Origin of the sequence: Sphingobium sp. BYY-5 (assembly GCF_022758885.1) — a bacterium.
Lineage (GTDB): Bacteria > Pseudomonadota > Alphaproteobacteria > Sphingomonadales > Sphingomonadaceae > Sphingobium.
The window spans coordinates 2,894,421-3,007,220 of record NZ_JALEBH010000001.1; the positions used below are offsets into that span (position 1 = coordinate 2,894,421).

The 112,800-nt window shown below is 62.7% G+C and carries 107 protein-coding genes and 1 pseudogene (2 of these 108 running past the window's edge); 47 read left to right on the top strand and 61 right to left on the bottom strand.

Going from position 1 to position 112,800, the window contains the following annotated elements; genetic code table 11:
- From trbG to MOK15_RS13965, 11 genes are all read right to left on the bottom strand, one after another.
- A protein-coding gene (gene trbG, locus MOK15_RS13915) for a P-type conjugative transfer protein TrbG (RefSeq protein ID WP_242932157.1) crosses the window boundary here: on the bottom strand, positions 1-887 show its 5' portion. Its footprint begins 154 nt before the window's first position; 887 of the gene's 1,041 nt are visible here — the first part of the coding sequence; its start codon is at positions 885-887; the stop codon falls past the left edge of the window.
- A complete protein-coding gene (gene trbF, locus MOK15_RS13920; RefSeq protein WP_242932158.1) occupies positions 884-1,567 on the bottom strand; it encodes a conjugal transfer protein TrbF in 684 nt (227 codons plus the stop codon). The genes trbG and trbF overlap by 4 nt, the downstream gene beginning before the upstream one ends.
- A complete protein-coding gene (gene trbL, locus MOK15_RS13925; protein WP_242932159.1) occupies positions 1,567-2,937 on the bottom strand; it encodes a P-type conjugative transfer protein TrbL in 1,371 nt (456 codons plus the stop codon). Before trbL ends, trbF begins: the two co-directional genes overlap by 1 nt.
- A gap of 1 nt (position 2,938) precedes the next feature.
- Positions 2,939-3,331, bottom strand: coding sequence for a putative entry exclusion protein TrbK-alt (trbK-alt, locus tag MOK15_RS13930; RefSeq protein WP_242932160.1), 393 nt, complete (start codon positions 3,329-3,331; stop codon positions 2,939-2,941).
- Between the two features lie 14 nt (positions 3,332-3,345).
- Positions 3,346-4,104, bottom strand: a complete 759-nt coding sequence (trbJ, locus tag MOK15_RS13935; protein WP_242932161.1) for a P-type conjugative transfer protein TrbJ — start codon at positions 4,102-4,104, stop codon at positions 3,346-3,348.
- The gene (trbE, locus tag MOK15_RS13940; protein WP_242932162.1) at positions 4,101-6,539 is read right to left on the bottom strand and encodes a conjugal transfer protein TrbE; all 2,439 of its coding nucleotides are present in this window, start codon (positions 6,537-6,539) and stop codon (positions 4,101-4,103) included. The genes trbJ and trbE overlap by 4 nt, the downstream gene beginning before the upstream one ends.
- Before the next feature lie 13 nt (positions 6,540-6,552).
- Positions 6,553-6,834: a VirB3 family type IV secretion system protein gene (locus MOK15_RS13945; protein ID WP_242932163.1), complete on the bottom strand. Its 282-nt coding sequence runs from the start codon at positions 6,832-6,834 to the stop codon at positions 6,553-6,555.
- Entirely contained in the window at positions 6,834-7,145 is a 312-nt protein-coding gene (locus MOK15_RS13950; protein WP_242932763.1) for a TrbC/VirB2 family protein, read from the bottom strand. Before MOK15_RS13950 ends, MOK15_RS13945 begins: the two co-directional genes overlap by 1 nt.
- Positions 7,146-7,177: 32 nt before the next feature.
- A complete protein-coding gene (gene trbB, locus MOK15_RS13955; RefSeq protein ID WP_242932164.1) occupies positions 7,178-8,206 on the bottom strand; it encodes a P-type conjugative transfer ATPase TrbB in 1,029 nt (342 codons plus the stop codon).
- A 169-nt stretch (positions 8,207-8,375) separates the two neighbouring features.
- Complete coding sequence (locus MOK15_RS13960) at positions 8,376-8,813, bottom strand: CopG family transcriptional regulator (RefSeq protein WP_242932165.1); 438 nt, start codon at positions 8,811-8,813, stop codon at positions 8,376-8,378.
- Positions 8,814-8,823: 10 nt separating this feature from the next.
- Positions 8,824-10,812 (bottom strand): conjugal transfer protein TraG, encoded by a 1,989-nt coding sequence (locus tag MOK15_RS13965; RefSeq protein ID WP_242932166.1) that lies wholly within the window; start codon positions 10,810-10,812, stop codon positions 8,824-8,826.
- 262 nt (positions 10,813-11,074) lie between these two features.
- Between MOK15_RS13965 and MOK15_RS13970 the strand changes: the two genes are divergently transcribed.
- Positions 11,075-11,215: a hypothetical protein gene (locus MOK15_RS13970; RefSeq protein ID WP_242932167.1), complete on the top strand. Its 141-nt coding sequence runs from the start codon at positions 11,075-11,077 to the stop codon at positions 11,213-11,215.
- 182 nt (positions 11,216-11,397) lie between these two features.
- Here the strand turns inward: MOK15_RS13970 and MOK15_RS13975 are convergent, their stop codons facing one another.
- A complete protein-coding gene (locus MOK15_RS13975) occupies positions 11,398-11,706 on the bottom strand; it encodes a DUF2285 domain-containing protein (RefSeq protein WP_242932168.1) in 309 nt (102 codons plus the stop codon).
- A 107-nt stretch (positions 11,707-11,813) separates the two neighbouring features.
- On the opposite strand from MOK15_RS13975, the gene MOK15_RS13980 reads away from it, so the two are divergent.
- A complete protein-coding gene (locus tag MOK15_RS13980) occupies positions 11,814-12,077 on the top strand; it encodes a helix-turn-helix transcriptional regulator (RefSeq protein WP_242932169.1) in 264 nt (87 codons plus the stop codon).
- A 124-nt stretch (positions 12,078-12,201) separates the two neighbouring features.
- The gene (locus MOK15_RS13985) at positions 12,202-12,366 is read left to right on the top strand and encodes a helix-turn-helix transcriptional regulator (protein WP_242932170.1); all 165 of its coding nucleotides are present in this window, start codon (positions 12,202-12,204) and stop codon (positions 12,364-12,366) included.
- Here MOK15_RS13985 and MOK15_RS13990 read toward each other — a convergent pair.
- From MOK15_RS13990 to MOK15_RS14005, 4 genes are read right to left on the bottom strand one after another with little or no spacing between them, the layout of a single operon-like run.
- Positions 12,349-13,308: a LysR substrate-binding domain-containing protein gene (locus MOK15_RS13990; RefSeq protein WP_242932171.1), complete on the bottom strand. Its 960-nt coding sequence runs from the start codon at positions 13,306-13,308 to the stop codon at positions 12,349-12,351. The two genes, MOK15_RS13985 and MOK15_RS13990, sit on opposite strands and share 18 nt — an antisense overlap.
- Before the next feature lie 34 nt (positions 13,309-13,342).
- Positions 13,343-14,566 (bottom strand): MFS transporter, encoded by a 1,224-nt coding sequence (locus MOK15_RS13995; RefSeq protein ID WP_242932172.1) that lies wholly within the window; start codon positions 14,564-14,566, stop codon positions 13,343-13,345.
- Positions 14,563-15,708 (bottom strand): alkene reductase, encoded by a 1,146-nt coding sequence (locus MOK15_RS14000; protein ID WP_242932173.1) that lies wholly within the window; start codon positions 15,706-15,708, stop codon positions 14,563-14,565. Before MOK15_RS14000 ends, MOK15_RS13995 begins: the two co-directional genes overlap by 4 nt.
- On the bottom strand, positions 15,701-16,738 hold the full coding sequence (locus tag MOK15_RS14005) for a TIGR03571 family LLM class oxidoreductase (protein ID WP_242932764.1): 1,038 nt from the start codon (positions 16,736-16,738) through the stop codon (positions 15,701-15,703). Before MOK15_RS14005 ends, MOK15_RS14000 begins: the two co-directional genes overlap by 8 nt.
- Positions 16,739-16,829: 91 nt before the next feature.
- Here MOK15_RS14005 and MOK15_RS14010 point away from each other — a divergent pair, with 91 nt between their 5' ends.
- On the top strand, positions 16,830-17,747 hold the full coding sequence (locus MOK15_RS14010) for a LysR family transcriptional regulator (RefSeq protein ID WP_242932174.1): 918 nt from the start codon (positions 16,830-16,832) through the stop codon (positions 17,745-17,747).
- On the opposite strand, the gene MOK15_RS14015 is transcribed toward MOK15_RS14010, so the two are convergent.
- The 12 genes from MOK15_RS14015 to MOK15_RS14070 all read right to left on the bottom strand — a co-directional run bounded on the left by MOK15_RS14015 (position 17,744) and on the right by MOK15_RS14070 (position 27,499).
- Entirely contained in the window at positions 17,744-19,795 is a 2,052-nt protein-coding gene (locus MOK15_RS14015; RefSeq protein ID WP_242932175.1) for a DUF3363 domain-containing protein, read from the bottom strand. The two genes, MOK15_RS14010 and MOK15_RS14015, sit on opposite strands and share 4 nt — an antisense overlap.
- Before the next feature lie 289 nt (positions 19,796-20,084).
- Complete coding sequence (locus MOK15_RS14020; protein WP_242932765.1) at positions 20,085-20,774, bottom strand: lytic transglycosylase domain-containing protein; 690 nt, start codon at positions 20,772-20,774, stop codon at positions 20,085-20,087.
- Positions 20,775-21,011: 237 nt separating this feature from the next.
- A complete protein-coding gene (locus tag MOK15_RS14025; RefSeq protein ID WP_242932176.1) occupies positions 21,012-21,347 on the bottom strand; it encodes a DUF736 domain-containing protein in 336 nt (111 codons plus the stop codon).
- A gap of 43 nt (positions 21,348-21,390) precedes the next feature.
- A complete protein-coding gene (locus MOK15_RS14030) occupies positions 21,391-21,936 on the bottom strand; it encodes a S26 family signal peptidase (RefSeq protein WP_242932177.1) in 546 nt (181 codons plus the stop codon).
- The gene (locus MOK15_RS14035) at positions 21,933-22,454 is read right to left on the bottom strand and encodes a DUF2840 domain-containing protein (protein WP_242932178.1); all 522 of its coding nucleotides are present in this window, start codon (positions 22,452-22,454) and stop codon (positions 21,933-21,935) included. Before MOK15_RS14035 ends, MOK15_RS14030 begins: the two co-directional genes overlap by 4 nt.
- Positions 22,451-22,705 (bottom strand): hypothetical protein, encoded by a 255-nt coding sequence (locus tag MOK15_RS14040; RefSeq protein WP_242932179.1) that lies wholly within the window; start codon positions 22,703-22,705, stop codon positions 22,451-22,453. The genes MOK15_RS14035 and MOK15_RS14040 overlap by 4 nt, the downstream gene beginning before the upstream one ends.
- Entirely contained in the window at positions 22,702-23,355 is a 654-nt protein-coding gene (gene parA / locus MOK15_RS14045) for a ParA family partition ATPase (protein ID WP_242932180.1), read from the bottom strand. The genes MOK15_RS14040 and parA overlap by 4 nt, the downstream gene beginning before the upstream one ends.
- On the bottom strand, positions 23,352-24,431 hold the full coding sequence (locus MOK15_RS14050) for a replication initiator protein A (protein WP_242932181.1): 1,080 nt from the start codon (positions 24,429-24,431) through the stop codon (positions 23,352-23,354). Before MOK15_RS14050 ends, parA begins: the two co-directional genes overlap by 4 nt.
- Before the next feature lies 1 nt (position 24,432).
- Complete coding sequence (locus MOK15_RS14055) at positions 24,433-24,702, bottom strand: helix-turn-helix domain-containing protein (RefSeq protein WP_242932182.1); 270 nt, start codon at positions 24,700-24,702, stop codon at positions 24,433-24,435.
- A gap of 157 nt (positions 24,703-24,859) precedes the next feature.
- Complete coding sequence (locus MOK15_RS14060; protein ID WP_242932183.1) at positions 24,860-25,417, bottom strand: DUF2285 domain-containing protein; 558 nt, start codon at positions 25,415-25,417, stop codon at positions 24,860-24,862.
- Positions 25,418-25,948: 531 nt separating this feature from the next.
- A complete protein-coding gene (locus tag MOK15_RS14065) occupies positions 25,949-26,794 on the bottom strand; it encodes a DUF932 domain-containing protein (protein WP_242932766.1) in 846 nt (281 codons plus the stop codon).
- 384 nt (positions 26,795-27,178) lie between these two features.
- On the bottom strand, positions 27,179-27,499 hold the full coding sequence (locus MOK15_RS14070) for a DUF736 domain-containing protein (RefSeq protein ID WP_242932184.1): 321 nt from the start codon (positions 27,497-27,499) through the stop codon (positions 27,179-27,181).
- A 700-nt stretch (positions 27,500-28,199) separates the two neighbouring features.
- Here MOK15_RS14070 and MOK15_RS14075 point away from each other — a divergent pair.
- The gene (locus tag MOK15_RS14075) at positions 28,200-28,751 is read left to right on the top strand and encodes an AAA family ATPase (RefSeq protein WP_242932185.1); all 552 of its coding nucleotides are present in this window, start codon (positions 28,200-28,202) and stop codon (positions 28,749-28,751) included.
- On the opposite strand, the gene MOK15_RS14080 is transcribed toward MOK15_RS14075, so the two are convergent.
- The gene (locus tag MOK15_RS14080; protein ID WP_242932186.1) at positions 28,732-29,148 is read right to left on the bottom strand and encodes a hypothetical protein; all 417 of its coding nucleotides are present in this window, start codon (positions 29,146-29,148) and stop codon (positions 28,732-28,734) included. The genes MOK15_RS14075 and MOK15_RS14080 overlap by 20 nt on opposite strands.
- A gap of 133 nt (positions 29,149-29,281) precedes the next feature.
- The gene (locus MOK15_RS14085; protein WP_242932187.1) at positions 29,282-31,318 is read right to left on the bottom strand and encodes a ParB/RepB/Spo0J family partition protein; all 2,037 of its coding nucleotides are present in this window, start codon (positions 31,316-31,318) and stop codon (positions 29,282-29,284) included.
- 745 nt (positions 31,319-32,063) lie between these two features.
- On the opposite strand from MOK15_RS14085, the gene MOK15_RS14090 reads away from it, so the two are divergent.
- Genes MOK15_RS14090 through MOK15_RS14100 form a run of 3 tightly spaced genes read left to right on the top strand, consistent with a single transcriptional unit; the run spans position 32,064 to position 36,589 of the window.
- The gene (locus tag MOK15_RS14090) at positions 32,064-33,245 is read left to right on the top strand and encodes a Fic family protein (RefSeq protein WP_242932188.1); all 1,182 of its coding nucleotides are present in this window, start codon (positions 32,064-32,066) and stop codon (positions 33,243-33,245) included.
- Between the two features lie 12 nt (positions 33,246-33,257).
- Positions 33,258-35,138 carry an SIR2 family protein gene (locus MOK15_RS14095; RefSeq protein ID WP_242932189.1) on the top strand — a complete coding sequence of 627 codons (1,881 nt, stop codon included), beginning with the start codon at positions 33,258-33,260 and terminating at the stop codon, positions 35,136-35,138.
- Positions 35,138-36,589, top strand: a complete 1,452-nt coding sequence (locus MOK15_RS14100) for a hypothetical protein (protein ID WP_242932190.1) — start codon at positions 35,138-35,140, stop codon at positions 36,587-36,589. Before MOK15_RS14095 ends, MOK15_RS14100 begins: the two co-directional genes overlap by 1 nt.
- 97 nt (positions 36,590-36,686) lie before the next feature.
- Here MOK15_RS14100 and MOK15_RS14105 read toward each other — a convergent pair whose 3' ends face one another.
- The 3 genes from MOK15_RS14105 to MOK15_RS14115 form a co-directional block, all read right to left on the bottom strand.
- Positions 36,687-38,510, bottom strand: a complete 1,824-nt coding sequence (locus MOK15_RS14105) for a UvrD-helicase domain-containing protein (RefSeq protein ID WP_242932191.1) — start codon at positions 38,508-38,510, stop codon at positions 36,687-36,689.
- Between the two features lie 8 nt (positions 38,511-38,518).
- A complete protein-coding gene (locus MOK15_RS14110) occupies positions 38,519-40,357 on the bottom strand; it encodes an AAA family ATPase (protein WP_278254153.1) in 1,839 nt (612 codons plus the stop codon).
- A 486-nt stretch (positions 40,358-40,843) separates the two neighbouring features.
- On the bottom strand, positions 40,844-41,773 hold the full coding sequence (locus MOK15_RS14115) for a LysR family transcriptional regulator (protein ID WP_242932193.1): 930 nt from the start codon (positions 41,771-41,773) through the stop codon (positions 40,844-40,846).
- Positions 41,774-41,886: 113 nt separating this feature from the next.
- Between MOK15_RS14115 and MOK15_RS14120 the strand changes: the two genes are divergently transcribed.
- The 5 genes from MOK15_RS14120 to MOK15_RS14140 all read left to right on the top strand — a co-directional run bounded on the left by MOK15_RS14120 (position 41,887) and on the right by MOK15_RS14140 (position 46,213).
- Positions 41,887-42,660 carry an SDR family oxidoreductase gene (locus tag MOK15_RS14120; protein WP_242932194.1) on the top strand — a complete coding sequence of 258 codons (774 nt, stop codon included), beginning with the start codon at positions 41,887-41,889 and terminating at the stop codon, positions 42,658-42,660.
- A gap of 65 nt (positions 42,661-42,725) precedes the next feature.
- Positions 42,726-42,995: a hypothetical protein gene (locus tag MOK15_RS14125; RefSeq protein WP_242932195.1), complete on the top strand. Its 270-nt coding sequence runs from the start codon at positions 42,726-42,728 to the stop codon at positions 42,993-42,995.
- 3 nt (positions 42,996-42,998) lie between these two features.
- On the top strand, positions 42,999-44,801 hold the full coding sequence (locus tag MOK15_RS14130; RefSeq protein WP_242932196.1) for a monovalent cation:proton antiporter-2 (CPA2) family protein: 1,803 nt from the start codon (positions 42,999-43,001) through the stop codon (positions 44,799-44,801).
- Entirely contained in the window at positions 44,801-45,376 is a 576-nt protein-coding gene (locus tag MOK15_RS14135) for a DUF924 family protein (protein ID WP_242932197.1), read from the top strand. Before MOK15_RS14130 ends, MOK15_RS14135 begins: the two co-directional genes overlap by 1 nt.
- 78 nt (positions 45,377-45,454) lie before the next feature.
- Positions 45,455-46,213 carry a type 1 glutamine amidotransferase domain-containing protein gene (locus MOK15_RS14140; RefSeq protein WP_242932198.1) on the top strand — a complete coding sequence of 253 codons (759 nt, stop codon included), beginning with the start codon at positions 45,455-45,457 and terminating at the stop codon, positions 46,211-46,213.
- A 392-nt stretch (positions 46,214-46,605) separates the two neighbouring features.
- On the opposite strand, the gene MOK15_RS14145 is transcribed toward MOK15_RS14140, so the two are convergent.
- Genes MOK15_RS14145 through MOK15_RS14155 form a run of 3 tightly spaced genes read right to left on the bottom strand, consistent with a single transcriptional unit; the run spans position 46,606 to position 48,612 of the window.
- Positions 46,606-47,448, bottom strand: coding sequence for a type 1 glutamine amidotransferase domain-containing protein (locus MOK15_RS14145; protein ID WP_242932199.1), 843 nt, complete (start codon positions 47,446-47,448; stop codon positions 46,606-46,608).
- Between the two features lie 56 nt (positions 47,449-47,504).
- Positions 47,505-47,792, bottom strand: coding sequence for a putative quinol monooxygenase (locus tag MOK15_RS14150; protein WP_242932200.1), 288 nt, complete (start codon positions 47,790-47,792; stop codon positions 47,505-47,507).
- Positions 47,793-47,820: 28 nt separating this feature from the next.
- A complete protein-coding gene (locus MOK15_RS14155; RefSeq protein WP_242932201.1) occupies positions 47,821-48,612 on the bottom strand; it encodes an SDR family oxidoreductase in 792 nt (263 codons plus the stop codon).
- A 97-nt stretch (positions 48,613-48,709) separates the two neighbouring features.
- On the opposite strand from MOK15_RS14155, the gene MOK15_RS14160 reads away from it, so the two are divergent.
- From MOK15_RS14160 to MOK15_RS14170, 3 genes are all read left to right on the top strand, one after another.
- Positions 48,710-49,630 (top strand): LysR family transcriptional regulator, encoded by a 921-nt coding sequence (locus MOK15_RS14160; RefSeq protein WP_242932202.1) that lies wholly within the window; start codon positions 48,710-48,712, stop codon positions 49,628-49,630.
- Between the two features lie 415 nt (positions 49,631-50,045).
- Entirely contained in the window at positions 50,046-51,302 is a 1,257-nt protein-coding gene (locus MOK15_RS14165) for an integrase arm-type DNA-binding domain-containing protein (RefSeq protein WP_242932203.1), read from the top strand.
- Positions 51,303-51,330: 28 nt separating this feature from the next.
- A complete protein-coding gene (locus tag MOK15_RS14170; protein WP_242932204.1) occupies positions 51,331-52,035 on the top strand; it encodes a replication protein A in 705 nt (234 codons plus the stop codon).
- Between the two features lie 540 nt (positions 52,036-52,575).
- On the opposite strand, the pseudogene MOK15_RS14175 reads toward MOK15_RS14170, so the two are convergent.
- Both MOK15_RS14175 and MOK15_RS14180 read right to left on the bottom strand, forming a co-directional pair.
- Positions 52,576-52,980, bottom strand: a pseudogene (locus MOK15_RS14175) (tyrosine-type recombinase/integrase); the annotation flags it as partial.
- 83 nt (positions 52,981-53,063) lie between these two features.
- Positions 53,064-53,942: a winged helix-turn-helix domain-containing protein gene (locus MOK15_RS14180; RefSeq protein ID WP_242932205.1), complete on the bottom strand. Its 879-nt coding sequence runs from the start codon at positions 53,940-53,942 to the stop codon at positions 53,064-53,066.
- Between the two features lie 438 nt (positions 53,943-54,380).
- On the opposite strand from MOK15_RS14180, the gene MOK15_RS14185 reads away from it, so the two are divergent.
- Positions 54,381-55,091: a hypothetical protein gene (locus MOK15_RS14185; RefSeq protein WP_242932206.1), complete on the top strand. Its 711-nt coding sequence runs from the start codon at positions 54,381-54,383 to the stop codon at positions 55,089-55,091.
- A gap of 285 nt (positions 55,092-55,376) precedes the next feature.
- Here MOK15_RS14185 and MOK15_RS14190 read toward each other — a convergent pair whose 3' ends face one another.
- From MOK15_RS14190 to MOK15_RS14205, 4 genes are all read right to left on the bottom strand, one after another.
- Complete coding sequence (locus tag MOK15_RS14190; protein WP_242932207.1) at positions 55,377-56,585, bottom strand: SGNH/GDSL hydrolase family protein; 1,209 nt, start codon at positions 56,583-56,585, stop codon at positions 55,377-55,379.
- Between the two features lie 137 nt (positions 56,586-56,722).
- Positions 56,723-57,946 (bottom strand): IS256 family transposase, encoded by a 1,224-nt coding sequence (locus MOK15_RS14195; RefSeq protein WP_242929997.1) that lies wholly within the window; start codon positions 57,944-57,946, stop codon positions 56,723-56,725.
- A gap of 609 nt (positions 57,947-58,555) precedes the next feature.
- Positions 58,556-58,969, bottom strand: coding sequence for a DUF1905 domain-containing protein (locus MOK15_RS14200; RefSeq protein WP_242932208.1), 414 nt, complete (start codon positions 58,967-58,969; stop codon positions 58,556-58,558).
- 519 nt (positions 58,970-59,488) lie between these two features.
- Positions 59,489-60,511, bottom strand: a complete 1,023-nt coding sequence (locus tag MOK15_RS14205) for an IS110 family transposase (protein ID WP_242929987.1) — start codon at positions 60,509-60,511, stop codon at positions 59,489-59,491.
- Positions 60,512-60,634: 123 nt separating this feature from the next.
- On the opposite strand from MOK15_RS14205, the gene MOK15_RS14210 reads away from it, so the two are divergent.
- The 4 genes from MOK15_RS14210 (at position 60,635) to MOK15_RS14225 (ending at position 65,911) form a co-directional block, all read left to right on the top strand.
- The gene (locus MOK15_RS14210) at positions 60,635-61,798 is read left to right on the top strand and encodes a hypothetical protein (RefSeq protein WP_242932209.1); all 1,164 of its coding nucleotides are present in this window, start codon (positions 60,635-60,637) and stop codon (positions 61,796-61,798) included.
- A gap of 216 nt (positions 61,799-62,014) precedes the next feature.
- Positions 62,015-63,298: a phospholipase D-like domain-containing protein gene (locus MOK15_RS14215; protein WP_242932210.1), complete on the top strand. Its 1,284-nt coding sequence runs from the start codon at positions 62,015-62,017 to the stop codon at positions 63,296-63,298.
- 356 nt (positions 63,299-63,654) lie between these two features.
- Complete coding sequence (locus MOK15_RS14220) at positions 63,655-64,344, top strand: hypothetical protein (protein WP_242932211.1); 690 nt, start codon at positions 63,655-63,657, stop codon at positions 64,342-64,344.
- 325 nt (positions 64,345-64,669) lie between these two features.
- Entirely contained in the window at positions 64,670-65,911 is a 1,242-nt protein-coding gene (locus MOK15_RS14225; protein WP_242932212.1) for a DNA cytosine methyltransferase, read from the top strand.
- Here the strand turns inward: MOK15_RS14225 and MOK15_RS14230 are convergent.
- Complete coding sequence (locus MOK15_RS14230; RefSeq protein ID WP_242932213.1) at positions 65,846-66,778, bottom strand: hypothetical protein; 933 nt, start codon at positions 66,776-66,778, stop codon at positions 65,846-65,848. The genes MOK15_RS14225 and MOK15_RS14230 overlap by 66 nt on opposite strands.
- 15 nt (positions 66,779-66,793) lie before the next feature.
- Positions 66,794-69,127 (bottom strand): ATP-binding protein, encoded by a 2,334-nt coding sequence (locus tag MOK15_RS14235; protein ID WP_242932214.1) that lies wholly within the window; start codon positions 69,125-69,127, stop codon positions 66,794-66,796.
- A 51-nt stretch (positions 69,128-69,178) separates the two neighbouring features.
- Here MOK15_RS14235 and vsr point away from each other — a divergent pair, with 51 nt between their 5' ends.
- Both vsr and MOK15_RS14245 read left to right on the top strand, forming a co-directional pair.
- Complete coding sequence (gene vsr, locus MOK15_RS14240) at positions 69,179-69,628, top strand: DNA mismatch endonuclease Vsr (protein WP_242932215.1); 450 nt, start codon at positions 69,179-69,181, stop codon at positions 69,626-69,628.
- Between the two features lie 33 nt (positions 69,629-69,661).
- On the top strand, positions 69,662-69,904 hold the full coding sequence (locus tag MOK15_RS14245) for a hypothetical protein (protein ID WP_242932216.1): 243 nt from the start codon (positions 69,662-69,664) through the stop codon (positions 69,902-69,904).
- A 34-nt stretch (positions 69,905-69,938) separates the two neighbouring features.
- On the opposite strand, the gene MOK15_RS14250 is transcribed toward MOK15_RS14245, so the two are convergent.
- Positions 69,939-71,579, bottom strand: coding sequence for a hypothetical protein (locus MOK15_RS14250; protein ID WP_242932217.1), 1,641 nt, complete (start codon positions 71,577-71,579; stop codon positions 69,939-69,941).
- Positions 71,580-71,783: 204 nt separating this feature from the next.
- Between MOK15_RS14250 and MOK15_RS14255 the strand changes: the two genes are divergently transcribed.
- Positions 71,784-72,803 (top strand): IS481 family transposase, encoded by a 1,020-nt coding sequence (locus MOK15_RS14255; protein WP_242932218.1) that lies wholly within the window; start codon positions 71,784-71,786, stop codon positions 72,801-72,803.
- A 17-nt stretch (positions 72,804-72,820) separates the two neighbouring features.
- On the opposite strand, the gene MOK15_RS14260 is transcribed toward MOK15_RS14255, so the two are convergent.
- The 4 genes from MOK15_RS14260 to MOK15_RS14275 form a co-directional block, all read right to left on the bottom strand.
- Complete coding sequence (locus MOK15_RS14260; protein WP_242932219.1) at positions 72,821-72,973, bottom strand: hypothetical protein; 153 nt, start codon at positions 72,971-72,973, stop codon at positions 72,821-72,823.
- A 30-nt stretch (positions 72,974-73,003) separates the two neighbouring features.
- On the bottom strand, positions 73,004-75,928 hold the full coding sequence (locus MOK15_RS14265) for a TonB-dependent receptor (RefSeq protein ID WP_242932220.1): 2,925 nt from the start codon (positions 75,926-75,928) through the stop codon (positions 73,004-73,006).
- 777 nt (positions 75,929-76,705) lie between these two features.
- Positions 76,706-77,224, bottom strand: coding sequence for a hypothetical protein (locus tag MOK15_RS14270; RefSeq protein ID WP_242932221.1), 519 nt, complete (start codon positions 77,222-77,224; stop codon positions 76,706-76,708).
- Positions 77,225-77,534: 310 nt separating this feature from the next.
- Positions 77,535-77,690, bottom strand: a complete 156-nt coding sequence (locus MOK15_RS14275) for a hypothetical protein (RefSeq protein ID WP_242931828.1) — start codon at positions 77,688-77,690, stop codon at positions 77,535-77,537.
- 122 nt (positions 77,691-77,812) lie between these two features.
- Here MOK15_RS14275 and MOK15_RS14280 point away from each other — a divergent pair, with 122 nt between their 5' ends.
- The 3 genes from MOK15_RS14280 (at position 77,813) to MOK15_RS14290 (ending at position 79,631) form a co-directional block, all read left to right on the top strand.
- Complete coding sequence (locus tag MOK15_RS14280; protein ID WP_242931827.1) at positions 77,813-78,274, top strand: S24 family peptidase; 462 nt, start codon at positions 77,813-77,815, stop codon at positions 78,272-78,274.
- 324 nt (positions 78,275-78,598) lie between these two features.
- The gene (locus MOK15_RS14285; RefSeq protein ID WP_242931826.1) at positions 78,599-79,282 is read left to right on the top strand and encodes a MerR family transcriptional regulator; all 684 of its coding nucleotides are present in this window, start codon (positions 78,599-78,601) and stop codon (positions 79,280-79,282) included.
- A gap of 133 nt (positions 79,283-79,415) precedes the next feature.
- Entirely contained in the window at positions 79,416-79,631 is a 216-nt protein-coding gene (locus tag MOK15_RS14290; RefSeq protein WP_242932735.1) for an AlpA family transcriptional regulator, read from the top strand.
- A gap of 135 nt (positions 79,632-79,766) precedes the next feature.
- On the opposite strand, the gene MOK15_RS14295 is transcribed toward MOK15_RS14290, so the two are convergent.
- Positions 79,767-80,846 (bottom strand): alpha/beta hydrolase-fold protein, encoded by a 1,080-nt coding sequence (locus tag MOK15_RS14295; protein ID WP_242932222.1) that lies wholly within the window; start codon positions 80,844-80,846, stop codon positions 79,767-79,769.
- Between the two features lie 413 nt (positions 80,847-81,259).
- Here MOK15_RS14295 and MOK15_RS14300 point away from each other — a divergent pair, with 413 nt between their 5' ends.
- A complete protein-coding gene (locus MOK15_RS14300) occupies positions 81,260-83,719 on the top strand; it encodes a TonB-dependent receptor (protein WP_242932223.1) in 2,460 nt (819 codons plus the stop codon).
- Entirely contained in the window at positions 83,689-84,855 is a 1,167-nt protein-coding gene (locus MOK15_RS14305; protein ID WP_242932224.1) for a glycerophosphodiester phosphodiesterase, read from the top strand. The genes MOK15_RS14300 and MOK15_RS14305 overlap by 31 nt, the downstream gene beginning before the upstream one ends.
- Before the next feature lie 255 nt (positions 84,856-85,110).
- On the opposite strand, the gene MOK15_RS14310 is transcribed toward MOK15_RS14305, so the two are convergent.
- The 5 genes from MOK15_RS14310 to MOK15_RS14330 form a co-directional block, all read right to left on the bottom strand.
- The gene (locus tag MOK15_RS14310; protein ID WP_242932225.1) at positions 85,111-85,824 is read right to left on the bottom strand and encodes a response regulator transcription factor; all 714 of its coding nucleotides are present in this window, start codon (positions 85,822-85,824) and stop codon (positions 85,111-85,113) included.
- A 109-nt stretch (positions 85,825-85,933) separates the two neighbouring features.
- Positions 85,934-86,776 (bottom strand): 2,3,4,5-tetrahydropyridine-2,6-dicarboxylate N-succinyltransferase, encoded by an 843-nt coding sequence (gene dapD / locus MOK15_RS14315; RefSeq protein WP_242932226.1) that lies wholly within the window; start codon positions 86,774-86,776, stop codon positions 85,934-85,936.
- The gene (locus tag MOK15_RS14320) at positions 86,773-87,444 is read right to left on the bottom strand and encodes a pyrimidine 5'-nucleotidase (RefSeq protein WP_242932227.1); all 672 of its coding nucleotides are present in this window, start codon (positions 87,442-87,444) and stop codon (positions 86,773-86,775) included. The genes dapD and MOK15_RS14320 overlap by 4 nt, the downstream gene beginning before the upstream one ends.
- 74 nt (positions 87,445-87,518) lie before the next feature.
- Positions 87,519-88,394, bottom strand: a complete 876-nt coding sequence (locus MOK15_RS14325) for an LOG family protein (RefSeq protein WP_242932228.1) — start codon at positions 88,392-88,394, stop codon at positions 87,519-87,521.
- 145 nt (positions 88,395-88,539) lie between these two features.
- Positions 88,540-89,205 carry an extensin family protein gene (locus tag MOK15_RS14330; RefSeq protein WP_242932229.1) on the bottom strand — a complete coding sequence of 222 codons (666 nt, stop codon included), beginning with the start codon at positions 89,203-89,205 and terminating at the stop codon, positions 88,540-88,542.
- Positions 89,206-89,380: 175 nt separating this feature from the next.
- Here MOK15_RS14330 and MOK15_RS14335 point away from each other — a divergent pair, with 175 nt between their 5' ends.
- The 6 genes from MOK15_RS14335 to MOK15_RS14360 all read left to right on the top strand — a co-directional run bounded on the left by MOK15_RS14335 (position 89,381) and on the right by MOK15_RS14360 (position 95,758).
- Complete coding sequence (locus MOK15_RS14335; RefSeq protein WP_242932230.1) at positions 89,381-90,553, top strand: phosphoserine transaminase; 1,173 nt, start codon at positions 89,381-89,383, stop codon at positions 90,551-90,553.
- A gap of 125 nt (positions 90,554-90,678) precedes the next feature.
- Positions 90,679-92,259, top strand: a complete 1,581-nt coding sequence (serA, locus tag MOK15_RS14340; protein WP_242932231.1) for a phosphoglycerate dehydrogenase — start codon at positions 90,679-90,681, stop codon at positions 92,257-92,259.
- 105 nt (positions 92,260-92,364) lie between these two features.
- Positions 92,365-93,495, top strand: coding sequence for an ATP phosphoribosyltransferase regulatory subunit (locus MOK15_RS14345; RefSeq protein WP_242932232.1), 1,131 nt, complete (start codon positions 92,365-92,367; stop codon positions 93,493-93,495).
- 132 nt (positions 93,496-93,627) lie between these two features.
- Positions 93,628-94,917 carry an adenylosuccinate synthase gene (locus tag MOK15_RS14350; protein ID WP_242932233.1) on the top strand — a complete coding sequence of 430 codons (1,290 nt, stop codon included), beginning with the start codon at positions 93,628-93,630 and terminating at the stop codon, positions 94,915-94,917.
- 5 nt (positions 94,918-94,922) lie between these two features.
- Positions 94,923-95,105: a hypothetical protein gene (locus MOK15_RS14355; RefSeq protein WP_242932234.1), complete on the top strand. Its 183-nt coding sequence runs from the start codon at positions 94,923-94,925 to the stop codon at positions 95,103-95,105.
- An 83-nt stretch (positions 95,106-95,188) separates the two neighbouring features.
- The gene (locus MOK15_RS14360) at positions 95,189-95,758 is read left to right on the top strand and encodes an NADPH-dependent FMN reductase (RefSeq protein ID WP_242932235.1); all 570 of its coding nucleotides are present in this window, start codon (positions 95,189-95,191) and stop codon (positions 95,756-95,758) included.
- Here the strand turns inward: MOK15_RS14360 and MOK15_RS14365 are convergent.
- Positions 95,742-96,347, bottom strand: a complete 606-nt coding sequence (locus MOK15_RS14365) for a Pr6Pr family membrane protein (RefSeq protein WP_242932236.1) — start codon at positions 96,345-96,347, stop codon at positions 95,742-95,744. The genes MOK15_RS14360 and MOK15_RS14365 overlap by 17 nt on opposite strands.
- A 203-nt stretch (positions 96,348-96,550) precedes the next feature.
- Between MOK15_RS14365 and MOK15_RS14370 the strand changes: the two genes are divergently transcribed.
- Complete coding sequence (locus MOK15_RS14370; RefSeq protein ID WP_242932237.1) at positions 96,551-97,435, top strand: bestrophin family ion channel; 885 nt, start codon at positions 96,551-96,553, stop codon at positions 97,433-97,435.
- 17 nt (positions 97,436-97,452) lie between these two features.
- Here the strand turns inward: MOK15_RS14370 and MOK15_RS14375 are convergent, their stop codons facing one another.
- Both MOK15_RS14375 and pdxH read right to left on the bottom strand, forming a co-directional pair.
- On the bottom strand, positions 97,453-98,784 hold the full coding sequence (locus MOK15_RS14375) for a dicarboxylate/amino acid:cation symporter (RefSeq protein ID WP_242932238.1): 1,332 nt from the start codon (positions 98,782-98,784) through the stop codon (positions 97,453-97,455).
- 183 nt (positions 98,785-98,967) lie between these two features.
- Positions 98,968-99,543, bottom strand: coding sequence for a pyridoxamine 5'-phosphate oxidase (pdxH, locus tag MOK15_RS14380; RefSeq protein WP_242932239.1), 576 nt, complete (start codon positions 99,541-99,543; stop codon positions 98,968-98,970).
- Positions 99,544-99,703: 160 nt separating this feature from the next.
- Here pdxH and MOK15_RS14385 point away from each other — a divergent pair, with 160 nt between their 5' ends.
- The 5 genes from MOK15_RS14385 to MOK15_RS14405 all read left to right on the top strand — a co-directional run bounded on the left by MOK15_RS14385 (position 99,704) and on the right by MOK15_RS14405 (position 104,660).
- The gene (locus MOK15_RS14385; RefSeq protein ID WP_242932240.1) at positions 99,704-100,621 is read left to right on the top strand and encodes a DnaJ C-terminal domain-containing protein; all 918 of its coding nucleotides are present in this window, start codon (positions 99,704-99,706) and stop codon (positions 100,619-100,621) included.
- Between the two features lie 15 nt (positions 100,622-100,636).
- Positions 100,637-101,602 (top strand): YihY/virulence factor BrkB family protein, encoded by a 966-nt coding sequence (locus tag MOK15_RS14390; RefSeq protein WP_242932241.1) that lies wholly within the window; start codon positions 100,637-100,639, stop codon positions 101,600-101,602.
- Positions 101,599-102,408, top strand: coding sequence for an enoyl-ACP reductase FabI (gene fabI / locus MOK15_RS14395; protein ID WP_242932242.1), 810 nt, complete (start codon positions 101,599-101,601; stop codon positions 102,406-102,408). Before MOK15_RS14390 ends, fabI begins: the two co-directional genes overlap by 4 nt.
- A gap of 29 nt (positions 102,409-102,437) precedes the next feature.
- Positions 102,438-103,523 carry a chorismate synthase gene (aroC, locus tag MOK15_RS14400; RefSeq protein ID WP_242932243.1) on the top strand — a complete coding sequence of 362 codons (1,086 nt, stop codon included), beginning with the start codon at positions 102,438-102,440 and terminating at the stop codon, positions 103,521-103,523.
- Between the two features lie 351 nt (positions 103,524-103,874).
- On the top strand, positions 103,875-104,660 hold the full coding sequence (locus MOK15_RS14405) for a PhzF family phenazine biosynthesis protein (protein ID WP_242932244.1): 786 nt from the start codon (positions 103,875-103,877) through the stop codon (positions 104,658-104,660).
- Positions 104,661-104,664: 4 nt separating this feature from the next.
- On the opposite strand, the gene MOK15_RS14410 is transcribed toward MOK15_RS14405, so the two are convergent.
- Positions 104,665-105,792 carry a serine hydrolase gene (locus MOK15_RS14410; RefSeq protein ID WP_242932245.1) on the bottom strand — a complete coding sequence of 376 codons (1,128 nt, stop codon included), beginning with the start codon at positions 105,790-105,792 and terminating at the stop codon, positions 104,665-104,667.
- 36 nt (positions 105,793-105,828) lie between these two features.
- On the opposite strand from MOK15_RS14410, the gene MOK15_RS14415 reads away from it, so the two are divergent.
- The 3 genes from MOK15_RS14415 (at position 105,829) to MOK15_RS14425 (ending at position 108,550) form a co-directional block, all read left to right on the top strand.
- Positions 105,829-106,149 (top strand): hypothetical protein, encoded by a 321-nt coding sequence (locus tag MOK15_RS14415; protein WP_242932246.1) that lies wholly within the window; start codon positions 105,829-105,831, stop codon positions 106,147-106,149.
- Between the two features lie 55 nt (positions 106,150-106,204).
- Entirely contained in the window at positions 106,205-107,977 is a 1,773-nt protein-coding gene (gene recQ, locus MOK15_RS14420; protein ID WP_242932247.1) for a DNA helicase RecQ, read from the top strand.
- Positions 107,978-108,121: 144 nt separating this feature from the next.
- Positions 108,122-108,550 carry a TIGR01244 family sulfur transferase gene (locus MOK15_RS14425; RefSeq protein ID WP_242932248.1) on the top strand — a complete coding sequence of 143 codons (429 nt, stop codon included), beginning with the start codon at positions 108,122-108,124 and terminating at the stop codon, positions 108,548-108,550.
- Positions 108,551-108,684: 134 nt separating this feature from the next.
- Here MOK15_RS14425 and dmeF read toward each other — a convergent pair whose 3' ends face one another.
- Positions 108,685-109,707, bottom strand: coding sequence for a CDF family Co(II)/Ni(II) efflux transporter DmeF (gene dmeF, locus MOK15_RS14430; RefSeq protein WP_278254155.1), 1,023 nt, complete (start codon positions 109,705-109,707; stop codon positions 108,685-108,687).
- A complete protein-coding gene (locus MOK15_RS14440; protein WP_242932249.1) occupies positions 109,704-109,976 on the bottom strand; it encodes a metal/formaldehyde-sensitive transcriptional repressor in 273 nt (90 codons plus the stop codon). Before MOK15_RS14440 ends, dmeF begins: the two co-directional genes overlap by 4 nt.
- A gap of 63 nt (positions 109,977-110,039) precedes the next feature.
- On the opposite strand from MOK15_RS14440, the gene crtY reads away from it, so the two are divergent.
- The 3 genes in view from crtY to MOK15_RS14455 are tightly spaced (at most 5 nt apart) and all read left to right on the top strand, a layout consistent with a single transcriptional unit that may run on beyond the window.
- Entirely contained in the window at positions 110,040-111,188 is a 1,149-nt protein-coding gene (gene crtY / locus MOK15_RS14445; protein ID WP_242932250.1) for a lycopene beta-cyclase CrtY, read from the top strand.
- Entirely contained in the window at positions 111,188-112,669 is a 1,482-nt protein-coding gene (locus MOK15_RS14450) for a phytoene desaturase (RefSeq protein WP_242932251.1), read from the top strand. The genes crtY and MOK15_RS14450 overlap by 1 nt, the downstream gene beginning before the upstream one ends.
- A gap of 5 nt (positions 112,670-112,674) precedes the next feature.
- Positions 112,675-112,800 carry the beginning of a TIGR00730 family Rossman fold protein gene (locus MOK15_RS14455; RefSeq protein ID WP_242932252.1) on the top strand. The gene runs 456 nt beyond the window's last position, so the window shows 126 of its 582 coding nt (coding positions 1-126); it begins with the start codon at positions 112,675-112,677; its stop codon lies beyond the right edge, outside the window.

Sequence of the window (112,800 nt, forward strand, 5' to 3'; positions counted from 1 at the left end):
GGTCCGACGACGAAGAGCGGCGGCATCTCGCCCTGGCCGATACCGCGCGGAAACTCGATGAAGACCTGCCTTCCATCGTCGAAGGCGCGCAGCGGCCGCCACGGCGCACGGTCGCCCGAAATCTCATAGCGGAAGTTGACATTGGCGAGATCGACGCCGCTGGCGATGGGCTGGGCAGCCTGCGCCTCGGCGTTCTGTCGGCGGAGCGCAATGAGCTGGTCCTGCGGATACTGCCAGGACACCGATGCCATATAGGTGCGCTCGGTCGAGCGCAGTTCCATATGGTAGGTGCGCAGGTTGGTGTTGATGACAAGATTCGTCATCAGCTCTGCGCGCGTGGGTTTGACGAGGATATGGACCTGGCGCGCCGCGCCCGTGCCGCTTTCGGTATCCCCGATGATCCAGCGCACGGTGTCGCCGGCGGCGACCGGCCCGGACCCGACCAGCGTTTCGCCGGGCTGAAGAGCGATGTCGGTGATCTGTCCGACAGCGGTATAGACTTGATAGAGCGCCCCTTGCGTGAAGGGATAGACCTGCATGGAATTGATGAAGCCGTCTCGCACGGGCTGGACGCGGGCCTGCGCATTGGCCTGATTGACACGGGCAGCGGGATCAGCCGGCTCCGGCGTGCGGCGCGTCGTCTCGACAGGTTTCATCTGGCCGGGAAGCGGCAACGGCCGTGGCAGTTCGACCACCGTGACCGGCGCCGGAGGATCGACCGTCTGCACGGCCGGCGCGGCATCGTCATAGGCGATGTCCGGTGGCGGGGTCGTGGTGGCGCAGCCTCCAAGCGCTGTTGTGCAGATGAGGACAGCCGCGAAAGCGGATTTGCGGAAAGCCGGATGCCCTGCACTCCAGGGGGCGGCTTTGCGGAGTGCGGGGATCATTGTCCAAGCTCCTTCGACCAGTTGATGGCGTTGACGTAGATTCCGAGCGGATTGGCTCGGAGTTTTTCGGGGTCGCGCGGGACCTGCACGACGAAGGTGAGGATGGCGGACCAGCGCTCGGTGGAGGCGAGTGAGCCGTCCTGATAGCGGCGCTCGATCCAGGCGACGCGGAAGCTGTCGGGTGATGCGCGGATTACCGAGGAGACTTCGACCGCGATCTGCTGTTTTCCGACCTTCGTGAACGGGTCGTTGGCGCGGGCATAGTCGTTGAGCGCCAGAGCGCCGGCCTGTGTCGTGAACTCATAGGCGCGAAGCCAGTTCTGCCGCACGATGATGGCGTCGGCCGGGATCGCGCGGACCTGTTCGATGAACCGGGCCAGATGGAAAGCAATCTGGGGATCGGTTGGCCGGTAGTCGGCGACAGCGGGCGCAACGGCCTGTGCCTGGCCGAGCTTGTCGACCTGCACCACCCACGGCACGATCGATCCGCTGGTGGACTGCCAGACCAGCGCGACCGATAGGCCGGCAGACAGGGCGAGCGAGCCGAAGGCCATGAAACGCCAGTTCTTCGCCTGCACGCGGGCGGAACCGATGCGGTCGTCCCAGACCTGCGCCGCCCGCTGGTAGGGCGTCTCGGGCAGAGGGGATTTGCCGTAATGGGTGGCGGGTCTTTTGAACATCAGCGGTCACTTTCGGAAAGATTGACGGAGGAGCCGCCGCCGTGGCTGTCGCCGCTGCGCACGGAATGGGCGGCGGCCTGAACGCCGTGCGTGAATTGCTGCGAGCGCTTCATGCGCTTGGCCCAGGCGGGCGGGCCGTCAGCGGCGGACGAGGACGAGGCGGCAGGTGCAGCCGCGCCATCGGCGGCTTCACCGCCGATCGTGCCGGCGGTGGACGAACCGCCCGTCACCTCGAACGCGCCGCGAGCGCCGGCCTGATAGCTCTGCTTCATGCTGTCGGCGGCTTTCGACGCTGCGCGCTTCAAGGGGGAGACGGCGGCTTGCGCACCGGCGCTGGCGACATTGCCGAGACCGGAACTGACGGCGGACGCGCCAGTCTGGCCAGCAGCGCCGAGGCTGTAGGCGGTGGAGGCGCCCCCCGCGAGCGCCGCGCCGCCACGGGCGGCAGCGGCAACCCCTCCCGCGAGAGCGCCAGCACCGCCAGCGGCAGCGCCAAGGGCAGCGCCGCCGGCCATGACCATGCCGCCTGCGGCGAGGCCCGTGCCGACCGCAGCGCCAGCGCCAAGCTGCGGGCCGCCGGAGACGAGGCCATTGGCGATGCCGGGGCCGAAAATGCCGAGGCCGAGCAGCGACAGCGCGGCGAGCACGATCGCCATCGCATCGTCGATGGTCGGCGTCGCGCCGCCGAAGCCCGCTGTGAATTCGGAGAACAGCGTCGAACCGATGCCGATGATGACGGCGAGCACCAGAACCTTGATGCCGCTTGAGATGACGTTGCCGAGCACCCGTTCGGCCATGAAGGCAGACTTACCAAACAGGCCGAAGGGGATCAGCACGAAGCCCGCGAGCGTCGTCAGCTTGAACTCGATCAGCGTGACGAAGAGCTGGATGGCGAGGATGAAGAAGGCAAGCAGGATCAGCGCCCAGGCGAATAACAGGCACGCGATCTGGATGAAGTTCTCGAAGAACGAGACCCAGCCCATCAGGTCGGAGATGGATTCGAGCAGCGGACGCCCGGCATCGAGGCCGGTCTGCGCGACCTTGCCGGGGCGCAGCAGGTCAGCGACGGAAAAGCTGGTCCCGGACGCCTTCAGGCCGAGACCAGCGAAGCTTTCGAAGACGATGCGGGCGAGATTGTTCCAGTTGCCGATGATGTAGGCGAAGACGCCGACGAACAGCGTCTTCTTGACCAGCCGGGCGATGATGTCGTCATCGGCGCCCCACGACCAGAACAGCGCCGCCAGCACCACGTCGATGACGATCAGCGTCGTGGCGATGAAGGCGACCTCGCCCGACAGCAGGCCGAAACCGCCGTCGATGTAACGGGTGAAGACTTCGAGGAAATGGTCGATGACGCCGGTGCCGCCCATGTCAGCGTGCCCCCTCGTCGGGAGAAACGGGCGGCCGTGCAGGCTCGGGCGGAATGGCCGCCTCGGTTTCCCTGGCGATCGGGTCTTCGATCGGAGCCGACGGCCACAATGTCGTCGGTGCGTCCGGCGCACCTGACGGGCGTGCGCCCTGCTTCAGGAAGCGGTCGCGGTTCTCGGCCCATATATTGAGGCAGGCGGAATCGCGCGTGGCGGCCTCGCCCATATCCCGGCAACGGCGAAGGCGTTGACGAAGGTCGCCGGTATCGCTGCGTTCGCGGGCGAGCGGGCGAACCTCAGCCGGTTCGGGCTGGCGCGTGAATTCGATCACGGCGGCGGTGATGGCGACGCCGACGAAGACGACAGCGCCGAGCCGGGCAAGCATCTTGCCGTCCATGGGCGTCGCCTCCGTCAATTGTTGCCGTAGAACATCTTGGCGCTGCCGGGCTGATAGCCCGCACCCGGCGTCAGGAAACGGCGACGCTGTTCGCGCCCCTGTTCCGCGGCGGCGGCGCGTTCGGCATCGCTGAGCGCCTGCGCCCGGCCATTGGCGGCGACGACGGCGGTGAGATCGGCAAGCTGCTGGGTCTGAAGCGCGAGAAGCTGATTGCCGGCCTGCGTCGCCTGAAGCGCGCCGGTTGCACCCTGACTCTGGCCGACCAGCGCCGACATCTGCGCGCGGTTGGTGTCGATGTTGCTGACGACGCCTGCTTGCACGCGCATGGCGTCCTGCAAGCCGCCCACCGTGTTCTGCCAGCGCGAACGGGCGTCGGCGACAAGCTGCTGATCCGTGGCCGACAGCGAGATGTTTCCATATTTCTGCTGGAACATCTGGTCGATCTTCTGAACGTCAAAGGCGATGTTCTGCGCTTGGGCGAGAAGTTGCTGGGTGCGTTGGACCGACTGCTGAATCTGTTGCAGCGAGGAATATGGCAGGCTCGCCAGATTGCGGGCCTGATTGATGAGCATCTGCGCTTCGTTCTGAAGCTGTGTGATCTGCTGGTTGATCTGCTGGAGTGCGCGGGCGGCCTGAAGCACGTTCTGCGCATAGTTCGATGGATCGAACACGGTGATGGCGTAAGCCGGCGGCGCCAGCATGGGTGCGATGGCGACGGGCGCAAGGAACAGCGCGGCGGTGAGCCGCGCAATACGGGAACGACGCAGTTTCATGGCAGTTTCTCCAGGTTGGTGAGGTCGGGAATGAGGTCGGCCGCCCAATCGACGCCGCGATGGCGGAGCCAGGCGTCGAGGAAGCCATCCGGGCCGTGTTCGGCGAGAAGCTGGGCGATGGCGGCCTGATCGGTCTTGGACGACGCGGCGCACAGCGACAGCGCCACGTCGCTGAGGCCAAGGTCGAACAGGCGGTTGCCGCGCCGGGACTGGCAGTAGTAATTGCGCTTCGGCATCGCTCGCGCGATGATCTCGATCTGGCGGTCATTGAGGCCGAAGCGGCGATAGATGGCGGTGATCTGCGGCTCGATCGCCCGTTCGTTCGGGAGCAGAAGCCGGGTCTGGCAGCTCTCGATGATGGCGGGCGCGATGGCGCTGCCGTCGATGTCCGACAGGCTTTGCGTGGCGAAGATGACGGAGGCGTTCTTCTTGCGCAGCGTCTTCAGCCATTCGCGGAGCTGGCCGGCGAAGCCCTCGTCGTCCAGCGCCAGCCAGCCTTCATCGACGATGATGAGCGTTGGCGATCCGTCGAGCCGGTCTTCGATGCGGTGGAACAGATAGGCGAGCACGGCCGGCGCGGCGTCGGTCCCGATCAGCCCTTCCGTCTCGAACGCCTGAACGGTGGCCGTGCCGAGATGTTCGTTCTCGGCGTCAAGCAGGCGGCCCCACGCGCCGCCAACGCAATAGGGCCGTAGCGCCTGCTTCAGGTCATTCGACTGGAGCAGCACGCAGAGTCCGGTGATGGTTCGTTCCCCGACCGGTGCGGAGGCCAGCGAGGTCAGCGCCGTCCAGATATGTTCCTTCACCTCCGGCGTGATGGTGACGCCCTCGCGGATCAGGATGGCGACGATCCAGTCCCCGGCCCATGCCCGCTCGGCCGTCTCTTGGATGCGAGCGAGCGGCTGAAGGCTGACCGATGTTTCCGAGCCATCCGTTAGCCCGCCGCCGAGGTCGTGCCAGTCGCCGCGCATGGCGAGCGCCGCGGCGCGGATCGAGCCGCCGAAATCGAAGGCGAAGACCTGAGCGGCTTTGTAGCGGCGGAACTGAAGCGCCATCAGCGCCAGAAGCACGGACTTGCCTGCGCCGGTCGGGCCGACGACGAGCGTGTGGCCGACATCGCCGACATGGAGGGAAAACCGGAACGGGGTCGAGCCTTCGGTCTTGCCGAAGAGCAGCGGGGGCGCTGCAAAATGCTCGTCCCGTTCCGGCCCCGCCCACACCGCCGAAAGCGGGATCATGTGGGCGAGATTGAGCGTGGAAATCGGCGGCTGCCGGACATTGGCGTAGACATGGCCGGGCAACGATCCGAGCCAGGCGTCCACGGCGTTGATGGTCTCGGCCATCGCCGTGAAATCGCGGCCCTGAATGACCTTCTCGACCAGCCGCAACTTTTCATCGGCTGTGCGCGGATCGGCGTCCCACACCGTCACCGTCGCGGTGACATAGGCGATACCCGCATAGTCCGCGCCGAGTTCCTGTAGCGCGAGATCGGCATCCGCCGCCTTGTTCGACGCATCGGTATCGACCAGCGCCGACGCTTCGTTCGTCATTACTTCCTTGAGGATCGCGGCGATGGATTTGCGCTTGGCGAACCACTGGCGGCGGATTTTTGTGAGGAGCTTCGTCGCGTCGGTCTTGTCGAGCAGGATCGCGCGCGTGCTCCATCGATAGGGAAAGGGCAGACGGTTCAGTTCGTCGAGAAGGCCGGGCGTCGTCGCCGTCGGGAACCCGGTGATGGTCAGGACGCGCAGATGCTGGCTGCCAAGGCGTGGCTCCAGCCCGCCGGTCAGCGGCTGATCGGCGAGCAGCGCGTCGAGATAGATCGGCGTTTCGGGGACGCGGACGCGGTGCCGGTGCGTGGATACGCAGCCGTGCAGATAGGTCAGCGTCTCGCCGTCATCGAGCCAGCGGCATTCGGGCATGAAGGCTTCGATCAGGCGGAGCAGCCGGTCGGTGCGGTCGGCGAAGGCGCCCTGAACCTCGTTCGGATCGATGCCGGCCTTCTCGCGTCCCTCGTAGAGCCAGGTTTCGGCGCGGGCTGCGTCTTCAGCCGGCGGCAGATAGGTGAAGGTCAGGAAATAGCTGGACTCGAAATGCGCCCCGGCCTCCTCGAAATCCGCCTTGCGCTCGGCATCGACCAGCGCGGAAGCGGCGTCGGGAAAGGTGCTGGCGGGATAGATCGCGGCCGGATGACGCTGCGCTTCCACGAAGATCGCCCAGCCCGAACCGAGGCGGCGGAAGGCATTGTTGAGGCGGCCGGCAACGGCGACCAGCTCGGCGGGCACGGCGCTGTCGAGGTCCGGTCCCCGGAATCGGGCGGTGCGCTGGAAACTGCCATCCTTGTTGAGGACGATGCCGGTGCCGACCAGCGCTGCCCAGGGCAGGAAGTCGGCAAGCCGGCTGTTGCGATTGTGGTATTCGGCGAGGCTCATCATCGCTGCGTTCCCCTCAGACTGTGAGATGCGCGGGGATGCGCAGATGGCGGCGGCCGACATCGACGAAGAGCGGGTCGCGTTTCGCCGCCCACACCGCCGCGAAATGGCCGATCGCCCAGATGGCGAGACCGACCAGCCAGAGGCGCAGGCCGAGGCCGACCGCGCCTGCCAGCGTGCCGTTCATGATGGCGATGGCGCGCGGAGCGCCGCCGAGCAGGATCGGCTCGGTCAGCGCCCGGTGGACCGGCACGGTGAAGCCCGGAACCTCGCTCCCCTGTTCGACGACGCCCGCCATCAGACCAGCGCTCCGCCGCCGAACGAGAAGAACGACAGGAAGAAGCTCGATGCCGCGAAGGCGATCGACAGGCCGAACACGATCTGGATCAGGCGACGAAAACCGCCCGACGTGTCGCCGAAGGCCAGTGCGAGACCCGTGGTGATGATGACGATCACCGCGATGATCTTGGCGACCGGGCCTTCGATCGACTGGAGGATGGATTGCAGCGGAGCTTCCCACGGCATGGACGAGCCGGAGGCATGGGCGGGCGCTGCCATTAACAGGCTCACCATGGCGACGGATGCCGTCGTGGCGAGGTGATGGTGCATTTGGGACGGACGCACGGCGCGCAGACGTTGGATCATGGATGGTCTCCTTCGGAGCTGGGATTGAGGGCATGGCTGAGAGAGGTCGCACCGCCATCGCCCTCGATGACGGCGGGCGCGACGCGGTAATCGCCGTCCGGGCCGAGGCCATCGACACGGGCGAGTTCGGACAGCCGGCGCGCGGAACCGCGCCCGGTGAGGACGGCAACGAGATCGATCGTCTCGGCGATCAGCGCGCGCGGAACGGTGACGACCGCTTCCTGAATGAGCTGTTCCATCCGGCGCAGCGCGCCGATGGCGCTGCCGGCGTGGATCGTGCCAACGCCGCCGGGATGGCCGGTGCCCCATGCCTTCAGGAGGTCCAGCGCCTCCGGGCCGCGCACTTCGCCGACCGGGATACGGTCGGGGCGCAGGCGCAAGCTGGAGCGGACGAGGTCCGACAAGGACGCCACGCCATCCTTGGTGCGCATGGCGACGAGGTTCGGCGCGGCGCATTGCAGTTCCCGCGTGTCCTCGATGATGACGACGCGATCGGAGGTCTTCGCCACTTCGGCCAAGAGGGCATTGGTCAGCGTCGTCTTGCCGGTGGACGTGCCACCTGCCACGAGGATGTTGGCGCGGGATGCGACGCCTGCACGCAGCGTCTCGGCTTGGCGTGCGGACATGATCCTGGCCTGGACATAATCGTCGAGCGTGAACACGGCGACGGCGGGCTTGCGGATGGCGAAGGCCGGCGCCGCCACCACGGGCGGCAGCAGGCCCTCGAACCTCTCCCCTGTCTCCGGCAGTTCAGCCGAGACACGCGGAGCGCCGGCATGAACCTCGGCGCCCACATGATGGGCGACGAGGCGGACTATGCGTTCCCCATCGGCGTGCGACAGTCGCTCCCCGGTGTCGGACAGTCCTTCGGAAAGTCGGTCGATCCAGATGCGCCCGTCCGGGTTCAGCATCACCTCGACGACGGCGGCGTCTTCGAGAAACCGGGCGATGGCTGGGCCGAGCGCGGTGCGCAGCATCCGCGCGCCCCGTGCCAAGCCTTCCGATTTGTGATGTGAAACGGCCATCTGATCCCCGTGTCCGCCGGGGAGAACTCAGACGACCCCCGGACGGGGATGATTAAAAGAGCCGGAAATTAGGCTGATTCAACAAGTATCTAACACCCGGCGGCCATAGCGAAGAAACGGCGGTAATCGGCGGGATTGAATACTGCCGCCGGTGGCCACTGGACTTCGGCTATTCTGGATCGGCGGTCCCGTCACGGCGTGAGTCGATGTCGCGCGACAGGTCTTTGAGGAACCGATCGCCTGTCGCAAGCCGCCGGCCCAGTGATTGCAGGAAGCCCTCGAACCGTTCCGCACCCTTGGCTCTCGCCGACGCCTGCGAGCTGTCAGGCAGTGGCGGTGTGACGGTCAGCCAGAAGCGAATGAACAGCGACAGCGTTTCGCCGATAATGGCGACATCCTCGTCCAGCGCGTCGATCTGGCGACTGATCTTGTCCATGCGCCGGGCGAACACCGCCTCCAGCCGCTCCGACGCATCGGCCGACAGGAACGACGCCACGGCCGCTTCGATCACGGCGGATTTGGAGATGTTTCGGCGAAGCGCCAGCGCCTCGACCTTTTTCAGAAGCTCCGGCTCGAAATAGACGTTCATGCGGGTCTTGGTCTGCATGGCCGTCACCTCAAAGTTCGATGCCGTCGGCAGGGTCCATCGTCGCCTGCCGGGCGACGGACGTGACCTGCTGACGAAGGCTGCGCGCCTTGGCGGCGTCCACATCGGGTTCGTCGTCCAACACGTCGAACTCGTGCCCGGCGGGACGTTCCGGCTGCGCGATCTCCTCATGTTCGGGCAATTCCGGTTCGCGACGGATGCCAGCGTTTGCAGAGTCAGTGCTGACGCCCGCGGTGCTGCCCTGCGCTGCGTCTGCTGATGCAAGGGGGATCGTCAACGCTGACCAGTCGTCGGCCGGCAGCGTCGATCGCTTCGGGCTCGCGGGCTTTGGCGGCGGGAGAAGCCGCTCCCTGAACCGGAAATCCTCGTAATAGCGCGCCTTCTTCGCCCGGACCGGCGGCACGCCCGCGACCAGCAGCAATTCGTCGGTGGGCGGAAGCTGCATCACCTCGCCGGGAGTAAGCAGCGGCCGGGCCGTCTCCTGCCGTGAGACCATGAGATGCCCCAGCCAGGGCGACAGCCGATGGCCGGCATAGTTGGTGGAATCGCGCATTTCGGTCGCGGTGCCGAGCGCATCAGACACGCGCTTGGCGGTCCGCTCGTCATTGGTGGCGAAGGCGACGCGCACATGACAGTTGTCGAGCACGCTGTTGTTTGCGCCATAAGCCTTCTCGATCTGGTTGAGGCTCTGCGCGATCAGAAAGCTCTTGATGCCGTAGCCCGCCATGAACGCCAGCGCGCTCTCGAAGAAGTCGAGCCGACCGAGCGCCGGAAACTCGTCCAGCATCAGCAGGAGCCGATGGCGATTGGCGGATGTGTTGAGGTCTTCGGTCAGGCGGCGACCGACCTGATTGAGAAGAAGACGGATGAGCGGCTTCGTGCGGTTGATGTCGGACGGCGGCACCACGAGGTAGAGGCTGACGGGTCGTTCTCCCGTAACCAAATCGGCAATGCGCCAATCGCAGCGCGCCGTTACTTTCGCCACCACGGGATCGCGATAAAGCCCGAGGAATGACATCGCTGTGGAAAGCACGCCTGAGCGTTCGTTGTCGGACTTGTTCAGCAGCTCGCGCGCCGATGACGCGATAACGGGATGAATGCCGGCCTCGCCGAGGTGTGGCGTGTTCATCATCGCGCGCAATGTCGCCTCGACGGGGCGCTTTGGATCGGAGAGGAAGTTGGCGACGCCGGCGAGCGTCTTGTCGGCTTCCGCATAGAGGACGTGAAGGATCGCGCCGACCAGCAGCGAATGGCTGGTCTTTTCCCAGTGATTCCGTTTGTCGAGCGCGCCTTCGGGATCGACCAAAATGTCGGCGATATTCTGCACGTCGCGGACTTCCTTATCGCCGCGCCGTACCTCCAGCAGCGGATTGTAGGCCGATGACGCAGGATTGGTCGGATCGAAGAGCAGCGTCCGGCCGTGACGCGAGCGGAAGCCTGCCGTCAGCCCCCAGTTCTCTCCCTTGATGTCGTGAATGATGGTGCTGCCGGGCCAGGTCAGCAGCGTTGGAACGACGAGACCAACGCCCTTGCCGCTCCGCGTCGGCGCGAAGCACAACACATGCTCCGGCCCGTCATGGCGCAGATAGTCGCGATCAAGCCGGCCGAGCACCACGCCGTCCGGGCCGAGCAACCCGGCCGCCCTGATCTCCTCCGGCTCCGCCCATCGCGCCGAACCGTAGGTCGCGACGTTCTTCGCCTGCCGCGCCCGAACAAGAGAAAGTCCGATGGCGACGGCGATGGAGATGAAGCCGCCGGAGGCAGCGATGATCGCCCCCTCGACGAAGATGGAGGGAGCATATGCGTCGTAGAAATACCACCACCAGAAGAAGGCGGGTGGATAGTGGATCGGCCAGCCCACCACGATGAACCATGGTTCGCCGAGTTGAGCCTGAAAGCCGAGCCGCCAAGCCGTCCATTGCGTCGCCGTCCATGTGGTCAGAAGGACGATGGTGAAAACGACGGCGACCTGGCCCCAAAGGATCTGACCTCCACGCATACAAGCTCCGATCGGCAAGAGAGACGGAGCCGATCAGAGAATAAGCCTTCGGGCGACAAGCAACAGAAAAGATCAGGCATCGGGCTATAGGATACCATGGCGAAGAAATAGGACGGTCAGAACCGCGCCGGATTCGACGCTTTACCTGTCCCCGACACGTAGGCGTCGATAACGCTGAGAAGATCAGCAAGGATGCGCAGCGACTCGTCCACATCCGGCAACGGGTGATGCAAGGGCTGCGGATAGCGAAGGCTTGCAGCGCATGGGGTTTGTCGAGCATGTCGATGAGCGACACGAAATCTCGATTATCGAGAGGGTGCAGGCCGCCGCCGACAGCTCGACGACAGCACCGCTCCAATCCATGCCCCATCAACATGAGATACTCTTCGTCTTTTCCCTGTAAGCTAAGTGCCGCCTTCAACGAGAGTTCGATGGCGTGCGCGAAGAGATGGAAGAACGGTAGGCGAACGGCATCTAGCGGGGCGGTGCATCGCCTCAGTCGGTCGGCCGCTTCTCCATACGCTTTCGCCAAGGAGAGATATTGCAGGTTGCGACCGAGTTCGGCGGTCCGGTCGCCCCCGACTATCAAACGCGATCATCCGACGACGGTCGCGCGTCGATCGCGGCCTGTTCAAGAATCTTGCGGTAGCCGGTCTTCGTCATCCACTGCGCGCGGGCGAGATGACTTTCCCAGCAGGCGCGGGTGCGATCGGTTTCGGCGACCGGATCACGATGCAGCACGATTCGCGCCACCTCCGTCCAGTCCGCCTTGTCTGCCTCGGCGTCAAGCAGGCGCATGTAGGTCACAAAATGTGCCTCGTCATAGGTCGTGATCTCCGGCCCGGTCGGAGCGAGATCATCGACATCGGGGTCAAGCTCGGGTCGCACCCGCATTGCACGGCCCTCCTTCGGACCTCTGGCTCATCAGAATCCTGAAATGGGATAATCCTGAATCAGGATTAGCGGAACAGCTCCCCTTTTTCAACGGAGAGCCTTCCCGAATGCAGAAATCCTTGCGCACGCCCCGACAAATACTTCTGCAATCTCTGCTTGTCGAAGCGCGCAAGGCCAAAGGACTTACACAGGCCGAGTTGGCGACTGCGCTGGGCAAGCCGCAATCTTTCGTCGCCAAGTATGAGAACGGCGAGCGGCGGATTGATGTTGTAGAGTTCGTGGACATTACTGCGGTCCTGGGCGTGTCCACCGCCGATCTCCTGGCCAGAATTGAGCCGGTCGCGGCCATGTCGCGCCGCTCCGGCGAGTGAATACCACAGGCAAGGACGAATCGGAGTGATCGTTCCTGGAACGATCATTCCTGCGCTGGTTCCTCTCGCGCCATGGATCTCAAGGAGGTCATGGCGGTCAACCTGCGTCGGACGCGTCAAGAACATGACGCAAGAGGAACTGGCTGATCGCGCCAGCCTGAGCGCCCGCTATATCGGCGCAATCGAACGCGCGGATGTGTCGGCCAGTGTTACGGTGTTGGGGCAGATTGCCGATGCGCTCGGAATCGAACCGGGCGAGCTTCTGAAATCGTCAGACGGATCGCGCTGACCGGCTCATTTGGATTGCCAGATCGAGCATGTTCCGGAGCGCCGGGCTACGGTTGTGCGGTGACCATACGGCGCTGAATTGAGCTTGCTTCGTCTCGTCGGCGATCGAGCGGAACACGACGCCCGGAAACTGGACATGGGTCGTGGCTTCGCTGGTCAGCGTAATGCCGTCACCCGCTGCCACCATGTGCATCAGCGTGTCTCGGCCGACATCGAAACGATGGATATGCGGGGACCGCGCCCGCTCGACGACGCGGTGCACGACGTGATCGAACACTTGGGGGCCTGAACCGCCGTCGCGGACAAGAAAGGTTTCCGGTGCAAGATCGGCCCAGGTGATAGCCAGCGATGAGACCAGTGGGTGCTCCGCCGGCAAAGCGATCACAAGGGGTTCTTGCCAGAGTTCACGGGAGTGGCAGTCCGGGGCTTCGACCGCGCCAACGACAAAGGCGACATCAAGCTTGCCGTCGCGCACCAGGGCGATCGTCTCGGAGGATCGGCCCTCCATGATGGCTTGCTCGACTTTCGGATAGGCTGCACGAAACCGGCTGCGCAGATCGGCAAGAAAGCCGAAGGCGATGGAGGTGTGCAGCCCGATGGCGAGCCGACCCTCTCCACCATTGGAAACAGCACCCGCGGTCCGCACTGCATAGTCGAGATGGTCGATACCGGCCGATACTTCGGCGATGAACCGTCGCCCGGCTTCGGTCAGCCGCACGCCGCGATGCCGTCGCTCGAACAGAACGATACCAAGCGCCTCTTCCAGCGCCTTGATCCGGGCGCTGACGCTCGACTGCGTAACCCCTAATACATTCGCAGCATGACGGAAGTTCAGGACGTCGCCGACGACAACCGCATGACGAAGCGCAACGAGTGGAATTTGCCCAAGCTGAGCTTGGGCAAATTCGGTTGACTTGTTCCGGGTCCGTGCGCTTCGCCGCATCTTACGTCGTCTCGTCGGCTTCGGAGTGCATCGGTTAAGCCTCGCTTGCCGCGGGCCTGACCTCACCCCGGCTGTGATGCGCTTCGCGTTTGTCGAGATAGCCGCTCCACAAGGTCAGCAGCAGGCCGACGCCGACCATGATGGCGCCAACCCACGGCGTAGCACCCAGTCCCAGGCGGGAGTCGGCCACCGTTCCACCGATGAAGGCGCCAAGCGCGATCCCGGCATTCGCAGCCGACACGTTGATGGTGGAAGCGATATCAACGCTTCCGGGCCGATAACGCATGGCAAGCTGCACGACATAAAGCGCCAGACCCGGAATGTTGCAGAACATCAGCGCGCCGAGCACGCCGAGCGTCAGGATCGAACCGATCATGGACGGAGCTGTGAAGGCGAAGATCAACAGCACGGCCGCCTGCGCGCCGAGCATCAGCACCAGCGCCGGCACCACCGCCTTGTCGGACACCCGACCACCGAGGAAGTTGCCGACGATCACCGACACGCCGTAGAGGGCAAGCATCCAAGCCACGCCATTCGGGCTGAAGCCCGTGATGTCCGCGAGGATGCTGGGGAGATAGGCGAAGGCGACGAACGTGCCGCCCCAGGCGCAGAAATTCATGCCGAACGCCATCAGCAGCCGCCCGCTACCGAGCACCTTGATCTGGTCCATGAGGCTTCCTGCCGGCGCGATGTCGATCTTCCGGGGCAAGGTCGCCGCCATGGCGACGAACGACACAAAGCCCACTGCCGCGACGAACCAATAGGACATGGGCCAGCCGAAGCGCTGGCCGATGACGGTGGCTATCGGCACGCCGGCCGCGACCGCGATCGACAGGCCACCGAACACGATCGCCACCGCCGAAGCTCTTCGGTCTTCCGAAACGAAACTCGCGGCGATGGCCGCGCCAACGCCGAAGAAGATGCCGTGCGGCAGCGCAGTGACGACGCGCGCGGCGATGAGCACCTCATAGCTGGTGCTCATCGCCGCTGCTGCATTGGCGACCACGAACAATGCCATTACCGCCAGCATCAGCGTCTTGCGCGAAAGGCTTCCCGTCAGGGCTGCGAGGATTGGCGACCCAAAACTGACCCCCAACGCATAGCCGCTGATGACCAGCCCGGCACGTGCGAGATTGACCCCGAAGTCATCGGCAATCTGCGGGAGAACGCCGACGCTCGCATATTCGGTGGTGCCGATGGCGAATCCGCCGACCATCATCGCCAACAAGGCGGGCAGTCTGTTCGTGCTCGTACTCAAAGGGAATCTGCCTTCTCGGGTTGGGCCGCGGCCGCACGCGTGGCGCTGGGGTCAAAGGTCGGGTAGTCGGTGTAGCCATGGGCATCGCCGCCGTAGTGGGTGTCGCGGTCGGCTTGTGCGAGCGGCCAGCCGTTGCGAAGCCGGGCGACGAGGTCCGGGTTGGCGATGAAGGGCTCGCCGAAGCCGGCGATATCGATCAGGCCATTGGCGATGTGCTGTTGGGCTCGCTCGCGCGTCATGCCGCCGGCAAGGATCAATACGCCTTTGAAACGACCCCGAAACCGCACGAGAAATTCCGAAGGGATAGCTGCGCTGCCCCGCGATTTCTGGTCCATGAGATGGACGTAGGCGATGCCGCGCGTCGACAGTTCGTCGGCTAGGTGGAGATAGGTTTCCTCGATCTCGGGATAGGCTCCCATGTCGAAGAGCCCGCCGAAGGGAGACAGCCGCACCGCGGTCTTCGCCGCGCCGATCCCGGCGATGACGGCGTCGATCGTCTCAAGCAGGAAACGGGTGCGGCCTTTCAGCGTGTCGCCGCGATAGGCATCGGTGCGGTCGTTGACGAGCGGATTGATGAATTGTTCGATCAGATAGCCGTTCGCACCGTGAAGCTCGACGCCATCGAACCCCGCCTCGACCGCATTGGCGGCAGCCTTGGCGAAATCGTCGATTACCCCACGCACTTCCTCGGTCGAGAGTGCTCGTGGTCGGGAGACATCGACAGGCCCCGCAGAGCCGTCTCCGCGATACCCCCATGCCTGGGAGTTGGCGGCGATCCTGTCGGTCGAACTGACCGGCGCGATCCCGCCAGGCTGGTTCGAAACATGGCTCACACGTCCGACGTGCCAGAGCTGGGCGAAGATCACGCCGCCTTCTGCGTGAACCGCTTCGGTGGTCTTGCGCCAACCGGCAATTTGCTCGTCGGTGTAGATGCCCGGGATGAACAGAAAGCCTTCGGCCGCGCGCGAAATCGGCGTCCCTTCGGTGACGATCAGGCCGGCGCTGGCGCGCTGACGGTAGTAGGTCGCTGTGAGATCGTCAGCGATCCCGTCGCGCGTCCGCGCCCGCGTCATGGGGGCCATCGCGATGCGATTGCGCAGCGCCAGGTCCCCGCGCTTAAACGGCTGAAACAGCTCACTCATGGACGAATTCCTTGTCAGGGCTGGGACGTGGACCGGCTGCCGTCTTGCCGATCCTGGGCAGGATCTCGCGGGCAAATTCGTCGATCACCTCTGGCAGCGGCCGGCGGCAGGGCCGCAGCAGCACGGCCAGATGATCGACGCCTGCGCCGTGAAGGTGTTCAAGGTGGTCGAGGAACGGCTTGCGGCCGATGCGCGCGCCGAACCGGCGGGGCGTCGGCAACTCGTCGGGATCATCGGCAAGATCGAGATGAAAGGCGCTGATGAAGACGCCGCGATCGAGGCCAGCGGCCGCTCGAAGCCGGCGGAACTCAGCCGCCTGCGCCGCCATCCGATCGAGATTGCCGGGATAGACGAAGCGCCCATCCATGTTGCCAGCAATCCACTCGTCGGATTGCCGACCGTTACCGGCGATGATGGTGGGAATGGTTCTTCGCGCAGGCTTAGGGAGCAGGTCGAGTTCGGCGGCTATGCGTCCGTCGCCGAGCGGCAAGCCGCCGTCTTTCCAGGCGTCGCGCATATAGGCGAGGTTCTGGCGGAAGGTCTCGCCACGGCCCTCGAAGTCGATACCGAGCAGCGGATACTCCACGGGCCGGTCGCCCGAAGCGAGGCCGAGGATCAGCCGGCCGCCCGACAGGTGATCGACGGAAGCGGCGGCCTTGGCCACCATCATGGGATGGCGGAGCGGCAGGACGATGCCTGCCGTGCCGAGCGCGACATGCTTCGTGACCCCGGCGAGGAAGCCCAGATTGACGAAGGGATCGTAGATCGAGCCCGCGTCGCCGAAGTTCCTCGGGTCGAAGACGGGGACGTCGCGCATCCAGATCGCGGCGAAGCCCGAAACGTCGATTTGCCGGACCAACTCCGGGTAGGGAGAAAGGTCGGGCACGCCGTGCGGGCGTCCGTCCGCGATGCGGCGCGCTTCACCCTCCGGCGACCAATCGTTATCGAGCGGAAGTTCAATGCCCAGTGTCAGTTGGCCGGGACGATTAATCAGACCGAGTGCGGTCGTGTGGCGGGAATTCGTATTCATGCTCACACCGTAACCACTCGTCATTCATTCGATAATCCGCTATTATGGAACGTCAGTGGTGAAATGAATTCGTGAGTGAGGATGAGTGGCCATGAACAATCGTGCCGGAGAGATGGAGGTGTTCGTCGAGGCCGTTGATCGCGGCAGCTTTGCCGGCGCAAGTCGGGCGCTCGGCCTGTCGCCTTCGGCCGTCAGTAAGGTCGTTGGCCGCATCGAAACCCGACTTGGGACAAACCTGCTGATCCGTTCGACGCGCTCGCTCAGTCTCACGCAGGAAGGCGAGATCTACCTGCGGCGTGCGCGTAATGTGCTGGCCGAGATTGACGATACGGAGCGCAGCATCACCTCGGGATCGTGCTCCACACCGCGCGGCCTGCTTAGGGTCAACGCCTCGGTGCCCATTGCTCACTGCGCGATAACACCGCTCCTGCCAGCTTTCCTCGCCCGCTTCCCCGAGATCGAAATCGACCTTTCGCTCGATGACGGCATGGTTGATTTGATCGAGAATCGAACAGACGTGGCAATCCGCGTCGGGCCGCTGCAAGATTCCGGCCTCAAAGCCCGGAAGCTATTGGAAAGCCGTTATGCCGTCGTCGCCGCTCCCTCTTATCTGAAAAGCGCTCCGCCACTGCGGACACCGGCCGACATCGCCCAGCATCAGTGTATCGGCTTCAACTTCCGGCGCTCGATGCACGAATGGCCGTTCCGTCAACGTGAAGACGATACAATGACCTACACCCCGCTTCGCGGGCGGATGCGGGTCAACAATGGCGAAACCGTCCGAAGGCTTGCTCTCGCCGGCATGGGATTGGCTCGCTTGGCCCGATACCATATCGAGCCGGATATCGAGGCGGGTTCGCTAGTGGCGGTGCTTGAGGATTTCAATCCCGGCGACATCGAGCCCGTTAGCGCTGTCTATGTCGGCCATGAGCATCTTGCTGCACGTATCCGTGCGTTCGTCGATTTCCTCGCCGAGCATATGGCGGTCGGTTCGAAGGCATCAGCTTAGATGCCCAATCCCCGCTGCCGCCCCAACTGCCACGACACCGATCCGCCCTGCATGATGCCCGCGACCTCGCGCCCGAGCTGACGGTCGATGACCGGCCGCCACGGGACAAGCGTGAACTCCTGGGACTTTTCGACGATGGCGAACTTGCCGCTCGATAGCTGCACGGTCCCGGTGAAGGTGCCCGCGACAGTTTCGCCATCGGCGGCAGCTCGGAAAGGCTTTGCTCTCTCCTGCGCCAGCGCCGCGCCGGTGCGGGCCACTTCGCGCTCCTGAAGCGTGGCGATCAGATTGCGCCGATAAACGATGCGACCGTCCGTCTGACGGATGGCATCGCCCCGGTCGATCAGAGTCTCGCGTCGCCGCTCCATCGCCTCGCGGACCTGCTCGCCGAACCCAGCCGCCGACAGGTCCGACGCGCCCGTGCCGACCAGCCGCCGATCGAGCCAGGTCGCGCCGTCCGATCCAATCTGACGCTCGAGGTCGAAGGTCGAAAGGATACGGATATTGGCACGAGCATTCCGACCGGCGTCATAGGCGGCGGCGCGCACCTCGAAATCCTCCGGGATGCGCCATTGATCGGCGTCGATCCGCTCCGCAATCCCGGCCCGCCGCAACGCTTCCAGGCGACGGACATGGGCATCGACGAAGCCCTCATAGTCCCCACCCGGCACACGACCATCGAACCGGGCCTGCTCCAGATGCCGGCTCGGCCGATAGATGCCATCCTCGGCCATACCGGCGATGGCCCGATCGGATGGACGGACGGCGCTATCGGGTGGCCCGATCTCGATGACGCTGCCGATCCGAGCGTCTTCGACGCGGGCCGGGTCGATGCCGGCGACATGGTGCGTGCGTCCGTCGATGCCATCGACCACCAGCGTCAGGCTCTCCCCAAGCTCGTCGGTAAGATGCTTGTCGATGACGCGGCCGACGATTGGCCTTGCAGGCGCGGCGTCATGAATCTCGAAGCTGATCGGATCGCGCTCGGCGCCCTCGGTCCGAAGCGCCTTCTGCATGGTGCGGATAATGTCGCCCCGCTCGCCCATATCGCGCATCGTCGGCTCCAGCCGTTTGCTCAACTCCCAGACGCCCGGTGCGTGTTCGGTGGCAAGACCCATGTCGCCAAGCTTGCCGAGACGGCGCAGCCGCATGGTCCGATCGGACTGGCCGCGCAGATCGTCCGGTTCATGGCGCAGGTCGATGAAGCGGTCATCGGCTTCGGCGATCATCGCCCGGTCGATACGGGTGAGCCGGTCCTGGTCGATCTCCGCCATGAGCTTGCGGCGCTGCTCGATCTCGGTGACGGGACCAAGTTCCAGCGTCGCCAGTTCGCTCGCCCGCTCGCGGATGCCGCCCGCGAGATAATCGCCATTGATGACGAGATCCTCGCCCAGGGCGTCGCGGCCATTGACGATGACATGGATATGCGGATGGCCGGTGTTGTGGTGATTGACCGCGACCCAATCGAGCTTGGTCCCGAGGTCGGCCTCGACCTGCGCCATCAACTCGCGAGTATAGCCGGTGAGGTCCGCGAGATCGGCGGCGTCTTCGGGCGAGACGATGAAGCGGAACTGGTGGCGATCGTCCTTGCCGCGATCGAGGAAGGCATCGCCATCGGCGCGATCCTCACCCGCTGAATAGAGCCGGCCGCGCTCGCCATTGCGGGCGGTGCCGTCCCGCTGAATATAGCGCAGATGCGCGGCGGCCTTACCGCTGCAACCGGCGGCGCGAACCGACCGCGATTTGACGATGACGCGGCGACTGCCGGGCTGGCGATGGCTCCAGCCGTTCGACAGATTGCGGGCACGCACGAAGGCCGCTCCGCGCCCGCGCTGGACGCCCCGGCCGGAGGCGATAATGCTCTTGCCCTTGGCGGCACGACTGGAGCCGCCACCCTTCGCCGACCGGCTTCGGCCGGAAGCGGCCTGCTGCTGGCGCGTGATCTTGCGAACCTTGCTGAGGAAGCTCTTGGCCTGGCTCGCCTTCGGCGCGTCGGAGCGCACGCGGCCGGGCTTCGGCCGGAAGCGGTTGTCGTCGTCGCCGCTCATCGACAAACGGCCCAAAATCGGTGATTTTGGGGAAGAGTGCCGCGAGAAACGCGGCAAATACTGGCTTTTCCGCGCCTCGCGGCACCATGAAGGCGCGGCGACGGTGCCGCCCCAAACAGCGTGCAGACAAGGGCTTGGCCCCCGGATCGGACCCATAGGGTGCCGTCCGCTTTAATCTTGCCCTCCCGCCTGCCTCCGCGTTCTGCCCCTCCAGCCCAGGGATGAGACTGCCGCCAGCCCCATCCCCTGCACACTGAAACCCGCCGCGCGATGCCGCCGACCACGATGCTCATGGTTGCGGCCCGGTGCTCGCCCGCGCGACGAAGAGGCCACCGGATTGCGGCACGATGGCGGAAACATCGCGTACCGTCGCGGGCACGTCATTCGAGGGACGATCGGCCTGTACAGGATCGGCAACGGACGCGCGATCCGGCTGCGCGATGAACAACGGCGCGCGGGTCCATGCCAGCGGATCGGCGGCCGCGACTATGACGGGCGTAACGATCGCGTTTCCGTCGATGACCGGCGCGATGGCGGCGACATAGGCGCGGGTCTCGGCCGGCAATGGCCGACCGGAAAGTGACGCCTCATAGCGTCCGGGACCGGCATTATAGGCAGCGAGCATGGCGGTGACGCTGCCGTAGCGGTCGTGCAGTTCGCGCAGATAGGCGGTGCCGGCAAGGATGTTGTCGCGCGAGTCGTAAACGTCGCCGCCGAGCCGGTGCCGGACGCGCAGTTCCGCCCATGTAGCGGGCATGATCTGCATCAGCCCCACCGCACCGGCCGAGGAGATGGCGCGCGGATCGCCTGCGCTTTCGGCGCGCAGCACCGCCCTGATCCATGCAACCGGGACGCCGAAGCGCTGCGAGGCTTCCGCGATATGGGCGGCATAGGGATCAGCGGATGCGGTGCGTTCCGTCAGTTGGGTCTGCGCCACGGCAGCGGCGGGCCAGGTGGAAGCGAACAGCACCGCTACCATCAGGACCGCGTGTCGGACCTGTGCGCCTTCTCCGCTGCGACGCCAGCCTGCCAGCGTGCTCGCTGCGGTCAAGGGTGCGCGCGAAGCGCCGGCCAATGGCCGCCCTTGACCTTCGCTGCGCGCGCTGGCCGACCTGCGTTCGAGCGGGACGAAGGGATGAGACGGCTTTCCCGCGAACAAAGGGATGATGGATCGGAACGAGTTCGTGCGCGCGATCAGGCTGACAGTCGGCATGTGTCAGTCCCTCCCGTCGCGCTTTTGCGGGCGGCTCCAGTGCAGCGACCATGCGCTGCCGGCGTCGTCGTCGCGGAACAGGTTGGCGCGGATCGGCTGCGGTAAAGCGGGATCGTCGATCAGCAACGCGATGTATTCGCCCGCGCGCTCACCAGTGCGTTTCCAGCCCGCGCCGATTTCCGGACCTTCGTCATTGCCGTGGTGGATACGGTAGTCCGGGGCGTTCTCGGTGTCGGATGGCTCGGCCGGAATGACGGTGACTTCGCGGTAGATGGTGAAGGTGTGAATGCGGCCGGCAAAGCCGGATTCCTCGCGCGTGAATGTGCCGATCTGCGGCATGGAAACCTCCTTGGGGTTGCGATGGTGGGGAAGAGCGCGGCGGTCAGCGCGTCGCCGCACGCCAGACGAAGCGGCCGTCGCCGTCCTCGTCGGTGTAGATCGGCGTCGCCTTGCCGATGACAGTGCGCGCCGGGATCGGGCCGAAGTAACGGCCGTCCAGGCTGTCACGCACGTCAGGATTCATCAGGAAGATGTCGCCATCCGCGATGCGCCGGCAGCCATGCCAGACGGGCAGTTCGCGGCCGTTCCGGTCGCGGTCGAGTGCATTGCCTAGCGGCACGGCGTCGACGGTCACGGCGTTGTCGGTACGGCAAACCCGTTGACCGGAGAGCCCCATAACCCGCTTCATCAGCGGCACGTCGCGGCCGATATAGCCGCGCTCTACCATGAAATCGGCAAGCGGCTTGTCCGGCATGACGGCGACCAGATCGCCAACAGCCAGGTCGCGTGGAGGATCGAGATCGTAGAGACCGATCGGCACGCTGGCGGAGGCGTTCCAGACGAGACGCAGCGGCGTTGGGATAAACGCGGCGATTGCGACGCCCATCGTCGCAAAGTACGTCACCATGACGTAGCCGAAGCGGGTCATTGCTCGATCTCCCGCCGCTTGAGCCACGCCCGATGACGATCCACCGTGTAGGGGCGCGGCGCATGGCCAGCGCCGATCCGGTTGCCGACATGTCGCCAGTGGTCGGGTGCCACTTCACAGGGGTCGATGCCGGCGGCCTCCACCGCGTCGATATGGCGGAGCACCTGTTCGACCTTGGGCCAGCCTTCGATCTTCAGGAGGATGTCACCGCCGGGGCGCACGAAAGGCAGCGTCTGGTACGCTTCGCCCGGCTCCACGACGCGCACGATGTCGATGCGCGAGATGATGGTGCCGAAGTCGTTCGCCGCCCAGCGGACGAAGGCGAAGACGCTGCCGGGGCGATAGGAGAAGACGCGGCGGCGGCGGTCGAGAACCTGTTCGTGCGCCTCTCGACCGAACCTGATCCAGTTCTCGATCCGCTTCTCGATATGCGTCATCTCGACATGGGTAAGGCTGTCGGCTGGCAGCGCGGACGGCATGGAGCCGCCGCGCGCGCGGGGCACCGCTGCGCTCGTCATGATAGGTCTCCTTCGGTGGTTGGGGGAAATTCGCGCGCGAGCAGATCGCGCAGCATGTCGGCGACGGTGACGCCGCGCCGGAACGCGGCGATCTTGATCCGGCCGCGCAGGTCCGGCGTCACGTCGATGGTCAGCCGCGCGGTGAAGCCGCTGGCATCGCTGTTACGCGGGGGAGCATCGTACGCCTTGATCCAATGCTCGGGATCGGCGGGTCTTGATGCGAAGCCGCGGCGGGACGGTCGCTCGCTCATGGCGACGCCCTCCCGATGCCGAGGACGCCGATCGCCGCTGCCAGCGCCGCGATCTCGCGCGCGGCGGGCGTGTCATCGTCCAGTTCGGACACCAACCGTCCCGACTGTGCGGCGGCGGCAAAGGCGATGCGCTGACCTATGGTGGCGGTAAGCACCGGCGGATCATGCTCGGCCAGTGTCTCGGCCGTCTCGCGGGCGAGCACGGTGCGCGCACCACAGCGATTGAGCACGAAACGTGCGACCAGTTCGGGCCGGTAGATGCGCGCCTCGGTAACGAGCGCCAGCATTTCGGCCGATGCCCAGCCGTCGAGCGGCGATGGCTGCACGGGGATCAGCACCAGGTCGGTGGCGAGCAGCGTCGAGCGCATCAGGGCAGCGACACGCGGCGGACCGTCGATCACGACATGATCGGCGTCACGGGCCAGCTCCGGCGCTTCCCGGTGCAGCGTGTCGCGAGCCAGGCCGACGACGCCGAATGTGCGCGCGAGACCTTCGCGGGCGCGCTGTTGCGACCAGTCCAGCGCCGAGCCTTGCGGGTCCGCGTCGATCAGGGTGACGCGCTTGCCCTGCCGCGCCCATTCTCCGGCGAGGTTCAGCGCCAGCGTCGTCTTCCCGACGCCGCCCTTCTGATTGAGAAGCGCGACGATCATGGCGCACCTCGCCGGGTGGCACCGGCACCGTGCCTCGCGGGCGCGCGCGTCAAAGAAGAAGAGTTAGATTCTTTGTTAGACTCTAAGTTAGCGGTCGGATTCCGCCGTTCGGGCCAGAGACTTAACTGTGGTTCGTGCGCCCGAAATCCCGATAGTCCTGCGCCCGAAGTCCCGATACCGTTTGCGCCCGAAGTCACGAGTGTTTCCACAGCGCTATCCACAGGCACTGTGGACAAGCCGGAGGGGCGGATTTGCATCATCTCCCGTCGCCCTTCGCGCCAGATGTCGAGGCGATAACCGGGCAGCGGCTGGCGGGCGGCGATGCGGCGCAGGTCGAGCGCGAAATCGGAGATGCGCGCGAGGCTGCCCGACTTCTCGTGCAGATGGACGACCTCGAACAGCCAGCCATGCTGCTGGCGGCCGGCGTGCTTGCGGGCGACGCGATAGAGCCAGCGTTCGATGCCGCCGGTCAGCCGGAAATAGAGCGGGTCGATGGTCAGGACCAGCGAGCGGTCGATGACGCCGCGATAGAACCAGTCGGGCAGGACGAACTCCATGCCCTCGACGCGGCCGTCGCGGGTGGTCAGTTCCTCCCACTCGTTGATCCAGGAGAATTGGTGCCGCCGCCAATGGTCGCCGTTTCGGATGGTGGTACGGATGACGGTCGATTGCAGGCGGGCGAGCGCGCCCTTCAGCAGGCGGTATTCGCGTGCGCCGGTGGCGCGGCCGATCGCCTGCAAGAGCTGATAGGGCGTGAAGCGCAGGAAGCGCGACGTGCGCAGGCCGAGATTCTCGGCCTCGACGATCTGGCTGGCGGCCCAGATAAGCACGTCCGCATCCCAGATGGTGGCCATGCCGTGTTCGGGCATCCCGAAGACTTCGACGCGCTGGCCGCCGGATTCGTAAAGGATCGGGGCGACCCGCTTGGCCTTACCCAGCGAGAAGAACGGCCGCTCCATGAGGTCGCGCTGATCGCGTGGGGATGCGTCGCCGGTGGCGACGACGAACGGGTCGAGCCGCTCGCGCTCGCTGCCTCGTGCGAAGCGCCCTCTGCCGGATGAGACATCACCCGGCATCTCAGCGTGACGCCTTTTCGGCGGGTGTCAGCGGACGGGCCGGGAAAACGCGCGTGGCGGTCTTCTCGGACGCGGACTTGCGGATGCCGTCCTCGGTCCACGCCTGAAGGTCATCCACGGAGTAGACGATTCGCCCGCCGATCTTGCGGTAGATCGGGCCGGTGCCGTAGGTGCGGTGCTTTTCCAGCGTACGGATGGAAATGCCGAGGAAGCGCGCCGCATCGGGCGCGCGCAGGTATCGGGGCGGCAGCCCCGTCTTCGGATCTATCATGATCGGATCTCCGGTCGGGTTCGAGCGGGCTACCGGTGGCGGCAGCGGGCTGTGGCGAACCGTGGCGGAGAAATGGCGGCTTGCAGCGTGCCGGATTTAAGGGGGTGCGATTCCGGCACCCCGACCGATTGCTACGTCTTCGGCAGCGCGATGGTGGTTAGCGCCAGTATGCGGAATGGATGGGATAGCGAAGCAAGTCGCGGTAGCCGCCCCGCATGTAGCGCAAGCCGTCGGCAACCAGGCGGCGTGTCTGGTTCTTGCGCGAATCTGCTTCCCAGTCGGCTTTGGTGCCAGAGAAGCCAAGGAGCGTTTCGGCGATCTGCCGATAACTTGCGCCTTCAAGATGGCCGTCGAGCGCGCGCAGGACCAGAATGAACCGATCGCGCGTCTGCTGTGGCAGGACGCGCGGTCCCTCACCGATGGACCGATCAGACAGGGCGCGCCAGATGCGCAAAAGCGCCTCGGCGCGAAGTTCCAGCAGGGCATCGAGGGGCAGAACAACGCAATAGGTCGCTCGACCGTCTGGCGGCGGTTCCGCAAGCCAGAACTGATGGCTCAAGTCAGTCGATTGCCAAAGGCCATGCCATCCTCCGTCAACGTCCGGGCGAGCATCGAGGCCGGACAGGCCCGGCAGATCGATCGGCATGGCGGCGGGATCGTCGCCGACTATGGTGGTACGCCGAAGCTCGATGGCCTCAGGCAGCAGCGCGGGCATCCAGAACAACGGAACGTCGCCCGCTGGCTGGTGCGGATCGGCCGGGAAATCGCAACCCCCAGCGCTCGGAGAAGCTTCTCCGGGCGGCGGCTTGGTGTTGAGGAAGAGTTTTCACGCGATGAAAGTCACGATGATAATCATCATCGCGGCGGAGAAATTCCCAGGCAAAGCCGGCGGTGGAGATGCTTTTCGCATGTCCGTAAGCGGCCGGCGCGCGCCAATCAGAACTCGGCATGGCGTCACCTCTAATCTTGCGCCGCCTCGCGGCGCCAGAAAGAAGAAAGGTGAACAACCTCAGATATATTTTGCAGATATTGTTTAGAGATACGTTGATCGTTCAACGCGATCAATATTGGTTAAAATTTTACTATCAGAATAGATGTTCTCTGGCGAGCCGGCGTGCCCGGCGAGCCGCTTTTTGCGCAGCAAGTCCGCCGATCCGCAAAAGCGGATCGGCGCGAAATCGGAAATCCGATGTTGCGCAAAGGCAGAAAGCCGTAGAACCGGAGTGGCGGTTCTACGGCTTTGCGATCAGGCGGTTTTCAGGCGCTGCATTCCCTCGGCCAGCGTCCACAGGGCTCGGTTCAGGCCGACATTCTGGTCGATGCCGTTGATGGCGCGTGTCTGGCTGCGGCGGATACGGCCGTCCGACATCTGGCGGCGTCCGCTGAGTCCACCCCGGATGAGATTTTCCTGAATGACATTGAAGGTCTGCCACAGGCTTTGCCCGACATCCTCGCGGCGGCGCGGTGCGGTGATTTGGTCTGGACGGACTGGGCTTTCCTCCTCGCCATAGCGGGCGACAAGGCTGGCCTCCGCCAACACCTGCTGTTCGGCCTGCGACAACCGGGTTTCCTTCATGCTCTCCGTGGCGTCGATCAGGCGCGGGAAATCCTCTGCCACCGTATAGACGCCCTCGATGATCTGATCCTGTATCCCGCCCTTGTGCGGAACGCGGACTTCCTCGAACCGCTCGCCCGCGATCATTGAATTGGTGCAGACGAAACGCAGCACGCCCGCGAACATCTGATAGGCGCTGGTCCCGTCATGCGAATTGACGATGATGACTTCCGCCGCCTCCGGCTTGCCGATGCCATCGTCCCGACGCAGGCGCAGCATGTGCTTGGCGTGACCCATGCGCTCGCCATCGCGCGGAACCGCCTGCACGGCGAAGAACGGGAACCATCCTTCCCGGCGCAGCCCCTCAACGATCTCGATGGTGGGAACATAGACATAGCGCTCCGAACGGCTGTCATGGGCTTCGCGGGCGAAGATGGACGGGACGTGTCGATAGAGGGTTTCGTTGTCGAGGGCTTCGCGCCCGCTGATCTGGTGGGAGTTGCGGCCGAACCGGGTGGCGAGGCTGTAGGTCATGATCTTGATCCTCATTGGCTTGGGTTGGAGCGCAGCGCTGCGCTGCAACCCTGGCCGTCGCCGAGACCGGGGGGTGCAAGGAGCAAGGGCGGCCGGGCCGGAGGGGGATCACCCGGCCTGCACGGAACGGAGGAACGACGTGGAGGAAGGCTGGGGATACCGGCCCGGTCGAGCGTCAGCGATCCCTTGCGCCGCGCCAGGGGGCAGCGCCCCCAAGCCAACCGCCCGTCGTGAGCCTCAGCGGGAGCCGGGCACAAAGCTGGATCAGGATGTGCATGGCCGCTGAGACTGAAAGCCGCATATCCTGATTGCCGTATTCCCTTCAGGACGGCGGATAAGCATGACGAAGCCCCGCGCGCGGCGGGGCTTCGTCAGCGATGTCCGTTTTCAATCACCGTTGCGGCGGGACCAGATCAGATTGTGGCTTTCGCCGCTCTCGTCCTCGACCAGGCTGGCGTAGATCGGGGCCGGAAAGCTCGGATCGTCCAGCTTGACCGAGAGATATTCGCGGCCAGTCTCGCGGGCGGTTTTCTTCCAGGCTGCACCGAACTCGACGGATGGGCCGGCGATGATGCGGTAATCGGGGCCGCGTTCGCTTTCGCCTTCGATGGGGACGAGCTTGGTTTTGACGCTGAGGGTCAGGGTTTTGACCGTGCCGGTGAAGCCCGCGCCATTGTCGTTCTTGGTAAAGGTGCCGATGGTCGCCATTGTCGTTACTCCGTTCCACGGGCCGCGCCTATCGCGACCTCGATGGTGGTCGTGCGACCGGAGACGATCGGCCCGCACCCTTCAGGGCTGGAACGCAGTGAAAGGCGGCCGGCGACGGACGTTGCGGGAAATCGATCGAGGCGAAGCCGGTCTTCGGTCAGACCCATGCCATTCGAGGGCGCCGTGGGCGCGGCCCTGCAGAAGGAGACGTGACCTTGGCGATGAGGTCCGTTGTCCGACGCGATACACGCCATGAACCGACAGATCGAGATCCGACGTTCAGGCGTCGGATGGCCCGGCCACGCTTTGGCGGGAACGTGCAGACTGCCGCGGCATCCTCCGTTCACGCGATACGGTGTGCTGAATGCTCGCCGCCGGGCCGGCTTTGCAGTTCAGTCGGTCGGGCTGGGCGACCCGAGCGCCCATACTAATTTCAGGGCCGTGATCGGGAGACACGGGAAAGTCTCGCGGCAGGTCGCGCCGCAACGGTAATTGAAATATCTCCGAAGATGCCACCTCTCGTGCAAGGCTTCGTGTTGTCAGCGCGATTCTCGCGTTAGCGATCGAAGTCGGACGGCGGAAACGCGCCGGTGGGCGTGGTGCCGGCGCAGCCGAGAGCGCGGCCCGGAGGGCAGCGCTAGGAAGCGGTGGGCGGGCTCATCTCCCAATCCAGCCATATTCTACGAAAGGATGTTGCTTCTTGAAGAAAGGTCTTGTCGTGATTTCCGGCTGCTCAGGCGGCGGGAAATCGACCCTGCTGACTGAGTTAAAGGGGCGCGGTCATGCGGTTGTAGAGGAACCTGGCCGCCGCATCATTAGCGAGGAACTGGCCTCTGGCGGAAGCGCGCTGCCGTGGCTCGATCTGGCGGCGTTTCTGCGCCGCGCCATCGATATGGCGCTGGCTGACTGGGCGGCTGCTGCGGATCGTGACGGATGGGTATTCTTCGATCGCGGTCTCGTTGACGCCGCGTCGGCGCTGGAGGCGCTGACCGGCGATCCGGTCATGCGCTCCCTTTGCGCCACGCACCGCTACTATCCGCGCATGTTCATGGCTCCGCCTTGGCCGGAGATTTATGCGAGCGATGCGGAGCGCAAGCATGGCTTCGACGCAGCGGTGACGGAGTATGATCGCCTGATACATGCGTTCCCGGCCTTGGGCTATGAGGTGATCCCGCTGCCGAAGACGCCGACAATGCAGCGCGCGGATTTCGTGTTGACGTCTCTCGATGGAGCTATCGGGAAGGACCGATAGACACAGCCGCAAGCCGCATCACTGCCGACAGGCCGGTGGCGCCGCCCCCCATCACGCAGAAGATGACGCGCCAGATTTCGGATGGCACAGCTTCTCGCGTGACGCCATGGACAAGCGCGTAACCTGCGATGGCAGCGGGAGCGGCGAAGACGAGCGCTACGATCAGGCGCAGAATCGGCGTACGCACCACCATGAACATGGCGATCAGCAGGCCATAGGCGGCGGCACCCGCTACCAGCCCGACCACGCCCGCACCGATCAGTCCGGAGCCGGAGGCGTAGGCCCATCGCGCTGCCTCTACGGCGATCATGAATGGCAGCGCATAGACGGCGAGCGTATAGGCCAGAACGCAAAGACCGGCGACCAGTGCGACGGCCATCAACATGAGCACGAACATCGCGAGTTCCTCCTGAACCGATGACGGTCACGGTCATCGGCGGGTCGCGCGGGGGCGATCCCCGCGCGACCGCGATCTTTTCGGGGTGGGAAAGAGGAAGGCCGGGACCGCTTGCACGATCCCGGCCCGGTTCTCACTCAGCGGCTTGGAGGTAGGCGTCCGCGTCCGGCTCGGCGTCGAGCCATGCGGGTCGCGTGGTGCGCAGCACGGTTGGGAGCCAGCCGGTTCCGGCCAGAAGCTGTTCGGCGGCTTGCGCCATCTCCGTCTTCTTCAAGCCCGCGATCCGTTCGGCGGCTTCATCGCTGACGGCCTCCCGCACGGCGGCGAGAATATGCGCCTTGGTCACACGCCCGAGATAGGTCTGCCCGGTCGGGGTCCAGTGCGACGTCATGTCCAGCGTCGTCGCCGTCGCCAGCTTCTCCGCTGTTGCACGGGCATTCGGCTTCTGCTCCCACGGCAACCTGACCGCATTGACGGTCATCGCGGCGCAATGAGCGAGCAAGGCCATGAGACTGGCATTGTCCAGACCGGCGACGAAGGCCCACAGGTCCGCCACGTCGCGGGGCATATCCGACGCCCATCCGGCGTGACGATCCGCCAGCGCCTTCGCGGCGGGCGTGTCCTCGATCCCGTCCGCGTGGGAGGCGAGATAGGCGCTGGTCAACCGGATTTCGAGGCAGGAAGCTTCCCCGCCACGATAGAAGGTCTGCGCCGCCATGGCGTGAACCACGGCGATCAACGCAATATCCGGCTGCTCGCCAAGAGCGAGGCGCAGACCAAGGGTGCGGTGGGCCGTCAGGTCGCGAATGAGAAGGTCCGATAGCGGCTTGCCCGCATCCCCGGCGTCCTCGTCCTCCGTGTGCGGTTCGGCTTCCTCGTCCTCGCCGCTTCCCTCATCCCCGATGATTTCCCCATCCTCGGTGACGGTCACGCCGTCCACGATGCCGGTTTCTTCCTCTGGTTCAGGGGCCTCGTCCTCGGCGCGAATGAAGCCGCGTTCGATCCGGGCGGTGCCGTCATGATTGAGGATGACAAACACGCCGCCCCGCGCGATCTCGTCAGCGTCATAGGCATGACGCTTGGCGTCGATCCGCTCGATCTCCGCTTCCAACTCCCCGAACTGCTGGTCCGCCTCGTCCGGCAATTCGTCATAGCCGTCATATTCGGCGGTCAGACGGTCGTACGCCTCCTGTGATGCGTCATAGGCGGCGGCATCTTCCTCCGACAGGTCCACCGGATGCGGATAGGTGCGGCGCATTCCGTGCGCATGGGGGAAATCGATGTGAACGGCAGTCCACTTCCACCCCTCTGCCGTCTGCACCTCGGCGGCAACGCCTTCCAACTTGTCGATGACAAGCCGGTCGAGCAGCGCGGCATCCTCGAAATAGCCGCCCCGATCCTCGGTGAAGAGGTCGCGGATGATGGTGCCGCCAGCCTCGGCGTAGCTGTCCGCTCCGACGAAGAGGGCGCGCCGGTCGGTCGCCGCGACATTCATCTTGGTTAGATCGCGCCGGATGGTGGACGGCTCACGGTTCCATGACAGGTTCTCATAAACCTGCTCCTGCCGATCATGGTCCTCGGTGATGGCAAAGGCCATCAACTGGTCCAGCGACAAGCCGCCGTCTCGATAGACCTGCATCAGCTTGGGGCTGACGGCGCCAAGGCGAAGCCGCTGCTTCACGACATGGGCCGAAACCCCGAACCGGGCGGCGATTTCCTCCGCGCCCCATCCCCTGCGCTCGGAAAGCTCCCGGAATCGTTCGAACTGATCGGCGGGCGACATGCTTTCACGGGTAACGTTCTCATCAAGGCTGATTTCCGCCGCGTCATTCTCGGTATCCAGCACGCAGCGTATGGCTTCCGTCTTCTTGATCTGCTTGCGCTTCACGCGCAGCAACTGCGCCAGCCTCCGGCCTTCGCCGATGGTCACGAAGTAGCTTCCGGTGGGCTCGCCTTCCGCGTTCGTCTCTGGCTCCACCACCAGATTTTGCAGTATCCCCTTGGCGGCGATGCTGGCCGCCAGCGCCTCGATGTGGGCTTCGCTGTGCGGGGTCTTGCGGGCGTTCTTGGGTGACTTCTTCAACTTGTTCAGCGGCACGAACAGCACCGCGCCGTTTTCAATGGCGGTGGCTTCGGGAACCGTGGTTGTCGTGTCGATGGTGTCAGTCATGATCTTGATCCTCATTGGCTTGGGTTGGAGCGCAGCGCTGCGCTGCAACCCTGGCCGTCGCCGAGACCGGGGGGTGCAAGGTGCAAGGGCGGCCGGGCCGGAGGGGGATCACCCGGCCTGCACGGAACGGCGGAACGACGTGGAGGAAGGCTGGGGATACCGGCCCGGACGAGCGTCAGCGATCCCTTGCGCCGCGCCAGGGGGCAGCGCCCCCAAGCAACCCGTCCGGCGTGAGCGCCAGCGGGAGCCGAGCAAAAAGCTGGATCAGGATGTGCAAAGCCGCTGAACCTGAAATGCGTGTATCCTGATCGCCATCTCCGGCGCTGACGAGATCACGGCTTGAGAAAGGCTGGGCTCAAAAGCGTAGTACTCGGGGAGTGCCAACCGATGACGGTTTCGAGTGCGAGTCTCCTCGGCCTCTGCGCCGTGGTGCAAGCCGGGCTGGCGGTGGCGGGCCTCGCCGCATCGAGTGTGCCGCCCACGCTTAGCGTTGTCGGAACGGCGGAGGGGCTGCCTCCTTTGGAGGCACTCGAGATCAGCATGATCCGTAGCTCTACGTCGGCCGAAGCAGCGGTTTCTCGGCTGGACGATTTCCTCAGAAGGATTTTGCGTGAGCCATAGGAGCGGTTCGCGCGGTGTACCCGCCCTGGTGTCGCCCGTTATTTAAGGGGACTTACAGTAGCTCAACCCCTATTTAAGCCAAGAGCCAATTGCTTAAATAAGACTGCTCGCGCATATTGAGGGCATGTCCGAATCAGCTTCCAACCTCCGGCTAGGCCGCTTTGTCGAGACCCCTTTAGCGGGTGAGATCGTGCGTGCGTTCGTGCCGCCCCCACTGCCGCCGGAACCGCCGATCGACGTGTTGGCCCTTCTGGAGCGGCTAAGTCTGGCGGAACGCGCCTTGGGGCGTCTGGACGGCATCACCATGCTGCTCCCGCGCCAGGAGCTATTCCTTTACATGTATGTGAGGAAGGAGGCGGTCCTTTCATCCCAGATCGAGGGCACGCAATCGACCCTTTCGGACCTTCTCCGCTTCGAGACCGAAGCGCAAGCCGGGCAGCCGATCGACGACATCCGCGAAGTCTCGAATTATGTCGAGGCGATGATGTATGGGCTGGAGCGGCTGGAAGACTTGCCGCTGTCGCTGCGTCTGATCCGCGAGATGCACCAACGGTTACTACAAAGCGGGCGTGGCGGCACGAAAAATCCCGGCGAGTTTCGGCGGTCTCAAAACTGGATCGGCGGCTCACGTCCAGGTAACGCGCTGTTCGTGCCGCCGCCGCCGACGGAGATGGATGATTGTCTCGATGCGCTTGAGCGCTTCATGCACGAGGACGGCTCGCGTCTACCCGCCCTCATCAAGGCCGGACTGCTGCACGTTCAATTTGAGACCATCCACCCGTTCCTTGATGGCAATGGCAGAATCGGTCGCTTGCTGGTGACGTTGTATCTCTGCGTCAACGGTGTGCTGCGCAAGCCGTTACTTTATTTGAGCCTTTACCTGAAAACCCATCGGTCCGACTATTATCGTCTGCTTCAAGAGGTGCGCGAACGCGGGGCATGGGAAGCCTGGCTCGATTTCTTCCTAACCGGCGTTGCAGATACGGCCAATCAAGCCTTCGAGGCTGCTACCCGGATCGTCGATCTGTTCAAGGAAGACCGCGACCGGATTACGACAGAGAGCGACCGGGCAGGCTCGGCGCTGCGTATCCACGATCTGTTTCAGCAAAACCCGTTCCTGACCGCCAACCGGCTTGTTCAGAAAACAGGTCTCTCAGCCCCCACGGTCAATGCTGCGCTCGCCGATCTAGAGCGATTTGGCATCGTCGCGGAAATCACCGGGCGCAAACGGGGGCGCGTGTTCAGTTACCGGCGATATCTCGCCATCTTGAGCGAGGGAACCGACCCGCTCCCCACGACTGCCTGAAAGGGGGAGCCTGTGCCGATAAAAACTATATCCGCCGCACAATTCGCGACCGCCTTCGATCTTAGGCCAAATCTTGTGGCGTGGTTCCTTGGCGCAGGCGCATCGGCCGCATCTGGCATCCCAACCGGCTATGCCATGATCCGCGATTTCAAGGCGCAAATCTTTTGCCGCGAGACAAACCTGTCAAAGCGAGAGATCGATACGGCTGATCCAGTGTGGATCGACAGGATCGATGCCTTTTTCCGGCAAAACTCGCTGTTGCCGCCTGACGGTGATCCTACGGAATATGCCAAGGCCTTCGAAGCGGTGTATCCAGAGGCCCGGCATCGCCGACAATATATCGACGATGCGATCTCCAAGGGTACTCCCTGCTTTGGACATAAGGTGCTTGGCAGTCTTATGGCCGCTGGCAAGGTCCACAGCGTTTTCACGACGAATTTCGATCCGCTCATCGAGGAGTCGGCACATTCGGCAAATGCAATCCTGCCGGTAGATGACCAGAACCGCCCAACTGTGGCGGCGATCGATTCCGCCGACCGTGCCATGCGGTGCCTCAGTGAATCGGACTGGCCGTTGGTCGCTAAGCTCCATGGCGATTATCAGTCGATCGCGATTAAGAACACGGGATCGGAGTTGGAGGAACAGGACGTCCGGATGCGGCATGTGCTGGTGGAATCCGGCAAACGTTTCGGAATGATCTTCGTCGGCTATAGCGGACGCGACGCTTCCATTATGGAGGCGCTGAACACGGTTCTCGATGCGCCGTCGCCATTTCCCAACGGACTGTATTGGCTCACCTCGTCAGCTTCGCGCTTACTGCCCGCAGTAGGCGAATTCCTAGGTCGGGCCGAAGCGGCCGGCGTGGACGTGGCCGTCGTCGAGTGCGCGACTTTCGACGAACTGGCTGCCGATGTCATCAAGATAACCGATCTACCTAAGCCGCTTTTTGATCGGGTAATGGAAGGGCGTCCGACACCACGCCTGGTTCCGGTGCAACTGCCGACGACTGAAGCCCGCAGCTTTCCAGTCCTGCGCTATTCCTCGTTGCTAATCGAAAGTATGCCGCGCGCCGCCCGGCGCATGAAACTCGCGCAAAATGCGACTTCTCCCATAGTTCGCGAGATGCTGAAGGAGAAAGGGGTCAGAGCGACAGTCGCTGCGAACGGGCGGGAATTAGCTGTTTTCGGCAGAGATCAAGAGATCCTCAATGCGCTTGCAACACTTGGAGCGACGCTCGACTGCGAAATCAAACTCGATCCAGCCGCCGACAGTTGGGCCATGGGCCTCATCTATGATGCACTGGTTAGAAGCTTGGCGCGCCGCCTACCGCTTATTCCGCGCTACAAGCGCAGCGGCCATTCCGTAGTTATAGCCCCACCCCGCGATGGAGAGAATCGTGAACAGGCACGTCGGAACGCGCAGGTGCTGTCGAACCTTCGTAACGCCTACAAAAGCGATCTGACAGGCACTGTTCCTGGCCTCGGCTTCCCATTTCAGGAGGGATTGTTCCTGAAGTTGGACCTTATCAACGGGCGCTGGTGGCTCGGCTTTGAGCCCTACACGTTCGTGCACATTCCGCGTGCCGACGCGACCGAGGCTGGGAGTTCGGAGCATACGGAAAACTCCGGCTCCGACCCCATGGGCGCGCGACCTGAGCGCGGTGGTGATCCAGCGGGCGATTGGCGCAGGGAACGCTGGGCGCAGCGCTATAACAGAAACTGGGCAAGCATCATCGCCGCGTGGGCCCAACTTCTCACCGACACTGGCGGCAAGACGAAACGAGCTTTCGGGCTGCAAGACGGGGCGGGAATGGACGCCGTGTTCGAAGTTTCACCAGTCACGGGCTGGAGCCGCCCAGGTCATCACCACGCTTATTTCGACAGGACCACGTAATGAGCAGTTCGGTCCCTTCGACAAAGCTTCCGCCGTTCACGTTGCTCACCGAGCCGGGCCTTTCTTTCTCCCCCTCGGATACAACGCATGTCGACGTCCATCCGCTTCGGGGTCTCGCGAACTTTGGACCTTATTCGAAGGGGTCGTTCGGTGGTTACACCTCACGAATAAGGGTCGCGACAGTAGGGCCGGAGAGCGCCTTCAAACGACGCGGCGAACTGATGCTATTATTGCGGAACGCGCATCGACCGTCCGACAGGTCAGAATATGTTCCACAATATCCCGGCTTCGAGCGTCTTTTCCGCGTAGCTCTCGAAGCAGCACCGCGCGAGGCCCATATCAAATGGCCCGAGCACATTCGCGAGTTGCCCGGAGAGGGCGACCCGCAAGCTCGCCTTTATCACGCGATGGAAGCAGCCCTCCAACGGCTTGACCTGGTGCGCAACGACTTCGATGTTGTGCTTGTTCACTTCCCAGATAGCTGGAGTCCAGCCACACGCAGTAAGTTCTTCGACGCCCACGACGTGCTCAAGGCGCTTGGTGCTCGATACAATATCCCGACCCAGGTGCTGAACGACCGTGTTTTCACTTTCACGCACAAGGCGTCGCTCGCTTGGAGACTGGCAACCGCTCTTTATGTGAAAGCCGCCGGTACGCCGTGGAAGCTGGCACCGCTGAAGGGCGTACCGACCGACACAGCATATATAGGGCTCGCTTATGCTCTGCGGGGCGATCAGCGGGACGCACATTATGTGACGTGCTGCTCGCAGGTGTTCGACATGGATGGTGGCGGTATGCAGTTTGTGGCCTTCGAGGCCAAGGACCCCGTTGCCGACCTTGCCGAGGCGCGTAGGAATCCGTTTCTGAGCCGTGACGACATGCGCGCGGTTCTTGCCCGTAGCCTGTCACTCTACCAAGGCCGCAATGGTGGCAACCTCCCTAAGCGAATGGTCATTCACAAGACTACGGCGTTCAAAGAGAGCGAGATTGATGGGGCGTTCGATGCGCTAGCCGGGGTCGCGGAGATCGAGTGTGTCGAGGTCAGTTCGGCGTCCTGCTGGCGCGGCGTCTGGCTGATCGAGTCCGGCCAAAAAAAGCCGCCCACAAAGCCATCAGGCTATCCCGTGCCTCGGGGAACGATGGTGGTACGCTCCGGCAACTCCGCGCTGGTATGGGTTGCGGGCAATGCGCCCGAAGTATCGACCAAAGGTGATTATTATCAGGGCAAAAAGAGTATACCGCGCCCTCTGCAATTAATCCGTCATGCCGGCAGCGGTCCGCTCGAATTGATCGCCCACGAAGCGCTTGCATTGACCAAGATGGATTGGAACAACGACGCGCTTTATGACCCTGTTCCGGTTAGCATTCGTTACTCGCAGAAATTGGCCCGCACGATAGCGAACGTGCCCGACTTACCTAAAAATGCTTATCCTTATCGGCTATTCATGTGAGCATCCTGCGCCCACATCTTTAAGGGCTTGCACGGTCGGATCGGCGTCCGCTTCCTCAACTTTTTCATCGCGTATCCTTCGCGCCCGCCACCTAGCTTTATTGGATGGGGATCAGCAGGACGCAAACATCGTCGTTGGGCGACATGATCGTCGTGCGGCTCTTCGCGCGGGTCACACTGACGCGCAAATTCTGGCGGGCCTGTGTCATCGCACCTGAGATCACGTTGCCGCCGACGATACGATCAGGGTTGCCCACGATCTCTCCCTTCACACGCTTGGGCCAGCCTTCGAAGATGATCACTTCATCGAACTGCTTCCCCTTGGCCTTGTGCATGTTCATCACGACGACGCCGGACTCAGGCTTGTGCGCCATCGCGAAATGCTCCTGGACGAATGCCTGCCGCGTAATGGCGAGGGCGTTCTTATAACCGCCGGTGTCGCGCCAATCCTGTGAAAGGCTCTGACGGAGCTGCGTACCGCGTTCTAGCAGGCGGACATTGCGGGCTTCCTGCGCCACCTCGGCGAGCCGCGTGCAGGCGCCGGCCTCAAGGACTTCTCGAACCGCAGTCCAGTCGGCATCAGGCTGTCCGGTTAAAGCGATGACCATCGCGGCTTGGTGGACCGCAAACGTGGCCTGGAGGACACTGTTACCCGGCGGTGCCTTGCCCTTGGCGAGGCATCCATTCCACTTTTCCAGCGCCGACCTAAAGCGCGCGGCGTCGGCCAGATGCCCCTTCGTAGGTGCCGCCCCGCCGCGTCCGTCGAAGAAGCTGCAGAGCACGTCGATAAATTCATCGAAGCAGCCGCCGTGACTGCGCTTTTGCAGAAGGAACGCGATCACCTCGGCAGCAAGGATCGGGCCTTCCATATCCACCGCCGCCGTATGCGTGATCGGCGGCACGTTGCCGAACGGCGCGCGCAGATTGTCCGACACCAGTCGCGTCATGCGCTTCGTCGGAACTAGGATGGCGAGCGACCAGTCACGGCGACCGAGCGCGATTACCCGTTGCCGCGCTTGCAGAACCTGCGTGACGAGCGACGCATAGGCTTGATTGGGGTTCGACGCGAACCCTTCATATTCAACGCCCTGATAGGGCTCGTCGCGAAACTTGCCGGAGAGAAGGTGATTGCCAAAGATCGCGATATCGGTGCCCTTGCTCCGGTGATTGTCCCCGGCTAGGTCGTGCTCGGACGGCTTGAACGTCTCCTTGAAGTGGTTCAGCCGCTCGGGATCGGCACCGATAAAATCGAAGATCCGTTGTTCAGGATCGGCCAGCGCGATCAGCGTGCTGCTCTTCCCGATCGCCTCGACCGCGCGCCATTGCTCGGCGCTTGTGTCCTGGAACTCGTCCAGGATGATAAACGGGTACATGGTCGATACGAGTTCGCGAACCTTGGCAGAGCCATGCAGCAGGATGGCCACCCGCTCCGCGAACAGGTCGAAACAGACCTTGCCCTCGTTAGTCGCCAACCGCATGCGCTCGGCCACTTCCAGAGCGGCCTTCTGCGCTTTCTCCTCGTCCGACAACTTGGACGGTGGCTTGAAGCCGCTGCGGACTGCCGACAGCGCAATCGCCTCGTTCGGCGGCGTCAGGATCGTCATGCGCCGCGGAAACCCGACCAGATAGCCGTGCGCCTTGAGGATGCGCCAGAAGAAAGAGTGATAGGTATCCACCTCGATTCGCTTCTTTTCCTCCTTCGTGACCGACTGCTCTTCATCAATCGCCTCGAACACGCGCGAGACGGTCGCGCGCGCGAAGCTGAGAAAAAGGATGCGTTGCCCCGGCCTCAGTTTTTCGCGCGCGATCTTCGCCGCCTTCAAGATCGACACAGTGGTCTTGCCCGAACCAGGACCACCCACGACGAGCTGATGTCCCTCGGCGTTCAGAACATTCTTTTGCGCCGGCGTCAGATCGACCATCGCACCCTCTAAGCGCCCGGCGCGAGAGTTGGCGGCGCAGGCGGCACCGGCGGCGCGGCTGGCGGATCACAGATCGCCTTCAGCGTTATGCAGGCATCGCGGATCCAGGACGGGATTTCGGCCTCGGAGCATTGGCCGAGGAAATCGGCGATGCCCCAATTGCCCTTTGCCCAGCCGAAATACTCTTTCAGCGCCGCGATCACACTGGCCTTCGGATCGGGATATTTCACGAGGATATGCGGCGGCCAGTCGAGTGCGTCGGAAAACCGCTCAAGTGCATCCTCGGTCGTATTCTTGAGAATGAGATCCTCAATCCCCTTTTCCTCGTGCATGAACAGCCGCTCGACCTGCGCTTCGATCGTTGCCTTCGCCGGATCGGTCTGCTTGTCACAAAGCCCGAACGTCCGCTTGCCAAGACCCTTATACAGACCGGCGAGATCGGCGATCTGGGACTCCGTGCCCGCATCGATGATGCAAATGCCGAGCGCCTCAAGCGAGGCATAGGTGGCGGGGTTTAGCTCCGACAACCGGCGCGCGGCCACCGGAAAGGCGCTGGCCTCGGTCGCGCCCTCAGCGATGAGCACGCGGCGGGACAGGAGGCCTTCGCAAAAGCGCGTGCGAAACTCCTGCCGATAGCGCTTGTGCTTTACGCTGTCGGGCAACGCAATCTGCGCTTGGCTGAGCACACCGCCATTGGCCCGCGACAGGATCACGGTCTCGTTGAGCTTGAATTCCTCGAGGACGTAGGGCGAATGCGATGTGACGATCGACTGCGCGGCCAGCTTGCGCAGCTCATGCACGATCCGCTTCTGCGCATAGGGCGGGATCGCGGTTTCGACCTCTTCCATGGCGAAGATGACGTTCTGCTTATCCTCGGCGATCTGCGATAGCATTGCTAGGACCAACATATTGATCGTGCCTGTGCCCTGGCGATAGAAGGGCGCGGCGTGATCGCCATCGCCGGTGGCGATGAAGGCGGTGACGACCTTGCGCAGATGCTCACGCGTGAGGTTCGACACCTTTAGGTGCGGCTTCACACCCCATTCGCGCGGAACATATTTTTTCAGCGACTTGTCGATGCTGTCGAGTACGCCGGAAATGCCGATCGCGGGGTCGCTTGCCACGTCGAAGGCGGCGAGCGTGCCGATCGTGCCTTCCCACATCTGCGGCCGAATTTCCTTCAGCCGCAGGATGATGTCGAGAAGGCTGCCATGCTCAAGGCTCAGCGCGCGAGAGCCGGTGCGCAGGGAGCGCAGGAACAGGAAGCCGCAATGTTGTTTGTCCTTCTTGGAGAACGGCTCGGGCTTGTCCGCCTCCGTCAGGCTGCGCGAATAGAAGGTGTTGCCGACGAAATCGTCCTCATCGGAATCGTAGGCGCCGATGAAGGTCACGCGCAGCGCCGCCTTGATGTTTGCGACATCGACACCCGCCGGGTTGGCCTCGGTGAAGAAATCGCCGGTTTCGACATTGAGCCACTCGATATTGCCGCCGAACCTGGCCTCCTGCTCTTCTGACAGGCCGATGATTATGACTTCGACGGTGATCTTCGGGGCCTCGGCGAGGTTTGCCTCTTCAGCCTCATCGGGTACGGCTCCCTCCTGGGCGGCAGCGGCCACGGGAAGATACTTGCCCTCGAAAAAATCATGCTCATCGACCGGAGGGCGGCGGCTCAGTCTATCCGGCCCGAGTGCAAGATCTATCGCTTCCAGAACAGAGGATTTGCCCGTGTTGTTGTCGCCGATGAGGACAGCATGGTCGGGCAGCACGAGCTTCGCAGATCGGATGCCCCGGAAATTCTCGATCGATACGGCGTAAATCTTCAAAGCAGCCCCCCTGACGCCAAGCATTTTTATTGTTTTGCCTGCTTCACGATTACCGCGAAATCAACGGCACGTCACTCGCCGTGTCAGCGGCGGCCGTTTCCCCGAGCGATCATTCCAGTTGCTAATGGAGCGTGGCGAGAGTGAGAGTGCGGACACGCTTCGCCGTGACCGGCGAAGGAGCGAAGAACAGGCCTTCGATAGGCGGCGAAAACCTGCCGCCAAATGCACGATGTTGCCGTCGTTTGATACGCAAACGCCGCCGAAAGCCGCCGACCGCTGCATAGCGTCGAATATCTGCATATTTGTCAAAGGCTTATCACTATCTCATAGTTCTCATCTTCATCTGGCGCCGCCCGCCAGCCCCGCCGATTCTACGCCATGGCGCGATATTCTTCGCTATGCCTACGCAAACGCCGCCGATAACCGCACGGATTTCCAACGAGGGTTCCGATTCGATCCTCTGCCTGCTGATACACACCGCAGCAAGGCGACTCGGTAGCCTGCCATTGCCTACAGAATTTCCCGTTTCAGGAGTTGCTCGAGCCAGTCTGCAAAGACCTGGAGCCTCCGAGATAGATGCTGACGGTGCGGATAGAGCAGCGTCATGGGCATTGGTTCCGCCTGATGACGAAGCATCACCTCGACAAGTTCGCCCGCCTTGAGATGGCTCTTCACGTCATAAGCAGGGATCTGGATCAGCCCGAGGCCCGCGAGGCAGCAGGCGATATATGCCTCGGCGCTGTTCACGGTGACGCGGCTGCGCATGGGGCGCGTGCGCATCTCGCCATCCTCGATCCACTCCCAATCTTCCACGCGCCCGGTCGATGGGGAGGCGTAATTGACGGCGAGATGCGCCGCGAGATCGCCGGGCGCGACGGGTACGCCGTAGTGGGCGAGATAGCTGGGGCTGGCGACATTGATAAGCGGTAGGTCGCCGATCTTGCGGGCTATAAGGCCGGAATCGCTCAGCGGTCCGACCCGCAACACGCAATCGACGCTCTCCTCGACGAGGTTGATCGCCCGGTCGGTGACGCGCAGCTCAATGTCGAGCTGAGGATTCCGGGCAAGGAATTCCGGCAGAGCCGGCGCGATGATGAGACGTCCGATCCGGCCAGGCACGTCGATCCTGAGGCTTCCGCTCGGCCCGACCGAAGTCTGCCGGAACAGGCCCTCGGTCTCCTCGACATCGGCGATCAGCCGCAGGCAGCGCTCGTAGAAGGCCGCGCCATCCTGGGTCGGGGAGACCTTTCGGGTGGTGCGGTGAAGCAGGCGGGCGCCGACTCGCGCTTCAAGTTCGATCACCGCAGCCGACACCGATGAGCGCGGCATGCCAAGCGTGTCGGCAGCGCGGGTGAAGCTCGCGCATTCGACGACGCGGGTGAAGGTGCGGAAGAGATCGATGCGGTCCAAGGGCGCCTGTACTACTTTATTGGTCGGCATTTCTGACAGGTGATGTCAGAATAAGCGGCTTTATGACAGAACTGTAGACGATATGGTGCGGTGCAGGAAGCGGCCGTTCGGGTGGCCGCCGGCAACCGAAGGAGGCCACGCCAATGACCGATCACAGCATCAAGGGAAAAACCGTTCTCATCGCCGGCGGCGCGAAGAACCTCGGCGGACTGATCGCCCGCGATCTCGCTAGCGAAGGAGCCAAGGCAATCGCCGTGCACTACAATACCAGCGCTACCAAGCCGGCCGCCGACGAGACCGTGGCCGCGATCAAGGCGGCTGGCGCGGACGCCTTCGCTTTCCAGGGCGATCTCACCACGGCGGGCGCGGTGGAGAAACTGTTCACTGAGGCGAAGGCAGCGATGGGCGGGATCGACATCGCTATCAACACCGTCGGCAAGGTGTTGAAGAAGCCGATGGTCGAGATCTCGGAAGCCGAATACGACGAGATGACCGCCGTCAATTCAAAGACCGCCTTCTTCTTCATCAAGGAAGCCGGCAAGCACCTCAACGACAACGGCAAGCTGGTGACGCTCGTCACCTCGCTGCTCGGCGCGTTCACGCCATTCTACGCCGCCTATGCCGGCACCAAGGCGCCGGTCGAGCATTTCACGCGGGCAGCTTCCAAGGAGTTCGGCGAGCGCGGCATCTCGGTGACGGCGATCGGCCCCGGCCCGATGGACACGCCGTTCTTCTATCCGGCCGAGGGCGAAGACGCGGTCGCCTATCACAAGACCGCTGCGGCGCTGTCGAACTTCTCCAAGACCGGCCTCACCGACATCGAGGATATCGTCCCCTACATCCGCTTCATGGTCTCCGACGGCTGGTGGATGACCGGCCAGACCATTCTCGTCAACGGCGGCTACACCACCAAGTAAGGTCGGCCGCGGCGGCCCGTTCTCACGGGCGGCGCCGCCGGCTTCGCCGGAACAGGGGCGCGTTCATGCACATGTTGCTTGTCATCATCGGAGGAGTTGTCCTGCTGGGCGTGTTCGCCCTGTTCGGGAAGCTCTGGGGCGGCGATGTCGCCGGGATCGCAACAGCGGCGAAGGCTTTTGTTCCCACCTGGCTTGCCGTAGCGCTCGTCAACATGTGGGTCGGCGTGACCAGGGCGGGTTATACAGTCGCCCAGGAACTGCCGATCCTGCTCGTCGTCTTCGCCGTGCCGGCAGCACTCGCCGCCATCTTAGCCTGGCAACTGGCAAGAGGCTGATCGATGGCTGCCGAGACCGTCTCGCACGCCGCCGAAGCCGCCTCCCATGGCGGCTTCAATCTCATTCCGGTCGTCGTGCTGCTCGGCGCGGCGGTCATCGCCGCGCCACTGTTCAAGCGGCTCGGCCTCGGTTCGGTGCTCGGCTATCTGGCAGCCGGCCTGGCCATCGGCCCGTTCGGCATCGGTCTGTTCTCCGATCCGCAAGCCATCCTGCACGTTGCCGAGCTCGGCGTCGTCATGTTCCTGTTCATCATCGGTCTGGAGATGCAGCCTTCGCGGCTCTGGTCGATGCGTGGAGAAATCTTCGGTCTTGGTCTGGTTCAGGTCGGCATTTGCATCGGCCTGCTCACCTGTGTCGGCCTGGCGCTCGGCTACCCGGTGGCACAGAGCTTCGTCGCCGGCACGGGGTTCGTGCTGACCTCCACCGCGATCGTCATGCAGATGCTTGAGGAGCGCCGGGCGATGGGCCTGCCGAGAGGCCGCCGCATCGTTGCGATCCTGCTGTTCGAGGACCTGGCCATCGTGCCGCTGTTGGCGCTCGTCGCCTTCCTCGCGCCCGGCGGCGAGAACGCCACGCTCGCCGGCCGGCTGACCGCCGTCGCCATCGGTCTTGCCTCTATCCTCGGCTTGATCCTCGCCGGCCGCTACCTACTCGACCCGTTGTTCCGAATTCTCGGTAAGGCGAAGACGCGCGAGGTGATGACGGCGGCGGCGCTCTTTGTCGTGCTCGGCGCCGCGCTCGCCATGCAGCTTGGCGGCTTGTCTATGGCGATGGGTGCCTTCCTCGCCGGCGTTCTCCTGTCGGAATCCTCGTTCCGTCACCAGCTCGAAGCCGATGTAGAGCCGTTTCGCGGCATCCTGCTCGGCCTGTTCTTTCTCGGCGTCGGCATGTCGCTTGACCTTACGGTCATCGCCGCCAACTGGCGGCTGATCCTACTCGCCGTCATCGCCTATATGGTGCTGAAGACCATCGGCATTTATGTGGTCGCCCGCCTGTTCCGGGTGGGCAACCGCGAGGCGATCGAGCGCGCCGTGCTGATGGCGCAGGGCGGCGAGTTCGCCTTCGTGCTCTACGCCGCGGCGGCCTCAGTCGGCATCATCGACGGTGAAGCCAACGCCACCCTGACGGCGACCATCATCGTCTCGATGGCGCTCACCCCGCTCATGATCATCCTGCACGACCGGTTGATGCCGAAGCCCGCGCCATCGATGGAGGGGGTCGAGGCGGCAGAGAATCTGTCGGCCAGCGTGCTGCTGATCGGATTCGGGCGCTTCGGCCAGATTGTCAGTCAGCCTCTACTGGCCAATGGCTGTTCGATCTCCATCATCGAGACAGACACAGACGCCATCCGGGATGCGCAGGATTTCGGGTTCAAGGTCTATTATGGTGATGGCGCGCGTCTCGATATCCTGCACGCCGCCGGCGCGCACAACGCCCGCCTCATCGTCATCGCTGTCAATGACCGCGAGGCGAGCCTGAAGGTCGCCGAGCTGGTCAAGACGGAGTTCCCGCTGGTTCCGGTGTTGGCGCGCTCCTTCGACCGCGAGCATGCCATCGAACTGATCCATGCAGGCGTCGACTATCAGATCCGTGAGACCTTCGAATCGGCGCTGGCTCTCGGCCAGAAGGCGCTTGAACTGATGGATGTGGATGAGGACGAACGTGGGCGCGTGATGGAGGACGTTCGTCGACGCGATAGCGAGCGCTTCGCCCTCGAGACCGCCGATGGCATCTATGCCGGTCGGGACCTGATCCATGGCAACACACCGTGCAGGGATGTTCCCGCTGGCCCAGGCGCGGCTTGATGATCGCGCGGCGCAACAGGATGCCTTGCGAAGGCGAGGATCGGATCTCGACCGTCACTGGCTTCTGGCTGGAGGCGGGCGGGCAAGACCGCTGGTTCGACAAGGACGCGGGTTTCGATCGCGATTTCCGTGAACGGTTCCTCGATCTCCATATGGAGGTAGCGGCAAGACGGTGCGACGACTGGATCGCGAGTCCCGATGGGGCACTCGCTCTGCTGATCCTCACCGACCAGTTTCCGCGCAACGCCTTTCGCGGGACAGCGCATATGTACGCCACCGACCCGCTCGCCCGTCACTATGCCCGGCTCGCGTTGGACGTGCGGCACATGGCGCGCGTCAAGCCGAAGCTCCGGCTGTTCTTCTGTCTGCCTTTTGCCCATTCCGAGGAAATGGCCGATCAAGAGCTATCCGTGCTGCTCAACGCCGAACTGGGCCAGCCTTGGCTGGCGCATGCCGAGGGGCATCGCGACATCATCCGCCGCTTCGGACGGTTTCCGCACCGCAATTCAATGCTGGGCCGGACCACGACGGCGGAGGAGAGCGCCTATCTCAAGGGAGGCGGCTTTCAAGGGTAAGACCCTCGACATCATCACGTATCGCCGGACGGAGCCTGAATGGATGCTCCAAAATCACTAGCAAGGAGCAATCTGCACATGTCAGCATCGGATCTGAAAATCGAAACACGCACCGGCGTGAAGCGCAAGCCGCGTCGTATCCTGTCGATCGTCTCCAACACGGCTGAGCTCAAGGGCTTTCCGGTCGGCTTCTTCGCCGAGGAGATGACACGGGCCTTCCTGATGTTCACCGAGGCTGGACATCATGTGGACCTCGCCTCGCCGAAAGGCGGCGAGGTGATGTTCGACACCCATAGCGATCCACGCGCGCCCGGCGGCGCCTATGCCGACGATCTCATCAGCCTGGGTTTCGTCCAGCACCCGAAGTTCGGGGCGATGCTGAAGAACACCCTGCCGATCAGCGGCATCTCGGTGGACGACTATGACGCAGTCTGGGTCGCCGGTGGCGGCGGTCCTCTCCTGACGTTCAAGGACGATACCGCGCTGCACGCCCTGATCGCTGCCTTCTACGAGAAGGGCAAGATCGTCACGCTGATCTGCCACGGCTCCTCGCTGCTGCTCTGGACCCGCTTGTTCGACGGCAAGCTGTTGGCCGACGGCAAGAAATGGACGGGCTTCACCGACGAGGAGGAAGAGGAAGTCAACACCGCCTTCGGCATGACGCTGAACGAATACACCATCCAGAGCGAAGCGGCAGGCATCGACAATACGAGCTTCCTCTGCCGTGCCGCCAACGAGCCGTTTGCCATCCGCGACGGCCGCCTGATCACCGGCCAACAACAGTACAGCAGCGGGATAACAGCCGAACTCGTTCTGGAGGCTCTCGACGAAGATTGATGGTCCCATGAACGGCAGAATGATGTCTGATCACCCGATCCAACCGTCTATCGTCCGATATTGCCGCCTTTCGACACACAATCGCCGCTGCGGCACCAGTGCCGCCCATAGCTACTCGCCAGGGTGGATTTGGTGGCCGCAGCGCTTATCCGGGAATCGGGCGCTGTGGCGCACATAGAGTAAGCTGATCGCTCCGAAGATCCGGGCAACCTGCCGGAAAGCCGTAAGTCATCCAGAGGCTGTTCCTGTCCTCGCTACGCACGAATTGGGACCCAATGCGCACGCCGCGGTCGGACTCCAAAGGGCGATCTGAGGGCACTGTCATCATTGACCATCGGCAGTACGAAGGCTGCGCAAAAGCGGTCACACACCCACGGTATGCGCTTCTACGGCTACTTCAGGCGCTTCAGCATCTCCTGGGCTACCGCTACGGCAGAGGCCGGGTTCTGTCCGGTGATCAGTTCCCGATCCGTGACGAGATGGGCCGCAAAAGGCGCTTCAGCCTCACTGAACTTCGCGCCGGCCTGCTCCAGCGCCGTCTGCGGATAGAACTTCATCTGGCCGCCGTTCAGCAATGCCTTGGCCAATTCCTCTTCCCTGTTGCTGAGAACGGTGAGCCTGTAGCCGGCATAAATCCACTTGCCATCGGGTTGGGCGGTTCCGGATATCTCAAGTTGCTTCGTGAAGCCCGGCGCATTCGGCAACGTCGAGAGGAGCGCGATGGGACCATGGCAGGTCAGTGCGGTCGTCTTGCCTGTCTCATGAAAATGCGTCAGCAGCCGGCCGAGCTCGGGGCTGACCAGAAGGTCCTGCATCGGCGCGTGGCCGCCGGGAACATAGATTGCATCGAAATGATCATAGCCGATCTGCTCGATACGAGCGAGGCTAACAACCGGCGACTTCTCGCGCGACAGGAGGCCCAGTTTGGCAAGCTGCGCTTCACTTGTCTTCATCGCCGTTTCGTCACCGCCAAAGTACATCTTGTCGATCGACGTCTTGTCGACGGTCGGCGCGGTGCCCTTCGGGGTGGCGAAGGTGATGTCATGGCCGGCGTCGAGCAAGGCTTGGACCGGCTGCATCAGTTCATTGAGGTAGAAGCCGGTCTCGAACACCTTGCCGTCCCTCAGATCGAGACGGTCGGAATCGGACAGGACCACGAGGACATTTTCGGCATGGGCACCGGTGGCGCTGAAGCCGAGGGCAAGGGTGATCGCGAGGCTGCGTAAGAATCTCATCGATTTGTCTCCGGATGTCGGAAAATCTTGGCGTGGCTGGTGAAGGGTGGGGCCGGTCAGCCCGCGACCTTGGTCAGGCGATGCAGGGCGAAGTCGGCGAAGTAATCGCCCACGCCACTGGCCTGGAAGCGCTGCATGGCGGCGCCGTCCATATGGGCGCGCCACTCATCTTCGCTTGCCCAGGTCTCGACGAAGATGCGGACGCGGCCATCATCGAGCGATTGGTGCAGCTCATAGCGCAGGCAGCCATCCTCGAGCAGCGTCTCGGCGACCAGCTTTTCCTGCACGGCGCCGAGCGCCGCTTCCTTGCCCGGTTTGGCGGTGGTGATGGCAACGATAGTCAAAGGAGATTGGGACATTGAACGATCGCTTTCAGGCAATGGTGTTGACGAGGCCGCCCTCGGCGCGCAGCGCGGCGCCGTTGGTTGCGGAGGAACGCGGGCTGGCGAGATAGGCGACGAGGTTTGCAACCTCTTCCGCCTCCACCATGCGCTGCAGGATCGAAGACGAGCGCGCCGTGGCGAAGAATTCAGCCTCGATTTCTTTGATCGGAGCGGATGGGTCGCTGGCTTGGCTGCGCAGGAAGGTCTCGATGCCGTCCGAACGGGTCGGCCCCGGCATCACCGCGTTCACCGTGACATTGGTACCGCGAGTTAGTTGCGCGAGGCCCCGCGATACCGAGAGCTGCGCTGTCTTGGTGGTGGCGTAGTGGATCATGTCGGCCGGAATGGCGAGGCCGGATTCGCTTGAGATGAAGATGATCCGGCCCCAGTTCCGTTCCAGCATACCAGGCAGATACGTACGCGAGAGGCGCACGCCGCTCATCACGTTCACATCGAACAGATGGCTCCAGTCCGCGTCGGTGATCTCGCCGAACTGTTTGCTCTCGTAGATGCCGAGATTGTTGACGAGGATATCGACCGCCGGGGCGGCCCTGGCGATCAGCGCGGCGCCCTCCGCCGTTGCGGCGTCGACCAGTAGACCACTTATGGCCTTGCCGCCGGACGCCTTGATATTGCCGATCGCCGCATCGAGCCTGGCCTGGTCGCGGCCGGTGATGATGACGTTTGCGTCTTCGAGCGCGAGCGCGCGGGCGATTTCGAGCCCGATGCCCGCGGTGGCGCCGGTTATAAGAGTGGTCTTGCCGTTTAGTTGCAGGTCCATAGAACGTCTCCAGATTGTGTCTGAACGCAATCTATGATTTGAGACCCGGGAGAACTATTGCCGCAGTTAGACATGCACCTGTGAATGAGGATCACCAATGTCGCGTATTCTGATGGAGCGATCAGGCGAGATGGAGGTGTTCGTACGGGTCGTGCAGGAAGGTGGTTTCTCAGCCGCTGCACGCAGCCTCGACATCACGCCGTCGGCAGTCAGCAAACTGATCGCGCGCCTTGAGGCGCGGCTCGGCACCCGCCTTCTGTTGCGCACGACCCGTGCGCTGACCCTGACGGAGGAAGGCGAGGCCTATCATCATGCCGCGCTCAAGATCTTGCAGGATCTGAACGATGCCGATCGGGAAGCATCTGGCGGCTCGGTGCGGGGACGGCTGCGGGTCAATGCCACCATCCCGTTCGGCACGATGTTCGTCGCGCCGGCCATGCCCGCCTTCATCGCCCGCAATCCCGACCTGGTCGTCGATCTGAGCTTCACGGATGGAATCGTCGATCTGGTTGCGGAGAAGACCGATGTCGCCATTCGCATGGGCAATCTGCCGGATAGCGGCCTGATCGCCCGCAAGCTCGGACAGAGCCGACGCGTCGTCTGCGCCGCCCCTTCCTATCTCGCGCGTGGTGGCAGGCCGGAAACGCCCTCCGATCTCGAACGCCACGACTGCCTGACATTCAACTTCCGTCGCACCCGGCCATCCTGGCCTTTCCGGTTCGAGGATCGGGATGTCGCGCAGGCGGTCACCGGTAGCCTTGTCGTGAACAATGGCGAGACCATGAAGCAGATGGTGCTCGCCGGCGCCGGCATTGCGCGGCTGGGCGTGTTTCACGTAGCCGCGGAAATTGCCGAGGGAAGCCTCGTCCCTCTGCTCGAAGAGTGCAATCCGGGCGATTTGGAGCTGGTCCATGCCGTTTATCTCGGCGGCGGACCGCTACCCCACCGCGTGCGCGCCTTCATTGAGCACATGATCGAGACGCTGGATGAAAAACCACTCCTGAAGATGGCATCGTAATAAGCGGTAAGTTCGTGCTGGGATGCCCAGTGACATGACGACCAGCCACAGTCTCGCAGTGGGTACGTGTTCAGCGGGCTGCATTGTGGAGGGCTAGAGGGATATGCGGGCGCCTAGTAAAAACCCGAGATGGCCGTCGTTAGGCACGCAAACGCCGCCGAAACCCGCCGATAGCCGCATAACACGGAGTATCCACATAATCATCAGAGGGTTATGACGATTTCGTAGTGCTCATTTTCATCGGGCGCTGCCCGCCATCACCTTTTCTTGATTGATCCTGCATCGTCTCAAAAGGCGCAGGAATGCGTTATTTCTTGCGTGTCTGCAATCTCCCTGTATCTCATATGTTCTCGTGAAAGCTTGAACGATTCGGGGGCACTGTGGGGGCATCAATTTGCAGGAATGGGGGCACCGGATGCTGACCGACCTGCAATGCCGCAAGGCCAAAGCAGGGGAGAAGGACTACAAGCTCTCCGATGCTCACGGTCTCTACCTGTTCGTTACCAGGACCGGCTTTCGTTCCTGGCGCTGGAAGTACCGCTTTGCCGGCAAGGAAAAGCGGCTGGTGCTGGGCAGCTATCCCGACATGAACCTGAGCGCCGCCCGCGAAGCGCGGGAGAATGGCGCGCGCCTACTCAGGAGCGGGATCGATCCTGCCCTGCAGGCCAAGCAGCTGGCTGCGATACGGCTGGAGGAAGCGGAAGCGACCTTCGAGGCGGTTGCCCGCGATTGGCACGGTCAGCAGTTGGGCGGCTGGGTGCCTCGCCATGCGGCCGATGTGATCAAAAGCCTGGAGCAGGATGTGTTCCCGAAGATCGGCGCCCTGCCGATCAAGGGCATTACCTCGCCCATGGTGCTGGAGGTGATTCGGGCAATCGAGGACCGGCCTTCCATCGAAACGGCAAGAAGGGTGCGGCAGAGGATCTCGGCCGTTTATGCCTATGCCATTGCATCCGGCCTTGCCGATGCCGATCCGGCAGCCCCGATCAGGGCTGCGCTGAAGCCGCTGATCAAGGGACGGCAGCCCGCACTCGCCACGCTGGAGGAAGCCCGCGCGCTGCTGCGGCAGGTGGAGGCCGCACCCGCCCATCCCATGACCAAGCTCGCGTCCCGCATGCTGGCGCTCACTGCTTTGCGACAGGGCGTCCTGCGAACGACAATGTGGTCGGAGCTGGAAGGGCTGGACCCGGACGAACCGGTCTGGCGGATTCCTGCCACGCGGATGAAGCTGAAGCTCGACCGCAAGATCGACCCACGTTTCGATTTCATGCTGCCGCTCTCCCGTCAGGCCACGGAGGTGCTGGACGCTGCGCGGGCCTTTGCACCCCACAGCCGCCTTGTCTTTCCCAGCCAGCGCCATGCACACAAGCCGATCAGCGAAAATGCGGTCGGCTATCTCTACAATCGACTGGTATCCCATGGGCGTCATGTGCCGCATGGCTGGCGCTCGACCTTCTCCACCATCATGAACGAACGGGCACAGGCGCAGGGGCTGGCAGGGGACCGGGCGATCATCGACCTGATGCTGGCGCACATTCCCGAGGGTGTGGAAGCGAGCTACAACCGGGCTGCCTATATGCCGCGACGGCGCGAGATCGTGCAGGAGTGGGCGGACCTGTTGATGAAGGATATGCCGCCGGCCATGGCGCTGCTGGAAGGTCCACGCCGCTAAGGGGCAGTTGGGCTGAAGGAGGCGCCGCATGAGCGCGCGCTCCCTTTTCGAGATCGCCACGGGTATCGAGCACAAGGCGCGGCGGACCTTTCAGCCCGTTCGCCGCAACAGCTATCATGCCGGGGCGCGCGAGGGCCGCTTCTGGCGGCCGGTGAACCCAAAGGACAAATGGGCACATATCCGGGCGGCCGAGGCCTATGATCGCCAGCGCAAACAGGCAGGCAAGCGCAATGGGCCACTTGGTCATATCGCGCTGGAACTGCTGCGCGAGCTTTACCGCATCGTCGACTACAAGACCGGCAGGCTCGAGCCCTCGATCGATTATCTGATGCGGCAGCTGCGCCGATCCCGGGCCGCGATCGTCCAGGCCATGGCCCGATTGAGGGAGCATGGCTTCCTGGAATGGATCCGCAGGACCGAGCCGACCGGCAATGAGGGCTTTGGACCACAGGTGCGCCAGATCACCAATGCCTATCGCTTCTGCCTCCCGGCAGCGGCGCGGCGGATCGTGGACCGGATTGTCGGCAAGGGGCCTGTCCCGGCGGATGATCTCCATCGCCGCGAGACCGCGGCGCGGGAAATGGAGGCCATGCTGGCATCGCTGCCGGCCGACCGGCGTATGCACGCGATGATCGACGACGAGACGCTTGCCGCAACCCTTGGCCGCATCGGGCTTTTGCTGGAAAGTAACGCGAGTTCACCGAGCAGCCAGAATCCTGGCATGGATATATAGAAGGAACGGCTTCGCCGTGCGCAGGTGAGTGGATCCGGTCTCATAAGCGATGGTCCCCGCATAGCTCCCCTCCGGTTGAGAGGCAGGACGCACCGCCCATGGCGGTGCGATTGCTCCCCAGCGGGCGCAAGCGGCTTTGGTGTGCCCCAAAGGCAGCCATTTCCCCTGCCGAGAGCGCGACATGCCTGGGGCGCGCAGCGACCCCCTCCAGGTGCATCAAAATGCATCAGTGCATGGGAACGGGAAATTGCCCTGAAGCGCCCAGCCTGCGCGGCCCCAAAGCCTCTTCGATCGGTGCATCAAAACCGACACGAAAAGCGCGCGGGCGAGGCGGGGGGAAAAGCGCGCTTCGAGGGGTGGCGGGTCCGCGGGCATCGGTCCGATGATCGATTGCTGCGGGTGGAGCCCATGCGCGCGCTGGTGACCGATCTTGAGGTGCGCGACGCAGCACCCGAGGCAGACCAAGCCTGGCTCGACCGGCTGGCTTTGCATGCCGTAGCGCACTGGACGCCGACCGCCTGCGTTTCCGGTGCCTGTGCCCTCTGCGAGAGTTAAAGCGTCCTCCACATCAACTCTGAGGTATCGGACCGTGCTTTCGATCTTCGTGTGCCCAAGTAAAATCTGGACCGCGCGGAGATTCCCGGTCGCCTTGTAGATGCTCGATGCCTTGGTCCGCCGTAGAGAGTGGGTACCATAATCCTCGCTGAGCAAGCCAATTCCCGTGACCCACTCATCGACAAGGCGGGCATATTGCCTTGTGCTTATGTGGGTTGCGTGATCGGTGCGGCTGGGGAATGCAAAATCTTCCAAGAATCCACATCGCAGCTCGAGCCATTTCAGCAGACTGGCGCGAGCATCATCCATCAGTTCAAACTGAACCGGCCTTCCAGTCTTTTGCTGAACGACTGTAGCACGCGTTCGAATTTTCCGATCGCAAACGATATCGCAGCGCATCGCGCTCCTCTTCAGCTTCGCTGCAACGTGGCGGCTCGTCGTCGCGATGCCGATATGGCCAAGACGATCGTGGCTTACCGCTTATTGTCGGCGCGGGATTCGGCGGCAAGCCTGCGCTCCACCGCAGAAGCAATGTCTCGTTGGACCCCCAGGAAGTCGCCGGCTGATCGATCATAGCTTTGCGACCAGATGATGAAACCGTTGTCGGCCTGCACCAAACGTGCGGTGACATGCACCTCGGTCCCTGATCTGCGTACACTTCCATCCAGCACATATCCGACATCAAGAGCCCGGGCGACGGCTACCGGCGTTGCGCGCGTGCCCTTGAACGAGAACGTCGACCGCGGCGGCGCCACCTGAAGGCCAGGCTGTCGACTGAGCAGATCGACGAGTTCCTCGGTCATGCCATCGACAAACTGCTCATGGTCCATCGCATCGGTGAGATCGAGAAAAGGCAGGACGGCAATGGATGCCGTCGGACGGGCCGAGGCATGTGCCAACGGGTCGGGAGCGGGCGACCTGTAAGCCCGCCACAAGAACGCTGTGGACAAGCCAGCAAGGACGAGGAATGCAACGGCGGCAAAGGCGACCCGAGCACGCCTGCGATCGGACCGGATCGAGGCGTGCGGACGGTCCACCGCCGCAAGAAGTCGATAGCCCTGGCGCGGGGCAGTGGCGATGTAGGTTGGCGCCTTAGGGTCGTCGCCGAACTGGCGGCGGAGTTGCGTAACGGCTTGATAGACTGAATCCGGCGCCACCGTGACATCCGCCCAGACGGTATCCAGAAGCTGGTCAATACTCACAATCTCCCCCGGCCGTTCGGCCAGGCAAAGCAGGAGCCGCATCGTCCGGGGATCGATCCGTGCCTCCTCCCGCCCGCGCTGGAGCAGGTTCCTGGCAGGATCCACCTGCCATTCGCCGATACGAAATTGTCCATTGATGGTCTGAATCATTACGCGACTATCGTGCATGGTCCGGAAAAGTGAAGTCCCCCCTCTTCCCGTGAAAAGTCTTCAGCGCAACTTCAGACATGTTCAGATCGATTCAGGCTCCGTTTCAGGACTTCGACGCGCCGGCTCCCCAAGGCTGGTAACTCGGTTCGAGCAGGAGGCTCTTCGAGCATGCCCAACGCCACGTCGAGCCGAACCGACTGCGGGGGAGTTCAACAGCGGTGACCATTTCGATCCGAACGACACCGGCGCTGCCGCTACTGCCACGTCGATCGATCTTCATCTTCGCTCGTTTGCTTGCAGCGCGGACGAGGCGGTCTTGTCTTTGGATTGAGGATCGCCGGCTTCACCGCACGTCCGCCAGGCCCCGCTTCACTGCCGGCCCTGTCTTCACCGCGTTGCCGGCGCAAAAACAGGCCCCATCATCGACAAAGGATTTCCATGCATCGCATCCATTCCATGCCATTGGCCGTCCGGCGAGTTTTTCCGCTGGCTACAGCTTTGCTTATCTGCCTTATCGTGGCCGTAGGCTTTGGCCCAACTCTCGACGCCAGACTACTGCGTCCTCTCACGCCCCGGCCATGGCTCCTTTATGTGCACGTGGCGTTGATGACGGCATGGGTGCTTCTGTTTCTCGCGCAGACAGGGTTGACCTACACGCGTCGTATCTCGGCGCACCGCCGCCTCGGGCTCATGGGCGTTGTCTTGGGGGTGCTGATCCCCGTGGTCGGTATTGCGACGGCGATCGTCATGACGCGATTGCAAGCCGCCGAGGGTGGCGGGGACGGAGCGTCGTTTCTGGTCGTGTCATTTTTTGACCTGCTTGCCTTCGCAGTGACGTTTGGCTTGGCGATCAGGTGGCGCACCCGCCCAGCATATCACGGTCGCCTCATGATCATGGCGTCGTGTTGCTTAGTCGTCCCCGGTCTTGCGCGATTGCCCGAATGGCTTGTGCCATCCAACAGCTGGTATGTCGCTGTCGATACGATGATCGTCGCTGCCGCGATATGGGACCGCGTCGTCATCGGCCGCGTGCATCCGGTCTATTATTATGGATTGCCGGCACTTGCCATCGGCCAGGCGGCGACGATGTGGGTCTACCTAAGCAACGCGCCGATATGGATCGGGTTTGCGCAAGCCCTGCTGAGGTAAGGAATCCGCCGCGACGCCTCGTGGCAATCGGCACGCCCTGCGCCTGCATAAATCTCATTTATGAGCTGGCTGCCGATATGCGGATGCTTGGACAGCCTTCGCTGCCCCTGGGAAGGGCCGCAAGTCGAGCGCAAGCTGGCTGGGCAGCGTCCATCGAGGGAAAAGGTCTAGGCCGGCGTGGACGCGCTCGGTTCCTTAGCCAGGAACACTTGGGGCCGTAAATATCGCCGAGCCTTATGGAGAGCTATCAAGCGCTGTCGCCACGTCAGCGCGGCCGGGGCGGCTTTAGTAGAGAATCGACAAGTCGATAGCTTCGGCCATTGCTGCATAGCCGGCGTCATTCGGATGCAGATGGTCCCCGCTATCGAATGCAGGTTTCAGCCGATTGCCGCCCGGAGGATCCCGAACCGCGGCATGGAAGTCGATTACCGCGTCGAAGACACCGGACGAGCGTATCCAGTGCCGGATCGCCTGCCGCTTCGCCTCACCTGCGAGCGAGCCCGGGATCAATCCATCCTGGCGGATCTCGCGGGGAAGTAGAACACCACCGAACACTTTGAGCCCCCGGGCGTGCGCCCGATCGGCAAGTCTCTTCAGTCCCGCAATGATCTGCTCGGCCGAGACCTGATCCTCGTCGGACCGCAGAAGCTCTGCGCCCGAGACGTCGTTGCTGCCCTGAAGGATCAAGACCCATTTCACGCCGGGCTGCGAGAGAACGTCGCGGTCCAGCCGGTTGAGCGAACTGTAACCCACGAACGGGCGAACGGCGTCGTTGAGAACCCGATTGCCTGCGATGCCGGCGTTCACGACGGCCACGTCTTTCAGGCGGGGATCGGCGGCGATACGACGGGCGAGTTGGTCGGGCCAGCGAAGGTTCGCGTCATCGGTGGAGCCGACGCCGTCGGAAACGGAGTCGCCCAGCACCACGAGGGCCCGCGCGCCCGGAGCAGCCTTCACATGCACGCCCGACAGCAAGAACCAGCTGGAATCCGTGGTCGTTCCCGGCAGCTTCGCAGCGCGTGTGTGATCGCCCGGCGCGAGCCAGACAGTGGCAGTGGCGACGCCGTGGACCGTCGGTGCGGATGCACCGTCGGGCAAATAGAGGCTGATTGCGATTTCCTCGAACGCTGCCACCGGAAAAGTGACCGCGTCGCTCACCACCTCTCCGCCGGGAGACAGGACGACAGTGGGGCGTCCTCGGAAGGTGACGGCCACATCGGTGCCGGTTGCTGTGGCGCCGCGGCCGGCACTGCGCGCCAGCCGGACCGGACCGAGGGTAAGCGGCCCCTTTCCGTACAGATTGGAGAAACGCAGACGGACCGCCGATCCGGCGACTGTGGGACGTACGACCTGACGGATGGTCTGTGCGGCCATTGCCGGCGCGGCCTGGTCCGGCGCCGCAGCCCAGGCCGCGACCCAGCGGGATTCTGTGGCGCCGGCAGGCAGGGCGATGAGCGCGCTCAGGGCGAAGAGGAATGCGAGGATCTTAGGCATGCCCCTGGCTAGGTGCTGGCGCCCCCAAAGTCCTGACGATTGGTCTGAATGCGCCTGAATTGTCCTGAAATCGCGCTCGCACCGAGGCGCGACTCCGGGACTGTCAGGAATTCCGTGTGTGGGCGGGCGGTTGAACATTACGCTGCCATGGCCTTGATGAAGCGTTCTCCGAACAGCACGGCGAACTGGGCCTTGGCCATGGACCACTCACGTGGCGGCATTTTCCACTCTTTCTCGGATCGGTTCAAGATCAGATAGAGCAGCTTGGTCGCTGAATCGTCGCTGGGAAAGTGCCCCCTGGCCCTGACCGCCCGTCGAAGCTGGGCATTCAACGCCTCGATGGCGTTTGTCGTATAAACGATGCGGCGGACCTCGTCGGGGAAGGCAAAGAACGGGATAACCTCGGCCCATGCACGGCGCCAGCTCTGGCCGATCGCAGGATAGCGCCGACCCCATTCGCCGGCCTCGAAGGCTGTCAGGGCCTCCTCGGCAGCGATGGCATCGGTGGCGCGGTAGACGGTCTTCAGTGCACCAGCGAGCGCCTTGCGATCCTTCCACGACACGAAGTCCATCGAGTTGCGCAGCAGGTGGACGATGCAGGTTTGGACGATCGCCTCGGGGAACACGGCGGTGATGGCCTCTGGAAAGCCCTTCAGGCCGTCTACGACGGCCAGCATGATGTCCTCAACACCGCGGTTCCTCAGCTCGTTCATCACCCGCAGCCAGAATTTGGCGCCCTCGTTCTGCTCGATCCACAGGCCCAGGACGACCTTGCCGCCATCGGCACGCACGCCCAGCGCGATGTGGATAGCCTTGTTGCGGACCAGACCTTCGTCACGGATCTTGACCCGGATCGCGTCGAAGAAAACCAGCGGATAGGCCGGATCGAGCGGTCGGGCCTGCCAGGCGGCGACCTCTTCGAGCACGGCGTCGGTCACCGTCGAGATCAGGTCCGGCGAGACGTCGATACCGTACAGATCGCGCAAGTGCCCGACGATCTCCCGTGTGCTCATGCCGCGCGCATACATCGAGACGATCTTGTCGTCGAAGCCCGGAAACCGGCGCTGGTACTTGGCGATCAGTTGCGGATCAAAGCTGGCATGACGATCGCGCGGCACCTCGATCTCGATCTTGCCGGTGTCCGTCACCACCGTCTTGCGGCCATAGCCATTGCGGCTGTTCCCGACCTGCGGGGCATCGCCAAGGTGGTAATCCATCTCGGCGTTGAGCGCCCGTTCGGCCAGCGCCTTCTTCAATGAATCCAGCAGGCCGCCCTGCTGGAGCGCACTGGCGGCATCGCTGCCGGCCAAGAGTTGATCGAGTAAATCAGCCGGGATCGCCGGCTCCTTGCGTCGAGGCATACAGGGTCTCCTTCTTACCCATTATGCCCGCCCACACACGGAATTCCTGACAGTCCCGCGACTCCGGATGGTATTGCACCGTTGGGCGAGAGCCAACGACGTCGCACCTATGACGAAGCGCTTTCCGAGATATTTGCCGTACGCGTGTCGCGTCTTCAGCGACATGACGTTCCAATCAGCTGCCACAATCCCAACATGCAACCAGTGCGATAACGGCATCGCCTCCAGCCCGATCGGACATATCGGTATTTCGAACTCGTTGAAATACCGCACCAGCGCCTCTGGATGGCCGGCTTTCAAACGCTTCCGTTGCCTAGGTGGCGAAGATGGGGCAGCCGAACGACAGACGATCCTGAGGCCGACCCTTTGCAGACTCTCAGCATCCAATTCTTGATCGCCGGTTGCTAACGGTCTGCTATCCCGGCAGTTGTCGACCAACTTGCGCCGTTCTGGAGCAATGCTGGCACATGTCGGACACGCCGAAACAAGCCATTTTTTCGCATGACGACTGTCGAGCAGCGAAGCGCGAGGATGGAGCCGTCTGGAGAAGTTGTCACCACGCTGATCAGAACTGCGCGGACCAACTTCACTCAGGCCGAGCGCTCATTTCTAGCGTGATGATCCCTTGGATAGGGTAATGCGTACCGTGATCACGTCGCCTTCGGCCAGCTTTTCTGCTTTTCTCACGCTCGCCTTGATGGGCAGCATGTAGCCTCGGCGGGCCTTGCTCGGAAAGACCGATGTGCGCCAACACGTTTTGCCGATGCCAGCCTCTACGTAGACCGATCCCCAAGCCGCTGATTGGCCAGACGATGCTACACGGATGGCTTCGGCGACCTCACCGTCGATCGTCAGAAAATGCCACGACATAGATGAGGGCTGGCCATCCTTGCCTTCCCCGCGCCACAACCAGATAGGGCCGACATGCTCCCAAGCTGTTTCGTCAGGTGAGACGTCTCCGCCCAGTTCCTCGCGCAGGAAGCGGATGAGCTCGGGGTCTATTGGGCCATCGTTCGTTTGCACCACGGGATCATTGGCCGTGCGCCCGTTCGATGCAACCCGATCTTGTGCTATCGTTTGCGTCTACGTTCTCTTTCGTTGGGTCCCGCAGTCGACCCATCCCTGCCATTCGACCTCTGATTTTCCGTCGCCAAGTGCTGACCGTCCTCTGTGGATGGCTCCCGCGTTGCAAGTGCAATTTGATGATTTAGCGAATTGGTCGGGTGCAGTCTTCTGTCCGGCCTGTTGATGCAGTCGATAGAAACTGCTGGCCCTTCTGTGGATGGCTCCCGCGTTGCAAGTGCAATTTGATGATTTAGCGAATTGGTCGGGTGCAGTCTTCTGTCCGGCCTGTTGATGCAGTCGATAGAAACTGCTGGCCCTGATGGAGTCCGCGAACAAGGTCCCATTCTGCTTATCAGGCTATGATGCCTTGGACCGTCATCTGGTTTTCCCTGTTCCCGGTCTGACCGGTATCGCCATCACATCGCGTCGCTCCCACAACCTCGTGAAGCTGATTTCCTCAGCTAATCCCTTCCTCCGTCAGGCCGGCAGGATCGGTCGATAGACCTCTGCGCGCGTCATGATTGCCCAGACGATGCGTGCCGTTTTGTTGGCCATGGCCACCGTCGCAACCCTCACAGGCTTCCTGGCCAGCAGCGCCATGAAATGCGGGCTCGCAGTTTCAGGTCTCGATCTGGCGTAACGGACCAGCGCAGTCGCGCCGATAACGAGCAGCTTTCGGAGATATCGATCGCCCATCTTCGTAATGCGCCCAAGGCGCTCCTTGCCCCCGCTCGAATTCTGAAGCGGCGTCAACCCAAGCCAGGCAGCAAACTGGCGGCCGGATTTGAACTGGCTCGGATCTGCCACCGATGCTGCAAGCGCTGTGGCACCGACCGGGCCGATGCCAGGGATAGTTGCGAGGCGCCGTGCAACATCATCGCTTCGCGCCAGGGCGGCAAGCGCTCGATCAATCTCGCGCAATTGCGCATGAACATTGAGGATTTGCTGTGACAGCATATCGACGATCCTCACGGCTGCGATCGGTATGTCTGGCGCCTTGCCATCGACCACCTGCCTCGCCATCTGAAGCGCCCGCTCGATACCTTCCGGAATGTCGATGCCGAACTCAGCCAACAGCCCGCGCATCATATTGATCAGCTGGGTACGTTGCCTGACCAACAGTTCACGGGCGCGATGCATCGAGAGGAATGCCTGCTGCTCGCGCGATTTCACAGCAACGAACCGCATCGTCGGACGCGTTACGGCCTCGCAGATCGCTTCCGCATCGGCAGCATCGTTCTTTCCGCGCTTCACATAGGGTTTGACGTACGCCGGCGGCATCAAGCGCACTTCGTGCCCCAAGGCGATCAGCTCTCGCGCCCAATGATGTGAAGTGCCGCATGCCTCTATGCCGACAAGGCAAGGCGGCAGTTTGGTGAAGAAAGGCAGCACCTGTGCTCGTCGCAGGGCTTTGCGCAAGACAACGGTCCCAGATGCGTCAACAGCATGAACCTGAAAAACACGCTTGGCCAAATCAAGGCCGACTGTGGTAATCTCCATGGCGGATGGCTCCATTGCTCGGGTTTGCCTGATAGCAACCCATCTTGGCACTCAGATGCCGTGAGCGGGAGCCATCCACCTCATCTGCTATCAAGCGGGGAGGGATTACGATGGAGGACAGGATTGCTGTACTGCATTCCAGATGGCGAACATGCTGACTGCCACGATGCAAGGATTGAACTGGAAGGCGCCGCTATCCTCCTCCACAGCCGTGGCGGCGCAACCGGTGGAAGGCCGCCGCGTAACACCGGCTATGAAAAAGCACTGCTGACGATCATCCGGCGCCTACGGGCGGGTGACCATGCCGGTCAGCCCGTTATCGCCCGTGTCCTGCTCGACAGTCGGCCGGCGCGCAAAATGTCGGCCGACAGACGGCTGCTCGTAGAGGCTGCGGAGCTCTCGGGACTGGGCAATGACGAGGCAGTCACCCTGATCAAATCCAGAGCTAAAGACTGGGGTCAGGCGCCGGGGGTGTCAGGAGGCAACTCCACAAAAGCGCTGCGTATCGAGACACAGGGCTGCTCCCGCGAAATCCTCCATGCAATGCTCGGCCTCATGGAGTGGAGGGACAGGCAGCCTGTCGCCAGGCTGAGCGCAGCCGAGCAGAACAGGGTGACTGCCTCCCACATCGATAGGGCGGTAGGGCGTCTGCGGTCCGGCAAGCATGCCCCAAATTTCGACGATTCACGCGACTATGACGTCCTGCTGGACGACGGAACACGGCTTGCCCCCAAAAGGATCTTCGGACTGGCTCTGGAAGAGGCGCTCGGGATCGAGGCGCTCCCGGAACATTTCAGCGCCGGATGGAGCCAGCCATGCTTCCGGATCCTCGAGGCTGCAGGCTATCTGATCGTTCCGAAGGAAGAGCCCACACCTACAGCGGACGAGATCCTGCACGTCCAGAATGTCCTGCCTGGCGCCCGAACCGCCAACAGTGGGTCCGAGGGCGCGCTGCGTCTCGTCATGCACATGCGCAAGGAGCGCGATCCCAAGCTAACCACTGACAAGAAAGCGGCCTTCATCGCCGAACATGGCTTTCTCCATTGTGAGAGATGCAGAATGGATCCGTCCGCGCACTATGAGGCGAGCGTTGCGGCGGCCTGCATCGAGGTTCATCATGCCAGGGTACAGGTGAGAGATATGCAGGCAGGTCACGTCACGGTGATGGAGGATCTGCAGTGCCTTTGTGCGAACTGTCACCGGGTAACCCACCGCGAACTGGCCTTAGCTGCCCGCGAATTGCGCGCGAGGAACAGGTCGCTATCCATCGGCCCGACCACGATATGACCGATCGACGTGGACACCCTGAGGTGGGGCATGCCCCGCGTCAATGAGGCGGTCGCCGAGTGCGCCTCGTCCCGACAAGGAAGTGCCAGAGAAGCTGGCTGTGCTGGCCTGTGTCGCGAAGCTGCTGATCAGAAAGCCGCCTTCCGGCCATATTGCGATACCGAAATGAATGGGTCAGAGGTTTCTTCTGCCAGACACGGAAGAAATGAGAGCGACATGCCCAAATTGAGAGATGCCTACGGAAACTCGAAATCCAGTGGCTACACGATCGATTTCTTTGAACTGACGGCACCGGGTGCAAAATTCGCAATGCTGGCAAGCCCGTTCTTCTCAACCTATGACCCCATCGAGCGGCTCACCAGACGCGGATGCGAGGTGAAGCTGATCGTGCGCCTGTGCTCTGTTACGACGCCCGCCGTCATCGCAAAGGCGCTGGCCGATCCTCTCGTCACCCTCCGTTATTTCACCAGCCGCGAATTCCACGCCAAGCTCTACATCGTTGATGATCAGGCCCTCGTCGGGAGCGCCAATTTGACAGCGGCTGGCCTGATGTCCAATCGCGAGATTTCCATCGTTGTTCGCAAGGACCGGGATGCCGCGTTCGACGAGTTGCCGGGCCTGTTCGAGCTGTACTGGGAAAAGGCCGGTGCGATGAACGGTGAAATTCTCGCGGCTTATCAGACCGCGTTCAGGCATATCGGCAATCCTCGGGAGGAAGCCGAATTTGAACAGCATCTGACGAAGTTCGTCGGCAAGGTCGATCCACCCAGCGCTATGGCGGGAAGCGAGGTGATGTCCAGACGGCGGTCTTTCCTTGAGCAACTGCACCGAAAATATGATGAGCAGGTCATCCCGGCCTTTCAGGAAGTCAGGGACATTATGTCGGAGAGCGGACTCAGGCGGGCCGAGTTTGCTGGTGGCGATATTGAAATCGAGCTCAACCGGTTTCTTGGCTGGACCCGGCTGATCCACGCCCCTGGCGACGCCTGGAAAGAGTCAGCGCTTGCCGACCGGATTGAACGTCGCGAACGGACATTGTCCTATCTCCGAAATTGGGTCGAGGTCGGCGACACCAAAGCAGGCGACATGTACTATGCAGAGGAGGAGCTCGGTAACATTGCGCGCCTCCGCGATGGCCTTTCATCGATCCAGGCCATTCAATCCATGGACTATGATCAAATCTTTGACACCCTGTGCGGCTGTCATGCCTTCTATGACATGCTGCGTTTCGTGTCGGGCGGGCTGAGTGGTCTGAAGGCCGATTTTGCCCGGCGAAATACTCTTTCGGAAATCCAGGATACCGTCATCTATCTGATCCATGGAGACGGCCTGATGCTTGAACGGGCCTATGACTGCATCTTCGACGAAAAATGGAAGTTGGGACGGTTTGGCGAAAACTGTGTGATGGAACTGGTTGGCTGGATGACTCCAGATCGTCCACCAGTGAACGGGCGAACCCTAAAGGCATTAAGGTTTATCGGTCATCACATAGCGCAGTGAGCGTGCGAGTTTGCCGGGAACTGACCCGAAACGTGGCGGGTCCGCCCGATCCATGTCCGTCACTCAGGGAATCATCTTCGCTGCTCAGTTGCAGACTGTGTGGTTTGCGACGGCTGTCGACCACAATACGCCGCTTGAGGGCTTGGACTTGAGCAGCTACTTCGCCTAAGACATCTCTTCGAAAAATTCGTTTTCCCCTGTGATGCATTTTCCGGCTAGAGCGGATGAAAGCTCGATGCGGCCGCTTGTCCCTTTGGAATAAATATCTGAATAAGAACGAAATAATCGAAGGTGCGATCAGCAACCTCGCAAATACCATGAGGATTTACGGGGAGGCCCATTATAGTCATGGAAATTTGTTCAGGATCGACCCCGAGGAGGCGATCGACAATATTGATCGTGCATTCGAAGCGAAGCTCGAGGCGTTTCACACCCTCTATGACGCTTCAAAAGCGATTTTCCCCTATTTCCAGCATGGCGATGCCACCCTGCTGATAGCAGTGCGCAACGCAATCCATCACCGCGACCATCCACTTTTCCACAGCATGCTGCGAACCCTACACCTCGGTGAAGGCGGAATCGGGCGCCTGCTAGGAGCATCTTTCCTGTTAGCAGGTCACCCTTCGCTTCATGGCGCCAGTGTTCGGATGTCCCATCATTTCAGACTAAACGATATCGATGCCCGCCTCGATCCTTCTCTTGCCTCGCCCTATATGGACAGTTTCCTGAAGGGTGCAAAAGCCATTGAGCGTCGCGATCTGATCGACCAGCAACTCGGCCTCCCGGCGATCCGCGAGTTCCGCAGCCGCCATGGCTTCCCTGTTAATCAGACCTATATTGATCTTATGCCGATATTCGTCTCGGCCACTTGCAAGGTGTTCAAGGCGATGGAAGCCGCTGGCATAGCCTTCAAGGGGTTTGATGCCCGTACCTACCGCACGCCCTTTACGTCAGAGCTCGCGATAGATCTGAATAAGCACGAGTTCAGCCAGTTGATTCTCAGAGGCTGGGGACCGCTGGACCTCATTCCAGTCCCTGTCGAGTAAATGCCGGTACCGAGCGGCGAGCACATCAGGCTCTCTCAGCTGATCAGTCAGCAATTCGTTTGGTAGTTGATCGAGATACCTCTGACAGCTTCAAACAGTCGATAACACGTGCCGCACAGCTCAGAACAAAAAATAGTCCTTCGCCGCCGCAACCGACAGGTTGGCCTGATCCCTACCAGTTCATGGAGCGCGAAGCCCCAGTCATCGTCGCCCTGCGGCAAGAGGGATTTGGTGCACGCCCTTCATTTTTCGCTTGACTTACCCCCCCTCGCTCCAGGACACCAGGGCGCCGCAGCTCTTGGTGCTCGGCGCAGTTGGGGGATGCATGGGCACGCAGACATTCATAGACCTGTTTGCAGGTTGCGGGGGACTGTCGCTCGGCCTCCGGAGGGCAGGATGGACCTCCCTATTCGCCGTCGAAGCGCACCCCGACGCCTTCGCTACCTATTCGCACAACTTGATCCGCGAAACCGTCGCATGGCCGGAATGGCTCCCCCAGAAAGCCATGCGCATTGAGCAGCTGATCAGCGACCACCGCCGGAACCTCAAGGAGCTTAGAGGGCACGTAGATCTGGTCGCTGGTGGTCCGCCGTGCCAGGGATTCTCGACCGCAGGCCGGCGTCGGGCTGATGATCCACGAAACCGCATGGTCCGACACTATCTCGACTTCCTTCGCCTCGTCGAACCGCGGCTCGTTCTGCTCGAGAATGTCCGTGGCTTTACGACAATGCAGCACGACGACGCGGGCAGTTATGCTGCGCACGTCACCGAGGAACTCGAGGGAATGGGATATCGAGTCTGGAGCGAGATGCTCGTCGCCTCTGAATGGGGCGTTCCGCAACGCAGGCCAAGGTTCTTCGTGGTTGCCTCGCGCGACAAGGGGTTAGAGGGCATAGACCCGTTCCTGCGCATGCGGGTTGGTCGTCGCCAATTCCTCGGATCGCGCGGGCTTCCCATCGGCAAGGAAGTTGGCGTCGCGGAGGCAATTGGCGACCTCAAGACAAGGGGCACCACCCTCGTTCCCTATCGCGGCGGCGACGGTGGCTTCATGGAAATCAACTACGCAATACCCGATGCTCCGACCGGCTATCTCGCACTAGTGCGGAGCGGTGCGTCCGGTAGTCCGACGGGGCTTCGCCTCCCACGGCATTCGAGGGTCGTCACCGAGCGGTTCAACAAAATCCTGAAGACGTGCCGTCCAGGTGTTCCTCTCTCGTCGGAAGATCGAAGCCGCCTGGGAATGCAGAAGCGCTCGCTCACCTTGTTGGCGGCCGACAAGCCTTCCTGCACGGTCACGACGCTACCAGATGACATGGTACACTATCAGGAGCCGCGCATCCTGACGGTGCGGGAATGCGCGCGCCTCCAGTCCTTCCCTGATTCGTTCGAATTCCTCGGTCCCTACACGACCGGCGGGGATCGACGCCGCGAAGCGTGCCCCCGATATACGCAAGTCGGAAACGCAGTTCCGCCTCTTCTTGGCGAGGCGATTGGCGAAGTCCTACTTGCCCTCCGCAACCTCGCTCAGGACAGCGGAGATCGCAGCGAAGTTGTCGAGATGGCGTGAGAGGTCCTTCCGCATCTTCGACAGCCCGACCTTGTTGAGTTGCTTGCCGCTTGCGTAGTTGATCACCCACCCATCGACATCCCGCGTCTCGACGATATGGCCGAGCGCGTTCCGCGGCTGGATGACTTCCTCGACATAGGTTCCAAGAATGGCGAGGTGCGGCTCACATGCAGGATGGGCCGCAACGACCTTCTGCACCGAGAGGGTCGCGACCTCGTGCAGGATCCCGCTGTTGAGTGCGCGGCTACCCAAGCGACCCTCTAGGTCCTTGAGCTTGCCATAGGCCTTGGCGTGGCTGCCAGCGGCACCCGCGACCTTGGTATCGATGGCAGCAACCAGTTCGGATTGGGCCTCGGCATCCATCTTCGCATGGGCGAGCCGAACCACCTCGCGCATTTGGTCATCCGCCCGTCCGGCCGACACGACAGCCAACCCCCGCATGGCCTCGAGCCGCGAGAGGCGCTCGACGACATGGTTGACATGGTCGATCAGCTTGGCCCGGAGTTCGTTGCGCCGTGCGCAGTAGACGCCATCGATGGCCTGTTCCTTGACCATGTCGCGGAGCCGGTCGGTGGCCTGGCCACTGTAGAAGATGATGTCGGTAAACCCGAAGCTGTTGCGAATGCGCTTGGCGACCTCGTCCCCCTTCGGCTGGCCTTCACCCAGGTCCCAGTCGACGACGACCAAGTCATAGTCGTGGAACTTTTCCTGATGGGCAGACAGCTCATCGAGCCTGGACGCGTCTCCTTGCTGGTCTAGTTCCAGCAACAGTCCATGCTTGGCGAGTTCGCGCCGCATGCCGGTGACGGCTTGCTGGACGCCGTCCATCTGGTTCTCGAACCAGAGTACCTTGAATTCGAGCCGCATCCCCCTCCCTTCCTATCAATCCTTCTGACGCGGAAGCCTGACGATGAATCGGGTTCCCCTACCCTCGTGTTCGGGATCGAGTGCGATCGAGCCGCCCATCTGCGACAGGACCTGGGCCGCATGGTACAACCCTAGACCGGAGCCGGACTCCGCGCCGCTATATCCCTTGTCGAAGATCCGGGCACGATCAACGCGATCGCCAATGCCACGGCCATTGTCCTCGATCAGCATTTCGAGCGCGGGTGACTTGTGGACGCGGCGCACCTCGAAGTGGATTTTGGTGGCCTGCGCCTTGCGCGCGTTGCTCATGAGGTTGTCGATGACGATGGCGATATCGATCGGCTTGAACTTCGATACCATTGCGTTGCCGCCATCATCGAACGTGGCAAATCGCTCGCCCTCGAAGAGCGAGGCAACATTCATGACATACTCCGACATGTACTGGACTATGTCGATGTTCGCTTGGTCAGCATCGAGCTTGAAATTCGCCTGCGTCGCAAATCGCGTAACTGCCAGGATGCGGCTATTCTGGAAGCTGATGTGTTCGAGGTCCGCCGCTAGTTCTACCGGATCTATGGGATCGCCATCGGCAATGGCGCGAAGGTTGTTCGCTACCGCGTCCTGAATGGCAGTCGCGTAGATCACGACTTGGTGGTGGAGGAGCGTGAGCGTCTCGCTATCCCGTGCCTCGAGACTCGTGAGCAAGAGCGATCGACGCTGCTCTTCCTTGAACTTCTGTTCTGCGACATCGGCACGCTTTGCCTCGGCACGAGCCTGCGCCTCCGCTGCAGCGCGCCGGCGCGTTTCCTCCTTCGCCTTCTCTTCAGCTTCCGCGGCGGCAGCATTCAACTCTACATAGCGGCGCCTGGAGCGTTCGATCCGCTCAAGCAGGCGCACGTCGCCGGTGCGCTCCGCTACGACGGAGAGGCCTTCCATTGCCCGCTCGAACTCACCAGCCCGGTCGCTGATGGTATCGATCAGTTCGGTGTCGTATTCGAGCAGCTCGACGCCCTTTCGGCCGACAAGGTTCTTCACGACTTGAATGATACGCGACCGCGCATCGTCGGTTGTCAATCCGCTTGCATCCGAACGCTCAGAATCGAGCGAATCCGCCCAGGTTACATCGACGACATATCGCTCGAGCCGCGTGAGCAGGTTGCGCAGCACGAACTGCTGCAACGCCTCAGTGCGAGGCCCCTCGACCAGCCCGTTGTCGCGGCTCGAGGCTTCCATGAAGAAGCGCTGGGGAGCGACGATGTCGATGCGACCGAGCAGGTCGCGCGTGCCGAGGTAGCGGGCATAGCCTTGCTGCTTGCGCCGATCGATGCCGAACTCGTCATTGCCTTCCTCGCCGATGGGAAAGACGCGAAAGCCATTAAGGAATAGGAATACCGAACCGAACTTTACGGGCTCTATCCCCATCCGACGCGTAAAGGTCGCCTTTGCGCTCCGGTTTAGGTAGAGGAGGTCAGCTGAGACCTGGGCACCCTCCAGTTCGGGGTAGGGATTGTCTTCCTTGACCCTGTAGATCAACCGATCCCGGTCGCGGAGCGTCGAGTGGATGACACTACCCTCCAGTTGCACCGAAAGCTGCGTTGTTTTGCCTTCGAGGATATCGAGGATCGTGTTTGCAACCGGCCCATTGACGATCGCCTCGGGCTTGCCGTTGGCAGCCTTGTCGCCCTCGCGCTCGGCAGGCGCGTGGAGGTACACCTCCATCTCGCCCTTCGGCGCAAAAGGATCGACGAGCTTTGCCAGGTAGTCCTTGAGCTTCAGCAGCTTGGTTCGGTTCCACACCTCCCGTAGCGACGATATCTCGAGGATCGTCGCGCCGTCGCGGGGCAAGAAGACGTCCGGAACCTCCGGCAGTGCGCTGGCAGGTTCCACGGCAACCTCGATCGAACCGAACTCGTCTTGCGGCCGGCCCTCGAAGTCCTCCCAGTTCACGGTTAGCCGGTTGCACCCCCGCGCACCTTCCTGGCGGCTGTATAGGACGAGCGACTTGCCCAGGCGGTCGCAAGAGAATCGCCCGATGCCTTTGTTTCCGGCATATCCGCGCCTTACCGCGATCTTGTCACGGAAATCCTGCGAGAGCCCATCATCTTCCTCGCCCGTCGCTTTCGCAGAGAAGGCAACGAACAACCACTTCTCGAGGAGGTCCGCCTCGGACATACCCTTGCCATCGTCGACGATCCACAGCGTACCACCTGCGAGGACGATATCCACGCGGCGCGCATGAGCATCGAATGAGTTCTTGACCAGTTCGAAAACAGCCACGAAGTCATTCGTAATGAGGTCGCGACCGATGATGTCCTTGAGGGACGAACTGATGCGAAAATGCTTGGCCAACTACTACTCCCTCCCAGCAAAGCCATAGCAGCTACGATGCCGGAGTCGAGCATGGAACCCGAAGCGAAGCGTCGCCTGATGGCGCGCTTCCGCTCGCGGGATACCAAGCCCGAAATCGCGGTTCGCCGCTTGCTCCATCGGCTCGGGTATCGCTTCCGCATTCACGTTGGCCGCCTTCCAGGCAAGCCAGATATCGTGTTGCCCAAGTATCGTGCCGCTATCTTCGTCCACGGCTGCTTCTGGCACCGGCATGCGGGATGCAAGGTCGCAACCGTTCCCAGGACCAGACCAGACTTCTGGCAAGCCAAGTTTGACGGGAATGTCCTAAGGGATCACCGCAATGCCTCCGAACTCGAAGCGATGGGATGGCAGGTCATCATCGTCTGGGAATGCGAGACCCGAGACATCGATCACGTTGCCGAAGCCCTGGAATCCGCACTGGGAGCACGTAGCAATGCCCGCCAGCCCGAGTCCGGAACCGCGAGCGAAGGTGACGGATAGGAGAGCAAAACCATTGGCTGGGAACTCGAACTCATGGCCCGGGAAATTGACCCGATGGCCTGGAACGCGTGGGAAGCCGCGCCCGACATCAAAACGCGAGGGACCATCTCAATCGAGAAGGCAAGGACAGCATTGCGGGGCATCAGCGAGATAGGCGACGTTGCACTGTCGCATGGCACCTCCGCCATCCCGGATGCCGAAGAAACGAGAGCAAGCGAGGTCACACAGGCGACATGGGCCGCAATGGTCGATGAGATCACGGACCTCAACGAATAGGTTCGGCTCCACTAGCGCCGCTACGGCCCGACGTTCATACGCGCGCCGTTCGCGCCTCGACGGTGATCCCCGGAAGGTTGAAGACCGAAACGCCATCGGTATTGCCTTGGCTGAAAGCGCAGTGTGGCGGTCGCGACATCGCGGCAACGAAGCCCTCGCAAGCGGGGTCGCGCACCGCTTCGGTCAAGGCATGCCAACTCGTCCACGAAGCGCGATCGTCATATCGCCTCTCGCCGGCAAATCGACTGGAATGCCTGGCCATCACCAGCAAGCGAGGCACAGCGTCGCCGGCCTCGCCCCACCCATAGGCCTTGGCGATCTCCGCCGAGGTACGTCCGTCGATCCAGGCATGGACCTTCGCGACCCATTCGTTGCCCTTGGTCAGCAGATTGTCTCGGCGGCTGCCACGCTCGGCAAGGCTGAACCCATAAACATCGTACCACTTAAGCTGGACAAACACGACGTCGCCGGTGTCGCGGTCGAGTACGACCGCATCGGCATCGGTTAGCGTCGAACCGTCCTTGCGACGCAGCTTGAGGCCGGTTTCGAGCAACATGTATCGCGGTTCCGGCAGGAGCTGCCGAAGCTCCCTGCGAAATATATCCTCGCGACCGTCGACGATGCTGTCCCAATCGCGCCGATAGTTGCGGCGCAAATGCTCGAGCAGGCCAGCATGGGGATTTATAAACCCGCCGAACATCGGCAGCAGCACGAAATGCTCGCCGGCATCGATATAGTAGGGCAGCGGGATCTCGTGCCGTGCCTCACTGTAGGCGGCTCCATCGGCGTCGAGCGTCAGCCCTTCCATCAGCTGGCGCGCGCGTGCCGCGTCGTTGCCCCGCTCTTCGAGCACATCGACGACGTCGTCTCGTCGCGCATAGACGGTCATGAGGTTTCGCATGTCGAGCTTCGGCTTGCGTCGATGCAGCATGCCGACAGCGTCGATATGGTGGAGGACAGTGCCGAGGGCGGCGGTCGAAGCCTCGGTCCATTCGCCAAATGGCCGACCGCCGATGATGCCGGCCGGCGGCAACGCCTCGGCTTCGACTATTCCAGCCGCCTCTATGCTGGCCTGCGAACGATAGTGGCCCACCAGGAATTCGTCGTTATCGTAGCCGATGAACCATCCCATCGCTGCCTTTCCGTATCGCCTCAGCCTACGCCGAACTTCGGGTAGTTCGCCGGAGAGGTTCGGAAAAAGCGCCCGGGCATCCTCCCGCGCACGATCCTTGGCCGCGTGCCCCAAGGCCACCTCGGCCATCTCTTCATCGTTGGCCACGAACTCGATGGCGATCCTGTCGCTCGCCAGAACCTTCGCAGTCGCAATTCCGTAGCGCTCCATCGCTGCCCAACGGATCGCCACTGCGAAGCGCCCACAATTCAGGAGATGGTTGTCGAATGCGGCAGAAAGATTAGGGTTGCTAGGAAACCATGGGATGCCTCCCGGCATGCCGTGCACGGCTTCGAGCAGTGGACGAAGGGCCGTAGCTGCGCCGCGTAGCCTGAGCCAGGCGTCCGTCGTTTCCGGCCGCCTTGCGTATCGATTGGTATAGGCAGCGACGTCGAGAGCACGGACCAACGATATCAGGAGCTCGCGTTCGCGGCCAAGCCAGCTCGCGGAGACAGCCGCAACGTATCGGTCGCGCTGCTGAATTAGTAGCTTCTCGGCCAACATCGACCAGTCGGATTCCTTTGCATTTAGCAGCCTACTTAATATCCGTTCAGATAAAATAGGAATACGGTCGGATGATGGCTCTTATCTGCCCAAGCGACTTATGTCATCGAACGATAAATTCGGCGGTGATTGAAGTGCTGTAATTAGATGTTTGATCCCAGGCTTTGATGGTGCATTATTCACCACCAGCTGGAAGGAAGCGCTATGGGCCAGATACTCCACGGGTGCGCCACGACGACTGAGGCAGTCCGTCGAGCGATACAACATAGTCAAGAGAGCCTGAGGGCGCTGGCCCGGCGACACGGCATCAACCAGAAGACCGTCGCCAAATGGAAGCGGCGCACCTCCACGGCCGACCTGCCGACCGGCCCCAAGGTCGCGCGATCGACGGTTCTGTCGGTTGAGGACGAAGCCGTCATCGTCGCCTTCCGCCGGCACACGCTGTTGCCACTCGACGACTGCTTGTACGCCCTGCAGGCCACGATTCCTCACCTGACGCGCTCGTCGTTGCATCGCTGTCTGCAGCGTCACGGCATCTCCCAACTGCCCACGATCGAGGGCGATGCGCCCAACAAGCGCAAGTTCAAAAGCTATCCGATCGGCTACTTCCACATCGACATCGCCGAGGTTCGCACCGAAGAGGGCAGGCTCTACCTCCTGGTTGCAATCGACCGCACATCGAAGTTCGCCTTCGTCGAGCTGCACGAAAGGGCCACCACTAGGGTCGCTGCCGATTTCCTCCGGCATCTCATCGCCGCCGTGCCGTACAAGGTGCGCACTGTCCTCACCGACAATGGCATCCACTTCACCGATCCGAAGTACCCGGGATCCGCTGTCGAAGAGGTCAAGCTCGCCATCACGAACGGTGAGCGGTTCCGCTGCCACTCCTTCGCCCTCGCCTGCGCCCAGAACGACATCGATCACCGGCTAACCAAACCTCGCCACCCCTGGACCAATGGGCAGGTTGAAAGGATGAACCGCACCATCAAAGAGGCGACAGTCAAACGCTACCACTACGATACGCACGACCAACTCAGGCAGCATCTTGGCGACTTCGTCGCCGCCTACAACTTCGGTCGTAGGCTCAAGACCCTCAAAGGTCTCACCCCGTATGAAGCCATTTGCAAAGCCTGGCTCAAAGAGCCACACCGATTTACGTCAGACCCGACCCACCAAATCCCGGACCAAACATCTAATCCTGACGGGAAACCGACCGCCCCCTAACCACCCCTGATCGCCGTTCACCGCATCGATGTGTACCAGGCGGATTCCTTTGCAATCGCATAGGACACGGCCCACAGCTGGAAATATGGGGAAAAATAGGCGAAAAAGGAACCGTCAGAAACATCCGCAAAGAAAAGGGCGGAAAAATCCGCCCTTCCTTCTTCATTCATCTACAGAGCCTACCGTAGCTCCGACCAGTATTACATCGTGATCTTCGCCCCGGCATACATGTAGCGGCCGACATAGCTGATCGGATAGTTTGTCGATGCGATCGAGGGCTGCTGATCGAACAGGTTGTTGGCACCGACATAGAGGCGGAACTTCTCATCAATGTCATAGGCGACATAGATGTCGTGCTGCCACTTTTCCTTGTACCACTTATACTTGTCTTCCGACAGATCGGGGTTCGCCGCCAGCTGCTCGATCGTGTAGCGGCGGGTCTTGCTGAACCAGCTGACGCCATAGTTGACGGTCAGCTTGTCCAGCTTCCAGGTGATGTCCCCGGTCGCGTTCCACTTGGGATAATAGGATTCCTCCCGATCCACATCGACCGTGGCGCCGGGGGTCGGGATGAATTCCAGCTTGTCGAGATAACCGCCAACCAGCGAGATCGCGAACGATCCGGCCTTCGCCGTGTCAAAGCCGTAATTCAGCTTGAAGTCCGCGCCGGCGGTACGGAAATTGGCCACATTCTGCGGCTGGACATACCAGCTGTCGATATAGCCGGTGCCCGATGCACGGGTGATATTGCCACAGAAGACATTGTCCAGCGTCGGCTGGTCGACGCAGAGTTCAGCCACTTCCTCGGCGGTCGCGGTGTTGACCGCATTCTTCAGCTTGATGTCATACCAGTCGAAGGATGCGATCAGACCGGGAATGAAGCTGGGACGCAGCACGACACCGGCCGTCCAGGTCCGCGCCGTTTCCTCCTGCAGGTTGCGGTTGCCGCCGGTAAAGCCGGGCAGGCTGACCGTCGCCGTCGGATCATTCTCCGGATTGAAGGCGGCAATCTGTCCGGGCGTCAGGCCCGCCGCCGTCAGCGCCGCCTGGCAATTGGCCGCACGATATTGCGTGCCTTCGTTGATGAAGACCGGGTCGCACGGATCGCTGATGAAGTCATAGCTGCCATTGCGGGGCGCGAACAGTTCCGTGATGTTGGGCGCGCGCACCGCTTCGGACCAGGTTCCACGGAAGCTGATGTCCTTGATCGGCGCATAGGTGGCGTCGACCTTCCAGGTCGTGGTCTTGCCGATGGTCGAATAATCCGACAGGCGGACCGCCGCGCCGAAGTTCAGGGCATAGGCGAAGGGCACTTCCTTCAGCACCGGCACCGACAATTCGCCGAACACTTCCTTCACGTCGAAACTGCCCGATTCCGGCAACTGCAGCGAAAAGTCGGCCAGTGCCCCCTGCTGCAACAGGTCGTCGGGAACGAAACTGCTCTTTTCCTTGCGATATTCGCCGCCGATCGCAAAGCCGATCGGGCCGCCCGGCAGTTCGAAAAACTGCCCAAAATCGCCGGAGATCGATCCGGACACGACATGCTGCTGGATCTTGGCGCGGTTCATGATGTCGGCATTGACCCAGTCGAGCGCCGTCTGGCTGGGCGAACCATTGCCCAGCAGGTTGATCGGCCGGCATCCGCTGCCGGAACCGGGCGTGAAGGTGGTGGCCGGCCCGTCAAAATTGTCCGGGTTGATGTTGCCGGTCGGGTCCAGATCGGAACGACAGACGATATTGCCCGTCGCCGGATCGCGCACCGCATCGATCGCCGCCCAGTAACGATCGGCGATGCGATAGTCGGTCAGCAGCACCTTCGACTTGGTCTGGCCGAAGGTGTAGGACAGTTCATAATGGGCATGGTCGGAAATCGCGCCCTCGAAACCGCCGACAAAGCGCATGGTTTCGCGGTCATTCTTCTCGCCACGCACGCCCATGTCGAAATTGTCGCGCGACACCAGCGCGCCATCCGGCGCCAGTGCGCCGAACCGGTCCTGCAGATAGGCATTGTCCGGCGACAAAGAGGTGAAGAAGTCGAACGACGGCTGCGACACCGTGCTGGTCTTGTTCTTCACATATTTGGCTTCGAAGAAGAATTTCACCGCGTCACTGAAATCATAATGCGACAGCAGGTTGATGTTATGCACGCGGTTATAGGCCTGCAGGTCGCCCTGATAACCGGCCAGCGGCGTGCTGTCGCCGCCCTGGGTCAGGCCGCCCGACGAGGGCAGCAGCGTGCCGCGGTCATAAACGCCGCCCTCGCCCGTGAAGTCGGGGATGCCGTCGAAATCCACGTCGATCGCGCCGCCCAGCGAGCTGTCCGCATAGCGCAGATTGTTGAACGGCAGGCGATCGGGCACATTGGGATCATCCGGGAAATCTGCCGGATTGCGCACGATGCCATAGGTATAGAGCGGATTGCCGGTCCGCTTGCGATCAAAGCTGCTCAGCCGGTCCTGCTCGCGAAATTCGTAAGACAGCGCAATGTTGCCGCGGCCGTCACTGAAATTCTTGCCATAGGTCAGCGATCCATAGCGCTGGCCCGAATCCCCGCGGCTGGAAATGCCGATCTGGCCACTGGCCTTGATGCCCTCGAAATTACGCTTCAGACGGAAATTGACCACGCCGGACACGCCATCCGCTCCATAGATGGCCGATGCGCCGCCGGTCAGAATATCCACGCCCTCGATCAGGTCTTCGGGGATCGTGTTGACGTCGACGGCGGCCGTGCCCGACAGGCTCGCCACATGGCGGCGGCCATTGACCAGCGTCAAAGTGCGGTTCTCGCCTAAGCCGCGCAGGTTCAGCAACTGCACACCCACAGCGCCGAAGCTGGCATTGGAACCGGAGGTCTGCGCGCCGCCGAAGGACGAGATCAGCGCCGGGTTTTGGCGCAGCGTATCGATAATCTGGATATTACCCGCCTGCTCCAACGTTTCCGCGCTCACCGTTACTAGCGGATTGGCGATGTTGTAATCGCTGCGCTGGATGCGGCTGCCGGTCACGATGATTGCATCACTGTCGTCGGCCGTACTCGCGTCCTGCGCCATGAGCGGCGCGGCCCAGATGGTCGAAAGCGCGCTAGCGGCCAAAAGCGCCCGCGCAACATTTGTGCGTATGAACATGCTAATCCCCAGTTTTTCGCCGCCCTCATGGGGCGTAACACGGCAAAAAATCCCGGCCGGCCATGCCAAGTCAATGAAACTTCGATAGTCGCGTCGAAAAGGTAGCGCTTTTATTGCGACCTGTAACATCAGGGCAACATAGGAAATATGCCCCCTTTTCTTTATCGCCGCTGCATTTTCCTATTCGCCGATCGCCTCCGTTTGCGCCTCGGCGATATGCATCGCCTCATTCATCCGTTCCAGAATGAGCAATCTTATTATCGGTATTGTTCGTAATCGAGTGCGTCATACATAAGGGTAAATGACCATAAATGGTCGATGGGCGACCGGGAACTCACTCCCCCTTGAAATCGATGTCCATGCTGGAAGCGGACGGACAGTCATTCACTCCTACCGCCCAGTAAGCCGACATTCCGAAATCGGGTTGGATAGCTGCCCGGCATCAGGCGACCAGTTGCGGATGTAAAATCCTCCCCTGTAAGGGGAGGGGGACCACGAAGTGGTGGAGGGGTGTCCCGCTATCGATAGGGTGACACCCCTCCGTCTGGCCTGCGGCCAGCCACCTCCCCTTACAGGGGAGGATGGAAAAACCCGACCGTCCGCAAACCACCCCTTCTCGCCGTTCTACCATCAAATTTGATGCGGACATAAACCGGACAGACAGCATTGGCGCGACTCGCTACACCTTCCACCCGGCTAAATTGCCAGGATGGGTGGTTTGCGGACTGTCCAATCCTGAGCAAATGGCGACAAAAGCGGACATCGAATCCACAGAACTCAATCTACTACATACGGGGTAGGATTTACGGTGTCCTCGCAAGTTTCCCATTTTCCAGCCTGATTCCGATATCGCCGAACCCTTAGAATGGTTGCCATGCTTTCCAGCCGGCTCTGGATATCGAAAATCGCAATCTGACATATCCCAGATGTAGCCAATTGATTAACGGCGCGACGTAGCGTTTCTAATCCTCCGCCATCGGGAAGGCGCATAGGAAAGAAAGAACCTAAGCTGCCTCGTTCAATACGCTGCGGGTCTGGGTCCATCAGGTATCGGCGGACGTCCTTGACTTCTCGATTGCCGATCATCCAGCGATCTCGCAATCGATCGAATGTAGGCAGCTGTTGCAGCGCAGTGGTCGATGATACGTGCTGCGCTCCTATGGTAAAATCGGCTTCGACAGTCACCAAAGGAGGTCGGATCCAATATGCCACCAACAGGCCATCGACCAGCACTGTCAATCCGAAAATCCCAACTAACACCCTTCTCCTCGGTATCCATTTCAACAATGATATCATGAGGTGACCTTATTGGGGTATTTCACATCTGGCATTCGGCGAGAATCGTGTCTGCTTTCAGGCGGGGACGCAAGAGTAGAAAGGGGCCCAAAATGGTCGGCGGATGACCGGCAGCTTTTCCATCCCCCGTCAGACCAGTCAAACGTGAACGAATGACCGCTTCCGAGAAGAGAAGCTGAGCCACAGCAATGGTCGCTCATCGCGCAAAGCGGCCATGGCGTTCTCGCCTGGAATGTCCGTTATCTTGATGATGCTTCTTCGAAGCTGACCGAACGCAAAATCCCAAGCCCGATCGTTCCAGCAGACGTAGTCAGGCCTTATCAGCTTCCAGACCTTTGTTCACCAGCTGACGGATAGCCTCTGCACGGGATGGAATATCCTGTTGCTTGCGGCGCCAATCATCAATGATCGCGAGCCACTCGGCTGAGACGCGCATCTGGAATGGGTGGTTCTTGTCCCGGGTCATGTCAACAATGTAATTACATTGTTGACCTCAATCAATAGTGCATGTAATTACATCTATGCAGCCCGGATCGATGCTACCAACATCGACCCGGGCCTGACCACATTCGTTTATGGAGAACGATCATGGCTTTTGCCGACATACCGCCACGCCCTCTTGCGATGCAAGAAGGGCTGCGTTCCTACATCGTCTATGACCGGCTGCCGGACAGCTGCATCGCCTTCCCGATTGAGGACGACAGCTGCGAACCACATCTGCACGAAGGCGAATGGGTTGCGGTGGATACAGAGGATCGTAACCCGATGTCGGGCGAACTGTTCCTTATCCGCTGGGAGTCATCGGGCAGACGAGCGATCATGGAATTGTCGCTTCGCGATGGTCATGCCGGAGCGGTTTGGTGGGTCCATAGTTATCACCGGCCGCGGTCTCTAAAAGAGCGCCAGGCGTGGATCAGAATGGGTCGCACAGGCGGGTGGTCTGACGGTCCCTATGCCGCCGATGGTGAGCGTGCGGCCTGTTTTCAGCGCAAGATCATCGGCAAGGTGGTCGGCATCATGAATATCGGCTTTCGACCCGAACGGGCCTGAGAGGCGGGGATGATTGGAACCGACCGTACGACGGCATATCGCGAAACACCAGGCTGTTCGCGCGGCTGTGTCCTTTGTGAGGTTCGTTGCGCTGTGGCCATCAGGATTCGCGACGATATCGCAGCTGAACTCGCGCGTGCTGAAGCGGCTGTGCTCGCCTTTTGCCCTCAGGAGCAATCTATCCGTCATTGACCGCATCGGTTGCTCCGCCCTGGTTCGAGAGGAAAGGACGGGGTGTCTATTACTTAAGCTATTGATTCAGAATAATTCAAACAAAGGGATTATTTCCCTTTTCATGTAGGAAATTCGCTTCTACGCAGGGGCATGGTTTCTATCCTCTTCAACACCGACGGACGTTACACCCGGCAGCAGATTGCTGAAGCCACGGGGGTGGATCGTGAACTGCTTGCCTACTGGACCAAGGAGGGCCTGCTGGTCGCGGCCGAAAGTGAAGGTCTGGGCAAGGGCAAATACCGGCGCTTCGGCTTCGAGGCGATCCACATCGCTGCCCTGTTGAAAGAACTGGGGCTTTATGGTGTCCAGACCGCCGGGCTCAAGCAGGTCGCGCAACTGCTCTGGAGCGTTTTGGCATTTTGCTCCCAGCATCCTGACATCACCGAGGAGGTTCTGTTCCAAGCCGCATCCGTGCGCCGGGCGCGAGCCCGCTATCCGGTTCGGGCATCTGTTGTCCCCGGTACAGAGAACCCCGGTACTGCATTCAGCTGTTTCGAGGATTGGCTGGAAAGTCAGGGCAAAATCTATCCGAAGGCTTTCGAAATCGAACCCTGGTTTGATGAAGAGGCCGAGCTGGCTTTTGCCCTTTACCTCGATTTGTTCACCCCGGCCATTTTCGACAACTTCGACACGCGATGGCTCTTTACCCATGCCGGCAACGAACTGATCGCAATTCCTGAAGATCTGGGGCTGGCATCCATTCGGCCGGAGCATATGCGGAGCTACATCATGATCAATCTGTCGCGCATCATCAGGCCGATCTGGATGCGTTAGCAGACACCATAAACGAAGCGGGTCGGGGGATGCGTCAACATCGTCCCGACCCTCACCACAATCGATCCTGGAGGAACATATGGCTAAGACCCCCCATATCATACAAGCAGATGAACAACAGCCCGCACGCGAGATGTACGTTTTCGGTGGGCGTGCCCCCATGGCGATCCTTCGGCTGCCTGCGGTCAAGGCAAGGACGGGGCTGAGCCGAGCGACCATATACCGCAAGATCCAGAGCTCAGAGTTCCCGCGGCCGCATCAGTTGAGCCAGCGGGCCGTTGGATGGCTCGAATCCGACGTCGAAGCGTGGATTGCCAACTGCATCGCGGGAGGTGCCAATGACCGCTGAGATCGGGGGCATCCTTGGGGGCATCGGCTGTCTAAGGCAAAAAGAATATCATGATATTTCAGTTCACTATGTTGATATTAATGTATCCCTCCCGCTCCGCCAGCCGACCCCTCGCTATAGTCGCGTGATTCATACTTACCTGTCTGTCGACGGATCTTGACCCTGAAATTCCAGATATTCGCGAAAGAAGGGCAGCATGTCGGAATAGACCCTGCCCTGCTTGCCCCAGTGTCGTTCACCCCAGCCGCCGCGATATTCCTCAGCCTCATAGGATATTCCATATTCGTCGAGCGTTCGCGTGAACGCCTGAAGTGAAACGATGTGATCGGGGTTGGCGTCGCCTCGCGCCCAATCGAATTTGAGAGCACGCAGGCGCTGGAGATTCTTCGCATAGCGGCCGACCTGGCGGTCGAGGAAGAAGCTGTCCTGCAACCGCTGCGTCAGGGCAGCGTCCACGTCTAGCCGACCTCCTGTCATACTCGCCGGGCGGGCGAAGAAGAGCGGCGGCCGATCAGGAGCGGGAAGGTGTGCCTGAAAGATCGATGTGAAGATTTGTGAGAATCCGTCGACACGCAGATCGTCCATCGATCGGGCGTTGGCCAGAAGGGTCCAATTCGGTCGTGAGAACATGGTCTGCACGCCCTGGCCGATTCCTATAGGGTGAAGCGCATAGACAGAACCGAAAATCTCAGGATAGCGCATCCCGAAACGGATCGCGCCATATCCGCCCATACGATCACCGGCGACACCCCTGGAATCACGTTGGGCGAGCGTCCGGTAATTGGCGTCGATATACGGCACCAGCTCGCGAACCATGAAATCCTCCCAATTCCCCGTCACGGGAGAATTGACGAACCAGGATCCGCCAGCGGGTGTGGTGAAATCTGCGGTCACGACGATTACGTCACCGATGACCTTTTTCCTGATTGCCTCGTCGAACAAGGTCGCCGCTTCGTGGTTTGCAAAGGGTGCGGTCTCATCCTCGAAGAAGCTCGAAAGGAAATAGATGACCGGAAAACGTCTGGCGTGATCAGCATAGCCGGCAGGAAGATAGATGCCCATCTTGCGGACAGGCGAAATGCCTATCCGGCTCTCTGAGAAAGCGGCCGAATGAATCTGCGCGGAGATCACCCGCCCGCTCTTCGGCGCGGCGATTGCAGACGCCCCCGCCAAGGTCGAGATCAGCAATAGGATTGCCAGCAGCAGTTTTCGCATATCGATCCGCTCCTTCCCGGTTGCCATGTGGCGCCTGGGCCAATCTGAACGAGGCGCTGCCGACGCATATGAAGGCTTTTGGCCGTCCTCGCGCAAGAGTGGACAAGGGGGCATGTTTCCCGACATGCATTGCCTCCATGTGCGTGCGGCCCTGTCAGGGAAATCTCTGGAGGAAGGTCGAGGATACTCATGGCGGGGCGATTGTCTCCTTCACCTCATACCAATCGTCCAAGCGCATAAAATTAAATGATATTTCGTCCGCGACATCCCATCCTTGAGGCCAGGATGCGCTGTCATCATTGTTTCATACATTCGTAACGCTACTGCCTGAGCGGCGCCAATAAACTGTCACTCTCTTCTCCTAAGCGTCTGCGCGAACGTGCAGCTCAGCATGTCATTTAGGGGAATCACAGATGATCGCTCACCCGTCCTCGCGGGGCCGGCTTCTTGCCGGCGCTGCTTTATTGTCGCTGCTTGTTGCTGCGCCGGCCTTCGCCCAGGCGCCTGCGGATGAGGCGTCCGCAGCCCAGTCGGCCGCGCCCGCCAGCGGTCATTCCGAGATCATCGTGACCGGTGTGAAGGCGACCCGCTCGGCGACCGCCATCACCACCACGGAAATCCAGAAGATCCTGCCCGGCGTTGCGCCCTTCAAGGCGATCCAGACGCTGCCCGGCGTCATGTATGTCACCGCCGATCCATGGGGTAACAACGAGCAGAACGCCTCGCTCTTCATCCACGGTTTCAGTGCGCAGCAATTGGGCCATACGCTGGACGGTGTGCCGTTGGGTGACCAGAGCTATGGTAATTTCAACGGTTTGTCGCCGCAGCGCGCGATCATTTCCGAAAATGTCGGCAGCGTGGTCGTGGCCACCGGTGCAGCGGAACTGGGCATCGCGTCCACCAGCAACCTGGGCGGCGCGATCGAGAATTTCTCCAGCGACCCGCGCGACCAAATGGGCGCGCAGATCAACCAGACGGTCGGCAGCTACAACACGTCGCGCACCTTCCTGCGGCTGGACAGCGGCACCTTTGGCAATGGCAATAGCGGTTATGTGTCGGTGCTGCGCCAGAGCGCCCGCGCCTGGGATTTCCGGGGCAAGCAGAAAGGTTGGCAGGCCAACGCCAAGTTCGTTCATGATGACAGCAACGGCAAGCTGACCGCCTATTTCGCCTATTCGGACAAGCAGGAGCCGAACGAGGACGCGACCACCGTCTTCAAGACGCCGACCAATGCGGCGCAGGCCTATCAGCCCTATACGCGCCCCTTCTTCTATCCCGATTTCAACGCGGCGATCGACTATCTGGACGCGAACGGCAACGTGCCTGCGGCGGAAGCGCAGAATTACCGCAACTTCTACAGCGCGGCGATCCGCACCGATTATCTGGGCTATATCAAATATCAGGCGCATCTGTCCGACGCCGTCGACTGGTCGACCCAGGCCTATTATCACCATAATGACGGTGCCGGCATCGTCGCCGGGCCGATCACGGTCGCGGGTTTGCCGAACCTCTTCTCGCTCTATTTCCCCGGGCAGAACCTGAAGCGGGCGACCGGCAATTCGGGCTATGCGATCCGCACCACCGAATATCGCATCGATCGCGGCGGCGCGATCTCCACGCTCGACGCGACGCTGGGCAACCATACGCTTCAGGCGGGCGTCTGGTACGAATATAACAGCTCGGCCGCCTATCGTAACTGGTACGCGCTGGATGTCACCCGGCCGGACGACTACAACCCCTATAACCTGCCGCCCCACGACCCGATGTTCACCCAATATGGCAGCGAAATGCGTACCAATGTGCTGCAATTCCATGTGCAGGACGCCTGGCAGGTAACGCCGAGCCTGTTGATCCAGGGCGGCTTCAAGTCCAGCCTTCAGTTCGCCAGCGGCACCTTCCCGATCCAGCCGATCATCGGATCGCTGCCCGGATCGTCGAGCGCCCTGCCGGAGGGTGAGATCAACACCAAGCGCTGGTTCCTGCCCGCGATCGGCGCGAAATGGAATGTGACCGATCACGAACAGCTTTATGTCAACGTCCAGAAGAACATGCGCCAGTTCCAGCCCTATGGCGGTGGCGGCGTCACGCCCTGGAGCAGCGGCAGCCAGTCGGCGTTCGACAATCTGAAAAATAACGGTCGCCCCGAAAGCGCCTGGACCTATGAAATCGGCTTCCGTACCAGCCGCACGATCGACACTGGATTCCTGACCGGCATCGACGCGCAGGTGAACTATTATCATGTCGATTTCAGCGACCGCCTGCTGGGCATCACGCCGGCGGGCGCGATCGGTGGCATCGGCGGCGGCGGCATTTCGGGCGGCACGCCGGCTGTGTTCAACGTCGGTGACGTAAAGACCGATGGCGTGGACGCCGCGCTCACGCTGCGCTTTGGCAAGCTGTTCTCGCTCTACAATGCGCTGTCCTACAACAACTCCATCTACGACAGCGACTATAGCACGGTGACGGGCCAGGCCACCGACACGCGCATCGGCGGGATCGCGACGGTGGGCGGCGTGGTGCCGACCGGCGGCAAGCAGATCCCGGTCAGCCCCAAATGGATGAACAAGACGGTGGCGACGTTGACCATCGGCGATTTCGACGCGCAGTTCATCGGCGACTATGTCGGCCGCCGCTTTACGACCTTCACCAACGACGCTTCGGTCAAATCCTACTTCCTGGGCAGCGCGCGCATCGGTTATCGCCTGCCGGCGCAGTTGGTCGGGCTGCAGAAGGCGGAGATCAGCCTGAACGTCACCAACCTGTTCGATGAAAAGGGCGCATCGACTGTCCAGGCGAGCGCCAACACGAACAACTACAATGTCTATCCGATCGCGCCGCGCCAGTGGTTCGTTACGCTGTCGGCGATCTTCTGATGCCGGAATTGTGGAAGGATGCCGCGCCCTTTACCCGGCGAGGCCTGCTCCATGGCGGCGCCAGGCTGGCGCTGTTGGGTGCGACTGTGGCAACGGGGGCGGCGGCAATCGCCGCTCCTGCCCGCAAGCGTCCGCTGCTGATCGCGCATCGCGGCTGTTCGGCCCTACGCCCGGAACATACTTTGGGCGCCTATGCCAAGGCGATCGAGGACGGCGCAGACTTTGTCGAGCCGGATCTGGTGGTGACGAAGGATGGCGTGCTGGTGGTGCGGCATGAGAATAACATCGCCGAAACCACCGACGTCGCCACGCGTCCCGAATTCGCGGCGCGCAAGACCAGCAAGACGATCGACGGCGACCAGCAGACCGGTTGGTTCACCGAAGATTTCACCTTCGCCGAGTTGAAGACCCTGCGCGCCAGGGAAAGGCTGGGTGCGATGCGTCCCGAAAGCCAGAGCTATGATGGCCAGTTCCAGATCGTCTCGCTGGAAGAGGTCGCTGATTTCGTGGCGGCGGAGGCTGCCGCGCGCGGCCGCACCATCGGCCTGATCCCGGAAATCAAACATGGCACCTATTTCGCCGGCATCGGCCTGCCCCAGGAACAACGCCTGCTCGATTGCATCGGGAAGAGCGCCTATCTGTCCCGCGCGCCGCTGATTATCCAGTCCTTCGAGGTTGGCAACCTGAAGGCGTTGCGTCCGAAGATCGCGTCCAATGTCCAGTTGATGCAATTGATCGGGGATCCGACCCAGCCGCCTCCCGATTTCGCCGCGCAGGGTATCAAGCGCACATATGGCGATCTGATCGGGCCGGGCGGCTTGGCCGAAATCTCGCACTATGCCCAATATCTGGCCCCGCCGGTGCGAATGATAATTCCCCTGGGATCGGATGGCCGGCTCGCGGCGCCAACGGGCCTGGTCGATGCCGCGCACAAGGTCGGGCTGTTGGTCGGCGTCTGGACCTTCCGCCCCGAAAATCATTTCCTGGCGGCCGATTTCCGCGACGACAAGGGCGATGCCGTTCGCAACGAAGTCGGTAGCATCGCGGAGATACGGCGTTATCTCGCCACCGGTATCGACGCCTTCTTCACCGATGATCCTGGCCTGGGTCGACAGGCAATCGACGCGGCAACCTAGACCGGTCGCGATCCGGTGCGATCCTCTCATCGTCGGGTGATAAAAGTAGCCCCGCCAGAGCAAGCTCTATGGCGGGGCCAAGGTTCAGGGAGGTGTCACTCCAAAGGGGGGAAGGAGTGACAAATCCCGATATAGGGCTGGCTGATGAATGTTCAATGAAGGCCGGTGCATCTTTTCGCATTCCGGCCGGAATTATCCTTCGGATGGATAGGGTCCGAACGGCCCGGAGGACGGGCACGACGCTTGAACAGATGCTCAGCTACTCACCGCATGGACGAACATATAGCCTTCGTTGCGGATGGTGCGGATGATCGGCCCCTTGAGACCGGAGGCGGCGAGCTTGCGGCGCAGGCGGCAGAGCTGAACGTCAATCGACCGGTCGAAATGATCGCTCATCCCGCCATGGACCTGGTCGAGCAACCGCGACCGGTCGAGGACCTGGCGTGGATGTTCGATAAAGACGCGCAGCAACTGAAACTCGCCATCCGACAGCAATATGGAAGTCCCGGTGGGATCAAACAACTGACCGGTCTGCAGATCGACGCGCCATCCGGCAAAGCACGCCGCATTGGCCGGCGCATGGTTCGCCGGTGCCGGAGTCCGGCCGCGCAAGGCCGTCCGGATGCGGGCCAGCAGTTCGCGGGGGTTGGCGGGCTTGCTCAGGCAATCCTCAGCCCCCATTTCCAGCGCGGCGATCATGGTCGCTTCGGTGCAGGCGGTCGAATGCAGGATTACCGGCAACCGGCGTTCCATGACCAGTTCGCACAGCAATGCACCGCCATTATCGGCCTGCACCAGCGGATCGAGCACCACCAGTGCATAGTCCTTCTGCGCCAGCATGATCCGCATCGCGTCAACCGTGGCCGCGCCATCGGTGACAAAGCCATAGCGGGCGAACAGATCGGCCAGATGGGCCGTCAGCGGAGCATCGTCATCGACGATGAGCAAGCGTCTGTGTGGATCGATCATCGTCGGAATGACGCTGCCGCCAGCGGACAACCGTCCCCGATCGATGCGGCGCCCGCAACAAAGCCGACAGGCGGGGACGGTGCATATCTGTATCGTCCCCGCGCCAGGATCAGTCGCGCAGCAATTCGTTGATGCCGGTCTTGGATCGGGTCTGCGCGTCGACGCGCTTGACGATCACGGCGCAATAGAGGCTGGGACCGGGCGTGCCGTCGGGCAGCGGCTTGCCGGGCAGCGATCCGGGGACGACGACCGAGTAAGGCGGCACTTCGCCGACGAAGATTTCGCCGGTGGCGCGGTCGATAATCTTGGTCGACTGGCCGATGAAGACGCCCATCGACAGCACCGACCCCTTGCCGATCCGCACGCCTTCCACGACTTCGGAGCGCGCGCCGATGAAACAGTCATCCTCGATGATGACCGGATCGGCCTGCAACGGCTCCAGCACGCCGCCGATGCCGACGCCGCCCGACAGATGGACATTCTTGCCGATCTGGGCGCAGCTGCCCACCGTGACCCAGGTGTCGACCATTGTGCCTTCATCGACGAAGGCGCCGATATTGACGAAGCTGGGCATCAGGATGACGTTCCGGGCGATATGCGCGCCGGCGCGGGCGAAGCTGCCCGGCACCGCGCGGAAGCCGGCGGCGCGGAATGCGGCTTCGTCCCAGCCGGCGAACTTGCTCGGCACCTTGTCCCACCAGTGGCCGGCGCCCGGACCATTGTCGATCATGCCATTGTCGTTGAGGCGGAAGGACAGGAGCACCGCCTTCTTGAGCCACTGGTTGACGGTCCAGTCGCCGTTCGCGCCGGGTTCGGCGACACGCGCCTCGCCCTGATCGAGCAGGGCGAGCGCCTTGTCGACCGCCTGGCGGATGTCGCCCTGGGTCGATAGGTTGACATTGGCCCGGTCTTCCCAGGCGGCGTCGATAGTGGCGATCAGCTCTTGGCTCATGGTCTTGTCCCCAGAATGTCGGCCAGGAATGGCGTCAGATGGTCGGTTTCGAAATCGATGAAATCGGGATGATGGTCATGATTGCCCGCTTCCGATCCATTGTTGACCCAGATGGTGGTCATGCCGATCGCCTTTGCGGGCTTCAGGTTACGGGCCATATCCTCGAAGAAGGCGGCGCGGGTCGGATCGACGCTGTGAACGCGGCATAACTCCGCATAGCCCGACGGGTTGGGCTTGGGCACATATTGGCAGGCACGGATATCGTGGATCAGTTCGAACGCGCCGGTCAGTCCCAGCCGGTCCAGCACGCGGCCGGCATAGGCGCCGTCGCCATTGGTGAAGATCAGGCAGCGGCCCGGCAGCGCGGCGATATGGGCGTTGAGATCGAGATCGACCTCCAGCCGGTCCATCGAGATGTCATGGACATAGTCGAGGAACGTGTGCGGCTCGATGCCATGATGATGCATCAGTCCCGACAGGGTCGTGCCATGCTCCATGAAGTAACGCTTCTGGGTCTGGCGTGCGATCACCGGGTCGCAACCGAGCAGCGCCTGGATATATTCGCCCATCTTCACGTCGATCAGGGCGAACAGGTCCGCCTTCGCCGGATAGAGCGTATTGTCCAGATCGAAGATCCAGGTGTCGACATGGGCCACATCCGCGCGCATGGCCGCGCCCTAGAGCGGCATGGAGGGAAGGGCAAGACCAGTTCCTCCCCAAGGCAGGCTTGGGGAGGAATGGATCAGCCGCCCGGCGTTTCGCTGTCCTGATAGAAATTCTGCACCGCCGCCCAGCCTTCCTCGGCCGTTTCGACCCAGGTGAGCAGGTTGAGGTCGTTCGGCGAAATCACGCCTTCGTCGGCCAGCGCCTCGAAATCGATCACGCGGCTCCAGAATTCCTTGCCATATAGCAGGATCGGGATCGGCCTCATTTTGCCGGTCTGGATCAGCGTCAGCAGCTCGAACATCTCGTCGAAGGTGCCGAAGCCGCCGGGGAACACCGCCAGCGCGCGGGCGCGGAGCAGGAAGTGCATCTTGCGCAGCGCAAAATAGTGGAACTGGAAGCTCAGCTCCGGCGTCACGAAACGGTTGGGCGCCTGCTCGTGCGGCAGGACGATGTTCATGCCGATCGTGGTCTGCCCCACATCGTCCGCGCCGCGATTGGCCGCTTCCATGATCGAGGGGCCACCGCCTGAGCAGACGACGAAATGGCGAGATCCTGCCGCGTTCACGGGATATTGGGCGGCGATGCGCGCGAGCTTGCGCGCTTCCTCATAATAATAGGCCTTCCTGCCCAGTTGCTCGGCGACCCGCCGTTGTTCGGGGGTGGTCGCGGCGTCGATCCGCGCCAGCACCTGGTCGGGTTCGGGAATGCGGGCGGAGCCGTAGAAGACGAAGGTCGATTCGATATTCGCCTCGTCCATCAGCAACTGGGGCTTGAGCAGTTCCAATTGAAAGCGGACGGGGCGCAGATCCTCGCGCAGCAGGAATTCGGTGTCCTGATAGGCCAGCCGGTAGGCGGCGCTTTGCGTCTGGGGAGTGCCAAGCTGCTTCTTGGCGTCGTCGGCCTCTTCGCGGGCCGGGCGGAATTTGCGTTCTTCAATTTCTTTTTTCGTCATCTCCACGATTTAAGAGGGGAAGGTGACAATGCCAAGTCCGGATCGCCACAAATGCGGCGGATCAATCGGGATGATTCCCATCAAATCCGCAAGAAACAGGCTTCGACAGGCTCGATCCCAACGGGGAGGGGCATTTCGTTCATGTTCAGCGGCAGAAGCCGCCCTTGCCGCCCATGTCGAAATGGAAATGGTCGTGATGCGCGGCATTATAGTCGGGGCTGAGCACGGTCTTGAAGCGCTTGCAGGCGCTGGCATGGACGACGCTCAGGAACTGGCGCGTCTGCTTGTCGCCATTCCAGTCTTTCTGGATGCTGATCCGCCGCCCGTCGGACAGGACGAAGGCGGACACGTCGATCGCATTGCTGTGCGCATGTTCGGAAAGCTTGCCGCTGCCCGCGATCGGCCGGCAATTATAGGTGCCGAACGTTTCGATCTTCGCAATCTCCGCGCCCAGGATCAGGCGCGCGGCGGGTTGCGCGCCATAGCGCGCCCAGGCGGCGAAATTGGCGGCAAGATTACAGGTCATCGCGCCCAGGTTGGTGGCGGGCACGCCGATGTCGAGCAGCTTCACGCTGCCGATCGCGCTGCAACCACCGCCGAAATTCTGGTCGGGCAGGGGGGTGAAGGCGATGGCCTGGGATTGCAGCTTGGCGAAACATTGCCGCGTTTCGAGGGCGGGCTGTACCGGAGCGCGAACGGGCTTGGACGCGCGCGCCACCTTGCCACGCGGCACCAGGTCACCGCCACATGCCGTCAACGTCATCGTGCCTGCGAGTAGCACGGCCCAGGCCGCACCGCGCAGCTTGCCCATCGCCCGCTCTTCCATGAATCAAATGTTTACCACCGGAAATCCTGCTGTGGGTTAACAACGTTAACGGTTCGTCGCGTTTCGACATTCGGCTTGACTCTTTGTTCGATCCCTTTAGGGCGGCCGACGGGCCACGCGGCCCCAACGCCGCGCAGCTCTCTGTAAGGAGAAGCATGACATGACTGATCTGACTGCCGTTGACGCCACCATTGCGCCTGCTGAAAAGCTCGCCATCCGTCCGGCTCAAACCCCTGAACGCCCCTATTTCTCTTCCGGTCCCTGCGCAAAGCCTCCGGGCTGGAGCGCCGACAAGCTGAGCACGGACTCGCTCGGCCGCTCGCACCGCGCCAAGATCGGCAAGACCCGCCTCGCCTACAGCATCGACCTGATGCGCGAGCTGCTGAACCTGCCCGAAACCCACCGCATCGGCATCGTGCCTGGTTCCGACACTGGCGCCTTCGAAATGGCGATGTGGACCATGCTCGGCGCCCGTCCGGTGACGACGCTGGCTTGGGAAAGCTTCGGCGAAGGCTGGGTGACGGACGCCGCCAAGCAGTTGAAGCTCGATCCCACGGTGATCCGCGCCGATTACGGCCAGCTTCCAGACCTCGGCACGGTCGATTTCTCGAACGACGTGCTGTTCACCTGGAACGGCACCACGTCGGGCGTGCGCGTGCCCAATGCCGACTGGATTCCGGCCGACCGTGAAGGCCTGACCTTCGCCGACGCCACCAGCGCGGTCTTCGCCTATGACATCGACTGGGCCAAGATCGACGTCGCCACCTTCTCCTGGCAGAAGGTGCTGGGCGGCGAGGGCGGCCATGGCGTGCTGATCCTCGGCCCGCGCGCGGTCGAACGGCTTGAAACCCACACGCCTGCCTGGCCGCTGCCCAAGGTCTTCCGCTTGATGGCGAAGGGCAAGCTGGCCGAAGGCGTGTTCAAGGGCGAAACGATCAACACGCCGTCGATGCTGGCGGTCGAGGATGCGATCTTCGCCCTCGAATGGGGCAAGTCGCTGGGCGGCCTCCAGGGTCTGATCGCCCGTTCGGACGCCAATGCCGCTGCGCTGGACAAGATCGTCGCGGAGCGTGACTGGCTGGGGCATCTCGCCACCGATGAAGCGTCGCGGTCGAAGACCAGTGTCTGCCTGACCGTCGAGGGCGCCGACGAAGCCTTCATCAAGGCCTTTGCCGCCCTCCTCGAAAAGGAAGGCGCCGCCTATGACATTGCGGGCTATCGCGACGCCCCGGCGGGCCTGCGCATCTGGTGCGGCGCGACGGTCGAGACTGCCGACATCGAGGCGCTCGGGGGCTGGCTCGACTGGGCCTATGCCCAGACCAAGGCTGCCTGAACCCACCCTGTTTTCACCGTCATTCCGGCGAATGCCGGAATCCAGAGTTTCAGAAGGCTGAGCTTGGCCGTTCTGGATCCTGACTTTCGTCAGGATGACGGACTTAATTTCCAAAGGAATCCCAGATGCCCAAAGTCCTTATTTCCGACAAGATGGACCCCCGCGCCGCCGCGATCTTCCGTGAGCGGGGCGTCGAGGTCGACGAAATCACCGGCAAGACCCCTGAGGAACTGATCGCCATCATCGGCGATTATGACGGCCTCGCCATCCGCAGCTCGACCAAGGTGACGAAGGCGATCCTCGACGCCGCCACCAACCTCAAGGTCATCGGCCGCGCCGGCATCGGCGTCGACAATGTCGACATTCCCTATGCCAGCGCCAAGGGCGTGATCGTCATGAACACGCCGTTCGGCAACTCGATCACCACCGCCGAACATGCCATCGCGCTGATGTTCGCGCTGGCCCGTCAGCTGCCCGAAGCCAATGCTCAGACGCAGCAGGGCCTGTGGCCCAAGAACGGCTTCATGGGCGTCGAAGTCACCGGCAAGACGCTGGGCCTGATCGGTGCAGGCAATATCGGCTCTATCGTCGCTGCCCGCGCGCTGGGGCTCAAGATGAAGGTCGTTGCCTTCGATCCCTTCCTGACCCCGGAACGCGCCGTTGAAATGGGCGTGGAGAAGGCGGACCTCGACACGCTGCTGGCGAAGGCCGACTTCATCACGCTGCACACGCCGCTGACCGATCAGACCCGCAACATCCTGTCGAAGGAAAATCTCGCCAAGACCAAGAAGGGCGTGCGCATCATCAACTGCGCGCGCGGTGGCCTGATCGACGAAGCCGCGCTCAAGGAAGCGCTGGATTCGGGTCATGTCGCTGGCGCTGCGCTCGACGTGTTCGTGCAGGAACCGGCGAAAGAATCGCCGCTGTTCGGCACCCCCAACTTCATCTGCACCCCGCATCTGGGCGCGTCGACCGACGAGGCGCAGGTCAATGTGGCGCTCCAGGTCGCCGACCAGCTTTCCGATTATCTGCTTGATGGCGGCATCACCAATGCCCTCAACGTGCCGTCGCTGTCGGCCGAGGAAGCCCCGAAGCTCAAGCCCTATATGGCGCTGGCGGAAAAGCTGGGCAGCCTGGTCGGACAGTTGGAAGGCGACCAGATCACCGGTGTGGCGGTCGAGGTCGAGGGTCATGCCGCCGAACTCAACCAGAAGCCGATCACCGCCGCCGTTCTGGCGGGCCTGATGCGCGTCTATTCGGACACGGTGAACATGGTCAACGCGCCCTTCCTGGCGAAAGAACGCGGTCTCGATGTGCGTGAAGTTCGTCATGATCGGGAAGGCGATTACCAGACGCTGGTGCGCGTCACCGTCACCACCGCCAATGGCGACAAGTCGGTGGCAGGCACGTTGTTCGGCCATGCCCAGCCGCGTCTGGTCGAACTGTTCGGCATCAAGGTGGAGGCCGATCTCGGCGGCACCATGCTCTATATCGTCAACCAGGACGCACCGGGCTTCATCGGTCGCCTGGGTTCGACCCTGGGCGAGGCGCAGGTCAATATCGGCACCTTCCACCTTGGCCGTCGCGACCAGGGCGGTGAAGCCGTGCTGCTGCTGTCGGTAGATGGCACCGTGACGCACGCGCTCAGCGACGATGTGGGTCAGCTTGCGGGCGTGAAGCAGGTGAAGCTGCTGCGCTTCGCTTAACCGGCTCCCTGAATACGTTCGTTCGGTTCCAGCCTGTCGAAAGGCTCGAACCGAATGGATGTGGAGGACTGGCCAAAATCGAATAATCCGGTAAGGGCGTGTCCCATGACCATGATCCCGCCCGGCCTTCTCCCCGAAGGATTGTCCGACCGTCTGCCGCCGCAGGCCGAAGCCTCTGCGCGTTTGGCGCGTCGCGTGCTCGATACGGTCGCGACCCATGGCTATGAACGGGTCATGCCCCCGCTCGCGGAGTTTGAGGATACACTGACCCAGCGCCTCAAATCCATGCGCGCGCAGGATCTGGTGCGCGCCGTCGATCCCGTCTCGCAGCGCAGCCTGGCTTTCCGCCCGGACATGACCGCCCAGGTCGGCCGCATCGCCGCCACGCGGCTGGGCAGCGCGCCGCGCCCGCTGCGCCTGTCCTATGCCGGTCCGGTCATCCGCCAGAAGGCGAACCAGCTTCGCCCTGAGCGCGAAAAACTGCAACTGGGCGCCGAATTGATCGGCAGCGACAGCGCCGCCGCTGCGGTCGAGATCGTCAATGTCGCGATCGAGGCGCTGCAGGCCGCTGGCGTTACCGGCATAACCATCGATTTCACCCTGCCTGACCTGATCGATGCACTGGCCGCCGGTCCGCTGCCGCTTGGGCCGCAGGAGGTTGAGGCGGTGCGCGCCGAACTGGACGCCAAGGATGCGGGCGCGCTCGCTGCGATCGGCCCGGCGGCGGCCGCCTATCTGCCGCTGATCGAGGCGACCGGCCCCTTCCACGCCGCGATGGAGCGGCTGGAGGCGTTCAGCGCGCAGTTGGGCGGTGCGATCGACAGCCGCATCGCGGGCCTGCGGGCCATCGTAAAACCGATCGGCTGGGACATCACCCTGACGCTCGATCCCACCGAACGGCACGGCTTCGAATTCCAGAACTGGTTCGGCTTCTCGATCTTTGCCGAAGGCTTCATTGGCGAGATCGGCCGGGGCGGCAGCTATGCCATCGCGCGCGCCGACGGGGCGGATGAACCGGCGATGGGTTTTTCGCTCTATCCCGATCCGCTGATCGACGCCGGTTTCGGTGGCGAAAGTCCGAAGCGCCTGTTCCTGCCGCTGGGCCATGACGCCGCGCGCGCGGTCGAACTGCGCGCGCAAGGCTGGCACACCGTTGCGGCCCTGTCCGGGGACGAAGACGGCGCGGCGCAGCGCTGCTCCCACTGGCTGGATGGCGCGCACCCCCGCGCCTATTGACTTGACTTCACCGGGGCAGCGCGGCTAACGCGCGCCCCGCACAGGGCGCACGGCGTCCATCCTATCCTACCGGCATGTCGAGTCCCGTCGAAGGGCATGGCCGGTCCGCGCGGCGGGCGGAGGACTGTATCTGTGGCAAATGTGACCGTGATCGGCGCCCAATGGGGTGACGAAGGCAAGGGCAAGATCGTCGACTGGCTGTCGGAACGGGCCGATGTCGTCGCGCGCTTCCAGGGTGGCCATAATGCCGGCCATACGCTGGTCGTGGGTGAGAAGGTCTACAAGCTTTCGTTGCTTCCTTCGGGCATCGTGCGCGGTACGCTGTCGGTCATCGGCAATGGCGTGGTGCTCGACCCTTGGCATTTCCGTGACGAAGTCGCGAAGCTGAAGGGGCAGGGGGTCGAAATCACACCCGACAACCTCCAGATCGCCGAAACCTGCCCGCTGATCCTGCCCTTCCACCGTGACCTGGACGGCCTGCGCGAGGATGCGTCGGGCGCCGGCAAGATCGGCACGACCCGTCGCGGCATTGGCCCGGCCTATGAGGACAAGGTTGGCCGCCGCGCCATCCGCGTCTGCGATCTGGCGCATCTGGATGATCTCGACCTTCAGGTCGACCGTCTGACCGCCCATCATGATGCGCTGCGCGCCGGTTTCGGCGAAGCGCCGATCGATCGCGCCGCGCTGATGGCGGACCTTCGCGAGATCGCCGATTTCATCCTGCCCTTCGTGAAGCCCGTCTGGCTGACGCTCAACAAGGCGAAGGCGGACGGCAAGCGCATCCTGTTCGAGGGCGCCCAGGGCACTTTGCTCGACATCGATCATGGCACCTATCCCTTCGTCACCTCGTCCAACACGGTCGCGGGCACGGCGGCGAGCGGCACCGGCCTTGGTCCGAACGGCGCGGGTTTCGTGCTGGCGATCGTCAAGGCCTATACCACCCGCGTCGGTTCCGGTCCCTTCCCGACCGAACTGGAAGACGCCACCGGCCAGCGGCTGGGCGAGCGGGGCCATGAATTCGGCACCGTCACCGGGCGCAAGCGCCGCTGCGGCTGGTTCGACGCCGTGCTGGTGCGCCAGTCGGTCGCGGTTTCCGGCGTCACCGGCATCGCGCTCACCAAGCTCGATGTGCTGGACGGCTTCGACGAACTGAAGATCTGTGTCGGCTACAAGATTGGCGAGCAGCGCTTCGATTATCTTCCCGCCCATGCGCAGGACCAGGCCAAGGCGGAACCAATCTATGAAACGATCGGCGGCTGGCACGAAACCACCGCCGGCGCGCGGAGCTGGGCCGAACTCCCAGCGCAGGCGATCAAATATATCCGCCGTATCGAGGAACTGATCGGCTGCCCGGTCACGCTCGTCTCCACCAGCCCGGAACGCGACGACACCATTCTCGTCCGCGATCCCTTCGCGGATTAAGGGCGATGGGCGAACAACGCTTCGAACGCCACAAGCAGCCCTGGACCCAGGACGAGATCCAGAAGCTGCACACACTGGCCAAGAAAGGCATGGCGCTCAAAGCCATCGCCAAGGCGCTGACCCGCAGCGAGGAATCGGTCAAGACCCGCGCCAAGCAGGATGGGCTGCCGATCGCCAAGCTGCGCTAAGCTGTTTCCGTTCGGGCCGCTCCGGTCTGGACGCTGCCGAATAGCCATGCGAAGACCGCCCTGCACCAATTGGGAGGCTTTGCATGGCGCTCGACATCCTCGTCCTTTACGGTTCCTATCGCCGGGGGCGGCTGGGCATCCGGCTTGCCGACTATCTCATCCGGGGTTTCGAAGGGCTGGGCCACCAGGCTGAACTGATCGACGCCAAAGCGGTCGACTTGCCCATGCTCGACCTGCGCTACAGCGACTATCCGCCCGGCGACGCGCCCGCCGCCATGGCCAGGCTGGCCGAACGTCTTACCGCCGCCGATGCCTTCGTCTTCGTCGCGGGCGAATATAATCGCGGTGTGCAGCCGGGCCTCAAAAATCTGGTCGATCATTATCTCAAGGAGTTCGATCGTCGGCCGGCTGCGATCGCCAGCTATTCGATGGGGCGCTTCGCCGGGGTCAACAGCCATGCCGACTGGACGGTGACGCTGACGGCGATGGGCATGGCGGTGGTGCCCGAACGGCTGAGCGTCGGCCAGATCGGTCAGACCCTGAACGAACAGGCCCAACCGCAGGGAGAGGGTGGCGCGGCGCTGGAACGGGGTTTTGCCGGTTTTGCGAGAAACCTCATCTGGTGGGCGGAGGCGGCTAAGGCCGCGCGTTGAACCGGCCGTCGATCCAGACCCATATATAGCCTGCCGCCACGAAACCGATGGCGATCAGCAGGGCATTCAGCAGCACCTGGCCGATTCCCAGTTGAGCGATATTGATGAAGGGATAGGCATATTTGCCCTCCACCACGCCGCGTAGTAGAGCATAGGGCAGATAGGCGGTGGGGAAGAGCGCCCAGGCCCAGGGATCGCGCCATCCCAACCTTCCCTTACGTGCGAAGAGCAGCCACCAGAGCGGCGCCAGCACGGGCGTGACCTTATGCAGCAGCGTGTCCGCGAGCAGCGTGCCGCCGCTCAGGGACAGCAGGCCGCGCAGCAGCAGGCCGTAGATGATGCCGACCAGCAGGATCGCCAGCAGCACCCCGCCAAGCCATCGTGGCGTTACCTGTCGGCCCAGCGCGATCGCGGCGAAGGTCAGGACGACTGCGACATTGGTCAGCACGGTGAAGAAGCGCAGCAATATCCAAAGCGTTTCGCCCACCGACCCGTTCTGCGCGAAGGTCGCATCGAACTGAATGATGAGGCCAGCCAGCCCCGTCAGCGCGATGAGGGCGGCACCCATCCGTCCGATCATGTTCGTCATGCCCGCATGCTCCTCACCGGATGCTATCACGGTGGCGTCGATTGGGCACGCATCGCTGGCCATGGACTTCTCCCGCTGCACCTCTGTTTAACGAGCCATGCTGTTGCAGGTTGCGCGCGCGGCAATATTTCGTTGCGTTACGGCATCAAGGGAGCATTTCTGCGCATTGGCGCGTTGCCGCAATCCCTGTCCCGGAGCCTCGCATGATCGTCGATCCCGTTCCCAATATGCGCCGGCTAGCGTCCGAAGTGTGGAAACCGCTGACGGCGCTGTTCGTCTGGGACTGCGCGGTCACGATCGCTTATTATGTCCTGCCCTTCAAGGCGCCCTCCTTGCCGCTCACCATCTTTGGTTCAGCGCTGGCGCTGTTTCTGGGGTTTCGGTCGAACAGCGCCTACCAACGCTGGTGGGAAGGGCGCGTGCTCTGGGGGGCGATGATTAACGCTTCGCGCAACCTTGCGCGCGCGACCCGCAACTTCCTGCCGGACACGGAAGCGGACAGCTTGAAGCGGGAAATCGTCATGCGCCAGATCGCCTATGTGAATGCGCTGCGTTGCCAGCTTCGCCGCCAGCCGATCGGTGAAGAGGTGACGGCCTTCCTTCAGGAACGCGACAAGACACACGCGCTGGCCCGCGCCAATGCCGCCAACGGCTTGCTCGACAGTACCGGCCGGCGGATCGACATCGCCCGGCGGGAGGGGTGGCTCGACACGATCCAGCAGACGCAGATGGAGGCGGTGCTGGTCGACATCGCCAATGCGCAGGGCGGCATGGAGCGGCTCAAGAACACGCCGCTGCCGTTCCAATATCGTTTCCTGCCGATCCTCTTCACCCATATTTTCTGCGTCCTCCTGCCGATCGGGCTGGTGGAATCGCTGGGATTCGCCACACCGCTGGGATCAACGGTGGCGGGTCTCATGTTCCTGGCGGTGCTGCGGATCGGCGACGACCTGGTCGATCCATTCGACAATAGCGTGCATGACGTGCCGCTGACGGCCATGTGCCGGACGATCGAGATCGATCTGCTCCAGTCGATCGGTGATCCAGCCCCCGATCCGGTTAAACCGGTCCGGGGAGTGTTATGGTGAGCTGAGCTATATGTTCCTCAGCCCTTCCGTTCATCGTCCACCATGTCGGACGCCAGCTCCAGGCCCGCGCGACCGTGCGCGGTCGTGTGGGCCGGCGCCTTGGGATGGGGCACGTCGATCGGCTCCTCGACCTCCAGCATCCCTTCCCATTTGGTGATGACCGACGTGGCGATGGCGTTGCCCAGCACGTTGGTGGCGGTGCGGCCCATGTCCATGAAATGGTCGACCGCCAGAATGAAGGCGACACCCTCGACCGGCAGGTCGAACTGGCCCAGCGTTGCCGCGACGACGACCAGTGACGCGCGCGGTACGGCGGCGATGCCCTTGCTCGTTACCATCAGCACCAGCAGGATGGTGATCTGGGTCGCGATCGGCAGGTCGATGCCATAGGCTTGCGCGATGAAGATGGTCGCGAAGGCCGCGTACATCATCGACCCGTCCAGGTTGAAGCTGTAGCCCAGCGGCAGCACGAAGCTGTAGATGCGGCGCGGCACGCCGAAGCGGTCGAGCTGCTCCAGCATCTTGGGATAGGCCGCTTCGGACGAAGCGGTCGAGAAGGCGATCAGGATCGGTTCGCGAACATAGCGGATCAGCTTGAACATCCGCTTGCCCAGGAAGATCGAGCCAGCCCCGAACAGCAGCAGCCACAGGCAGAAGAGCGCGATATAAAATTCGCCGACCAGCGCGCCATAGGTTTTGAGGACGCCCAGCCCCTGCACCGTTACCGACGAGGCGAGCGCGCCGAACACCGCGAAGGGGGCGACGCGCATGACATAACCCGTCACCTGCAGCATCAGTTCGACCATCGCCTCGATCACGGTGACGATCGGCTTGCCCCTGTCGCCGATGGCGGTGAGGGCAACGCCCACGAACAGTGAGAAGACGACGATCTGCAGGATCGAATTTTCCGCCATGGCCCCGATCATGGAGGTCGGGAAGACGTGCAGGATGAAATCGCGGAAATTGAGCGCTTCGGTGTTAACGCCCGATTCGGCGCCCGATCGGACCAGGTTCAGCCCTTCGCCCGGCGCAAAGAAATTGACGAAGATCAGGCCCAGGGTCAGCGAGATCAGACTGGCGATGATGAACCAGGCGAGCGCGCGCCCGCCGATCCGCCCCAGCGCTGCGCTGTCGCCCATATGGGCGATGCCCGCGACCAGCGTGGAAAAGACCAACGGCGCGATAATCATCTTGATCAGGTGGAGGAAGATGTCGGCCAGAAGGTGGAAATATCCCGCCACATCCTTGGCCAACGTTTCGTCCCCGCCAATCAGCAGATTGGCCACGAAGCCCGTCAGCACCCCCAGGACCATGCCGATGAGGATGAAGGCCGTCAGTCTGTTTCGCATCAAATTCCTCTAAGGCCGTCCGTGGACGCACCCCTGCCTTATTTTTACGTCTGTCAGGCGACACCTAACAGGCGCATGGGCCACCCGCAATCGGCGCGCGTGTCCAGTCGCACGGGGAAAGACGAAGCAGCGACCGCTTTCCGCCCCCGATTTTTCGATCCATCCCGGCGTTAACGGCAAATGTCAGGGATAGAGGAGGCCTTCGCGCCAGCCATTGCCGATATGTTCGAACAGCCGCCGTTCGTGCAGCCGATGCTCGCGATCCTGCCAGAACTCGATCCGTTCGGGGATAACACGGAAGCCCGACCAGTGCGGCGGCCGCGGCACCGGAATGCCTTCGAACCGGGCGCTGACATCGCTGAATCGGTCCATGAAAATCTGCCGGTCGGATAGCGGCCGCGACTGGTCGGAGGCCCAGGCGCCAAGTTGGCTGTCGCGGCTGCGCGTCGCGAAATAAGCGTCGGCGGTGGCGTTATCGACCGGCTCGACCGGTCCTTCGATCCGGATCTGGCGACGCAGCGATTTCCAATGGAAGAGCAGCGCCGCATGGGGATTGTCCAACAGCTCGCCTGCCTTGCGCCCCTCGAAATTGGTGTAGAAGAGGAAACCGTCCGGCCCGTGCCCCTTCAACAGCACCATCCGTGCCGCCGGTCGTCCGCGCGCATCGGCGGTGGCCAGCGTCATGGCGCTGCTGTCATGCGGTTCGGTCTCGCGTGCTTGCGCGTACCATTCGTCGAACAAGGCGAAGGGATCGGTCATCCCCGCTTCTTAGGCAAGAGGCGCAGGACTGTCGATAAGCGGAAGCCCGATCGCGCCGGGAGCTTGCCGGATGCTGTGGTTGCGCCATCCTCTGCTTGAATGTCCGCGCGGCTTCGTCCACATAGTCGGCAAGTGATGCTTTTGTGCAACAGGTAGACGAATGGCCGATCCCTATTCCACCCTGGGCGTAGCCCGCAACGCCAGCGAAGCGGAGATCAAGTCCGCCTATCGCAAGCTGGCGAAAGAGCTGCATCCCGACCGGAACAAGGACAATCCGAAGGCGGCTGAGAAATTCTCGACCGCGACCAACGCCTATGACCTGCTGTCGGACAAGGACAAGCGCGCCCGTTTCGACCGGGGCGAGATTGACGGCGACGGCAATCCGACCGCGCCCTTCGGTTTTGGTGGAGGCGGGGGTGGCGGCCCTCGCGGGCGTCCGGGCGGCTTCGAGTTCAATGAAGGCGGCGCGGACTTCGGCGATATTTTCGAGGGGCTGTTCGGCGGCGCGGGGCGGCGTGCGACCGGGGGTGGCGGCTTTGGCCGGCAAGCGCCGCCGCAGAAGGGCGCAAACGTCAACTATCGGCTTGCGGTGCAGTTTATCGACGCGGCGATCCTTGCACCCCAGCGCATCACCCTGCAGGACGGCAAGACGATTGACCTGAAGCTTCCCGCCGGGGTGGAGAGCGGGACGCAGATGCGCCTGTCAGGCAAAGGGCAGGCGGGGCCGGGCGGCGCGGGTGACGCGATCGTCACCATCGACGTGAAGCCGCATCCCTTCTTCAGGCGCGACGGCGACAATGTGCTGCTTGATCTGCCCATCACCCTGGGCGAGGCAGTGAAGGGCGGCAAGGTCAAGGTGCCCACGGTCGATGGTCCGGTGATGCTGGGCGTGACGCCTGGCGCGACTTCGGGCAAGACGTTGCGCCTGCGTGGCAAGGGCTTCACCGGCAAGGACGGCCATCGCGGCGACCAGCTCGTCACCCTGCAGATCGACGTGCCGGCCGACGATCCGGCGATCCAGGCGCTGGTCGAAGGCTGGCAGGACGCACGGGCGGTGCGCGCCCATCTGGGCGTCTGATGCGTTAGGCGCGGGATGCCGATGCCCTCTCCCCTCTCCCCCGAATCCCGCCGCGAGATGTCGCAGGAGGCGCGCGCCCATTTCCATCGCCACATCGATCGCGTCCGGCCCGGCTCGCATGTCTTCGAAGTCGCCAGGCGCGTCATCGTCGGCACCTATAGCGATGGCTTCATCCATGCGGGCAATCTTGCCTATCTGTCGCTGATGACGCTCTTTCCCTTCTTCATCGTCGCGGCGGCGGTGGCGAGCATCTTTGGTCGCACCGAGGATGGGGTGCAGGCGGTCAATGCCTTCCTCACTACCGTGCCACCCGGCGTCGCCGATGTGGTGCGCCAGCCGATCAGCGATGTGCTGACCGCGCGGACTGGCCCGCTGCTGTGGCTGGGCGGTCTTGTCGGCCTGTGGACCGTGGGCAGCCTGATCGAGACGATTCGCGACATATTGCGCCGCGCCTATGGCACGAAAAGCACCAAGCCCTTCTGGCGCTATCGTCTCGGCGCCATCGGCATCACGCTGGTCAGCGTGTTCGCGGTGATGTTCGCCTTCACGCTCCAGGTCGCGATCACCGGTGTCGACCAGTTCCTGCACCGGATATTGCCGTGGGCCGATAAAGCGATCGCTTTGGTCGCTTCGGCGAAGCTGGTGCCGATGGGCATCACCGGCGTCGCGCTCTGGTCATTGTTCGTTGCCTTGACGCCCACCGTCTATAAGGATCGGCGCTTTCCCAAATGGCCCGGCGCGGTGGCGACCGCGCTCTGGTGGTACGGCGCGACCATGCTGCTGCCGCCCACCCTGTCGCTGCTGGGCGGTTATGGCCGCACCTATGGCAGCCTGGCAGGTGTCATGATTACCCTCATTTTTTTCTTTCTCGTCGGGCTTGGCGTGGTAATTGGCGCGGAATTGAATGCGGCGCTGGCGGAATTCCCGGAAGAGGAAGCAGATGCCGCCATGCAGGATAAAGGGAACGGAACGACATTATGACAGGCTTGATGGCAGGGAAGCGCGGGCTCATCATGGGGCTGGCGAACGACAAGTCGCTGGCTTGGGGCATTGCCAAGCAACTGTATGACCAAGGTGCGGAGCTGGCCTTTTCCTATCAGGGCGATGCGCTGGCCAAGCGCGTGCGGCCGCTGGCTGAGCAGGTCGGGTCGGATTTCCTGATCGACTGCGACGTCACCGACATGGACAAGCTGGACGCCGCCTTTGCGGAGATCGAGGCGCGCTGGGGCACGCTCGATTTCGTCGTCCATGCGATCGGCTTTTCCGACAAGAATGAGCTGCGCGGCCTCTATGTCGACACCAGCCTGGACAATTTCCTGCTGACCATGAATGTGTCGGCCTATAGCTTCGTGGCCGTTACAAAGCGCGCCCGCGCCCTGATGCCCAATGGCGGCAGCATCCTGACGCTCAGCTATTATGGCGCGGAAAAGGTCATCCCCCATTATAACGTCATGGGTGTGGCCAAGGCGGCGCTGGAAACCAGCGTCAAGTATCTGGCGATGGACCTGGGTCCGGAAAATATCCGCGTCAATGCGATCTCCGCCGGACCGATCAAGACGCTGGCGGCCAGCGGCATCGGTGATTTCCGCTACATCCTCAAGTGGAACGAATTGAATTCGCCGCTGCGTCGCAATGTGACGATTGAGGATGTGGGTGGCGCGGGTCTCTATTTGCTGTCGGATCTGGCGTCGGGCGTCACCGGCGAGATTCACCATGTCGATGCGGGCTATAACGTCATCGGCATGAAGGCCGAGGACGCGCCCGATATCGCGCTCGACAAGGCGTAAAGACTGAACGCGACCGGATCGGGAATATCATGAGCTTCAACACATTCGGTCGCGTCTTTCGTTTCACCACCTGGGGTGAAAGCCACGGTCCCGCGATCGGCGCGGTGGTCGATGGTTGTCCTCCGGGCTTGCCGTTGTCGGAAAGCGACATCCAGCCATGGCTTGACCTGCGCAAGCCCGGCACGTCCAAATTCACCACCCAGCGCCGCGAGCCGGACGAAGTGCGCATCCTCTCCGGCGTGTTCGAGGGCAGGACCACCGGCACCCCGATCAGCCTGATGATCGAGAACACCGATCAGCGGTCCAAAGATTATTCCGAGGTCGCCAAAGCCTATCGCCCCGGCCATGCCGACTATGCCTATGACGCCAAATACGGCTTTCGCGACTATCGCGGCGGCGGGCGTTCCTCGGCGCGCGAAACCGCCAGCCGCGTGGCGGCCGGCGCGGTGGCGCGGCTGGTCATCCCGGAAGTCGACATCTTCGCCTATGTGAGCGAGATTGGTGGCGACGCCATCGACTATGCGAATTTCGATGCTTCGCAGATCGGCCGGAATCCGTTTTTCTGCCCTGACCCGCAGGCGGCCCAGCGCTGGGAGGCGCTGGTCGATAGCGCGCGCAAGGACGGCTCCTCGCTCGGAGCCATCGTCGAATGCGTCGCGTCGGGCGTGCCCGCGGGCTGGGGCGCGCCGCTCTATGCCAAGCTGGACAGCGAACTGGCCGCCGCGATGATGAGCATCAATGCGGTCAAGGGCGTGGAGATTGGCGACGGCTTCGCTGCGGCCCGCCTACGCGGCGAGCAGAATGCCGACCCGATGCGGCCGGGCAATGACGGTCCCGTCTTCCTCGCCAATCATGCCGGCGGGATAGCCGGGGGCATCTCCACCGGTCAGCCGGTGAAGGTCCGCATCGCCTTCAAGCCGACCAGCTCGATCCTGATCCCGGTCGAGACGGTGACGCGCGATGGCGAAGCGTCGGACATCATCACCAAGGGCCGCCATGACCCGTGCGTCGGCATTCGTGGCATCCCGGTGGTCGAAGCGATGATGGCGCTGGTGCTGGCCGACCAGAAGCTGCTCGATCGCGCGCAATGCGGCGAACGCCCTGATCGGGACTGATGGAAGTCATGGATCGGCGCGCCGGACCGCCCTGATCCCGCGCTCAACGCGCAAATGGCGCGAGACGACTCGGCCCGATTAGGTTAGGATGACGGCCATCGCCCGCGGGAGGGCGAGCGGCAGAGCGTAAGCTGGGGAGCGTCACCACGCACAGCGCGGATTGACGGTCAAAATGTCCCCTTAAAGCCGCAACACGGGCCAGCCATGTCCCCATGGCTGGCCCTTTTTGTTTCGTCCTGGTCAGAGCATAGGGTTATCCGGCTGAGCTGGTACGGCCAATCCGGCGCGGGCGGCCCTGTTCGCGTCGTCGCACGCCGGGCATCAGGGAAGGGACATGACAAGGACAGCTCCATGACAAGCCTGAACTTCACGCAGGTCGACGCCTTCGCCGATGCGCCCTTCAGCGGCAATCCCGCCGCCGTGATACCGCTCGATGCCTGGCTCGACGACGCCACGCTCCAGGCGATCGCGGAAGAGAATAATCTCTCCGAAACCGCCTTCACTGTGCCGACCCCTGACGATCCGGATGCCGACTATGAACTGCGCTGGTTCACCCCGACGATCGAAGTGAAGCTGTGCGGCCATGCCACGCTGGCGAGCGGTCATGTGCTGATACAGGGCGCGTCCGTTCGTTTCCGTACCCGCCATGCTGGCATTCTGACCGTCACCCGCGATGGGGAGGGCTATGCCCTCTCGCTCCCGGCCTGGACGATGGCGCCCGCGCCTTTACCGGTACTGGCGGCGGGGCTGGGCGGGCAGCCGGTCGAATCGCACTGGCGCGACGGGGGCTATAGCCTCTTCCTCTTTCCCGACGCCGCCAGCGTGCGCGCGCTGACCCCCGATTTCGCGGCCTTGAAGCCGTTGGGTGACATGATGCTGATCGCCACCGCGCCGGGCGAGGATAGCGATATTGTCAGCCGCGTGTTCGTGCCGGGCGGCGGGGTGGATGAAGATCCCGTCACCGGCTCCGCCCATTGCCTGCTTACCCCCTTCTGGGCGGAGCGGCTGGGAAAGACGCAGATCAGCGCCTATCAGGCTTCGACGCGCGGCGGCCGGCTGGGCTGCACCCTGGCGGGGGATCGGGTCATCCTGACCGGCGGCTGCCGCACGGTGATAGAGGGGCGCTTCTTCCCTTAACGCCTCAACCCGGAAACAGTCCGACCAGCCTGGCCAGCGCCCCGCGTACCGCGCGGCGCTGTTCCTTCTTCGGAGACATGCCGATCCGCACCACCGTCAGCCGCTGCGATGGGGATATGAGGATATATTGCCCGTTATGCCCGACGCAGCCGAACAGGCTCTCAGGTGCCTGCCCCGGCATCAGCGCGCTTTCGCTGCTTTCCCGGTTCAGCCAGATATGCAGCCCATAGGCCGGATTGCGCCGGGACGGGGTGGTCATCAGGTCGATCCATTTTTCCGGCAGGATCTGGTGGCCGGTGGGTGATCGGCCGCGGCGGCGCAGCAGGTCGCCGAAGCGGCCATAGTCGCGCGCGGTCATGTGCAGGATGCTGCCGCCGATCATCGTGCCGTTGGCGTCATATTCCGGCGTCAGGCTTGGCAGGTTGCCGGGCGCCTTCAGCCGCCCGTCGATGAACATCTGCATCGCGCGCCGCCGCGTGTCGGGATCGCGGCTGTTGGTCAACATCCGCGTCATCAGGTCGGCCAGGATCAGGGTGGAACCGGTCGAGTAGGCGAACTGCTCACCCGGCGCATGGGCCAGCGGTTTGGATTCGGCATAGGCCGCCATGTCCCGCGCGCCGTCGGTGAACAGCATCCGTACCGTGTCGCCCTGTGGCTGGGGATCGCCATCCTCGACATGGTCGAGGCCCGAACTCATCGTCAGCAACTGGCGCAGCGTGATCTTGCCGCGCGGGTCGCCCGGCTGGCTCCAGGCGGCGACCGGCACGGGGGCGTCGAGCGCCAGCCGCCCGTCGGCGACCATCAACCCGACCAGCACCGCCGTCACGCTCTTGGCCATCGACCAGGACAGCAGTTTCGTGTCCGGGCCGAAGCCGGGCGCGTACCGTTCCGCGATCACTTTCCCGTCGCGCATCACGAGCAGCGCACGGGTCTGGCCCATCTGATCCGCGTCGAACAGCGGGTCGATCGCGCCGCGCAGCGCGCTTTCCCCGACCACCGCATCGGACGCGACGCTATAGACCGGGTCTGGTCCCTGGTGCGCCGCGCGCACGGCCAGCGTCCCCGCGACCACGAACCCGACGATGGCCGCGCCCAGGCCAAGGCGCTTTACGATTCGGTTGTCGATCTGCATAAGCCGGCCCCTAACATAGTGGGACGAAAAAGAGCCATGGCGGTTCGGCGAAAATGGTGGGTTGGGGCAGGGCTGATCCTGCTGGCCCTGCTTGGGGTTCTGGCCTGGCATTGGACGGCGCTCCATGCGCAGGCGCAACTTGGCGTTGCCTATGGCGCACGCATCGGTTGTTCCTGCCGCTATGTCGAAGGGCGCGCCATGGGTAGCTGCCGGGACGATAAGGAACCCGGCATGGCGCTGGTGCGCCTGACCGACCTGCCGGAGGAACACGCCGTTCAGGCCAGTGTTCCCCTGATCGCCAGCCGCACCGCGCGCTTCAAGCCCGGCTGGGGCTGCCTGATCGACCCGGTGCAATAAAAGGGGGACGATTACGACGCTGGCCCCATCGCATCCCAGCCGCTAAGGCCTCCCCATGGCGCGCGACATCCCCATGCTTCTCCACGACATATTCGGCTTCACCAGCTTTCGCGGGGTGCAGGATCAGGTGGTGGGGCGCGTCATGGCGGGCCAGCCCACGCTGGCCATCATGCCCACCGGCGCGGGCAAATCGCTCTGCTACCAGCTTCCCGCCGTGGCGCTCGACGGCTGCTGCGTCGTCGTCTCGCCGCTGATCGCGCTGATGCATGACCAGTTGCGCGCGGCGCAGGCGGTGGGCATCCGCGCTGCCAGCCTGACCAGCGTCGATGCCGACTGGCGCGAGACGCAGGATCGCTTGCGGGGCGGCGACCTCGATCTTCTCTATGTCGCGCCCGAACGCGCCAGCGGCGAGGGGTTCCGCGCCTTGCTGCGCAGCGCGAAGATCATCCTCTTCGCCATCGACGAAGCGCATTGCGTGTCCGAATGGGGGCATGATTTCCGTCCCGACTATCGGTTGCTGCGCCCGCTGCTGGACGAGTTTCCCGATGTCCCGCGACTGGCGCTGACCGCGACCGCCGACGCGCATACGCGCAAGGATATCCTCGTCCAGCTCGGCATTCCAGAGGATGGGCTTATCATATCGGGCTTCGACCGGCCCAATATCCGCTATGCCGTCCACCCGCGCGATGGCCTTAGCCGCCAGTTGGCCGACCTGCTGGCGACCGAAAAAGGCCCTGGCGTCGTCTATGCGCCGACCCGCGTCGCGACCGAGAAGCTGGCGGAGACGCTGGGCCGTTCGGGCCGGCCGGTGCGCGCCTATCATGCCGGGATGGAGCCGGCCCAGCGCGCCGCCAACCAGGCCGCCTTCATCGCCAGCGAGGATATGGTGATGGTCGCCACGGTCGCGTTCGGCATGGGGATCGACAAACCCGACGTGCGCTTCGTCGCCCATGCCGGCCTGCCCAAGTCGATCGAGGGCTATTATCAGGAATCGGGCCGTGCGGGCCGTGACGGCGAACCGGCGGTGGCGCATCTTTTCTGGGGCGCGGAGGATTTTGCCCGCGCCCGGATGCGGATCGCCGAACTCGATACGAGCCGCCAGCAGGGTGAGCGCACGCGCATCGCGGCGCTGGGCGCACTGGTCGAAACCGCGACCTGCCGCCGTGCGATCCTGCTGCGTCATTTTGGCGAAAGCCCACCGCTGACCTGCGGCAATTGCGACAATTGCCTGACGCCACCCGCCAGCGTCGATGCGACCGAGACCGCGCGCAAATATCTTTCCGCCGTCTATCGCACCGGGCAGAGTTTCGGCGCGGGGCATATCGAGCAGGTGCTGACCGGCGCGGTGAGTGACAAGATACGCGAGCGCGGCCATGACAAGATTTCCGTCTACGGCATCGTCAACGGGGAGGAGACGGCATTGCTGCGTCCCGTTTCGCGCGCGCTGCTGGTGCGCGACGCGCTGGAGACGACCGAGCATGGCGGGCTGATGTTCGGCCCCAATGCCCGGCCGATCCTGCGCGGCGAAGAGGAAGTGCGCATCCTGGTGCCGCCCAGGCGCGAGCGGCGCAAGCGCAACGCCCGCAACGGCGCAGACGCCAATCCGGTCGGCGATCCGCTATTCGACGCGCTGCGCGCCTGCCGCCGCGAACTGGCGCAGGAGGCGGGGGTGCCGCCCTATGTCATCTTCCATGATTCGACCTTGCGCGAAATGGCGGAGCAACGGCCGTCCAGCATTCGCGACATGAGCCATATCAGCGGCATCGGCCAGAAGAAGCTGGACGCCTTTGGCGACGCCTTCCTCGCGGCGATCCGGCCGTTCTTATGATTTCCGTCCGTGCTCCTGCGAAGGCAGGAGCCCAGGATTGAGCGCGTGACGGTTCGCTCTGGGCTCCTGCTTTCGCAGGAGCACGGCGCTGTGACTTGAATCCTGATCCGCTGTGGCGCATGGCTCGCGGCAAAGGAGAAGCCCATGTTCCGCAAGCTCACCGACCGCATTTTCGTGTCGCCGCAGATCAGCATCGATCAGGTCGCTGAAGCCAAGGCGCAGGGCGTGACCGTCATCATCAACAATCGCCCGGACGACGAGGAACCTGGGCAGGTCAATGGCGCGGAGATCGAGGCGGCGGCGCAGGCAGCGGGCATCGCTTATGTCGCGGTGCCAGTCGCTCATGGTGGCTTTTCCCCCTGGCAGCTCGACGGTATGGCCGATGCGCTGGCGCAGGCGGGCGAAGGCAAGGTGCTGGCCTATTGTCGTTCGGGTACGCGCAGCACATTGCTCTGGTCGCTGACCCGCGCCCGCGCGGGTGACAATGCCGATGTGCTGGCGGCCCAGGCGGCGGCGGCGGGTTACGATATCAGCCCCGTGCGCCAGATCATGGACGCGCTGGCCGGGCAATAGGAAAAGCGCCGCTTAGCTTCACATATTTCCCGTAAATTTCGACATTATCGAACAAAAGTTGGAAATCTTGTTTCGTGGAGGCTGGTCTTTCGCCATGCTAACAGGGAGAGGTGGAATAGGACAGCGTCGCCGCTCTAGCCGCATTCCACCGTGACATGCTCCATCTTCGGCAGGGCGCGCACGCGCTTGCGCACCGCTGCGCCGTCCGTGCCGGGCGCCAGGCTGATGATCGCGGCATGGGCGTGGGGGCCGATGCGCCAGACATGGAGATCGCGGATGGTGGCGCCTTCCGCCTCCGCCTCGCGCCGTACCGTCGCCATCAGCGCCGGTTCGGCGGTGTCAAGCAGGATGGCGGCGGTGTCCTTCATCAGGCTCCAGGACCAGCGCGCGATCACCACCGCGCCCAGCAGGCCCACCGCCGGGTCGAGCCACCACCAGTCGAGATAGCGTCCGGCAAGCAGCGCCGCGATCGCCAGCACCGATGTCAGTGCGTCGGTCAGCACATGGACATAGGCGGCGCGCAGATTATTGTCGGTGTGGCCCGGCTTCTGATCGTGGGCGTGCCCGTCGCCATGCGCATGGTCATGCCCGTCGTCGTGGCTATGGTCATGCCCCAGCAGCAGGGCGCTGATGATGTTGATGATGAGGCCGATCACCGCCACCAGCGTCGCCTCGCCAAAGGCGACATGGATGGGCTGGAAGAAGCGCAGTGCCGATTCGACCGCGATGAACAGGGCGGTGAGGCCCAGCAGCAGGGCGGAGGCGAAGCCGGCGAGGTCGCCGACCTTGCCGGTGCCGAAGGTGTAGCGGGGATTGCGGGCGTGGCGCTTGGCATAGCCATAGGCCGCCGCCGCAACTGCCAGCGCGCCGGCATGGGTCGCCATGTGGAAACCGTCGGCCAGCAGCGCCATCGACCCGGTGATCCAGCCGAAGACGATCTCCACCACCATCGTGGCCGCCGTCAGCCAGACCACCCAGAGGGTGCGTCGGGCATTCTGGTCATGGCCGGCGGTCAGGTAGATATGGTCGAAATAATGACTGTCCTCCCCGTCGCCCGGAATCGGGGCGGGGGCAGGATCATGGCGATGATCGCCATGGGCATGATCGTGCCCGTGCCCGTGCTGGTGTCCGTGGCTGTGATCGTCGTGCATCGTCATTTCCCGTAACGGCGGATCAGCGCCAGCATTTCTTCGGTCGCCGCGGTGCGCGCCGCGTCGGAGAGGCCCGGCCGGGCGACATGTTCGCGCATATGCTGCTCGATCAACTCCTCCATCAGGCTGCCGACCGCGCCGCGCACGGAGGCAACAAGCTGGAGCGTTTCCGAACAGCCCGCATCGCCGGTCAATTGCCGCTCCACGGCGGCGACCTGGCCCGCGATCCGGCGCACCCGCGCCAATAATTTATCCCGATCCGCGATGATATGCATAGGATACCCCCCTATACTATATTGAGCGCGACGCCTAGCCCGAATTTGGCCTAAAGGACAGGTATGACGAACGAACCGGATCATGACCTGGCGATCATCGGCGGCGGCCTGGCGGGCGGGCTGATCGCGCTCGCCTTTGCGGCGTTGCGGCCGGAGGTGCGGCTGCTGCTGGTCGAGCAGGGGGAACAGGCCGGGGGCAATCATATCTGGTCCTTTTTCGACGGCGACGTGGCGCTCAGGGACCGTTGGCTGGTCGACCCGCTGATCGCGCATCGCTGGCCGCAGGGGCATGAGGTGCGTTTCCCCGATTATGCGCGGCGGCTGGACACGCCCTATAACAGCGTCACATCTGTCCAGTTCGCTGTCCATCTTCGGCGGGTGCTGGGCGACCGGCTGCTGACCGGGGCGGTGGTGACGGGCCTGTCGCCGCAGGGCATCACCCTGGCGGACGGGCGATCGATCAGGGCCGGGGCGGTCATCGACGCGCGGGGAGCGGGGGATATGTCCGTTTTGCGCTGCGGCTGGCAGAAATTCGTCGGCCATGCGTTGCGATGCGAAGCGCCCCATGGGATCGACCGCCCGGTCATCATGGACGCGACTGTCGAGCAGCAGGACGGCTATCGCTTCGTCTATCTGCTGCCCTGGGATGACCGGACCCTCTTCGTCGAGGATACCTATTACAGCGATTCGCCCGATCTGGATGTGCCGGCGATCGATGCGCGGATCGCCGCCTATGCGCAGGCGCGGGGCTGGCGCGCGGAAGTGATCCATCGCGAGCAGGGGGTGTTGCCGGTGGTCCATGGCGGGGATTTCGACCTTTACTGGCCCAAGGATGATCCAGTAGCGCGTGCGGGCGTCAGGGCCGGGCTGTTCCAGCCGATGACCGGCTATTCGCTGCCCGATGCGGTGCGATTCGCGCTCTGGCTGGCGGATCGGCCGCTGGATGACCTGCCCATTGCGACCCGCGCCTATGCAGGGGCGCATTGGCGGCGGGGCGGCTATTACAGGTTGTTGGGCCGGATGTTGTTCGGCGCCGCCCGGCCGGACCAGCGCTGGCGGGTCTTTGCGCGTTTCTATCGGTTAAGGCCGGCGCTGATCCAGCGTTTCTATGCCGGGCGATCGACGATCGCCGACCGCATCCGCATCTTGTGCGGACGGCCCCCCGTGCCCATAAGGGACGCCATGCGAACATTGTGGAATACGCCCGCCTGATGGGCAGGACAGCGATCGTCATTGGTGCGGGCTTTGGCGGCCTGGCGCTTGCCATCCGTTTACAGTCGGCGGGGGTGAGCACCACGCTGGTCGAGGCGCGCGACCGGCCGGGCGGGCGCGCCTATATGTGGGAGAAGGACGGCTTCACCTTCGACGCCGGTCCGACCGTCATCACCGATCCCGATTGCCTGGCCGAACTGTGGCGCCTGTCGGGCCATGACATGGCGCAGGATGTCGCGCTTGTGCCGGTGTCGCCCTTCTACCGGCTCAACTGGCGTGACGGCACCAATTTCGACTATTCGAACAATGAAGCGGCGCTGCGGGCGGAAATCGCCAAGCTCGATCCCAACGATGTCGCCGGCTATGAGCGCTTCTGCGACTATGCCGCAGGCGTTTATGAAGAGGGCTATCGCAAGCTCGGCTCGGTCGCCTTCCTCGACTTCGCGTCGATGATAAAGGCGGCGCCCTCTCTCGCCAAATACCAGGCGTGGCGGTCGGTCTATTCGGTCGTCGCGTCCCATGTGAAGAATGAGAAGCTGCGCGAGGCGCTGTCCTTCCACACGCTGCTGGTCGGCGGCAACCCGATGAAGACCAGCGCCATCTACGCCCTGATCCACAAGCTGGAGAAGGATGGCGGCGTCTGGTTCGCGAAGGGCGGCACCAACAGGCTGGTGCAGGGGATGGCGACCCATTTCGAGCGGCTGGGCGGCACGCTGCGCCTGGGGGACGCGGTTACGCGGATCGAAACCTATGGCGACAAGGCGACGGCGGTTCATACCGTGTCGGGCTGGCGCGGGGAGGCGGACGCCATCGCTACTAATGCCGACCTGATGCACAGCTATCGCGACCTGCTGGGCCATCATCCGCGTGGGCAGAAGCAAGCCGACAAATTGTCGCAAAAGCGCTGGTCGCCCAGCCTGTTCGTGCTGCATTTCGGCATCAAGGGAAGCTGGCCGGGCATCCCGCATCACATGATCCTGTTCGGACCGCGCTATGAGGGGTTGCTGACCGATATCTACGATCATGGCGTGCTGCCGCAGGATTTCTCGCTCTATCTGCACCATCCGACCGTCACCGATCCGTCGATGGCGCCGGACGGGCATTCGACCTTCTATGCGCTCGCCCCGGTGCCGCATATGGGCAAGCTGCCGATCGACTGGGACCAGTTCGGCCCTGCCTATGTCGAACGCATCCTGGATGAGATCCAGCATCGGCTGATCCCCGATATCCGATCGCGCATCGTAACCCGCTTCCATTATGCGCCCAGCGATTTCGGACGTGATCTGAACGCGCATCTGGGCAGCGCCTTCAGCCTGGAGCCGCTGTTGACCCAGAGCGCCTGGTTCCGCGCGCATAATCGCGACGATGTCATTCCTAATCTCTATCTGGTAGGGGCCGGCACCCATCCCGGCGCGGGCATCCCCGGTGTGGTGGGCAGCGCCAAGGCGACCGCGGCGCTGATGTTGCAGGATTTGGGCTGAAGATCATGAAGAGACTGGCAGTATATTGCGGATCGGCGACGCCGGCCGACCTGACCTATATCGACGCGGCGCGTCATGTCGGCCGCACGCTGGCGGAGCGGGGCATTGGCGTCGTCTATGGCGGCGGGCGA

What these genes read in the sequence shown, in the direction of transcription:
- trbF (WP_242932158.1), bottom strand. Translation starts at nt 1,567, where the DNA reads ATGTTCAAAAGACCCGCCACCCATTACGGCAAATCCCCTCTGCCCGAG.
- trbL (WP_242932159.1), bottom strand. Translation starts at nt 2,937, where the DNA reads ATGGGCGGCACCGGCGTCATCGACCATTTCCTCGAAGTCTTCACCCGT.
- trbK-alt (WP_242932160.1), bottom strand. Translation starts at nt 3,331, where the DNA reads ATGGACGGCAAGATGCTTGCCCGGCTCGGCGCTGTCGTCTTCGTCGGC.
- trbJ (WP_242932161.1), bottom strand. Translation starts at nt 4,104, where the DNA reads ATGAAACTGCGTCGTTCCCGTATTGCGCGGCTCACCGCCGCGCTGTTC.
- trbE (WP_242932162.1), bottom strand. Translation starts at nt 6,539, where the DNA reads ATGATGAGCCTCGCCGAATACCACAATCGCAACAGCCGGCTTGCCGAC.
- MOK15_RS13945 (WP_242932163.1), bottom strand. Translation starts at nt 6,834, where the DNA reads ATGGCGGGCGTCGTCGAACAGGGGAGCGAGGTTCCGGGCTTCACCGTG.
- MOK15_RS13950 (WP_242932763.1), bottom strand. Translation starts at nt 7,145, where the DNA reads ATGCACCATCACCTCGCCACGACGGCATCCGTCGCCATGGTGAGCCTG.
- trbB (WP_242932164.1), bottom strand. Translation starts at nt 8,206, where the DNA reads ATGGCCGTTTCACATCACAAATCGGAAGGCTTGGCACGGGGCGCGCGG.
- MOK15_RS13960 (WP_242932165.1), bottom strand. Translation starts at nt 8,813, where the DNA reads ATGCAGACCAAGACCCGCATGAACGTCTATTTCGAGCCGGAGCTTCTG.
- MOK15_RS13965 (WP_242932166.1), bottom strand. Translation starts at nt 10,812, where the DNA reads ATGCGTGGAGGTCAGATCCTTTGGGGCCAGGTCGCCGTCGTTTTCACC.
- MOK15_RS13970 (WP_242932167.1), top strand. Translation starts at nt 11,075, where the DNA reads ATGGGGTTTGTCGAGCATGTCGATGAGCGACACGAAATCTCGATTATC.
- MOK15_RS13975 (WP_242932168.1), bottom strand. Translation starts at nt 11,706, where the DNA reads ATGCGGGTGCGACCCGAGCTTGACCCCGATGTCGATGATCTCGCTCCG.
- MOK15_RS13980 (WP_242932169.1), top strand. Translation starts at nt 11,814, where the DNA reads ATGCAGAAATCCTTGCGCACGCCCCGACAAATACTTCTGCAATCTCTG.
- MOK15_RS13985 (WP_242932170.1), top strand. Translation starts at nt 12,202, where the DNA reads ATGACGCAAGAGGAACTGGCTGATCGCGCCAGCCTGAGCGCCCGCTAT.
- MOK15_RS13990 (WP_242932171.1), bottom strand. Translation starts at nt 13,308, where the DNA reads ATGCGGCGAAGCGCACGGACCCGGAACAAGTCAACCGAATTTGCCCAA.
- MOK15_RS14000 (WP_242932173.1), bottom strand. Translation starts at nt 15,708, where the DNA reads ATGAGTGAGCTGTTTCAGCCGTTTAAGCGCGGGGACCTGGCGCTGCGC.
- MOK15_RS14005 (WP_242932764.1), bottom strand. Translation starts at nt 16,738, where the DNA reads ATGAATACGAATTCCCGCCACACGACCGCACTCGGTCTGATTAATCGT.
- MOK15_RS14010 (WP_242932174.1), top strand. Translation starts at nt 16,830, where the DNA reads ATGAACAATCGTGCCGGAGAGATGGAGGTGTTCGTCGAGGCCGTTGAT.
- MOK15_RS14015 (WP_242932175.1), bottom strand. Translation starts at nt 19,795, where the DNA reads ATGAGCGGCGACGACGACAACCGCTTCCGGCCGAAGCCCGGCCGCGTG.
- MOK15_RS14020 (WP_242932765.1), bottom strand. Translation starts at nt 20,774, where the DNA reads ATGGTAGCGGTGCTGTTCGCTTCCACCTGGCCCGCCGCTGCCGTGGCG.
- MOK15_RS14025 (WP_242932176.1), bottom strand. Translation starts at nt 21,347, where the DNA reads ATGCCGCAGATCGGCACATTCACGCGCGAGGAATCCGGCTTTGCCGGC.
- MOK15_RS14030 (WP_242932177.1), bottom strand. Translation starts at nt 21,936, where the DNA reads ATGACCCGCTTCGGCTACGTCATGGTGACGTACTTTGCGACGATGGGC.
- MOK15_RS14035 (WP_242932178.1), bottom strand. Translation starts at nt 22,454, where the DNA reads ATGACGAGCGCAGCGGTGCCCCGCGCGCGCGGCGGCTCCATGCCGTCC.
- MOK15_RS14040 (WP_242932179.1), bottom strand. Translation starts at nt 22,705, where the DNA reads ATGAGCGAGCGACCGTCCCGCCGCGGCTTCGCATCAAGACCCGCCGAT.
- parA (WP_242932180.1), bottom strand. Translation starts at nt 23,355, where the DNA reads ATGATCGTCGCGCTTCTCAATCAGAAGGGCGGCGTCGGGAAGACGACG.
- MOK15_RS14050 (WP_242932181.1), bottom strand. Translation starts at nt 24,431, where the DNA reads ATGCCGGGTGATGTCTCATCCGGCAGAGGGCGCTTCGCACGAGGCAGC.
- MOK15_RS14055 (WP_242932182.1), bottom strand. Translation starts at nt 24,702, where the DNA reads ATGATAGATCCGAAGACGGGGCTGCCGCCCCGATACCTGCGCGCGCCC.
- MOK15_RS14060 (WP_242932183.1), bottom strand. Translation starts at nt 25,417, where the DNA reads ATGCCCGCGCTGCTGCCTGAGGCCATCGAGCTTCGGCGTACCACCATA.
- MOK15_RS14070 (WP_242932184.1), bottom strand. Translation starts at nt 27,499, where the DNA reads ATGGCGACCATCGGCACCTTTACCAAGAACGACAATGGCGCGGGCTTC.
- MOK15_RS14080 (WP_242932186.1), bottom strand. Translation starts at nt 29,148, where the DNA reads ATGTTCGTGCTCATGTTGATGGCCGTCGCACTGGTCGCCGGTCTTTGC.
- MOK15_RS14085 (WP_242932187.1), bottom strand. Translation starts at nt 31,318, where the DNA reads ATGACTGACACCATCGACACGACAACCACGGTTCCCGAAGCCACCGCC.
- MOK15_RS14090 (WP_242932188.1), top strand. Translation starts at nt 32,064, where the DNA reads ATGTCCGAATCAGCTTCCAACCTCCGGCTAGGCCGCTTTGTCGAGACC.
- MOK15_RS14100 (WP_242932190.1), top strand. Translation starts at nt 35,138, where the DNA reads ATGAGCAGTTCGGTCCCTTCGACAAAGCTTCCGCCGTTCACGTTGCTC.
- MOK15_RS14105 (WP_242932191.1), bottom strand. Translation starts at nt 38,510, where the DNA reads ATGGTCGATCTGACGCCGGCGCAAAAGAATGTTCTGAACGCCGAGGGA.
- MOK15_RS14110 (WP_278254153.1), bottom strand. Translation starts at nt 40,357, where the DNA reads ATGCTTGGCGTCAGGGGGGCTGCTTTGAAGATTTACGCCGTATCGATC.
- MOK15_RS14115 (WP_242932193.1), bottom strand. Translation starts at nt 41,773, where the DNA reads ATGCCGACCAATAAAGTAGTACAGGCGCCCTTGGACCGCATCGATCTC.
- MOK15_RS14120 (WP_242932194.1), top strand. Translation starts at nt 41,887, where the DNA reads ATGACCGATCACAGCATCAAGGGAAAAACCGTTCTCATCGCCGGCGGC.
- MOK15_RS14125 (WP_242932195.1), top strand. Translation starts at nt 42,726, where the DNA reads ATGCACATGTTGCTTGTCATCATCGGAGGAGTTGTCCTGCTGGGCGTG.
- MOK15_RS14130 (WP_242932196.1), top strand. Translation starts at nt 42,999, where the DNA reads ATGGCTGCCGAGACCGTCTCGCACGCCGCCGAAGCCGCCTCCCATGGC.
- MOK15_RS14135 (WP_242932197.1), top strand. Translation starts at nt 44,801, where the DNA reads ATGATCGCGCGGCGCAACAGGATGCCTTGCGAAGGCGAGGATCGGATC.
- MOK15_RS14140 (WP_242932198.1), top strand. Translation starts at nt 45,455, where the DNA reads ATGTCAGCATCGGATCTGAAAATCGAAACACGCACCGGCGTGAAGCGC.
- MOK15_RS14145 (WP_242932199.1), bottom strand. Translation starts at nt 47,448, where the DNA reads ATGAGATTCTTACGCAGCCTCGCGATCACCCTTGCCCTCGGCTTCAGC.
- MOK15_RS14155 (WP_242932201.1), bottom strand. Translation starts at nt 48,612, where the DNA reads ATGGACCTGCAACTAAACGGCAAGACCACTCTTATAACCGGCGCCACC.
- MOK15_RS14160 (WP_242932202.1), top strand. Translation starts at nt 48,710, where the DNA reads ATGTCGCGTATTCTGATGGAGCGATCAGGCGAGATGGAGGTGTTCGTA.
- MOK15_RS14165 (WP_242932203.1), top strand. Translation starts at nt 50,046, where the DNA reads ATGCTGACCGACCTGCAATGCCGCAAGGCCAAAGCAGGGGAGAAGGAC.
- MOK15_RS14170 (WP_242932204.1), top strand. Translation starts at nt 51,331, where the DNA reads ATGAGCGCGCGCTCCCTTTTCGAGATCGCCACGGGTATCGAGCACAAG.
- MOK15_RS14180 (WP_242932205.1), bottom strand. Translation starts at nt 53,942, where the DNA reads ATGATTCAGACCATCAATGGACAATTTCGTATCGGCGAATGGCAGGTG.
- MOK15_RS14185 (WP_242932206.1), top strand. Translation starts at nt 54,381, where the DNA reads ATGCATCGCATCCATTCCATGCCATTGGCCGTCCGGCGAGTTTTTCCG.
- MOK15_RS14190 (WP_242932207.1), bottom strand. Translation starts at nt 56,585, where the DNA reads ATGCCTAAGATCCTCGCATTCCTCTTCGCCCTGAGCGCGCTCATCGCC.
- MOK15_RS14195 (WP_242929997.1), bottom strand. Translation starts at nt 57,946, where the DNA reads ATGCCTCGACGCAAGGAGCCGGCGATCCCGGCTGATTTACTCGATCAA.
- MOK15_RS14205 (WP_242929987.1), bottom strand. Translation starts at nt 60,511, where the DNA reads ATGGAGATTACCACAGTCGGCCTTGATTTGGCCAAGCGTGTTTTTCAG.
- MOK15_RS14215 (WP_242932210.1), top strand. Translation starts at nt 62,015, where the DNA reads ATGCCCAAATTGAGAGATGCCTACGGAAACTCGAAATCCAGTGGCTAC.
- MOK15_RS14225 (WP_242932212.1), top strand. Translation starts at nt 64,670, where the DNA reads ATGGGCACGCAGACATTCATAGACCTGTTTGCAGGTTGCGGGGGACTG.
- MOK15_RS14230 (WP_242932213.1), bottom strand. Translation starts at nt 66,778, where the DNA reads ATGCGGCTCGAATTCAAGGTACTCTGGTTCGAGAACCAGATGGACGGC.
- vsr (WP_242932215.1), top strand. Translation starts at nt 69,179, where the DNA reads ATGGAACCCGAAGCGAAGCGTCGCCTGATGGCGCGCTTCCGCTCGCGG.
- MOK15_RS14245 (WP_242932216.1), top strand. Translation starts at nt 69,662, where the DNA reads ATGGCCCGGGAAATTGACCCGATGGCCTGGAACGCGTGGGAAGCCGCG.
- MOK15_RS14250 (WP_242932217.1), bottom strand. Translation starts at nt 71,579, where the DNA reads ATGTTGGCCGAGAAGCTACTAATTCAGCAGCGCGACCGATACGTTGCG.
- MOK15_RS14255 (WP_242932218.1), top strand. Translation starts at nt 71,784, where the DNA reads ATGGGCCAGATACTCCACGGGTGCGCCACGACGACTGAGGCAGTCCGT.
- MOK15_RS14260 (WP_242932219.1), bottom strand. Translation starts at nt 72,973, where the DNA reads ATGAATGAAGAAGGAAGGGCGGATTTTTCCGCCCTTTTCTTTGCGGAT.
- MOK15_RS14265 (WP_242932220.1), bottom strand. Translation starts at nt 75,928, where the DNA reads ATGTTCATACGCACAAATGTTGCGCGGGCGCTTTTGGCCGCTAGCGCG.
- MOK15_RS14270 (WP_242932221.1), bottom strand. Translation starts at nt 77,224, where the DNA reads ATGATATCATTGTTGAAATGGATACCGAGGAGAAGGGTGTTAGTTGGG.
- MOK15_RS14275 (WP_242931828.1), bottom strand. Translation starts at nt 77,690, where the DNA reads ATGACCCGGGACAAGAACCACCCATTCCAGATGCGCGTCTCAGCCGAG.
- MOK15_RS14280 (WP_242931827.1), top strand. Translation starts at nt 77,813, where the DNA reads ATGGCTTTTGCCGACATACCGCCACGCCCTCTTGCGATGCAAGAAGGG.
- MOK15_RS14285 (WP_242931826.1), top strand. Translation starts at nt 78,599, where the DNA reads ATGGTTTCTATCCTCTTCAACACCGACGGACGTTACACCCGGCAGCAG.
- MOK15_RS14290 (WP_242932735.1), top strand. Translation starts at nt 79,416, where the DNA reads ATGTACGTTTTCGGTGGGCGTGCCCCCATGGCGATCCTTCGGCTGCCT.
- MOK15_RS14295 (WP_242932222.1), bottom strand. Translation starts at nt 80,846, where the DNA reads ATGCGAAAACTGCTGCTGGCAATCCTATTGCTGATCTCGACCTTGGCG.
- MOK15_RS14300 (WP_242932223.1), top strand. Translation starts at nt 81,260, where the DNA reads ATGATCGCTCACCCGTCCTCGCGGGGCCGGCTTCTTGCCGGCGCTGCT.
- MOK15_RS14310 (WP_242932225.1), bottom strand. Translation starts at nt 85,824, where the DNA reads ATGATCGATCCACACAGACGCTTGCTCATCGTCGATGACGATGCTCCG.
- dapD (WP_242932226.1), bottom strand. Translation starts at nt 86,776, where the DNA reads ATGAGCCAAGAGCTGATCGCCACTATCGACGCCGCCTGGGAAGACCGG.
- MOK15_RS14320 (WP_242932227.1), bottom strand. Translation starts at nt 87,444, where the DNA reads ATGCGCGCGGATGTGGCCCATGTCGACACCTGGATCTTCGATCTGGAC.
- MOK15_RS14325 (WP_242932228.1), bottom strand. Translation starts at nt 88,394, where the DNA reads ATGACGAAAAAAGAAATTGAAGAACGCAAATTCCGCCCGGCCCGCGAA.
- MOK15_RS14330 (WP_242932229.1), bottom strand. Translation starts at nt 89,205, where the DNA reads ATGGGCAAGCTGCGCGGTGCGGCCTGGGCCGTGCTACTCGCAGGCACG.
- MOK15_RS14335 (WP_242932230.1), top strand. Translation starts at nt 89,381, where the DNA reads ATGACTGATCTGACTGCCGTTGACGCCACCATTGCGCCTGCTGAAAAG.
- serA (WP_242932231.1), top strand. Translation starts at nt 90,679, where the DNA reads ATGCCCAAAGTCCTTATTTCCGACAAGATGGACCCCCGCGCCGCCGCG.
- MOK15_RS14345 (WP_242932232.1), top strand. Translation starts at nt 92,365, where the DNA reads ATGACCATGATCCCGCCCGGCCTTCTCCCCGAAGGATTGTCCGACCGT.
- MOK15_RS14355 (WP_242932234.1), top strand. Translation starts at nt 94,923, where the DNA reads ATGGGCGAACAACGCTTCGAACGCCACAAGCAGCCCTGGACCCAGGAC.
- MOK15_RS14360 (WP_242932235.1), top strand. Translation starts at nt 95,189, where the DNA reads ATGGCGCTCGACATCCTCGTCCTTTACGGTTCCTATCGCCGGGGGCGG.
- MOK15_RS14365 (WP_242932236.1), bottom strand. Translation starts at nt 96,347, where the DNA reads ATGACGAACATGATCGGACGGATGGGTGCCGCCCTCATCGCGCTGACG.
- MOK15_RS14370 (WP_242932237.1), top strand. Translation starts at nt 96,551, where the DNA reads ATGATCGTCGATCCCGTTCCCAATATGCGCCGGCTAGCGTCCGAAGTG.
- MOK15_RS14375 (WP_242932238.1), bottom strand. Translation starts at nt 98,784, where the DNA reads ATGCGAAACAGACTGACGGCCTTCATCCTCATCGGCATGGTCCTGGGG.
- pdxH (WP_242932239.1), bottom strand. Translation starts at nt 99,543, where the DNA reads ATGACCGATCCCTTCGCCTTGTTCGACGAATGGTACGCGCAAGCACGC.
- MOK15_RS14385 (WP_242932240.1), top strand. Translation starts at nt 99,704, where the DNA reads ATGGCCGATCCCTATTCCACCCTGGGCGTAGCCCGCAACGCCAGCGAA.
- MOK15_RS14390 (WP_242932241.1), top strand. Translation starts at nt 100,637, where the DNA reads ATGCCGATGCCCTCTCCCCTCTCCCCCGAATCCCGCCGCGAGATGTCG.
- fabI (WP_242932242.1), top strand. Translation starts at nt 101,599, where the DNA reads ATGACAGGCTTGATGGCAGGGAAGCGCGGGCTCATCATGGGGCTGGCG.
- aroC (WP_242932243.1), top strand. Translation starts at nt 102,438, where the DNA reads ATGAGCTTCAACACATTCGGTCGCGTCTTTCGTTTCACCACCTGGGGT.
- MOK15_RS14405 (WP_242932244.1), top strand. Translation starts at nt 103,875, where the DNA reads ATGACAAGCCTGAACTTCACGCAGGTCGACGCCTTCGCCGATGCGCCC.
- MOK15_RS14410 (WP_242932245.1), bottom strand. Translation starts at nt 105,792, where the DNA reads ATGCAGATCGACAACCGAATCGTAAAGCGCCTTGGCCTGGGCGCGGCC.
- MOK15_RS14415 (WP_242932246.1), top strand. Translation starts at nt 105,829, where the DNA reads ATGGCGGTTCGGCGAAAATGGTGGGTTGGGGCAGGGCTGATCCTGCTG.
- recQ (WP_242932247.1), top strand. Translation starts at nt 106,205, where the DNA reads ATGGCGCGCGACATCCCCATGCTTCTCCACGACATATTCGGCTTCACC.
- MOK15_RS14425 (WP_242932248.1), top strand. Translation starts at nt 108,122, where the DNA reads ATGTTCCGCAAGCTCACCGACCGCATTTTCGTGTCGCCGCAGATCAGC.
- dmeF (WP_278254155.1), bottom strand. Translation starts at nt 109,707, where the DNA reads ATGACGATGCACGACGATCACAGCCACGGACACCAGCACGGGCACGGG.
- MOK15_RS14440 (WP_242932249.1), bottom strand. Translation starts at nt 109,976, where the DNA reads ATGCATATCATCGCGGATCGGGATAAATTATTGGCGCGGGTGCGCCGG.
- crtY (WP_242932250.1), top strand. Translation starts at nt 110,040, where the DNA reads ATGACGAACGAACCGGATCATGACCTGGCGATCATCGGCGGCGGCCTG.
- MOK15_RS14450 (WP_242932251.1), top strand. Translation starts at nt 111,188, where the DNA reads ATGGGCAGGACAGCGATCGTCATTGGTGCGGGCTTTGGCGGCCTGGCG.